This is a genomic window from Streptomyces sp. NPDC029041 (assembly GCF_040637515.1).
In the GTDB taxonomy this organism is placed as follows: domain Bacteria; phylum Actinomycetota; class Actinomycetes; order Streptomycetales; family Streptomycetaceae; genus Streptomyces.
In genome coordinates, this window is sequence record NZ_JBEZWO010000003.1 from 1 (window position 1) to 112,873 (window position 112,873).

Genomic DNA, 112,873 nt, shown 5'->3' on the forward strand with positions numbered 1-112,873 from the left:
TATCAACATATCTGGCGTTGACTTTTGGCACGCTGTTGAGTTCTCAAGGAACGGTCGCTTCCTTTGTACTCACCCTCTCGGGCTTTCCTCCGGGCGCTTCCCTTCGGTCTTGCGTTTCCGACTCTATCAGATCTTCTTTCGATCCGATTCCCTGTCGGCGGGATTTGCCGTTCAGCCTTGGGCTTTCGCTCGTCGGCCTTTCGACATTCACTACGTTAGCGGATTCCCCGTCCAACTCATAATCGAGTCTGTCGGCGCCGAATTCAGGCATGCGGGCACGCCGAATTCGCCCCTGCTGAGGGGAGTCGCTAGGTAGTTGGTTTGGCCGCTTCCGGCTGCTGGCGATCGCCATATCCGGTTCAACGGCTCGGGCTACATTACGCACCTAGGCAGGGCGCGTCAACTTCGGCGGCGCCTCGGGACATGGGCTCGATACGGGCTCACCGTCGGGTCGTTGGCGACCCAGTAGCGCCAGGGGTGCACGGCACCCTCGCCGCCGACGCCGGTCCGCGGTCCGCTGAGTACCTGGTCGGAAGGCACGGGTGTGCCGGTCAGCATGCGGAGCGGGGTCTCTTCGGAGGTGCACGCGTCCGTGCCGTCCAGGGAGCGGTCCACGTTCAGGGCGGTGGCCAGACGGGCCGGGCCTTTGGCCAGTTCCTTGTCGTGGCGGGCCGAGAGTCGACGGGTGCGGGCCAGTTCGGCGCCTTCGATGATCTCGCCGGCCCGGAGCAGGACCGCGCTCGACTTGCCCTCCGGGCCACAGACCAGGTTCATGCAGAACCACATGCCATAGGTGAAGTAGACGTAGACGTGTCCCGGCGGACCGAACATCACGCTGTTGCGGGCCGTGCGGCCGCGGTAGGCGTGGGAGCCCGGGTCGTTCTCACCGTCGTAGGCCTCGACCTCGGTGAGGCGGAGGGCGATCGGACCGTCCGGGGTGTTGCGTACCAGGATGCGGCCGAGGAGGTCGGGGGCGACATCGAGGACGGGCCGGTCGAAGAACTCCCTGGACAGGGGCGTACGGTCAGGGGTCGCGATCATGCCGTCCGAGGGTACTGGAGAAGAGCGGTGTGGCGGGGTGGCCGTCGGGCACCGGCCTTGCCAGGGTGGGGCATGGAACCGGCCACGGCCGGATCGCGTTTGTATGGATCAAGGATCCACCCGTTGTGGGCGAGAGGGAGAGACATGGCGTTCAAGAAGCTGCTCGCGAGCCTGGGGGCCGGCGGGGCTTCGGTCGAGACGGTGCTGCACGAGGTCAACGTCGTCCCGGGCGGTGTCGTCCAGGGTGAGGTGCGGATCCAGGGCGGGTCCGTCAACCAGCAGATCGAGGGGCTCTCGGTCGGTTTGCAGGCCAAGGTCGAGGTGGAGAGCGGCGACCAGGAGTACAAGCAGGACATCGAGTTCACGAAGTCGCGGCTGGGCGGGGCGTTCGAGCTGCAGGCGAACGCCGTGCACGCGGTGCAGTTCGGTCTCGAGATCCCGTGGGAGACGCCGATCACGATGATCGACGGTCAGGCGCTCCGTGGCATGAACATCGGGGTGTCGACCGAGCTGGAGATCGCGCGTGCGGTGGACTCCGGTGACCTGGACCCGGTCAACGTGCACCCGCTGCCGGCGCAGAAGGCGATCCTCGACGCGTTCATCCAGCTGGGCTTCCGGTTCAAGAACGCGGACATGGAGCGCGGTGTCATCCGGGGTACGCGGCAGAAGCTGCCGTTCTACCAGGAGATCGAGTTCTACCCGCCGCAGCAGTACCGCGGGCTGAACCAGGTAGAGCTGAGCTTCGTGGCCGACCAGAACGCCATGGACGTGGTGCTGGAGATGGACAAGAAGCCGGGGCTCTTCAGCGAGGGCAGCGACACCTTCCGGTCCTTCCAGGTGGGTCTCAACGACTACCAGGGGACGGACTGGGTGGCGTATCTCAACCAGTGGCTGTCCGAGGTCGGCAGCAAGCGCAACTGGTTCTAGGCTCGGGGGCGACTGCAGTAAACGATCAGGAGGTACCGAGGTGACCGAGCTCAAGCGGCGGCCGCTCCCCCACGACTTCCATCCGCCCGTCGCGTCGTTCACGGTGACGAGCGAGGACATCGAGGAAGGTGCGACGCTCAAGGACGCTCAGGTGCAGGCGGCCGGCAACACTTCGCCGCAGCTGCGGTGGGAGGGTTTCCCGCCCGAGACCAAGAGCTTCGCCGTGACCTGCTACGACCCCGATGCCCCGACCGGCAGCGGTTTCTGGCACTGGGTGCTGTTCGACATCCCGGCGTCGGTGACCGAGCTCCCGGTGGGCGCCGGCAGTGGCAAGTTCGAGGATCTGCCGGAGGGTGCGGTCCACGCGCGCAACGACTACGGCGACAAGGAGTTCGGTGGGGCCGCGCCGCCTCCGGGGGACGGTCCGCACCGCTATGTGTTCACGGTCTACGCCGTGGATGAGGAGAAGCTCGGTCCCGACGCGGACGCGTCGCCCGCCGTGGTCGGCTTCAACCTGCGGTTCCACACGATCGGGCGGGCCCAGTTGATCGGTGAGTACGAGGTGCCCGCCGAGGGCTGAGCGGAGCCGCCCGCGATCCCGGCGTTCATGGAACGTTTGCCCGCTCCTGGTCTTGGAATTGATCAGGAGCGGGCATTTTTGTTGCCGGGGGTCGCGGGGGTCACCCCTCGTGAGAGCAGCAGATATTGCGTTGTCCATCTCGGCGTGCCCGGCCAGAGTTGATCCCAGCCCGCCAGGGGGTGGGCCGGTGCACGGGAGGTGGGCTGGTATGCGGGACACGCTGGTACTGAACGCGAGCTTCGAGCCGCTGTCGACGGTGACGTTGAACCGAGCCGTCGTTCTGGTGCTTCAGGACAAGGCCGTCGTCGAGCAGGCCCACCCCGAACTGCGGATGCGGGGAGCCGCGGTCGACATACCGGCGCCCCGTGTGATCAGGCTCTGCCAGTACGTACGGGTGCCGTTCCGAAGACGGGCGCCGTGGTCGAGGCGGGGCGTGCTGGTCAGGGACCGGCACCGGTGCGCGTACTGCGGGAGGCGGGCGACGACCGTGGACCACGTGGTGCCGCGGTCGCAGGGCGGTCAGGACACCTGGCTGAACACGGTGGCCTCCTGCGCGGAGGACAATCACCGGAAGGCGAATCGGACGCCGGAGGAGGCCGGGATGCCGCTGCTGCGGCAGCCGTTCGAGCCGACGCCCGCCGATGCGATGCTGCTCGCGTTGGGCCGGGAGGATGCTGCGGCGCTGCCGGATTGGCTGGCGCTGGGCGCTGCGTGAGCAGTCGCCGCGGGGGCTTCGCCGTTCTTCGGGCTGACCGTTGAGTGTGGGTGTCCGCGCAGTTCCCCGCACCCTGAAGGGCGTGGCGGTTCACGCGCCCCTGAAACGCAGTTCCCCGCGCCCCTGAAAGGAGGGGGTCGCGGGGAACGTTGCGTGGTGGGTGCTGTCAGTCGATGTGCGGCTTTTCGCGGCGTTCCTGGGCGGGGACGCTCGCTCCGTTGCCGCCGTTGCCGCCGGAGCCGCCGCCGATGCCGCCGAAGTTGCCCATGGCGCCGGAGAGGCCCTTGAGGGCGTCGCCGATCTCGCTGGGGACGATCCAGAGCTTGTTGGCGTCGCCCTCGGCGATCTTGGGGAGCATCTGGAGGTACTGGTAGGACAGGAGCTTCTGGTCCGGGTCGCCGGCGTGGATGGCCTCGAAGACCGTGCGCACGGCCTGGGCCTCGCCCTCCGCGCGCAGGGCGGCGGCCTTGGCCTCACCCTCGGCGCGCAGGATCTGGGACTGCTTCTCACCTTCGGCGCGCAGGATCTCGGACTGGCGGACACCTTCGGCCTGGAGGATCGCGGCGCGCTTGTCGCGGTCGGCGCGCATCTGCTTCTCCATCGAGTCCTGGATGGAGGTGGGCGGTTCGATCGCCTTCAGCTCGACGCGGTTGACGCGGATGCCCCACTTGCCGGTGGCCTCGTCGAGGACGCCGCGCAGGGCGGCGTTGATCTCCTCGCGGGAGGTGAGGGTCCGCTCCAGGTCCATGCCGCCGATGATGTTGCGGAGCGTGGTGACGGTGAGCTGCTCGATCGCCTGGATGTAGCTGGCGACTTCGTAGGTGGCGGCCCGTGCGTCGGTGACCTGGTAGTAGATGACGGTGTCGATGTTCACGACCAGGTTGTCCTGGGTGATCACCGGCTGCGGCGGGAAGGGCACGACCTGTTCGCGCAGGTCGATGCGGTTGCGGATGGTGTCGATGAACGGGACGACGATGTTGAGGCCCGCGTTGAGTGTCCGCGTGTAGCGCCCGAAGCGCTCGACGATGGCCGCACTGGCCTGTGGGATGACTTGGATCGTCTTGATCAGGGCGATGAAGACCAACACCACCAGAATGATCAGGACGATGATGACCGGTTCCATCGTCGTTCCCCGTGTCCCTTCTCCGCTTCGGCGCCTTCGGCAGATCTTATGGTTGTCGAAGATCTTGCTGGTCGAGTCTGACAGACCGTCGCGTGGCTGGCGAGGAGTTCCGCTCCGGTTACGTCCTGCGAGGTCACATGACGATCGCGGTGGCTCCTTCGATGTCCACGACATCCACCTCCTGGCCTACTTCGTAAGCGTTGCCGGTGTCGAGAGCGCGGGCCGACCAGACCTCGCCGGCGAGTTTGATCCGGCCGCCGGAGCCGTCGACGCGTTCCAGGACGACGGCTTGTCTGCCCTTCAACGCGTCGACACCCGTGGCGAGTTGGGGTCGCTGGGCGCGGTGCCGGTTCGCGATGGGCCGTACGACGGCGATACCCGCGGTCGAGATGACGGCGAAGACCGCTACCTGGGCGACGGCTCCGCCGCCGAAGACGCCGGTGACCACCGCCGCGGCGATGGCGCCCACCGCCAGCATGCCCAGTTCCGGCATGGCGGTCACCACGAGCGCGATGCCGAGCGCTGCCGCGCCGATCAGCCACCACAGCCATGCGTCGATGTCCACATGGTCATGGTAGGTCCGCGGGCCCTGTCGACGACAGGGCGCCCGTGGTGTGAAATCCCGTTCTTACCCCGGGAATTGCGTCATGCGGGCCGGGTCAGGACAGCGGGAGGCCCTGGGCGGTCCAGCGGTCGCCCGACTGTTCGACCACGAGCGGGAGGCCGAAGCAGAGGGAGAGGTTGCGGGAGGTGAGCTCGAGCTCCAGCGGGCCGGCGGCGAGGACCTTGCCCTGGCGGATCATGAGGACGTGGGTGAAGCCCGGGGGGATCTCCTCGACGTGGTGGGTGACCATGAGCATCGAGGGGGCGATCGGGTCGAGGGCGAGGCGGCCGAGGCGGCGGACCAGGTCCTCGCGGCCGCCGAGGTCGAGGCCGGCGGCGGGCTCGTCGAGCAGGAGCAGCTCGGGGTCGGTCATCAGGGCACGGGCGATCAGGGTGCGCTTGCGCTCGCCCTCGGAGAGCGTGCCGAACCTGCGGTCCAGGTACTCGCTCATGCCGAGGCGGTCGAGGAAGGCACGGGCGCGCCGCTCGTCGATCTCCTCGTAGTCCTCGTGCCAGGTGGCGGTCATGCCGTATGCGGCGGTCAGGACCGTCTCCAGGACCGTCTGGCGCTTGGGGAGCTTCTCGGTCATGGCGATGCCGGCCATGCCGATGCGGGGGCGCAGCTCGAAGACGTCGGTGCCCGGCTTGCCGAGGGTCTCGCCGAGGATGGCGGTGGTGCCCGAGCTGGGGAAGAGGTAGGTGGAAGCGAGGTTGAGGAGGGTGGTCTTGCCGGCGCCGTTGGGGCCGAGGATGACCCAGCGCTCGCCCTCCTTGACCGACCAGGAGACCTGGTCCACCAGAGCCCGGCCCTCACGGACCACGGATACGTCCTGAAGCTCCAGAACATCGCTCATGAGCGCGTTGTCTCCCCTTGCAGTGTGGCCGGTCTCGGCTGTCGCGTAAGCCTGTGGCTCGGTCCGCCGCGCCGGTGGGCGCAGCCCTCCATGAAATCTACGCCACCGGCCGGCCGGGGCATTCCCTCGGTCCGGTCCTAGGAGGGTCCTAGGGTGGAGGCATGCTCTCGGAACCACGTGCTGGACGTCTCGCAGCTTGGGGAAATGCCCTTTTGGCCGGACTTGTCTCGCCGGACGACGCCGTACTGGCCATCGTCGGCGCGGACGCCGTGCACCGGGTGGAGGGACTGCCGGGTGAGCCGGGGCAGGTCGGGCTGACGCTCGCGCTCGGGCGGCTGCGGACGCTCGGGGTGGGCGGGCTGCGGGTGGCGTTGCCCGCGCCGGGGCATCCCCTGGGCCTGAGCGGGCCGCCGGAATTCAACGCGCGGGCGCTGGAGGCCGAGGAGGCGGTGGTCTGTCACGGGGCCGCCTACGGCCTGGTGCCGGACGTGTACGAGGCCGGTCCCGTGGGTGTGCGGGTCGAGGTGGTGTGGCATGTGCTGCCCGTACGGGAGGCGCCGCCCGCGGATGTGCCGTCGCTGAGCGAGGCGGAGCGGGAGCTGGCGGAGGCCCTGCGGGAGGCCACCGAGGTGTTGACCCGGCTGGATGTGGCCGGGTCGGGGCCGGTGGCCGAGGCGGCGATCGATGCGTACCGGGCGCGGGCCGAGCGGGGGCGGGAGGTGCTGGCGCCGGGGTATCCGCCGCGGGCGGTCCGGGTGCTGGAGCTGGCACAGCGGGTGGGGACGCTGATCGCCGTGGCGACGGAGAGCGGGCACGGGGGTGCGGTGAGTTCGTCCGAGATCTCCGCACGGCGGGAGGCGTTGCGGCCGGTGGAGCGGACCGCTCGGCGGGCTCAGGTCGCGGCGTACAACTCCGTTGTGGAGGAGCGGGAACGGGGGGTGCGGTGACCGGTTCCTCGTGTGGCGCTCGGCGTGGGTGCCGGGACGGAGGGTTTCGCAGTCCCGGTAGCGGGGTTTCCGGCGTCGGCGCTGTGGCCGGGCGAGTGCGCAGCCCGGCCTAGCGGGGTGCCGCTGGGCACGCCCGTTGCTGTGCCGAGCGGCCTCCCGGTGGGGGCCGGGAGGCCGCTTTCACCTCCGGCTCGGAGACGGAGGCGGGGTGTCAGTGGTTGACGGCGAGGTTGCCGAAGGCCGGGTTCAGGATGCCCACGACGTTCACGCTGTTGCCGGACACGTTGACCGGGACGTGCACCGGGGCCTGGACGACGTTGCCCGAGCCGACGCCCGGGGAGCCCACGGCCTGGCCGTCGGCGTGCGCGCTGGTGGCGGAGGCCATGCCCGCGCCGGCGGCCAGCAGGCCACCCGTCACCATCGTCACGGCCGCTGCCTTCTTCAGGTTCTTCACTTCTGAGCCCTCCTAGCGATTGCCGCGGCAGGCGCCGCAGCACGCACTGGAGAACGGCGGAGATCCATCGAGGTTGCGCCATCCGGGGGACGTTCCCACGACAGTATGAATCTCGGTCCGGAACGCAACCTTCCGTGTCGCTGAGGGGTGAGGGGTGAGGGGTGAGCGTGTCAGCCGGTCACTCCATGACGAACGGCCCACAGGGCGGCCTGTGTTCGGTCGGACAGGTCGAGTTTCATCAGGATGTTGGAGACGTGGGTCTTGACCGTCTTCTCGGAGAGGACCAGCGCGCGGGCGATCTCCCGGTTGGAGCGGCCGTCCGCTATGAGGCCGAGGACCTCGCGCTCCCGCTCGGTGAGCGAACCGGTTCTCGTGGTGCCCGCGTTGGTCTCCTCCTGCGCCAGCAGCGCACCGGCGACCTCCGGCTGGAGGAGGATGTGCCCGGCGTGGACCGAGCGGATGGCTCCGGCGAGGGCGTCGGGGTCGATGTCCTTGTACACGTAGCCGGCGGCGCCCGCGCGCAGGGCGGGGACCACCGTGCGCTGTTCGGTGAAGCTCGTGACGACCAGCACCCGTGCGGGGTTGTCCAGCTCGCGGAGTCTGCGCAGGGCGTCGACGCCGTCCATGCCCGGCATCTTGACGTCCATGAGGATGACGTCGGGCCGCAACTCCTCGGCGCGGTCGACTCCTTCGGCGCCGTCGGCGGCCTCGCCGACGACCTCGATGTCGTCCTGCACTTCGAGGAAGGTGCGCAGGCCCCGGCGGACGACCTGGTGGTCGTCGACGAGCAGCACCCTGATTGCGTCAGCCACCGGGGACCTCCATCTCGATCACGGTGCCCTTGCCGGGCGCCGATTCCACGGTCAGCGTGCCGCCGGCACCGCTCGCCCGGTCCCGCATCGAGACCAGGCCGAGGTGGCGTCCGGCGTGGCGGACCGCGCTCGGGTCGAAGCCGCTGCCGTCGTCCGTGATCCGCAGGACGGCTCCGCCGCCGCGGCGGTCCAGGGTCACGTCGACGTGGCCGGCGCCGGAGTGGCGCAGGGCGTTGTGCAGGGCTTCCTGGGCCACGCGCAGGAGGGCCTCCTCCTGGGAGGCGGGCAGGGCCTTCACTCCGTGGCCGGCGAAGGTGACGCGGGCGCTGTGGGCCCGGTCGAGGACCTGGATCTGGGTGCGGAGCGTCGCGACGAGGCCGTCCTCGTCGAGGGCTGCGGGGCGCAATTCGACGACCGCCGCGCGCAGTTCGTCGGCGGCCTCGGCGGCCAGGGCTGCCACCTGCTGGAGTTCGCCCTTGGCGCGGGAGGGGTCGCGGTCCACCAGGCGGGCCGCGGCCTGGGCGGTCAGGCGCAGGGAGAACAGCTTCTGGCTGACCGCGTCGTGCAGTTCGTGGGCGAGGCGGGAGCGCTCCTCGGCGATGGTGAGTTCGCGGCTGCGTTCGTAGAGGTGGGCGTTGGTGAGGGCGATCGCGGCGTGCTGGGCGAGGATGCCGAGCAGTTCCTCGTCGTCCGCCGTGAAGCCGCAGCCGCCTTCGGGCCGCTCGCAGTTCTTGTTGGCCAGGAACAGCGCTCCGATGACCTCGTCGCCGTCACGGATCGGCAGGCCCAGGAAGTCGACCAGGTCGGGGTGGGCCTTCGGCCAGCCCTCGAAGCGGGGGTCCTGGCGGACGTCCGCGAGGCGCTCGGACCTGGCCTCGTGCAGCATCGCGGCGAGGATGCCGTGCTGGCGCGGGAGGGGGCCGATGGCCTTCCACTGTTCCTCGCTGACGCCGTCCACCACGAACTGGGCGAAGCCGCCGTGGTCGTCCGGGACGCCCAGTGCGGCGTACTGGGCGTCGAGCAGCTCGCGGGCCGAGGCGACGATCGTCTTGAGGACGTCGCGCACCTCGAGGTGCCTGCTCATGGCCAGCAACGCGGAACTCACCGCGGCGAGGCCGGACCGGGGGCCGTGACTCATGACCTCACGGTACCGGCGGGCTGTGACAGCGCGGATCGGACCGGTGGCGGCCCGGCGCCCGGTCGGTGGGCCTAGGTCGCCGGGCCGAGAGGCAGGACGCCGCGGTGTAGGTCTCCGGGCGGCGGGCCGGGGTCGTAGGGCGAAGGGACCCGGTGGAGTGCGGCCCGCGTCCGAGGCGGCCCGGGCGGCCCCGTTCCTAAGTTGAGGGCACGCGATCACGACGAGGGAGCTGATCATGCCGGTTGCGATCATCACCGGGGCCTCGAAGGGCCTGGGCCGTGCCCTGGCCGAGGCTTTGGCCGGGCGGGGCTGGGACCTGGTGCTCGACGCCAGGGGCGCCGAGGCGCTGGCGGACTCCGCCGGAGCCGTCTCCGCGCACGGCACGCGGGTGACCGCCCTGCCCGGGGACGTGACGGACGCCGCTCATCGTGCGGAGCTGGTCGCGGCGGCCTGGCGGCTGGGCGGCGTCGATCTGCTGGTGCACAACGCGAGCGCACTGGGTGCCGAGCCGCTCGTCAGGCTGGAGGAGCTGCCCCTGGAGGGGCTGCGCCGGGCCCTGGAGGTGAACCTGGTCGCGGGGCTGGGCCTGGTTCAGGAGGCGCTGCCGCTGCTACGGGCCGCGCGGGCGGGCGCCGTCGTCGCGGTCAGCTCGGACGCGGCCGCCGAGGCGTACGAGACCTGGGGCGGTTACGGGGCGTCCAAGGCGGCCCTGGACCATCTGATGGCCGTGCTCGCCGTGGAGGAGCCGGAGCTGCGGGTCTGGGCGGTGGATCCCGGGGACATGGCCACCGACCTGTACGCGGCGGCCGTACCGGACGACCCTGAGCCGCGCCCGGAGCCGGCGGTTGTGGTGCCGGCGTTCCTGCGGCTGCTGCAGGAGCGTCCCGCGAGTGGGCGGTACGGGGCTCCGGCGCTGCTGGACGGAGCCCGATGACCCTGAGGGTGCGGGTGCCGGAGGAGCTGTCGGCGCGGGTGCCGGCCGAGCAGCGGGGCCCGGGACTGGAGCGGGACGCCGTACGGCTGCTGGTGTCGCGGGGTGAGGATGTGGCGCATCACACGTTCACGGAGCTGCCGCGGCTGCTGCGGGCCGGAGACCTGCTGGTGGTCAACACCTCGGCCACGCTGGCGGCGGCCGTGGACGGACGCACGGGGCACGCGCGCGTGGTGGTGCATTTCTCCACCCGCGGGGACGACGGCCGCTGGGCGGTGGAACTGCGGGAGCCCGACGGGCGGGGCACCACGCGCGCGCGGGCAGGCGGGCCCGCGGGGAGGGAGGTGTGCCTGCCGGGGGGCGTACGGCTGGTGCTGGAGGAGCCGCTGAGCGGGCGGAGCGAGCGGCTGTGGTGGGCGCGGGTGTCCGGGGCCGGGGTGCCGGGGTTGCTGCGGGAGCACGGGCGGCCCGTTCGCTACGCCTACACGCAGCGCGACCAGCCGCTGTCCGTCTACCAGACGGTGTTCGCGCTGCCGTCGGCGGACGGGACGGGCAGCGCGGAGATGCCGAGTGCGGCGCGGCCCTTCACGACGCGGATGGTCGCGGAGCTGGTGAGCCGGGGGGTGCAGTTCGCACCCCTCACCCTGCACACCGGGGTGGCCTCGGCGGAGGCGCACGAGCCGCCCTACCCGGAGCGGTTCGCGGTGCCCGAGGTGTCCGCGCGGCTGATCAACGCCGTGAGGGCCGGTGGGGGCCGGGTCGTGGCGGTGGGGACGACCGCGGTGCGGGCGGTGGAGTCGGCGGCGGGCACCGACGGGGTCGTACGCGCGCGTGCGGGGTGGACGGACCTCGTCGTCACGCCGGAGCGCGGGGTGCGGGTGGTGGACGGGCTGCTGACCGGGCTGCACGAGCCGGAGGCCTCGCATCTGCTGATGCTGGAGGCGGTCGCGGGGCGCCCGGCGATCGAGCGGGGGTACGAGGCCGCGCTGCAAGGGCGCTATCTGTGGCACGAGTTCGGGGACGTGCACCTCCTGCTGCCCTGAAAGGGCCTCACCCAGAGCATCGCTTGTGCAACGCGTCGTAAGTCTGATCTAGGGGCGGTGTGAGCCCTCGCATAGGACCCACGTCACGTACGAAAGTGCGTAGGAGACAAAGCCCCACCTTTTGAGCGGCACAGACCGTCCAGTCTGCCCCGATTTGCCCTCCCTGATCCACTATCTCCTTTCGTACGTCACACCTTTGCCACGCCATTTTGCGGCCGCTAAGAATTGCTGACGTCGCTCAGCGCCGTGGGTTCACCTCCGCGGCGTTCGTGTCGGAAACACACCGAGTCCAACGCCGGACGCCGAGCGACTCCCGCGCTATTCGAAGAGGTCCCACGCAGCATGCCCAAGAACATCTTCAGCCGTGTTCAGAGTCGTCGCCTGACCCGTCACCACAAGATCGCCATGGCCGGTGTCGCCACCCTCGGCGCCGCCGCCATCGGGTTCTCCGCGGTGCCGAGCGGTGCCTCGACCAAGACCACGACCGAGGCCGCTCAGCCGGCTGCGGTGGCGTACAGCACCCAGCAGATCAAGGACGTCAAGGCGAGCGTCACGGACCAGATGGCCGGCGCCACCCTGAAGGCCGAGCAGATCGCAGCGAAGAAGAAGGCCGACGCCGCGGCCGCCGCCAAGAAGAAGGCCGCCGCCGAGGCGGCGAAGAAGAAGGCCGAGGCCGAGCGCAAGGCCAAGGAGGCCGCGAGCCGCGCCGCCAAGCGCGCCGCAGCCAAGAAGGCCGCCGTCAAGACCTACCCGAACAACCTCGACGGCTGGATCCGCGAGTCGCTCGACGTCATGAAGAAGCACGGGATCCCGGGCTCCTACGACGGCATCAAGCGCAACATCATCCGGGAGTCCTCGGGTAACCCCAAGGCGATCAACAACTGGGACATCAACGCCATCAACGGCATCCCGTCGAAGGGCCTGCTGCAGGTCATCCCGCCGACCTTCAAGCACTGGCACGTCCCCGGCACCTCCTGGGACATCTACGACCCGGTAGCCAACATCACCGCCGCCTGCAACTACGCGGCCGACAAGTACGGCTCGATGGACAACGTCGACAGCGCGTACTGAGGCCGGCGCGGGACTCTGCTCGCTGTACGAACGCCGAAGGGCGGCACCCTCCTGACGGGGTGCCGCCCTTCGGGCGTCGTACGGCGGTGCCTACTTGCGCATGACCTCGGGCTCGTGGCGGCGCAGGAAGCGGGCCACGAAGAAGCCGCAGATCACGCCGAGGACGAGGAGAGCGCCCATGTCCATGGCCCAGGCCCCGACCGTGTGCTCCCACAGCGGGTCGTTGTCGCCGGCCGTCTCGGGCGGGCTGATCTTGTTGAAGTCCAGCGTGGCACCGGCGGCGGCGACCGCCCAGCGCGACGGCATCAGGAACGAGAACTGGTTGACGCCGATCGAGCCGTGCAGCGCGAACAGGCAGCCGGTGAAGACGACCTGGATGATGGCGAACATCACCAGCAGCGGCATGGTCTTCTCGGCGGTCTTCACCAGCGAGGAGATGATCAGGCCGAACATCATCGAGGTGAAGCCCAGCGCCATGATGGGGATGGAGAGCTCGACGAGGGTCGCGCTGCCGAGGACCAGGCCCTCTTCGGGGATCTCACGGCTGGAGAAGCCGATGACGCCGACCAGCAGGCCCTGGAGCACCGTGATCATGCCGAGCACGAACACCTTGGACATCAGGTACGCCGAGCGCGAGAGGCCGGTGGCGCGCTCCCGCTCGTAGATGACACGTTCCTTGATCAGCTCGCGGACGGAGTTCGCCGCGCCCGCGAAGCAGGCGCCGACCGCGAGGATCAGCAGGACCGTGGTGGCCGTGCCGTTCGGGATGATGCGGCCGGTCTCCGGGTTGGCCGGGTTGGGCAGCAGGCCCCTGTCGGCGTCGATGAGCAGGCTGACCGCGCCGAGCACCGCCGGCAGGATCACCATCAGGGCGAGGAAGCCCTTGTCGGAGGCGATGACCGAGACGTATCGCCGGACAAGCGTCACGAACTGGGACATCCAGCCCTGCGGCTTCGGTGGCTTCATCGCCTGCATCGGCGGAACCTGTACGGACTGCGGCGCGACGGCGTCGATGTCCGCGGCGTACATCTGGTAGTGCTGCGAGCCCTTCCAGCGGCCCGCCCAGTCGTAGTCGCGGTAGTTCTCGAAGGCGGAGAAGACGTCGGCCCAGGTGTCGTAGCCGAAGAAGTTCAGCGCTTCGTCGGGCGGGCCGAAGTAGGCGACCGAGCCGCCCGGCGCCATCACCAGCAGCTTGTCGCAGATCGCCAGCTCGGCCACGGAGTGGGTGACGACCAGCACCGTACGGCCGTCGTCGGCGAGGCCCCGCAGCAGCTGCATGACGTCGCGGTCCATGCCCGGGTCGAGGCCGGAGGTCGGCTCGTCCAGGAAGATCAGCGACGGCTTGGTGAGCAGCTCAAGGGCGACCGAGACGCGCTTGCGCTGACCGCCGGACAGGGACGTGACCTTCTTGTCCTTGTGGATGTCGAGCTTGAGCTCACGCAGCACCTCGTCGATGCGGGCCTCGCGCTCGGCGCCCGTGGTGTCCGCGGGGAAGCGCAGCTTGGCCGCGTACTTCAGGGCCTTCTTGACGGTCAGTTCCTTGTGCAGGATGTCGTCCTGCGGGACCAGACCGATGCGCTGGCGCAGCTCGGCGAACTGCTTGTAGAGGTTCCGGTTGTCGTACAGCACCTCGCCCTGGTTGGCGGGGCGGTAGCCGGTGAGCGCCTTGAGCAGGGTCGACTTGCCGGAGCCCGACGGGCCGATGACCGCGATCAGCGACTTCTCCGGGACGCCGAAGGAGACGTCCTTGAGGATCTGCTTGCCGCCGTCGACCGTGACCGTCAGGTGGCGGGCGGAGAAGGACACCTCACCGGTGTCGACGAACTCCTCGAGCCGGTCACCGACGATGCGGAACGTCGAGTGACCGACGCCGACGACATCGGCCGGGCCGAGCAGCTGCGAGCCGCCCTTCCCGATCGGCTGGCCGTTGACGTACGTGCCGTTGTGGGAGCCGAGGTCGCGGATCTCCATGCGCCCGTCGGGCGTCGCGTGGAACTCGGCGTGGTGCCGGGAGACCTGCAGGTCGGAGACGACCAGCTCGTTCTCCAGGGCACGGCCGATGCGCATCACACGGCCGAGGGAGAACTGGTGGAACGTGGTGGGGCTGCGGTCGCCGTGGACCGGCGGCGCCCCCGCGGCACCGCCGGAGCCCTGCTGCTGCGGGATGTGCGCGGCGGCCTGCTGCGGCTGCTGCCATCCGGCCTGGGGAGCCTGCTGCTGCGGCGGCTGCTGGGCCGGAGCCTGCTGGCCCCAGCCGGGGTTCGCGCCCTGCGCGGCGTACGGCTGCTGCTGGGGCTGGGCCTGCGGCGTGGCGACGGAGGCCGCGGCGCCGGACAGGTTCAGGCGCGGCCCGTCGGTCGCGTTGCCCAGGTTGACGGCCGAGCCGGCGCCGAGCTCCATCTGATGGATGCGCTGACCCTGCACGAATGTGCCGTTGGTGCTGCCGTGGTCCTCGATGACCCAACTGCGGCCGTTGAAGCTGACCGTGGCGTGACGCCAGGAGACCCTGGCGTCGTCGAAGACGACGTCTCCCTGCGGATCACGTCCGAGGGTGTATGCCCTGGACGGATCGAGCGTCCAGGTACGTCCGTTTGATTCCAGTACGAGTTCCGGCACTCCAGCCCCACTGAGTTGTCCCCCGAGTTACCCCCGACATGGGGAGTCTAGGGATGTCGAACATCGGGGGGAACTATTTCAGGAGCGGCCCCCTGACCGAAAGTCGGGCCTTGTGCAGACCGTGTTCGGGCGCATCGGCCGATTCCGTTGACGGGGTTGAAACCGGGCCGGAGAGTGGTATTTCGACGCGAGGGGGATATGCGTGGTGTTCCCCTCGCGCAGCGGATCGGGGGGTCTGCCATGAGTGCTGCCGCAGGGGCCGGGACGGCGAAGGGTCACGCGCGCGTGCCGTGGGGGGACGTGCTGATGTCCGCCGTCGCCGCGGTGAGCTGGGCGTTGATCGGGATGGCGGGGACGGCGGCGCTGGGGTTGCGGCTGCTTCAGGCGGACACGGCGGGATCGTTGGGGCCGATGACCGCGGCGGTGGTGGCCCTCGGGGCGGGTGGTTCGGTCACGCCGTCCGGTGAGGTGTCGGTGTTCGGCCTGTCGGGCGCGGAGGCGGACACGGCCATCGAGATCACGCCACTGGGGGTGAGCCTGGTCGGGGCGGTCGTGCTGTCGTGGTTCTTCCTGCGGTCCCTGCGGGGGGCGGGAGTTGTGATCGCACCGTCCGAACTGCTCGCGCGGGCGGGCTCGGTGGTGGTGCTGTTCGTGGCGATGCTGGGCGGGCTGGCGTGGGCGGGGCACGACGTCATCACCATCGACGGCGGGTCGCTGGGGCTGGACGACGTCACCGGCGGGAGCGGGAGCGTGGAGGTCCCGGGGCTCGGGGACATCGGGGGGCTGCTGCCGGACCGGCTCGGTGACCTGGTCGACGCGCGGGCCGCGGTCGGGTTCACGGTCGACACCGCCCCGACGCTGCTCGGCGGGTTCGGCTGGTCGGCCGGGATCCTCCTGATCGCGCTGCTGGCCTCGCGCCGTACGCCGCTGCCGCGGGGCTGGGAGGCCGTGCACCGGGCCGTGCGGCCGGCCGTGTCCGCGCTGGTGACCGTGCTGCTGGTGGCGGTGGCGGCGGGTTGCGCGGCGGCGGCCTGCGCGGCGGTCGGCGACGACCACCCCCGGCGCATCGCCGGTGCGGCGCTGCTCGGGGCGCCGAACGGGGTGTGGCTGGGTGTGCCGCTCGGCCTGTTGGTGCCGTGGGACGGTCGCGCGACGGGTGAACCGACCCGGTTCCTGCCCGACCCCCTGGACGAGGTGCTCGGCGCCGGGTCCGACCGGTCGGTGACGCTGAGCCGGCTGGCCGAGCTGGACGGGCGGGTGTGGCTGCTGGGGCTGGCGGCCGCGTCGGCGATGCTGCTGGCGGGTGTGCTGGCGGCGGTGCGGACCCCGGTCGGAGCGGCGGACGGTGCCCTTCGGTTCTCAGGGCGGTGTGCCCGGGGGCTGGGTGCCGCGACCGCGCTCGCCCTGCCGCTGCTGGTCTGGCTCACGGACGTCTCCGTCACCGCGTCCCTGTCCGTGCTCGGCTTCGACGCCTTCGGCGCGGGCATCGACCTGCACGGCCACCTCGGCACGGCCCTGCTGCTGGGCGGGGTGTGGGGCGTGGGGGCCGGGACGGCCGGGGCGTTGCTCGCGTGGGGGTGCGGGGCGGCGGGGCGCAGGGCCACGGCGTCGGCTCGGGGGGCCGGGGTGGCAGGGGCCGTCGAGACGGCGGGGTCGCCGGGCACGGAGCGGGCCGGGGAGGGCGGACCGGGGGCCGGGGCCGAGCGGGCCGGGCACGAAGCCCGGGCCGGGGAGAGCGGACACGGGACCTGGGCCGCACAGGTCGGGCGCGAGGGCGGGAAGGCGGGGGCCTGGGGCGTCTCCGGCGCGGCAGGCCAGGGCGGTGGGCCCGGTCCGGGGCGGCGGGGGGCCGGTGACACGATGCGGCCCGGATACGACGCCGGGACGGGACGGGCCGAGGAGCGAGGCGAGGGGGCGCCGCAGGGTGCCGGGGCCGGGCCGTACGCACCGGGTACGCCGTACCGGCCGCCCAACCCCGGCACCAATCCCTACCTCCGGGTTCCGGAGGAACTGCGCGAGCCGGAGGACGCACGGCCCCCCGGGGCGGAAGGGCCCTCCGGCACCGCGCCCGGGCCCGAGCAGGACGCGGGCCGGGACGACGAGCCGCCCGCCCCGGGCGACGTCTACAGCGCCCCGACCGTCGTACGGCCGGTCGGGCCGCCCCCGCGTGGCCCGCGGCAGGCGCCCGGGCCGCGGAACGGGAACGGGCCGCCCGCACGCCCGGACGACGGTCCGCCGCCTCCCCCGCCGCCACCGCCACCGCCCCGGAGACCGCGGGGCGGGAGGTGACCGGTGAAGGCGCCGGGCACCGTACCGGTACGCGGGATTCCGTTCATCCACCCGACATCCGCTGTTCGCTGTCCGCCAGACGGACCTCGGGGGCGGTGGGTGCCGCACGCCGGATACGGTGGAACCACCATGAGCGCTTCACAGACCTCGTCTTCCGACGTCCCCGCCGACGTCCCCACCCTCCTTGTGAAGATCTTCGGCAAGGACAGGCCGGGCATCACCGCCGGCCTCTTCGACACCCTCGCCGCCTACTCCGTCGACGTCGTCGACATCGAGCAGGTCGTCACCCGTGGCCGGATGGTGCTGTGCGCGCTCGTGACCGAGCCGCCCCCGGGCGTCGAGGGAGATCTGCGGGCGACCGTCCACAGCTGGGCCGAGTCGATGAAGATGCAGGCGGAGATCATCTCCGGCCTCGGCGACAACCGGCCGCGCGGCCTGGGCCGCTCCCTGGTCACCGTCCTCGGGCACCCGCTCACCGCCGAGGCGACGGCCGCGATCGCCGCGCGGATCACGAAGACCGGCGGCAACATCGACCGTATCTTCCGGCTCGCCAAATACCCGGTGACCGCCGTCGAGTTCGCCGTCTCCGGCGTGGAGACCGAGCCGCTGCGCACCGCCCTGGTGACCGATGCCGCCCGGCTCGGTATCGATGTGGCGGTCGTCGCCGCCGGGCTGTACCGGCGTGCGCAGCGCCTGGTCGTCATGGACGTCGACTCGACGCTCATCCAGGACGAGGTCATCGAGCTGTTCGCCGCGCACGCCGGCTGCGAGGACAAGGTCGCCGAGGTGACGGCGGCCGCGATGCGCGGGGAGCTGGACTTCGAGCAGTCCCTGCACGCGCGCGTGGCGCTGCTGGAGGGACTGGACGCCTCGGTCGTGGACAAGGTGCGCAGCGAGGTGCGGCTGACGCCGGGCGCGCGCACACTGATCCGTACGCTGAAGCGGCTCGGCTACCAAGTGGGCGTCGTGTCGGGCGGATTCACCCAGGTCACGGACGATCTGAAGGAGCGGCTCGGGCTGGACTTCGCCCACGCCAACACCTTGGAGATCGTCGACGGCAGGCTGACGGGCAAGGTCACCGGCGAGATCGTCGACCGCGCGGGCAAGGCCAGGCTGCTGCGCCGGTTCGCGGCCGAGGCGGGTGTGCCGCTGTCGCAGACGGTGGCGATCGGTGACGGGGCCAACGATCTGGACATGCTGAACGCGGCGGGGCTCGGTGTCGCCTTCAACGCCAAGCCGGTGGTGCGCGAGGCCGCGCACGCCGCGGTGAACTTCCCCTTCCTGGACACGGTCCTGTACCTGCTGGGCGTCACGCGTGAGGAGGTCGAGGCGGCGGACACCCTCGACATCGGCTGATCCGCCCTCACGACATCGCCCGCAACGCCCTTCGGCATCGCCTGAACCGTCTTCCCGGCATCGTCGATCCGACCAGGAGGGGCCCGGCGCCGCACCGGCGCCGGGCCCCTCTGTCACGTGGTCAGGCGGAGGTCGTCACTCGGCCGGTGCCCAGTAGTCCCGCAGCGTGGCCGCGCCCGGCTCGAGGCTCTTCCACGTGCCGCCGAACGACAGCACGGCGAAGGCGGCGGCCGGGAAGCCGCGCCGGGTCATGCGCTCCCTGGCGTCGTCCTCGCCCGAGCCCGCCAGGATGTCGGCGAGTCCCTGGATGCCCGGGTTGTGCCCGATCATGAGGACGTTCTGCGCGTCGTCGGGGGTCTCGTTGAGAAGCGCGATGAGCTCGCCCGGCGAGGCCTCGTAGATCCGCTCCTCGTAGACGGTTTTCGGCCGCTGCGGAAACTCCTGGACGGCGAGCTTCCATGTCTCCCGGGTCCGGACCGCGGTGGAGCACAGCGCCAGGTCGAAGGCGATACCGGTGTCGGTCAGCCTGCGCCCGGCCTCGGCCGCGTCCATGCGGCCCCGGTCGGCGAGGGGACGCTCGTGATCGGTGACCTGTGGCCAGTCGGCTTTCGCATGGCGGAAGAGGACAATCCTGCGGGATTCTGCGACGCTCATGAGATCCAGCTTCGCATGAAACACGCCACCTGGCGCAGGGAGTTGACCACCGGCTTCCGCCGTGATCAGCGGGCTGTCAGCTGCTGGATACGCTCGAAGAGGTGGCTGATCACCGGCTCACCGGCGGCCGCGTGCGCCTCGGACGGGTTCAGGATGAGGGTGAGCAGTGCGGTGAAGGCGAGCACGGGCAGGGCGAGAGCCCACCAGGGGAGCCGGCCGGCGGCACCGGCCCGGGTCGCCGGATGGGGCCGGGTGTGCGTAGGGGCCGACATGGTTGCCTCCGCTCCTCGAGTGGTCGGTGACCGTCTCGCGGTCACACACTCGAAGCTACGGAATCAGCGGCTGCCCACCCATCCGGTGATCCACCCACTTGACCCTGACCCTCACCCCCTAGGGGACAGGGGGGTTACCCCCACCACGGGCCGCGCGAGCGCCGGTCATGGCGAGGCGATGGTCGCGATGACGGCGATGACGATGAAGATCGCGAAGAAGGCGCCGAAGACGAGCAGCATCTTCTTCTGACCGTGCTGGGGATTCGGGTCGAGCACTGGCATGGGGAAAGTGTCCCACCCCCCGTGCCTGCCGGACGCCCCGGGGTGCCCTCTCCCCGGGGCGTGGCTCAGCGGGCCGCCTCGTCCTCCACCGTGCGGTCGCGGCCGGCCAGGAAACCGACGGCCATCTGCGGGATCATCAGGGCGCTCATCAGCGCGATGGGCAGGCCCCAGCCGCCGCTGTGCTGGTAGAGGACGCCCACCAGGAGCGGTCCCGGGATGGAGATCAGGTAGCCGGTGCTCTGCGCGAACGCCGACAGCCGGACCACGCCCGGGCCGGTCCTGGCCCGCATGCCGACCATGGTCAGGGCGAGCGGGAAGGCGCAGTTGGCGACGCCGAGCAGCAGGGCCCAGGCCCAGGCCCCGGCTGCGGGCGCGAGGTACAGCCCTGCATAGCCGGCGAGCCCGCACAGACCCAGCGCGATCACGATCGGGCCCTGGTGGGGCAGCCGGGTGGCCAGCCGGGGTATGACGAACGCGAGGGGCACGCCCATCACCATGGTGACCGCCAGCAGCAGCCCCGCGGTGCCGGCGGGCACACCGGCGTCCCGGAAGATCTGCGCCATCCAGCCCATGGTGATGTAGGCGGCGGTGGCCTGGAGCCCGAAGAAGACGGCCAGGGCCCAGGCGGTACGGCTCCGCGCCATGCGCAGCCGGGGCGCCTCCCCGTGGGCGTGCTCCGAGGCGGCCGGAGCCGGGCCCTGCGTCGGCGTCGCCGTCTCGGCGGCCTTCTCCTCCGCCCCGGGCGGTGTGACGCGGCTCCGGGCGAAGGGCAGCCATGGCAGGACGGCCGCGACGGCGAGCCCCGCCCACAGGGCCAGGCCGGTCTGCCAGCGGCCGCCGAGGGCGTCGGTCAGGGGCACCGTGACGGCGGCCGCGAGGGCCGTGCCGAGGGCGAGGGCCATCGAGTACAGGCCGGTCATGGAACCCACGCGGTCGGGGAAGTAACGCTTGACGATGACCGGCATCAGGACGTTGCTGACCGCGATGCCCATGAGGGCCAGGGCGCTCCCGGCCAGGAAGCCGGGCGTGCCCCCCGCGAACGGGCGTATGAGCAGGCCGGTGGCGATGGCCGCCATGCCGGCGCACACCACCGCACCGGGTCCGAAGCGGCGGGCGAGCCGCGGGGCCGTGACCCCGAAGACGGCGAAGCACAGCGGCGGCACCGAGGTGAGCAGCCCGGCCACGCTGCCGCTCATGCCGAGCCCGTCGCGGACTTCCTCCAGGAGGGCGCCGAGGCTGGTGATGGCGGGACGGAGGTTCAGCGCGGACAGCACGATGCCGAGGACGAGCAGTCGCATCGTCCACGCGCGCGGGGAGGCGCCACCCGGTGTCCCGGGCTCGTGCGCGGCGGGGCTGCGTACGGTCGGGGATGTCGTCGTCCGGGTTTCCTCACGATGCATGAGACCCATCATAGAATCATAGGATGATTGACTGTCCACTCCTCGGCTGCCCACGGGCGCCCCGGTCGTGCGAAGGTGTGCCATGCCCCTGAGCCATCCCCGTCGCTCGGCCCTGTCCGAGCAGGTCATCGCCGCGTTGCGGGCCCAGATCACCTCGGGCGAGTGGCCGGTCGGCTCGCGGATCCCGACCGAGCCGGAACTGGTCGAGCAGCTCGGTGTCGCCCGCAACACGGTCCGTGAGGCCGTACGCGCCCTGTCGCACAACGGTCTGCTGGACATCCGCCAGGGCTCCGGCACATACGTGGTGGCGACGAGCGAGCTGGCCGGCGTGATGCAGCGGCGGTTCGCCGAGGCCGACCCCCGGCACATCGCCGAGCTGCGCTCCACGCTGGAGTCGGCCGCCGCCCGGCTGGCCGCCGAGCGGCGCACGGAGAAGGACCTCAAGCAGCTGGACGCGCTGCTGCTGCGGCGCGAGGAGGCCTGGGAGTCGGGCGACAAGGAGGCGTTCGTGACCGCGGACGCGACGTTCCACCTGGCCGTGGTGTCCGCCTCCCACAACGACGTCATGACGGCCATGTACGCGGACCTGGGCGAGGTGCTGCGGGACTGGCTGCGCGGGGACGTCGGCGAGGAGCTGACGCCGGAGACCTACATGGAGCACGGGCGGCTGCTGGAGGCGATCCGCGCGGGCGAGGCGGACACGGCCGCCACGGAGGCCGCCCGCTACCCGTTCCTGTGCCGCCCGGGCAGGGTCAGCTCGTCCGCCGGTGACTGACCCACACGTCGCCGACCTCTTTCCAGCACCGTCCCGTCAGCCGCACGGTCTGCGCGGGACCTGCCTCGATCGGGGAGCTGTCGGTGTCGATGTCCCACCAGCGGGCGCACTCCACGTGCAGGCTCACACGGTCGGGCTCCGGGTAGGGGTTGTGGCAGTACGCGGTCACCGTGGAGCCGGTCACACGGATCCGGCACGCGGCGCCGAAGGGGTCCGCGGCCTCCCGCTCGCCGACGGGCACGCGCGCGTGGGGCACCGCCTCGTACGCCGGGACCAGCACGAGCGAGACGGCGAGGGACACTGAGGCCGTTCGGCGGGACAAGCGCACAAGGGGACCTCCTCGGCCGTGCTGGGGAGGGGCTCGCGTGGTGGACGCGTACTCAAGAGTGCCTGGTCGCGGGCCCCGTCCGCCCGGCCGGCTGAGCCGAACGAGTGACGCCCCGCTCCCCGCGCGCTGCGGGAGACGGGGCGTCGAGGACGTGCGGGAGATCAGGCTCCGATGGCGTGCAGACCGCCGTCCACGTGGACGATCTCGCCGGTGGTCTTCGGGAACCAGTCGCTCAGCAGGGCGACGACACCGCGGCCGGCCGGCTCGGGGTCCTTCAGGTCCCACTCCAGCGGGGAACGGGAGTCCCACACGGAGGCCAGTTCGCTGAAGCCCGGGATGGACTTGGCGGCCATGGAACCGAGCGGACCCGCCGAGACGAGGTTGCAGCGGATGTTCTGCTTGCCCAGGTCGCGGGCCATGTAGCGGCTGGTGGCCTCCAGGGCCGCCTTGGCCGGGCCCATCCAGTCGTACTGCGGCCAGGCGAACTGCGCGTCGAACGTCAGACCGACGACCGAGCCGCCGTTCTGCATCAGCGGCAGGCAGGCCATGGTCAGCGACTTCAGGGAGTACGCCGAGACGTGCATGGCCGTGGCGACCGACTCGAACGGCGTGTTGAGGAAGTTGCCGCCGAGGGCGTCCTGGGGGGCGAAGCCGATGGAGTGCACGACACCGTCGAGACCGCCGAGCTCCTCGCCGACGATGTCGGCCAGCCGCGCGAGGTGCTCGTCGTTGGTGACGTCGAGCTCGATGACCTTGGTGGGCTTCGGGAGCTTCTTGGCGATGCGCTCGGTCAGCGTGGGCCGGGGGAAGGCGGTGAGGATGACCTCGGCGCCCTGCTCCTGGGCCAGCTTCGCGGTGTGGAAGGCGATGGACGCCTCCGTCAGCACGCCGGTGATCAGGATGCGCTTGCCCTCGAGAATTCCGCTCATGGTGATCAGTGACCCATTCCCAGTCCGCCGTCTACGGGGATGACGGCTCCAGTGATGTACGAGGCGTCGTCGGAGGCGAGGAACCGCACCGTCGCGGCGACCTCCTCGGGCCGGGCGTACCGGCCGAGCGGGACCTGCTTCACGATGGTCTCGCGCTGCTCGTCGGTGAGCGCCTTGGTCATGTCCGTGTCGACGAAGCCGGGTGCGACGACGTTGAAGGTGAGGTTGCGCGAACCCAGCTCACGGGCGAGGGAGCGCGCGAAGCCGACCAGGGCGGCCTTGGAGGCGGCGTAGTTCGCCTGGCCGGGACCACCGTACAGACCCACGACCGACGAGATGAGGACGACGCGGCCCCTCTTGGCGCGCAGCATGCCGCGGTTGGCGCGCTTGACGACGCGGAAGGTGCCGGTGAGGTTGGTGTCGATGACCGAGGTGAAGTCCTCCTCGGACATGCGCATCAGGAGCTGGTCCTTGGTGATGCCGGCGTTGGCGACGAGCACCTCGACGGGGCCGTGCGCCTCCTCGATCTCCTTGTAGGCCTGCTCCACCTGCTCGGCGTCGGTGATGTCGCACTTGACGGCCAGGCAGCCCAGGTCCGTCAGGGCGGCCGGCGGCTCACCCGAGCGGTACGTGATGGCGACCTTGTCGCCGGCATCGGCGAAAGCGCGGGCGATGGCGAGGCCGATGCCCCGGTTGCCTCCGGTGACGAGAACCGAGCGGCTCAACGGATCACCCTTTCGATAGCGGTCTGAATACCCCGCCCGGGCGCCTGGACGACAGGCGGTGATGACAGGCGGCTTCCTCGAAAACCTATCGGTCCGGGCAGGCCCGCGGACAATCGGGCACCGACAGTGGCGTAGGGGACTACCTGTCGGGTCCCTACAGAAAGCCACGAAGCCGGCTCGGGAAAGTCGTGGCCCGCGCGAGGGATGGGCGACATGATCGGAGCAGTCACCACGCACGGCAACCACGGTCACCTCGACAGAAAGAGACGGCGGTGCCTCATACCATCGACGAGGCCTTCACGGCCCTCCCCCTACGCCCCCTCGCCGACGCGGCCCTCGCACGCGCGCGTGCGCTCGGCGCCGAGCACGCGGACTTCCGGTTCGAGCGGGTGCGGGGCGCCTCCTGGCGGTTCCGGGACGCCAAACCCGCCGGGTCGTCGGACACCACCGACCTCGGGTACGCGGTGCGGGTGGTGCACGGCGGTACGTGGGGCTTCGCGTCGGGCGTGGACCTCACCCTGGACGCCGCCGCCAGGGTCGCCGGGCAGGCCGTGGCCATGGCGAAGCTGTCCGCCCAGGTGATCAAGGCGGCGGGGTCGGACGAGCGCGTGGAGCTGGCCCCCGAGCCGGTGCACGCGGACCGGACGTGGATCTCGTCGTACGAGATCGACCCCTTCTCCGTGCCCGACGAGGAGAAGGCCGGCCTGATCGCGGAGTGGAGCGCGCGGCTGCTGGCGGCCGACGGAGTCGACCACGTGGACTCCTCGCTGCTGACGGTCCACGAGAACAAGTTCTACGCCGACACCGCCGGGACCGTGACCACGCAGCAGCGGGTGCGGCTGCACCCGGTGTTCAACGCGGTGTCGGTGGACGAGTCGAGCGGCGAGTTCGACTCCATGCGCACCCTCGCGCCGCCGGTGGGACGCGGCTGGGAGTACCTGACGGGCACCGGCTGGGACTGGGAGGACGAGCTGGAGCGGATCCCGGAGCTGCTCGCCGAGAAGATGCGCGCGCCGAGCGTGCGCCCGGGCCTGTACGACCTGGTCGTCGACCCGTCCAACCTGTGGCTGACCATCCACGAGTCCATCGGGCACGCCACCGAGCTGGACCGGGCGCTCGGCTACGAGGCCGCCTACGCCGGCACCTCCTTCGCCACGTTCGACCAGCTGGGCAGGCTGCGCTACGGCTCCGAGCTGATGAACGTCACCGGCGACCGCACCGCCGAGCACGGCCTGGCCACCATCGGGTACGACGACGAGGGCGTCGCCGGCCAGTCCTGGGACCTGGTCAAGGACGGCACACTCGTCGGCTACCAGCTGGACCGGCGGATCGCGAAGCTGACCGGCTTCGAACGGTCCAACGGCTGCGCCTACGCCGACTCCCCCGGGCACGTGCCGGTGCAGCGCATGGCCAACGTGTCACTGCGGCCGGACCCGGCGGGGATGTCGACCGAGGACCTGATCGGTGGCGTGGAGCGCGGCATCTACGTCGTCGGCGACCGGTCCTGGTCGATCGACATGCAGCGCTACAACTTCCAGTTCACCGGGCAGCGTTTCTACCGCATCGAGAACGGGCGGCTCGCCGGGCAGCTGCGCGATGTGGCCTACCAGGCGACGACCACCGACTTCTGGGGGTCGATGTCCGCGGTGGGCGGGCCGCAGACCTATGTGCTCGGCGGTGCCTTCAACTGCGGCAAGGCCCAGCCGGGCCAGGTCGCGGCCGTCTCGCACGGCTGCCCCTCGGCCCTCTTCAAGGGCGTCAACATTCTGAACACGACCCAGGAGGCCGGTCGATGAGCCCTCGCACCAGCAAGCCGCACGAAGTGGTCGAGCGGGCCCTCGAACTGTCCCGGGCGGACGGCTGTGTCGTCATCGCCGACGAGCAGTCCACCGCCAACCTGCGCTGGGCGGGCAACGCGCTGACCACGAACGGCGTCACGCGCGGGCGCACGCTCACCGTGGTCGCCACCGTCGACGGCAAGGAGGGCACCGCCTCCGGGGTCGTGTCACGCTCCGCCGTCACCCCGGACGAGCTGGAGCCCCTGGTGCGCGCCGCCGAGGCCGCCGCGCGCGGCGCCGGCCCCGCCGAGGACGCGCAGCCGCTGGTCGCGGGCGTGGCGCAGTCGCCGGAGTTCACGGAGGCGCCCGTCGAGACCTCCTCCGCCGTGTTCGCCGACTTCGCCCCCGCGCTCGGCGAGGCCTTCGCCCGCGCGCGGGCGGGCGGGCGGGAGCTCTACGGCTTCGCCAACCACGAGCTGGTGTCGTCGTACGTCGGCACGTCCACCGGGCTGCGGCTGCGGCACGACCAGCCGAACGGGACGCTGGAGCTGAACGCCAAGTCGCCGGACCGGACCCGGTCCGCGTGGGCCGGCCGCTCCACGCGGGACTTCAAGGACGTCGACCCGGCGGCCCTGGACGCGGAGCTGGCGGTGCGCCTGGGGTGGGCCGAGCGGCGCGTGGAGCTGCCCGCCGGGCGCTACGAGACGCTGCTGCCGCCGACGGCCGTGGCGGACCTGCTGATCTACCTGATGTGGTCGGCGTCGGGCCGGGACGCGGTCGAGGGCCGCACGGTCTTCTCCAAGCCGGGCGGGGGCACGCGGGTCGGCGAGAGGCTGACCGACCTGCCGCTGACCCTGCGCAGCGACCCGAACGAGCCGGGCCTGGAGTCGGCGCCCTTCGTGATCGCGCACTCCTCCGGGGGCGACCAGTCGGTGTTCGACAACGGGCTGCCGCTCGCGCCGACCGAGTGGATGCGCGAGGGCGTGCTGCGCCACCTGACGACCAGCCGGCACAGCGCGGGCCTGACCGGCCTGCCGGTGGCGCCGGGCATCGACAACATCGTCCTGGACGGCGGCGAGGACCGTTCCCTGGAGGAGATGGTCGCGAACACCGGGCGCGGGCTGCTGCTGACCTGCCTGTGGTACATCCGCGAGGTCGACCCGGCGACGCTGCTGCTGACGGGCCTGACCCGGGACGGCGTCTACCTCGTCGAGAACGGCGAGGTGACGGGCGAGGTGAACAATTTCCGGTTCAACGAGTCGCCGGTCGGGGTGCTGGGCCGGGCCACGGAGGCCGGGCGGACGGAGAAGACGCTGCCCCGGGAGTGGAGCGACTGGTTCACCAGGGCGGCGATGCCCGCGCTGCGCGTCCCCGATTTCAATATGAGCTCTGTCAGTCAGGGCGTATAACCTCGTAGGCGGCTGTCACCCGACTGCCCGAGGATCATCCGAGGAGATACGAGAACCGTGACGGACATCGTCGACGAGCTGAAGTGGCGCGGGCTGTTCGCCCTGTCCACCGACGAGGACGCTTTGCGCAAGGCGCTCGCGGACGGTCCCGTCACGTTCTATTGCGGCTTCGACCCCACGGCGCCGTCGCTGCACGTGGGGCACCTGGTGCAGGTGCTCACCGTGCGCCGGCTCCAGCAGGCCGGTCACCGGCCGCTGGCGCTGGTCGGCGGTGCCACGGGCCTGATCGGCGACCCGCGCCCGACCGCGGAGCGCACGCTGAACGACCCGGAGACGGTCACCGGCTGGGTCGCCAAGCTGCGCGCCCAGATCGAGCCGTTCCTGGACTTCGAGGGCGACAACGCGGCCGTCATGGTCAACAACCTCGACTGGACGGAGAACCTCTCCGCGATCGAGTTCCTCCGCGACATCGGCAAGCACTTCCGCGTCAACAAGATGCTGACGAAGGACTCCGTGGCCCGGCGCCTGGAGTCCTCCGAGGGCATCAGCTACACGGAGTTCAGCTACCAGCTCCTGCAGGGCATGGACTTCCTGCAGCTGTACCGGCGCTACGGCTGCACGCTCCAGCAGGGCGGCAGCGACCAGTGGGGCAACCTCACGGCGGGTCTGGACCTGATCCACCGCCTGGAGCCCGACGCCACCGCGCACGCGCTGGCCACGCCGCTGATGACCAAGGCGGACGGCACCAAGTTCGGCAAGACCGAGGGCGGCGCCGTCTGGCTCGACCCGGAGATGACGACGCCGTACGCGTTCTACCAGTTCTGGCTGAACGTGGACGACCGGGACATCTCCCGGTACATGCGCATCCTGTCCTTCCGCTCCCGCGAGGAGCTGGAGGAGCTGGAGCGACAGACCGAGGAGCGTCCGCAGGCCCGGGCCGCGCAGCGGGCGCTGGCGGAGGAGCTGACGACGCTGGTGCACGGCGCCGACCAGACGGCCGCCGTGATCGCCGCGTCCAAGGCCCTCTTCGGGCAGGGCGACCTGACGGAGCTCGACGCCCGGACGCTGGCCGCGGCCCTGTCGGAGGTGCCGCACATCCAGGTCGCCGAGCTCGGTCCGACCGTGGACCTGTTCGCCGAGGTCGGTCTGGTGGCGAGCAAATCCGCCGCGCGCCGCACGGTCAAGGAGGGCGGCGCCTACGTGAACAACGTCAAGGTCGCCGGTGAGGACGCCGTCCCCGCGAAGGAGGACCTGCTGCACGGCCGCTGGCTGGTGCTGCGCCGGGGCAAGAAGAATCTGGCCGCCGTCGAGGTCACGGGCGGCTGAGCATCCCGGCGAAGGGGGTGGTCTCCGGTACCGGAGGCCGCCCCCTTCGCCGTACCGGTCATGCCCTGCGTTGTTCTCCCCGGGCGGCGGTCCAGGCCCTGTCGCCCAGACCGACCAGGATGACCGCCATCACCAGCTGGAAGACGTGCCGCCACCAGTCGATCCCGGATGTGGCGTCGACACCGGCCGCCCGGGCGATGGCGTTGCCGGCGATGCCGCCGATGATGCCCAGGATGACGGTCAGCCACAGGGGGAGGTGTTGCTTGCCCGGGATGATCGCCTTCGCGAGCAGGCCGAGCACCAGCCCCACGATGATCGCCCACAACCAGCCCATCACTGCCTCCTCGCACGGCTCGACATGAGCACTACGGCCAGTGTCGGCCCAGGTGCCCTAGGCCGCATGCCGACGGGCGCAGTACGCAGGACGGCGCAGACGCCTCGTCCGGGCGGGGCGCAACCCGGTCTCGTGGCCCTGCCGGCCGCGGCGTAACGTAAGAGCTGTCCCGGCCTGGTTCCCCGGCCGGCCGGGGACGGCTACGGGGCGGGGAGAGTCCGATACGGGCGGATGGTGGAATGCGATGCGGAAGCAGCATGGCGGCGGCAACGTCCAGGTTTTCCGGATCACCGGCGCCCGGACGGGACTCCAGGAGGACGTACGCGGGCGGCAGCGCCGGTACGTGATCTCGATGACGGTCCGCACGATCTCCGTGATCCTCGCGGCCACCCTGTGGAACGTCGAACGGCACGTCGCCATCGTGGCGTTGGTGCTCGGGCTGGTGCTGCCGTACATCGCGGTGGTGATCGCCAACGCGGGGCGTGAGAATGCGCCGTCCCTGCCGTCGACGTTCGTGGTGACGCATGCGCGTCCGATGATCGGCCCGCCTGGTGCGGGTGGAGGGCCGGGGGAATCGGTTGCGGAAGACGCCGTGCCCGGGCCGGGGGCGGGTGCGCCGGGCGAATCGCACGAGCGGTAGGTACGACCCGGGGCGGTTCCGCGGGAGATCGCGGCGGAGCGGGAAGGGAAAGTCAGCTTCCCGCCAAGCTCAAGAAAAGCTCAGATCAATCATGTTGTTCCAGTGCCGGGGCCGGGGTTACCCGTGACATACTTCGTACGCGCTCCGCATCCCCCGTCGGAGCGACGGACCGACGCCGGGCAGCTCCCCCCGTGGCTGCTCGGCGTCGCCTTTTCTGTGTGCTGTGGTGAGACGAACCTGTGAGTGACGAGACGCCCATCTGTTCCGCGAAGGGCTGCCGTGCCGACGCCGTGTGGGTGCTGGCGTGGAACAACCCGAAGATCCACACGCCGGAGCGGCGCAAGACCTGGCTGGCCTGTGAGGAGCACCGCGAGCATCTGTCGCAGTTCCTCGGGGTGCGGGGGTTCTTGAAGGACGTGGTTCTCTTGAAGGACTGGGAAGAGAGCGACGACTGACGTCGCCCTGTCGTCCGCGGGCCGTCTTTGGCTCGTCGCGCAGTTCCCCGCGCCCCCTGGGGGCGATGTCCTAACCCCCGATCGCCGACATCGGGCGGTCCGGCTGTACGAAGCTCGGGTCGTCCAGACCCGCTCCCGCCTTCTTCCCCCACATCGCCAGGCGCCAGATCCGGGCGATCTCCTCGTCCGGGGCGCCGGAGCGCAGCGCGGCGCGCAGGTCCGTCTCCTCCCGGGCGAACAGGCAGGTGCGGACCTGTCCGTCGGCCGTGAGGCGGGTGCGGTCGCACGCCGAGCAGAAGGGGCGCGTGACAGAGGCGATGACGCCCACCACGTGCGGGCCGCCGTCCACCAGCCAGCGCTCGGCCGGAGCCGAGCCGCGCTTCTCCTCACCCTCGGCGGTCAGCTCGAAGCGGGTGCGCAGGGAGGCCAGGATGTCGCCGGCCGTGATCATGCCGTCGCGCTTCCAGCCGTGCTGGGCGTCGAGCGGCATCTGCTCGATGAAGCGCAGCTCGTAGTCGTGCTCCACGGCCCAGGCCAGCAGGTCGGGGGCCTCGTCGTCGTTGAGCCCCGGCATCAGGACCGAGTTGACCTTGACCGGGGTCAGGCCGGCGTCGCGGGCGGCGTACAGGCCCTCGATGACGTCCTTGTGGCGGTCGCGGCGGGTGAGGGTCTTGAAGACGTCCGGGCGGAGCGTGTCCAGGGAGACGTTGACCCGGTCCAGGCCCGCCTCCTTCAGGGCCGCCGCCGTGCGCTTGAGGCCGATGCCGTTGGTGGTCAACGACATCTGGGGGCGGGGGCCGAGCGCCGCGACGCGCTCCACGATGCCGACCAGGCCCGGTCGCAGCAGGGGCTCGCCGCCGGTGAAGCGGACCTCCTCGATCCCGAGGGACGTGACGGCGATGTCGATCAGGCGGACGATCTCGTCGTCCGTGAGCAGATCCGGCTTGGCCAGCCACTGCAGACCCTCCTCGGGCATGCAGTACGTACAGCGCAGATTGCACCGGTCGGTCAGCGAGACCCTCAGGTCGGTGGCCACCCGGCCGTAGGTGTCGATGAGCACGTGGGCCCCCTCCCTCGTCGCGGATCGTGCGTGCGGCACTTTTTCTCCGACACCGCGAGCCTACGTGACCGGACCGGCAACGCCACAGACCCGATCCCACGACGCGGAACGCGGCCGGGCCGCAGGGACCTGGAGGTTCCTACGACGCGGCCGCGCGGGAGGGGTCGTGCTCAGTGGGCTCCGGTGCCGGTCAGCGACCGGACCTCCAGCTCCGCGTACTTCTTGGCGTCGGGCTCCTCCTTGGACAGGACCGTGCCGAGCCAGCCCATGAGGAAGCCGAACGGGATGGAGATGATGCCCGGGTTCTTCAGCGGGAACCAGGCGAAGTCGACCTCGGGGAACATCGCCTTGGGGTCGCCGGAGACGACGGGTGAGAACAGCACCAGGCCGACGGCGACGATCAGGCCGCCGTAGATCGACCAGAGCGCGCCCTGGGTGGTGAAGCGCTTCCAGAACAGGCTGTAGAGGATCGTCGGCAGGTTGGCGGAGGCGGCGACCGCGAAGGCGAGGGCGACCAGGCCGGCCACGTTCAGGTCGCGGGCCAGGGCGCCCAGGCCGATGGAGACGACACCGATGAAGACGGTCGCCCAGCGGGCCGCGCGGACCTCCTCGGCGCCGGAGGCCTTCCCCTTGCGGATGACGTTGGCGTAGATGTCGTGCGCGAAGGAGGACGACGAGGCCAGGGTGAGGCCGGCGACGACGGCGAGGATCGTCGCGAAGGCCACCGCCGAGATGGTGGCGAGCAGGATCGCGCCCCACGTGGAGTCGACACCGCCCAGGTGCAGGGCGAGCAGGGGTGCCGCCGTGTTGCCGGACGGGTTGGAGGCGATGATCTCCTCCTGCGAGATGAGCGCGGCGGCGCCGAAGCCGAGCGCGATCGTCATCAGGTAGAAGCCGCCGATGATGCCGATCGCCCAGTTCACGGACTTCCGGGCGGCCTTGGCGTCGGGCACCGTGTAGAAGCGGATCAGGATGTGCGGCAGGCCGGCGGTGCCCAGCACCAGGGCGATGCCCAGGGAGATGAAGTCCAGCTTGGAGGTGCCGGTCGCGCCGTACTGCAGGCCGGGCTCCAGGAAGGCTGCGCCCTTGCCGCTGTTCTCGGCGGCGGTGCCGAGCAGGTCGGAGATGTTGAAGTCGAACTTCAGCAGCACCAGGAAGGTGATCAGGAGGGTGCCGCCGATGAGCAGCACGGCCTTGACCATCTGGACCCAGGTGGTGCCCTTCATGCCGCCGATGGAGACGTAGACGATCATCAGGATGCCGACGAGGGCGACGATGAGGATCTTGCCGGCGTCGGAGGTGATGCCGAGCAGCAGCGAGACGAGGACGCCCGCTCCGGCCATCTGCGCGAGCAGGTAGAAGATCGACACGACGATCGTGGAGGTGCCGGCCGCGGTGCGCACGGGGCGCTGGCGCATGCGGTACGCGAGGACGTCGCCCATGGTGTAGCGGCCGGAGTTCCGCAGTGGCTCGGCCACCAGGAGCAGGGCGACGAGCCAGGCGACCAGGAAACCGATGGAGTACAGGAAGCCGTCGTATCCGAAGATGGCGATCGCGCCCGCGATGCCGAGGAACGAGGCGGCGGACATGTAGTCGCCGGAGACGGCGAGGCCGTTCTGGAAGGCGCTGAACTGACGGCCGCCGGCGTAGAAGTCGGCGGCGTCCTTGGTCTGGCGGCCCGCCCAGATGGTGATGCCGAGGGTCGCGAGGACGAACAGCGCGAACAGGGTGATGATCAGCGGGCGGTGCTCGCTGGCCTCGTTCGCGGCGAGGAAGGTCTGCTGTACGGGGCTCATGCGCCGCTCTCCATCCGGGTCTTGATGGCCTCGGCCTTGGGGTCGAGCTTCGCGGCGGCGTGCCGCGAGTACCACCAGGCGATGAGGAACGTGGTGACGAACTGGGCGACGCCGAGGACGAAGGCGACGTTGATGTTGCCGAACAGCTTGGTGCCCATGAAGCCGCCCGCGTAGTTCGAGAGCAGGACGTACAGCAGGTACCAGGTGATGAAGCCGACGGTCAGCGGGAAGGCGAAGGAGCGGTAGGAGCGGCGCAGTTCACCGAACTCCGCACTCTCGTGCACCTCGGCGAACTCCTCGGGTGAGGGGAGCTTGTGTTGCTCTTTCGAGGGGGGCGGTGCGTCGGTGGCCACGAAAGTCTCCTCGCAAGGACGGCAGCGGTTGTGAACGTGGGCGGAGGCGCGTGTCCTCGCGCTCCTTGTTCAACGTCACGGCGGCGCGTGAGAACCGGTTCAAACACCCGGCGTTGTTTCCGAAGTCGTTTCGACAAAGCGTTGCTGGCCAGCGAGAGGCCGGGATAGCTTCACCCTGCACCACCACGTCATGTACCTGCCCGGGCACCATCTGTGCCCCGGGCCGGTTTCGTTTCCGGAGATGTGGAGACCCCATGTCGCACTTGCGTTCCAGACGCCGGCTCGCTCTCGCCGTGCCCGTCGTGCTGTCCCTGACGGCCTCGCTGGGCTTCCTGCCCGCCGCCGCGTCGGCTGCCCCGCAGGCGGAGTCGGCCGTCCGGACGGACGACGCGCCGAAGTTGGCGTACGTCGTCAACACCAAGACGGACCGCCACACGATCGCCTCGGTGAAGAAGGCGATCGGGAAGGCCGACGGCTCGGTCGTGGCCACGTACGCGCGCATAGGCGTGCTCGTCGTCCACTCCTCGAACCCCGACTTCGCGAAGACGATCCGCACGGTGCGCGGGGTCCAGTCCGCGGGCGCGACGCGGACCACGCCGCTGGCCCCCGCGGGGACGAAGGAGGAGGGCGCGGTCGAGTACCTGACGGCCGCCCAGGCGAAGCGCACCGAGGCCGCCTCGGCGACGACGCCCGACAGTGAGCCCCTCGAAGCGGACCAGTGGGATCTGCGCGCGATCGGCGCCGACAAGGCCGCGCGGATCAACCCGGGCAGCCGCAAGGTGACCGTCGCCGTGATCGACACGGGTGTGGACGACACCCACCCCGACATAGCCCCGAACTTCTCCGCCTCCCAGTCCGCCAACTGCGCGGGCGGCAAGCCCGACACCACTGAGGGCGCCTGGCGGCCGTACACCGCCGAGGACTACCACGGCACGCATGTCGCGGGTGAGATAGCCGCTGCCCGCAACGGCGTGGGCGTGGCGGGTGTCGCTCCCGGTGTGAAGGTGTCCAGCATCAACGTGACCGACCGGGCGAACGGCCTCTTCTACCCGGAGAGCGTCGTGTGCGCGTTCGTGTTCGCCGCCGACCATGGCGTGGAGATCACGAACAACAGCTACTACGTCGACCCGTGGCTGTACAACTGCATGGACGACCCGGACCAGCGGGCCATCGTCGACGCGGTCAACCGGGCGCAGCTGTACGCCCAGAAGAAGGGCACGCTGAACGTCGCCGCGGCGGGCAACTCCAACCACGACCTGGACTCGGACGCGATCGTCGACGACTCCAGCCCGGACGACTCCACCCCCGTCGAGCGCACCATCGACCCGCACGAGTGCTTCGACGTGCCGAACCAGCTGCCGGGTGTCGTCACGGTGAGCTCGACGGGCGTCGACAACGTCAAGTCGTACTTCTCGACGTACGGCAAGGGCGTCGTGGACGTCGCCGCGCCGGGTGGCGACCGCCGCTACCAGATCCCGGACACGCCGTCCAAGGACGGCCGCATCCTCTCCACCCTGCCGAACGGCGCGTGGGGCTTCCTGCAGGGCACCTCGATGGCCTCGCCGCACGCCTCGGGCGTCGCCGCGCTGCTGAAGTCCAAGCACCCCGGGGCGTCTCCGGCCCGGCTGCAGGCGCTGCTGAAGGCGCAGGCCGACGAGACCGCCTGCCCCGCCTCCTACGACCAGGACGGCGACGGCACACAGGACGCGGTCTGCAAGGGCGGCAAGCGTCTCAACGGCTTCTACGGCCACGGCATCGTCAACGCGCTGCGCGCGGTCAAGTGACCCGGCCCGCCACCGAGACCTCCGCACCATCAGCTCGTACCGTGAACGAACTGGAGACACCATGACTGCGCCGTACGCGCGCTACCGTCGCGCCGTCGCGATCCCGGCCGGGATGGCCATGGCCACGGCCCTCGCCTTCCTGCCGAACACCGCGGCCACGGCCGCGGAGGACGCCCCGGCCCCCACCGCGGCCGAGGCGACCCCGCTCAGCTACGTCGTCAACGTCAAGCCGGGGCACGGCACTTCCGCGCACGTGAAGAAGGCCGTCGCCAAGGCGGGCGGCACGATCGTGACGTCGTACGACCAGATCGGCGTGATCGTCGTCCACTCCTCGAACGCCGACTTCGCCAAGACGATCCGCACGGTGCGCGGTGTGCAGTCGGCGGGGGCCACCCGCACCGCGCCGCTGCCCTCGGCGTCGACGGGCGACCTGGGTGCGCCGAAGGTGCTGAGCGCGGCCGAGGTCGCCGCGGCCGATGCCCCGGCCGGACAGGACCCGCTGCAGCCCCAGCAGTGGGACCTGCCCGCCATCAAGGCGGACAAGGCACACGAAAAGACCCTGGGCAGCAAGAAGGTCACGGTCGCCGTGATCGACACCGGCGTGGACGACACCCACCCCGACATCGCGCCCAACTTCGACCGCGAGGCATCGGTCAACTGCGTGTCGGGCAAGCCGGACACGGCCGACGGGGCCTGGCGGCCGAGTGCAGAGGAGAGCCCGCACGGCACCCACGTCGCCGGTGAGATCGCCGCCGCCAAGAACGGCATCGGCATGACCGGTGTCGCGCCCGGGGTGAAGGTCTCCGGCATCAAGGTGTCCACCACAGCCGGCTTCTTCTACACGGAGGCCGTGGTGTGCGGCTTCGTGTGGGCGGCCGAGCACGGGGTCGACGTGACGAACAACAGCTATTACACGGACCCCTGGTACTTCAACTGCAAGAACGACCCGGACCAGAAGGCGCTCGTGGACGCCGTCACCCGGGCCTCGCGGTACGCGGAGAAGAAGGGCGCGGTCAACGTCGCCGCGGCCGGCAACGAGAACTACGACCTCGCCTCGGACGAGATCACCGACCCGTCGTCCCCGAACGACACCACGCCGGGCGACCGGGTCGTCGACCCCTCGAAGTGCCTCGACATCCCGACCCAGCTGCCGGGTGTCGTCACGGTCGCCTCGACGGGCGCGAAGGGCATCAAGTCGTCGTTCTCGAACTACGGTCTGGGCGTGGCGGACATAGCCGCCCCGGGCGGTGACTCGACCGCCTACCAGAAGCCGGAGGCGCCGGCCACGAGCGGCCTCATCCTGGGCACGCTGCCCGGCGGCAAGTGGGGCTACATGGCCGGTACGTCGATGGCGTCCCCGCACGTCGCGGGCGTCGCCGCCCTCATCAAGTCGACGCACCCGCACGCCTCTCCGGCCCTGGTGAAGGCCCTGCTGTACGCGGAGGCCGACGCCACGCCGTGCACGGACCCGTACGACATCAACGGCGACGGCAAGGTCGACGCGGTGTGCGAGGGCTCCAAGAACCGCAACGGTTTCTACGGCTGGGGCATCGCGGACGCGCTGGACGCGGTGACCAAGTAGAGCTCGTGTGAAGGAGATCAGGGCCGGACGGGACACCCGTCCGGCCCGCTTCGCGTCTGCGGCAGGATTCCTCGTCATGGACGTGTACGAGAATCCGGCGACCTGGACGGCCCGGCCCGTGCGGCCGCGGTGGCAGTTGGCCCTGCGGTTCGCCGGGAGTGTGGTGTGGTTCCCGGTGGTGTGTGTGATGTGGGCGGCGATGTTCGCCGTGATTCTCGTACTGAGCCTGTTCGCCGATGCCGTCACCCCCTTCAGCAATTCCTTCGAAGGCCGCTTCCTCAAGGTCACGGACCGGGCGCTCGGCACTGTGATGCGTCTGGCCTCCTGGTGCGTGTCCTGGCGGGAGCTGCGTCACGAGGGCGACGTCCCGTACTACAAGGCGCGCGTGGAGAAGGCGGTGGGCAAGTGGACCGCCCGGGCCTCCGCACCGGCCCGGCCGAAGAAGCCGAGGCCGCCCGTGGAGTGCGCGATACCGCTGCGGGACTACCGAGGAGTCGGCGGGTGGTACGTCGCCGAAGTCGCGCTCGCGCAGGGCTGGGAACCGAGGCCGACGGACGAGGACAAGGAGGTGCGGCTGTGGTGGTCGGCCGCATCCGGGGTCGGATGACTTTCCGCCGGCTTGCCCGGCCGTGTGAAGGTTGGTGAAGATCCTGGGGTGACCCAGACACAACCCCCGCCCGGGCCGGCCGATCGGCACGGGTCCGCGCGGCGCAGCGCAGCCGGTCGGGCCGTCGCCGCCTTGGTGCTGGTGGCATCGGCCGCGCTGATCCCCCTGCTCGGCCCGTCCGCCGCGCTGCACGGCACCGGGGAGGCCGAAGCGCCCGGCGCCGGCGGGATCGCCCTGCTGCGCACGGTGCTGTTCGCGGCGCTGTGCGTACCCGTCGGCGAACTGTTCGTGAACCGCCTGGCGCGGTCGCTGCCCGGCAGGGAGACCCCTCCCGCTCGTCTGCCCCGCAGTTGGTCCCGGCTCGCGGCCGGCGCCGGTTTCCTCGCCGCCCTCGGTCTCGCCGCGGTCGTGGCCACCGGCAACCGCGTACCGGGCCAGGGGGCGGACATCGACCTCGGGGGGCTCTACGCCTCCCGGGACGGCAGGCTCGCCCTGCTCGAGGTCAACGCGTTCCTGGTGGCGGGGCTGTGCGCCGCGTCGCGCCGGCCGGTCACGCAGGTCTGGCCACTGGCCGCCGTGGTCGTCGCCGAGGCGCTGCGCGCCCACCCCACGGCCGAGCACGCTCCGCTGACCGGGACCGGGCTGACGCTCGTTCATCTGACCTGCGCGGCACTGTGGGCGGGCGGCCTGCTGCACGCGCTGCGCGTCCTGCGGCTGTGGTCCGGCCGTCACGATCCGGCGGCGGGCGCGGCCCTGCTGGGCCTCTACGCGCGCGTGGCGTTCGTCCTGCTCGCCGCCGTCACGGCGACGGGCGTGTGGAGTTCCCTGCGCCGGATGCCGCCGGAGACGATCCTGGAGCAGCTGACCGGGACGGCGTACGGGCGCGCCCTGCTCGCCAAGGTGCTGCTCGTGGCGGTCGCCGCCGCCCTCGCGGTGGGGGCCCGGCGGCGGTTGCGCCGGGCTGCCGATCCGCTGACCGCGTGTGCTCCGGCCCGGGCGGAGGTCGTCGCCCTGGGCCTGGCGGTCGCGGTGTCCGGGGTCCTGACGGCGCTTCCGGTGCCCATCCGCTGGTGACGCCGGTGCGTCCGAGGCCTCGGGGAACATCGCCACAGCCGTCGGCGCCGAGCCGCTGACCCCGGTTGCCCCTCGGAGCCGACTTCTTCCTCGCCGGTGGCGCGGCCCTGCGCCGGCAGGTCTCAGACCGCGCGCATCTCGCCGTACGTGGCGGCCGGCGCCCTGCGCGCGTCGAGCGCCCCGAGCGTGCCGGCCGTCAGCAGGGTCTGCGCCGCGATGTACGTGAGCATGATCCAGAAGTCCGGCGCGGGCGGCTGCGGCCACTCGGCCACACCGGTGGCGATGAGCGTGTCGGACAGCAGGAACAGCGCCCCGCCGAGCCCTGCGAAGAGACCGAGCCGGAGGGCGGACCGGTAGGCCATGGCGGTGAGCAGGAGGCTGTAGCCGGCGACGGGCACGCGCAGGTCCGCGGGCAGGTCCCGCCACAGCAGTGCGACGGTCGTCACGAGGGCGGTGGCGTAGCCGAGGGCCAGGGCGCCCGCACGCGCGCGGGGGACCGTGTTCCGGCTGCCGTACGCCGAGAAGAGCACGAGGTAGCAGATGTGGCCCGCCGCGAAGGAGGCCATCCCCGCCAGGAAGGCCGGCTCGGCGTCCGACAGCAGCAGGACGTCCCCGCCCCAGCCGAACAGCAGGGCGGCCAGGAGCGGCCGGGGCGCCTTGCGCAGGGCCGCCCACAGGGCCAGGAGCGGCATCAGCAGGGGCTTGGCGACGGTGTGACCGGCGTCGGCACCGGTCGCGAGGCAGACGAGGTCGACGGCTGCGGCGAGGCCGAAGGCGGCCGCGAGGAGACGTGAGAGGTTCACGCCGGGGCGCTCTTCCCGGCCGGGGCGGTCCCGGCGTCGGCGGCCGGCACGGCCTGGGCGAGGGACCGGGTCCCGGGGGCCGGGGCGCTGTCGGAAGCCGGCCCGCTCCCGGGAGCCGACGTGTCCTCAGGCACTGCCGTGCCCCCAGTCACCGGCGTGGTCGCGTCGGCCGGGGCCGGTGCGGCAGTCGGGGTCGGAGCCGGTGCGGAAGCCGCAGGTCCCGGCCCCCAGCCCGGTCCGCGGAACACGCGTCCCGCGCGCTCACTCCAACTGCGGGCCGCCCGCAGGTCCCTGGCGATGGCCACGTACTCGTGCGTGGCCACCTTGAGCAGGTTGTACGTGGTGATGTTCTTGGTCAGTCCGTACCGGGGCCGCTCGGTCTCGGCGACGAACGACCCGAACAGCCGGTCCCAGACGATGAGGATGCCGCCGAAGTTGCGGTCCAGATAGCCGCCCTGGGAGGCGTGGTGGACGCGGTGGTGGGAGGGGGTGTTGAAGACGAACTCGAACCAGCGGGGCATCTTGTCGATGCGCTCGGTGTGGATCCAGAACTGGTAGACGAGGTTCGCCGAGGAGCAGAACGCGAGCGCGGCGGGGTGCACGCCGGCGGCGACGAGGGGGACGTAGAACGGCCACACGGTCAGGGACGTCCAGGGCTGGCGCAGCGCGGTGGTGAGGTTGAACTTCCGGCTGGAGTGGTGGACGACATGGCAGGCCCACAGGATGCGGATGACGTGGTGGCCGCGGTGGGACCAGTAGTAGAAGAAGTCCTGCCCCAGCAGCATCAGCGGGATGGTCCACCACAGCACCGGCACGCGCAGCGGCGTGAGTTCGTAGAGGGCCGTGTAGATCGCCAGAATCGGGATCTTCCATACGAAGTCGAAGGCGAGGCTGCCGAGCCCCATGCCCACGCTCGTCGCGGCGTCCTTCGCCTCGTAACCCTCCGCGTCCTCGTCGGGATGGAGGCGGTAACTCACCATCTCGACCACGGTGAGCAGCACAAAGGCGGGGACGGACCACAGCACGACATCGGGCAGGTTCGGCATGCAAGCACCGTAGGACCGGCGGCCCGCCCCGGCCAGACGTTGTTACCGACAAGTATTACCGACGGTACGCGCTTGCTTCTTGGCGATCTCCGCCAATCCGGCACGAGGCGGATTCAGACCTCGCGGGACGGGACGCCCGGCTGATCGACTGAGGACCGATCAGACGTACCCCTCTCGAACGGACAAGCCGGACAACCGGCCTGAGGGCGTGTCGGAAGAGCCCGGCCCGCTCACCTGGCGGACGGTGGTGTCAGTCGTGGCCCGTATCCTCAATGACCATGCTGGAAGACCTGACGACCGCAGTGTTCTCGGCCACGCCGTGGCCGGCCGCGTATCCCAAGGGGTACGCGGTCGTTGACGTGGAGACCACGGGCCTGGCCCGGGACGACCGCATCATCTCCGCGGCGGTCTACCGGCTGGACGAGCGCGGCGAGGTCGAGGACCACTGGTACACGACGGTCAATCCCGAGCGCGACCCGGGCCCGGTGTGGATCCACGGACTGACGAGCGAGGCACTCGAAGGGGCGCCCCTCTTCCCCGACATCGCCGAGGAGTTCACGGCCCGGCTCGCGGGGCGGGTGCTCGTCGCGCACAACGCCGTCTTCGACTGGCAGATGATCGCCCGGGAGTACGCGCGTGCCGAGCGCGAGGCCCCGGTCCGGCAGCGGCTGTGCACCATCGCGCTCTCCAAGGAGCTCGGGCTGCCGTTGCCCAACCACAAGCTGGAGTCCCTCGCGGCGCACTTCGGCGTCGTCCAGCAGCGGGCGCACCACGCCCTGGACGACGCGCGCGTGCTGGCGGAGGCGTTCCGGCCGAGCCTGCGGGCGGCGGCGGCGAACAACGTACGGCTGCCGCTGCACGAGTGCCGGCCGCTGACGGAGTGGACGGACCGTCCCGCCACGCCCCGCATCGGGCAGCAGGCGGGCCCCGGAGGCTACGGCGGCTACCGGCCGAGCAGTTGGCGCCCGTCCCGTAAGCGCCCCGCCTGCCCCTACCCCAACCCCGGGCGCTACGAGGCGGGCGGGCGGCTCAAGCAGGGCATGCGGGTCGCCTTCTCCGGCGACACCTCCACCGAGCGGGACCTGCTGGAGGACCGTGCGACCGAGGCCGGGCTGCATGTGGCCACGAGCCTGTCCCGCCTCACCAGCCTGCTCGTCACCAACGACCCGGACTCGGGCACCTCCAAGGTCGTCAAGGCCCGGCAGTTCGGCACGCCGGTCGTGGACGAGGCGGCCTTCGGGCAGCTGCTCGCGGACGTGGAGCCGGCGTCGGAAGGGTGAGCCGCACCAAAGGGGCGGGCCGCGCCGCCGGGGTGGCCCGCCTCACGAGGTGACCGTACGGACGGGTGATTGCCGGGCGACTCGCCCGGCACCCGCTCGCTCGCACGGGGACGACGGCTCACCCTGTGGCGCATGGCGACCTGTGAGGTATGTGGCAATCAGTACGGAATGACCTTCGAGGTGCACGCGCAGGGCGCGGTGCACGTCTTCGACTGCTTCTCCTGCGCGATCCACCGCATGGCCCCCATCTGCGAGCACTGCCGGGTGCAGATCATCGGCCAGGGTGTCGAGGTGGAGGGCCACTGGTACTGCGGCGCCCACTGCGCCCGCGCGGAGGGAAAGGCAGGAATTGTCGACAAGGTCTGAACCCCTCCCCGGCCGAATGCACCCCACGACCGAGTTGTACGGTCGTGGGGTGTACCGCTTCCTGATGTCCCGGCAGTGGGTGATCCTCTCGTTGATCGCCCTGCTCCTCATCCCCACGATGATCAGGCTGGGCATCTGGCAGATGCATCGCTACGAGGAGCGCACCGCCCGGAACCAGCTGGTCACCGACGCGCTGGCGGCCGATCCGGTGCCCGTGGAGAAGCTGACCGCGCCCGGGCACACCGTGACCAGCGCCGAGCGGTACCGCACGGTGAGGGCGAAGGGGCGTTTCGACACGGAGGACGAGGTCGTCGTCCGGCGCCGCACCAACTCCGACGACGAGGTCGGCTATCACGTCCTGACCCCGTTCGTCCTCGACGACGGCAAGGTGCTGCTGGTCAACCGGGGCTGGATCCCCTCCGACGGCCCGAGCCAGACGACGTTCCCCAAGATTCCGGCGCCGCCGAGCGGCGAGGTCACCGTCAAGGGGCGGCTGATGCCCGACGAGACGACCGCGTCTAGCGGCATCAAGAACCTCCAGGGCCTGCCGGACCGGCAGATCATGCTGATCAACAGCGAACAGCAGGCCCGGCGCCTGGACGCCCGGGTGCTGGGCGGCTACATCGCCCAGACCGCCCCCGAGCCCCAGGGCGACGTCCCCGAGCTGCTGGGCGACCCCGGCAAGGAGGACGCGGCGCTGAACTACGCGTACGCCGTCCAGTGGTGGCTCTTCTCGGCGGCCGTCCCGGTCGGCTGGGTGGTCCTGGCCCGCCGCGAAGCCCGGGAGCGGGCCCAGAAGGCAGCCGAGGAATCCGACACGCCGGAGACCGAGCCGGCGGCGGTCTAGTGCCGCGGCAGGCAACGTTCGCCCGGTGAGGAGCGGCGTCCGGTGCGTGCTCTCGGCGCGCCGGCCGGGAGCCCTCGTACTGGATGTACTTGGGCTTTCGGCCGGTGCGGCGAGAGTGCGTGCCGGGCGTCGCGACGGGGCGAACGTTGCCTGCCACGGCACTAGACGCGGGCTGCGTGGATCCGGTCGCCTCGGCCCCCGCCGCGCCCCGGTCGGCGACGGCGCGCCACTCCCCCGGCCGCCGCCCTGATTGCCGCGGCGACTTGCCGGGAACTCGCACTGGGTGCCCAGCATCGAGGACTACGCGCTCATCGGCGACGAACAGACCGCGGCCCTGGTCGGTACGGACGGATCCGTCGACTGGTTGTGCCTGCCCCGCTTCGACTCGGCCGCCTGCTTCGCGAGACTGCTCGGTGACGAGGACAACGGCTTCTGGCGCCTCGCCCCCGTGGGGGCGGACCGCTGCACCCGGCGCGCCTACCGCCGCGACACCCTCGTCCTCGACACCGAGTGGGAGACCGGGCAAGGGGCGGTCCGCGTCACCGATCTGATGCCCCAGCGCGACCGCGCCCCCGACCTGGTCCGCGTCGTCGAGGGCCTCGACGGCGAGGTGACGCTGCACAGCGTCCTCAAGCTGCGCTTCGACTACGGCTCGATCATCCCCTGGGTGCGCAAGGCCGACGGCCACCGCGTCGCCGTCGCCGGCCCGGACTCGGCCTGGCTGCGCAGCGAGCCGGAGGTGACCAGCTGGGGCGAGGACTTCGGCACGCACGCCGAGTTCACCGTCAAGAAGGGGGAAAAGGTCGCCTTCGTCCTGACCTGGCACCCCTCCCACGAACCGCGCCCGCCGCTCGTCGACCCCTACGACGCACTGCGTCACAGCGTGGAGGACTGGCGGTCCTGGGTGTCGCACTGCCGCTACGACGGCCCCCACCGGGACGCCGTCGTCCGCTCCCTGATCACCCTCAAGGCGCTCACCTACGCCCCCACGGGCGGCATCGTCGCCGCCCCCACCACCTCGCTGCCCGAAGAACCGGGCGGGGTGCGCAACTGGGACTACCGCTACTGCTGGCTGCGCGACTCCACCCTCACCCTGAACGCGCTGCTCGCCGCGGGCTACCAGGACGAGGCGGAGGCCTGGCGGAACTGGCTGCTGCGCGCGGTCGCGGGCGACCCGGCGGATCTGCAGATCATGTACGGCGTGGCGGGCGAGCGCCGGCTGCCCGAGTTCGAACTGCCGTGGCTGTCCGGCTTCGTCGATTCCGCCCCCGTACGCGTCGGCAACGACGCCGTGAACCAGCTCCAGCTGGACGTCTACGGCGAGGTCATGGACTCCCTGTCGCTCGCCCGCGAGTCGGGCCTGTCCCCGCAGCCGGACGTGTGGGCGCTGCAGACGGCCCTGATGGACTTCCTGCGCACCCACTGGCAGCAGCCGGACGAGGGACTGTGGGAGGTGCGCGGCGGCCGGCGGCAGTTCGTGCACTCGAAGGTGATGGTGTGGGTGGCCGCCGACCGTGCCGTACGCACCCTGGAGCTCCATCCGGAGCTGGACGGCGACCTCGACGGCTGGCGTGCGCTGCGCGACGAGGTGCACGAGGAGGTGTGCGAGAAGGGCTACGACGCGGAGCGCAACACCTTCACGCAGTCCTACGGATCCCGTGAACTGGACGCCGCTCTGCTGCTCATCCCGCGCGTCGGCTTCCTGCCGCCGGACGATCCGCGGGTGATCGGCACGATCGACGCGGTCCGCGAGGAGCTGGCCCACGGCGGTGTTTTCCTGCGCCGCTACAGCACGGACGACGGGCACGTCGACGGGCTGCCCGGCGGCGAGGGCGCCTTCCTGGTGTGCTCGTTCTGGCTCGCCGACGCCCTGTCCATGACGGGCCGCACCAAGGAGGCCCGGGAGCTGTTCGAGCGGCTGGCCGGGCTCGCCAACGACGTCGGGCTGCTGTCCGAGGAGTTCGACCCGGTGACCGGCCGGCACCTCGGCAACTTCCCGCAGGCGTTCAGTCACATCGGGCTGGTGAACACCGCCCTCGCCCTGTTCGGTGGGGACGGGGCAGGATAGGGACCATGGATCTTGGACTGAAGGACCGGGTGTACGTCGTCACCGGGGCCACCCGGGGCCTCGGCAACGCCACCGCGCGTGAGCTCGTCGCGGACGGGGCGAAGGTGGTCGTCTCTGGGCGTGACGAGAAGAGTGTCGCCGAAGCGGCGGCCGGGCTGGGACCGAACGCGGTCGGGGTGGCCGTCGACAACGCCGACCCGGAGGCGGCGGCCCGGCTGATCGGGGCCGCCCGGGAGCACTTCGGCCGTTTCAACGGTGTCCTCGTCAGCGTGGGCGGGCCGCCGGCCGGGTTCGTCGCGGACAACACGGACGAGCAGTGGCAGTCGGCGTTCGAGTCCGTGTTCCTCGGTGCGGTACGGCTGGCCCGCGCCGCGGCCGCCGAGATGGAGGCCGGGGGCGTCATCGGGTTCGTGCTGTCCGGGTCCGTGTACGAACCGATCCCGGGGCTGACCATCTCCAACGGGCTGCGGCCGGGGCTCGCGGGATTCGCCAAGTCGCTCTCCGCCGAACTGGGGCCTCGGGGCATCCGCGTGGTCGGTGTCCTGCCCGGGCGCATCGACACCGACCGGGTACGGCAGCTGGACGCGCTGTCGGCGGACCCCGAAGCGACCCGGGCCGCGTCGGAGTCGCGGATTCCGCTGCGCCGGTACGGGGCGCCCGAAGAGTTCGGGCGGGTGGCGGCGTTCCTGTTGTCGCCGGCCGCTTCCTACCTGACCGGTGTGATGGTGCCCGTCGACGGGGGAGCACGCCACGGGTTCTGACCCGGTGCCGGCCGCGGGGCTGGTCGCGCCCGCGCGGCGGAGCCGCACATCGATCAGCCCCGCGCCCCTCGGGGCGCATTCCCGGAGTGCGCCGTCAACTCACTCTCTCCGCACCGTGCTTGACGCCCCGTAGGCGTACCTCCGCCGGAAGTGACGGCAGACCCGCCGACGTCTTCGCGTGGGCCAAGGGGCCGGCCGTGAAGTCGGTCAGGGCCGTCCCCGGGTCCACGTGCGGCTCCAGCGCGAGACGTACGTGGGCCTCGGGGGTGCTGCGGCGGCCCCTCAGGCGGGCGTGAGCCGCGTCCACACCGTCGACGTGGGCCGCCTCCTGGGTGAGGACATTCTCCAGGGCCCTGCCCCGCAGCAGCGCGCCGTCGCCGTCACCGGTGTCGACGAGCACCTCGGCGAGGCGGCGCCGGCGCAGGGCCGCGACGAGCCACCACAGGGCGAGCAGCAGCACGACGGCGAGGGCGGCGATGACGACCGGCCACCACCAGCCCTCGTCACGCCAGCGGGTGCGCTCGGCGTTGCTCAGCAGCACGTCGTGCTTGCTGTCGTGGATCCACCACGAGGGCACGGGGGCGCCCAGGCCGACGGCCAGGACGGAGCCGCCCAGCACCAGCAGGACCAGGCCCACCAGGCCGAGGAACACACGGTTGACGATCCTGAGCACCTTCGCTCACCCCTTCCGGCCGGGCCGCCGGACGCGCACCGACAGCGCGGGCGGCCGGGACAGCCCCAATCCCCCGACCGCGTCGGCGAGCACGCCGTCCAGATCGGTTTTCACGTCGTCCACTTCCCGGAAGTGCGCCGTCGCGCGCACGTCGGCCCGCCGCCGGCGGACCCGTACCCGTGCCGACTGCACGCCGGCCACCTCCATGGCCCGGTCCCGCAGCGCGGTGGCGGCGGCGTCCCGGTGCAGTCCGGCACGGACCTCGGTGTGGGTGCGCCGCATCGGGAGGACGTCCCGCAGGCCGGGTGTGGCGGCCAGGATCAGCAGCCAGAGACCCAGGACGGCGGCGACCCCGGCGCCGACGAGCACCCATGTGTCGTCGAGGGGGCGTTCGGCGAGTTGCCGCGCCAGTTCGCGCCGCCAGTACATGCCGGGCCGGCCGGCGCGCACGGAGACGATGTCGTAGAGGAACAGTCCGGCCAGGCCCACGAGCAGCAGGGCGACGACGCTCGCGGGGACGCGGCGCGCCGACCAGAAGCGGCCCTCGCGGCCGCCGTCGGCCCCGGATCCGGGCGGTGGCTCGTGGGCGTCCGAGGCGTCGGACCGGCCGGGTCCGCCGCCGTTCTTCGTCTCCCGCGCATCCGTCTTCTGCTCGTCGAGGACGGGAAGACGCTGTGTGGTGCCCTCGGGCGGCTGTGCGCCGTGGGGTTCGCTCATCGCGTCCTCCCCTGTAGGCCGGGCCCGGCCAGGTGCAGCCGCTCCACTTGGACGACGACCTCCGGCACCTGCATGCCCACCAGGTCTCCCACCCGCTCGACCACGTGGCGGCGCACCGTGCGGCAGCGGGCGCCGATGTCGCTGGGGTAGTCGAGTTCGACGTGGACGCGGACGTGGGCGACGTCGTGGTGCACGACGACGGACGCGGAGGGCCGGCCGGCGCCGGGCGGCAGCGTGCCGACGGCTTCGCGGGCCGCCTGCGAGGCGATCTTCGCGACGACCCGGTCGGCGATCCGTGTTCCGCCGCGCTCGCCCGGCGGGACGACGCTCAGGGCTCTGTCGAGCTCACCGGCCCCCGTACTCACCGGCGTCACCGCCGCCGTTCACGGACACGGAAGAAGTCGCCGAAGTCCATGTCCCCGTCCAGGAACCGGCCGACGACGAAGCCGACGGCGCCCAGCGCCGCCACCAGCACGAAGGCACCGAACCCGCCGAAGTATCCGGCGAAGGCCAGCGCCATGCCGGCGATCATGCCGACCACGGCCATGCTCATGCGCTCCTCAGCTCCTCAGCCGCTGTGTTGTCCGATGGCCCGTGCCTCACTGGATCCGGCGCTCCGGTTCCTCTTCCTCCTCGTCCGGCAGCTTCACGTCGCTCACCGCGATGTTGACCTCGACGACCTCGAGCCCGGTCATCCGCTCGACGGCGGTGATGACGTTCTCCCGTACGCCCCGCGCCACGTCGGCGATCGACACGCCGTACTCCACGACGATCTCCAGGTCGAGGGCGGCCTGCACCTCACCGACCTCGGCCTTCACCCCGCGCGTCACCGACTTCGCGCCGCCGGGCACCCGGTCGCGCACGGCGCCGAAGGTCCGGGACAGACCACTGCCCATGGCGTGCACGCCGTCGACGTCACGTGCGGCGAGCCCGGCGATCTTCTCCACGACGCCGTCCGCGATGGTCGTCCGTCCGCGGGAGCCCGGGTCTCCTCCCCCGCGCTTCACCAGCGGGCTCCTGCGCGCAGCCGGCGTGTCGGACTCCCCGCCCCGGTTCTCGGTCATGTCAGTCATCGCCGTACGTCCCTTTCGGTCGTCGTCCTTGGACCACCGTAAGCACGGTTACGCGGGAGCGCGCCTCTGATGCGGCAGGCTGGGGTAATGACGGCCGACCGATGGACGCAGGCAGTGAGACATCAGCTGGGAATCGGCAGGCTTCTGCCGCTGGGTGACGCGCGGGACGGCGCGTGGATCGCGGAGCGGGCCGCGGAGGAGGTGCTGAGGCGTGCGGTGTGGGACGCGCCGGGTGTGCGCCTCGGCATGCTCCGGATCGCGGTCGCCGACACGGCGGACACGGCCGAGCCGGCCGTGCCGGCTCCGCCGAGTGCGCTGCCGCCCGGGCCGCTGCGGGTGACGGCGGAGTTCGCCGCGACGGCCTCGCAGCCCCTGCCGGCGACGGCGACCCTGCTGCGGGAGACGCTGGCGACCGCGGCGAGCGGGCGGCTCGGCCTGACGGTGGCGGAGGTGGACCTGCGGGTGACGGGGCTGCTGGACGAGGACGAGGAGGGGCCTGCGGAGCCCACCCAGGGCCTCCCCGAACTGCCGGTTGCCGCGCAGGTCAAGGGCTCCGACGAGGCCCGGGTGGCCGCCGCCGCGGTCGGCGTCCCCGGGGCCCTCCATCTGACGGGCACGCTGGGCCACCCCGTGCACATCGAGCTGCTGTTCCCCGAGGGTGCAGCACTGCCCCACCGCCATGTCCGGCTGGAGCTGGCGGTGGGCTCGGACCGGCGGGCCCGGGACGTGGCCCGCGAGGTCCGGACGGCGGTCAGGCGGACGCTGTCGGATCACCCGACGGTGGCGGTCGTGGTGAGCGCGATCGGCTGACCGCGCTTCCGGCTCCGCCGGAGATGCCGCACGGGCCCGAGTGCGGTCGGCTGCCGGCCCTTCCCGCCCCCGGCCCGCGGGGCGGGAGCCAGGGCGGTCGGCTGGCCGCGCGATCGGCTGAACGCGCCTCCGGCTCCGCCCGGCTGTGCGGGGCGGGCGGGAGGGTGGTCGGCTGACCGCGTTTTGGCTCCCATCCGGCCGCGCCGCGCCGACGCGAGCGCGCTCGGCTGACCGCGCTTCAGGCCCCGCCGTGGCGTCTCGCGGGCGCGAAGGCGGCGGCTCGGGTCGTGTCCGGCGGGCTCAGTCCTCGATGCCCGCGAGGTCCCGCAGCCTGCGGGCCTGGGACTGGCGCTCGGCCGCGCGCTGCTCCTCGTACGTGCGGTCCTGGGCGCCGCGCAGCAGGGCCTTGGTCTCGATGACGGCGTCGCGGGGCGCGGCCAGCACGGCCGAGACGAGGTCGCGGACCGTGTCGTCCAGCTGGCCGGCGGGCACGGCGAGGCTGGCGAGACCGCTGTTCACGGCCTCCTCGGCCGTGACGAAGCGCCCGGTCACGCAGATCTCCAGCGCGCGGGCGTATCCGACGAGCCCCACCAGCGGGTGCGTGCCCGTCAGGTCGGGCACGAGTCCGAGGCTGGTCTCGCGCATGGCGAACTGCACGTCGTCGGCGACGACGCGCAGGTCGCAGGCGAGGGCGAGCTGGAAGCCCGCCCCGATGGCATGCCCCTGGACAGCGGCGACGGAGACGATGTCGCTGCGCCGCCACCAGGTGAACGCCTCCTGGTATTCGGCGATGGTCGCGTCCAACTCGGCGTCGGCGCCGCGCGCGAGGTCGATGAACGACGGCTCGCCGTCGAAGCCCTCGGGCGTGAACGCCTGTCGGTCGAGCCCGGCCGAGAAGGACTTGCCCTCGGCCCGCAGCACCACGACGCGGACGGAGCCCGGCAGCCGGCGCCCGGCCTCGGTCAATGCCCGCCACAGAGCGGGGCTCTGCGCGTTGCGCTTGTCCGGGTTGGTCAGCGTCACCGTGGCGATCGCGTCGTCGACGGTGAGCCGTACGCCGTCCTTGTCGAGTACGGGAACGAGGTCCTTGTCGGGCGAAGCCATGGAACGCCTCCGATGTGTGCGGTCAGCTAAGTGACTGCACAGTAACCACCCGGCCGATCAGTCGACCGACCGGGTGGCCACCATCGAAGCCGAGGGGCCACCCGGGGTCAGGCCGTGGCCTTCTTGCCCCGGGTCGCCCCGCCACGCCCTCGCAGCGTGACGCCCGACTCACTGAGCATGCGGTGCACAAAGCCATACGAGCGGCCGGTCTCCTCGGCCAACGCCCGGATGCTCGCACCGGCGTCGTACTTCTTCTTCAGGTCTGCCGCGAGCTTGTCGCGCGCGGCGCCGGTCACCCGGCTGCCCTTCTTCAGAGTCTCGGCCACCCGTGCCTCCTCATGGGAAGTGCGCTCTGGTCTCCTCATGATCACCCCTCCGGGCCTTCCTGGCCACCCATTCGGCAAGGTCCGTGAGACAAGGTTGTGACGACAGGAGCACCTCCCCACATACGGAATGCGGAATTCCGAAGAGTGCCGTCCGTACGGCCGAACGGATGGTGGAGGAAAAGGCCAGGTCAGAAAGGCGGCGCGGCCGAGCCCGGAAGGATCGGGGGCTCGGCCGCGATATCGATGTAGGACACACCTCGGTACGAGGAGATCTCACACAGATGATGGATCACCGTTGGGCCGAATGATCCATACGCCGTTGATCACGCATTCGATCAAGCGCCGTCGCCGCTCAGGCCAGGGCGACGAGATCCGCGTAGTCGGCGCCCCACAGGTCCTCGACGCCGTCCGGCAGCAGGATGATCCGCTCCGGCTGGAGCGCCTCGACCGCGCCCTCGTCGTGCGTGACGAGGACGACCGCGCCCTTGTAGGTGCGCAGCGCGCCGAGGATCTCCTCGCGGCTGGCGGGGTCGAGGTTGTTGGTCGGCTCGTCGAGGAGCAGCACGTTGGCGGAGGACACCACGAGGGTGGCGAGGGCGAGGCGGGTCTTCTCGCCGCCGGAGAGCACCCCGGCCGGCTTGTCGACGTCGTCGCCGGAGAACAGGAACGAGCCGAGCGTCTTGCGGACCTCCACCAGGTCCAGGTCGGGGGCGGCCGAGCGCATGTTCTCCAACACCGTGCGCTCCGGGTCGAGGGTCTCGTGCTCCTGCGCGTAGTAGCCGAGCTTGAGGCCGTGGCCCTCGATGACCTTGCCGGTGTCGGGCTGCTCCGCGCCGCCGAGCAGGCGGAGCAGGGTCGTCTTGCCGGCGCCGTTGAGGCCCAGGATGACGACGCGCGAGCCCTTGTCGATGGCCAGATCGACGTCGGTGAAGATCTCCAGCGAGCCGTAGGACTTCGACAGCCCCTCGGCCATCAGCGGGGTCTTGCCGCACGGGGAGGGCTCGGGGAAGCGCAGTTTGGCGACCTTGTCGGACTTCCGCTCGGCCTCCAGGCCGGCCAGCAGTTTGTCCGCCCGGCGGGCCATGTTCTGCGCGGCGACGGTCTTGGTGGCCTTGGCCCGCATCTTGTCGGCCTGCGAGTGCAGCGCGGAGGCCTTCTTCTCGGCGTTCTGCCGCTCGCGCTTGCGGCGCTTCTCGTCGGCCTCGCGCTGCTGCTGGTAGAGCTTCCAGCCCATGTTGTAGATGTCGATCTGAGCGCGGTTGGCGTCCAGGTAGAACACCTTGTTGACCACCGTCTCGACGAGGTCGACGTCGTGGGAGATCACGATGAAGCCGCCGCGGTAGGTCTTCAGGTAGTCCCGCAGCCAGACGATCGAGTCGGCGTCGAGGTGGTTCGTGGGCTCGTCGAGCAGCAGGGTGTCCGCGTCGGAGAAGAGGATCCGGGCCAGCTCGATACGGCGGCGCTGACCGCCGGAGAGGGTGTGCAGCGGCTGGCCGAGGACCCGGTCGGGCAGGTTCAGCGCGGCGGCGATGGTGGCGGCCTCGGCCTCGGCGGCGTACCCGCCCTTGGTGAGGAACTCCGTCTCCTGACGCTCGTACTGCCTCAGCGCCTTCTCGCGGGTCGCGCCCTGGCCGTTGGCGATGCGCTGTTCGTTGTCGCGCATCTTGCGGATCAGCACGTCCAGGCCGCGCGCGGAGAGGATGCGGTCGCGGGCGAGGATGTCGAGGTCGCCGGTGCGGGGGTCCTGCGGGAGGTAGCCGACCTCACCGGAGCGGGTGATGGAACCGCCGGCGGGCATGCCCTCGCCCGCCAGGCACTTGGTGAGGGTGGTCTTCCCCGCGCCGTTGCGGCCGACCAGGCCGATGCGGTCGCCCTTAGCGATGCGGAACGAGGCGTTTTCGATGAGGACGCGGGCACCGGCGCGCAGCTCGATACCGGAGGCGGAGATCACGGACAGACTCCAGGGCGGATACGGGGGCGGGATGGACGAATCAGGGGGTGCCGCGCGTAGCGCGCCGTTGGAAGGGCGGTGGCGGGCGACGGGCGGGCGTTCCCGCCGTCTAATGCGCGAGGAGAATGGCCATGGGGGACAGTCTAACGGGGGCGTGCAACCACTTTTTCTGTGTGCGGGTGTTCGATCACCGGCGGCCGGGCGCGGGGCCGTTGCCGGGGACCGGTGGAACACTGAGGGCGACAGCCCCGCGAGTCCCGAGGAAGTGATCGCCATGGCAGGCACGTCCGGCGGGCGTCCGAGCGTCTACCCGACGCTGTTGTACACGGACGCGAAGGCGGCGATCCGGCAGCTCACGGAGGCCTTCGGCTTCACGGAGCTGTCGGTGTACGAGGGCGAGGACGGCTCGGTGCTGCACGCCGAGCTGGCGCAGGGCAACGGCGCGGTGATGGTCGGCAGCAGGGGCCGGGGCGGCCTGTTCGACACGGCGATGAAGAACGCGGGCACCACGGGGGTGTACGTGGTGGTGGACGACGTGGACGGGCACCACCGCCACGCCGTGGAGCACGGCGTGGAGGTGCTCATGCCCCCGACGGACCAGGACTACGGCTCGCGGGACTACATGGCCCGCGACCTCGAGGGCAATGTGTGGAGCTTCGGCACGTACGCGCCGGAGATCACGACGGGCTGACGTCCCCCGGATCCGGCTGCCCTAGCTGCCGCCGGTGTGCACCTGGAAGGCGGCCCTGCGGACCGCCTTGGCGAGGGCCGGGTCGGGGTGTGCGGCGGCGAGGGCGACCAGCACCTGCACGGTGCGCGGGTGTCCCACGGCGCGTACCTCGTCCAGGAGCCTCGGGACGGTCGGCTGCACCGCCGACTCCAGGTGGCGCACCAGCAGCGGCGCCTCACCGTGGTCGGCGACGGCGGCGGCGGTGTCCACCCACAGCCACGTGGCCTCCTCGCGGGTGAGGACCTCGTGGGCGTCCTCGGGGTCGGCGCCGTCGTGCTCGGCCAGCCACAGCAACGCGTACGGCCTCAGCGTGGGCTCGTCCAGCACGCCGCGGACGTCCGGCTCGGCGGGGGCGCCGACCACGCGCAGCGCCTCGAAGGCGAGGCCGCGCAGCAGGGCGTCCTCGCCGCGGGCGGCATCGAGGAGTTCGGTGACGGCGCTGCCGACCGGACGGGCGGCGAGCCAGGCGCGGTACTCGGCGCGGGCCGCGTTCGGGCGCAGCTGGGCGCAACCGCGGAGCATGTCCTCGGCGGCCTGCTCGATGTTCCCGGCGGGGCTCTGCGCGGCGACGCAGATCTGCTCCAGCTTGACCCAGACGGCCCAGCTGCCGAGCGGGGTGAGGGTGGCCTGGCCGTCGCCGTAGGTGAGGGCGCCGACGGAGGCGAGGGCGCGCAGGGCCCAGTCGAGCAGCGGGGCGAGCGGGGCGTCGGTGGGCTCCGGTTCGGCCGGCGGCTCGGGCCGGGGGCCGTAGGGGATCTCGCAGCGGGCGGTCCGCAGCTCGGTGACCCGCTGCTCCAGGAGATCGAGGAGCTGTTCCACGGGGACGGGCCCGGCGGACAGCTGGAGGAAGGAGAGCGCCTGCGGCATGGCCGAGACGACCTCGGCGACGGCGGCGGGCTCGTGCTCGGCCGGCTCCGGGTGGGCGAGCGACCAGGCGTCGAAGAGCGCGACCCAGCCGCGCAGCACGGCACTGTCGTCACGGTTCCAGGCGCGCAGCCGCCACCCGGGGCGGGCGCTGTCGCCGTGCACCTCGACGAGGCCGGCGAGGCGCGCGGTGTCCCAGTCGGCTCTGACCTGAGCCGGGCTCAGGCCCAGATCGCGGGCGGCCCGTTCGGCGGTCGCGTCGGAGAGGGTGGCTTTGCCGTCGTCGGTGGCGCTGTCCCGGCCGGGGCCGAGCGCGGCGTCCGCCCAGCGGGCGACGCGGGCCGCGCCGGCAAGGCCTGAGCGAGCCATTCTGGCCAGCTCCGCCGGTGCCGGGGTGCCCTCCGGGGGGCGCGGCGCGGGGCGGCGCGAGCGCCGCTGGTTCATCGCTGGAGGGGCGGCGGCCAGGGGTCGCGGGCGGACGAGTCGAAGCCTGGAGTCGCGCGGGATACGGGACGTCACGGGGGCAGTCTTCCGGTTGACGGTCCGAAAACCCAAACGGAATGTCACGGCGGGCGACGGGGATGGCCAACGCACCGGCTCCCGGGAGGTGCTGAGGGCCGGGAACCGGCCAGTGGTACGACGCTAAACGGAATCATGGCGACCGGTCCGCGGGGAGCGGGAGGAGAGCTGGTTGCGCCGGGGTGACGGGGGTCTGAACGGAGGGTGTGCGGGAGTCCGCCGGAGGAGGCGCGGCGGCGTGTGTCCCCCGAGGCGTCACACCAAGGGCGTCAGGAAGCGTCGCAGCGCCTCCTCGTAGCCGTCCGGGTCGGCGTTCCACATGGCGCCGTGCGGAGCGTCGGCGACGGTGCGCAGGGCGACCAGGTCGGGGCGGGCGGCGGCGAGCCGGCGCGACGGCTGCCAGGGGGCGACGGTGTCACCCGGCCCGTGGAGGACGAGCGCCGGGACGCGCAGCCCGTCGGCCGGGGCCGTGCCCGCGGCGCGGTCGCCGCCCAGCCCGGTGCGGCCCTGGGCGGCGCGGACCGCGAGGGGCAGCAGCGCGCCCGGGGTACGGCGGGCCGAGGCGAGGGCGCGCAGGGTGGTCTCCCAGTTGAGCACCGGGGAGTCCAGGACGAGCCCGCAGACGCGGTCGCGCAGCTCTGATTGCGCTGCGGCGTGCAGGGCCATGGTGGCGCCGGTGGACCAGCCGTGCAGGACGACCTGCCGGGCCCCGTGGCGCACGGCGTGGCGGATCGCCGCGTCGACGTCGCGCCACTCCGTCTCGCCGAGGTGGTTCAGGCCGTCGGGCGGGCGCGGCGCGCCCAGGTCGCCGCGGTAGGCGAGGGCGAGCACCGGGAAGTGGCTGCGCTGCAGGAATCCCATGACGTTCAGGGCCAGTTCCCGGGTGGTCCCCAGACCGTGCACGGCGATCACCCAGGTGGTCCGCTTGCCCGGCACGAACCACGCGGGCAGCGCGCCGAGATCGCCGGGGACGTCGACGTCGGCGTGTTCGAGTCCGAGGGCCGTGCCGGGGTTGCCGACGTACACGTTCGGCGTGAGCCACACCTTGTCCCCGGACCTCAGCGTGCCGTGCGTGACGCTCTCCAGGCGGCGCACGACGGTGTCGGCGGGGTGCTGGACGCCGGTCAGGACGGGGCCGACGACGGCGTGGGAGCCGTCGCCGGAGAGGCCGTAGCGGCCGGGGCGCAGGGCGGCGAGGTCCCGGGTGAGGCGGATCTGCCCGGCGGCGGTGCCGTGCACGGTGAGCCGGGGTTCGGTGGGCAGGGGCCTGCCGGGGGGCGCCTTGAGCGCGGCGTCGCTGGCAAGCCGGCCGGCGGCCACCGCGGCGGCACCGGCCCCGATCACGGCGGTGACGGCAGCGGCCGTCGCTTTGGCAGGGCGCACGGCTCCAGTGTCCCGGCGGACGGCGCGGGCGACCAGTGGGAGGGAGCCGGGGGTGAGCCCCGCGGCCGGGCGCCGGCGCGGGCCGGGCGTGGGGACGGCTCAGCCGCGCTGGCCGTAGCCGCGCAGGCGCTCCTCCACCTCCGTCAGCTGCTCCCGGGACAGCAGGCTCGGGGCCAGGCCGGGCACCGAGGAGGCGGTGAGCCACAGGCGGCACATCCACTCCAGCTGGGCGGTGCGGTCGTACGCCTGGGCGAGGGTGCTTCCGTGGGTGAGGGTGCCGTGGTTCTGCAGCAGGCACCCGGAGCGGCCGGCGAGGGCCCGGAGCATGTTCTCCGCCAACTCGTCGCTGCCGTACGGGGCGTACGGGGCGACCCGGACGGGGCCGCCGAGCGCGGCGGCCATGTAGTGGATCAGCGGGAGCTCGGTCACGAGCGTCGAGACGGCCGTCGCGTGCACGGCGTGGGTGTGGACGACGGCCAGCGCGTCGGTCGTGCGGTAGACGGCGAGGTGCATGGGCAGCTCGCTGGTCGGGACGAGGGTGCCGAGGACCTGCCGGCCGTCGAGGTCGACGCCGGTCACGTCGTCGGGCGTCAGCCGGTCGTAGGGGACGCCGGACGGCGTGACCAGGACGGTGTCCCCGACCCGCACCGAGACGTTGCCGGACGTGCCGACGACGAGTCCGTCGGAGACCGTCCGGAGGGCCGTGGTGACGAGGTCGTCCCAGGCGCGGGCCTCCTCGGGCCGCGCGGCCCCGCCACGCGACTCCCCCGGACCCGCCGCGCTTTCCTGCCCCCCTGGGCTCCCCTGCCCTCCTGGGCCCCTGTGCACCCCCGCCGCGCTCCCCAGCCCCTCTGTGCTCCCCAGCCCCTCTGCGCTCCCCCGCACCCCCGCGCTCCCCTGTGCGTCCGCCGTGCGCCGCTCGTCGCCTCGCTGCTCAGCCATGCCGCGATCCTGCCAGGCTGCGCTTTCCTGCGTCGCGGAAGCGGGGGACTTCGTACACAACGGCGGCGGCACCCCGGCGGGTGACCGGAGCCTGTTCGACGGGTCACTCGAAGGGGTGAAGTGGTTCACCCGCGGAGGCTGTGCCCCGGGGCCCCGGGAGGCCGCCCCGTGGCGGAATACCGACCCCCTGTTGCGGTCACCCCTGCGCCCCTCCCAGTTCATCTTCCGTTCACCCAGGTTCCCTACGTTCATCGAGCCAACAACCTCGAACGATTGCCTGGGTAAATGGAAAGCTTCTCGCTGATCCTCGCGATTGTGGTGGTCACCGCACTCGCGTTCGATTTCACGAACGGTTTCCACGACACCGCGAACGCGATGGCCACCACCATTTCCACGGGCGCCATGAAGCCCAAGGCTGCGGTGGCCATGTCCGCGGTCCTCAACCTGGTGGGCGCCTTCCTGTCCGTCGAAGTCGCCAACACGATCTCCAAAGGCCTCGTCGACGAGGCCGGCATCCGTCCCGAGGTCATCTTCGCCGCCCTGGTCGGCGCGATCCTCTGGAACCTGCTGACCTGGCTGGTCGGTCTGCCCTCCAGCTCCTCCCACGCCCTCATGGGCGGTCTGATCGGCGCCACGATCGCCTCGGCGGGCGTCGGCGCGGTGCACGGGGACGTGCTGGTCACCAAGGTGCTGATCCCTGCGATCGCCGCCCCGCTGGTCGCGGGCATCGCGGCGATGCTCGCCACGCGGCTGACCTACTCCCTCGGCAGCAAGGCCGAGGACAAGGCGTCCAAGAAGGGCTACCGGGCCGGCCAGATCGCCTCGGCGGGCCTGGTCTCCCTGGCGCACGGCACCAACGACGCGCAGAAGACCATGGGTGTCATCACCCTCGCCCTGGTCGCCGGCGGCACCGTGGCGCCCGACTCGGACCCGCCCATGTGGGTCATCCTCTCGGCGGGTCTCGCCATCGCGCTCGGCACCTACCTGGGTGGCTGGCGCATCATCCGCACCATGGGCAAGGGACTGACCGACCTCCAGCCGCAGCAGGGCTTCGCCGCCCAGACCTCCGCGGCCACGGTCATCCTTGCCTCCTCGCACCTCGGTTTCTCCCTCTCCACGACGCACTCCGTGTCCGGTTCGGTGATGGGTGCCGGGCTCGGCCGCAAGGGCGGCGTGGTCCGCTGGTCCACCGCGACGCGGATGTTCGTCGCCTGGGGTCTGACGCTGCCGGCGGCGGCCCTGGTGGGCGCTCTCGCCGAGTACGTCACCGGCTTCGGCAGCTGGGGCACCGCCGTGGTGGCCGTCTTCCTCGTCGCCTCCAGCGCGGCGATCTGGAAGCTCTCGCGGCGTGAGGTCGTCGACCACACCAACGTCAACGACACCGACGACACCGTGGAGGCGGAGCCGGCCGGTGTGGTGACCACGGCGATCGCCGCGGTGACACCGCCGCCGGTGGGTGGCACGGCCACGGCGTCGGAGGACCCGGTCCCCTCGTTCCCGTCGCAGGCCACCGCCGAGCGCACGCCGACCACGACCACCACGGTCTGACCCGCCACCGGTTACAAGGAAGAGTTACTGAGATGAAGATCGACTGGGCGGCCCTCGGCTCCGTCTTCGGCGTCAGCCTTGTGGTCACCGTGGCCCTCGTCGGCCTGTTCACCCTCGGCATCACCGGCCTGTCGCGCCGCGAGCGGGCGGTGGCGCAGGGCGGGTCCGCGAGCCTCGCCGTCACCGGCGCGTACGCGTGCTTCGCGGCGTGTGCGGCGGCCGTGGGGTACGGCATCTATCTGATCGTGGCCTGACGGCCCGACCGATCGCACGTCGTGTCCGCCGGGCGGCACGGGACTTCGGTCCCGTGCCGCCCGGTTGTCGTGTGGGGGCAGGGGCGGTGTGGGGTTCTCCACACTCTCCCCGCGCAGGTCAACGGCAAGTTGACGGCGGTTCGCGGCCGTGGTGGACTGCCGGGGCCAGTACGGCGGCAGGAGAGGAAGCCGGTGCGAGTCCGGCGCGGTCCCGCCACTGTCACCGGGGTAGCAATCCCCGGGAGCCAGGAACTCTCACCGCCGGTCTCGTCGAACCAGGGCGTGGACACCCTGAGTGAGGACACACATCGCCATGCGCGGCTGCCGATCGAGGTTCAACACCCCACCCCTGCCCGCCCCCCAGGCCGGCTGAGCCGATGGGTGCCGGTCGCGTCTTCGCGTACGGCGCCGCCGCCGGTCTGATCGGTGACCTGCTGCTCGGTGATCCTCGCCGAGGACATCCGGTCGCCGCGTTCGGACGGGGCGCGGGTGCCGTGGAACGGGTGCTGTGGCGGGACCACCGCGGGTGGGGCGCGCTGCACACCGCCGTGTGTGCCGGAGGGGCCGTCGCCCTCGGGTCCGTCGCCGCGCGTGCCGTGCGGACGTCCACCGTCGCCTCGGTCGCGCTGACCGGAGCCGCCACCTGGGCCGTCGTCGGGGGGACTTCACTCGCCAGGGAGGCGCGGACCATCGGGCGTGCCCTGGAGGCCGGGGACGTCGAGGCGGCCCGGGCGCGGCTGCCGCATCTGTGCGGGCGGGACCCGCAGGCCCTCGACGCCGACGGCATGGCACGGGCCGTGGTCGAGTCCGTCGCCGAGAACACCTCCGACGCGGTCGTGGGGGCGCTGGTGTGGGGGGCCGTCGGTGGAGTGCCGGGGCTGCTGGGCTTCCGGGCCGTCAACACCCTGGACGCCATGGTCGGGCACAAGTCGGCCCGTTACCGCCGCTACGGATGGGCCTCCGCACGGCTGGACGACCTCGCGGGGTGGCCGGGAGCGCGGCTGACCGCCGTGCTCGCCACCCTGGCCGGGCCGGACCCGCGGGAGGCCGTGCGGGCCTGGCGGACCGACGCGGCGAAGCATCCGAGTCCCAACGCCGGGCCCGTGGAGGCCTCGTTCGCGGGAGCGCTCGGGGTGCGGCTCGGCGGGACGCTCTCCTACGGCGGGCGGGTGGAGCACCGGCCCGTGCTGAACACGCAAGGGCGTGCCGTCGGCACGCACGACGTCGAACGGGCCGTGCGGCTGTCGCAGCGCGTCACCTGGCTCGCGCTCGGGGTGTGCGCGGGCGCGCGGCTGCTGGCGAGTGCGCGGCTGTTCAGGAACGCACGGTCATTCGGGAGTGCGCCGGCGCTCAAGGGCGCGCGGTCGCTGAAGAGGGGGACATGACATGAGCGGTGGGCTTCTCGTCGCCGGTACCACCTCCGACGCCGGCAAGAGCGTCGTGACCGCCGGGATCTGCCGGTGGCTGGTGCGCCAGGGCGTCAAGGTCGCGCCCTTCAAGGCGCAGAACATGTCCCTGAACTCCTTCGTGACCACGGAGGGCGCCGAGATCGGGCGGGCGCAGGCCATGCAGGCGCAGGCCTGCCGCGTCGAGCCGACCGCGTTGATGAATCCCGTGCTGCTCAAGCCCGGTGGTGAGCAGAGCAGCCAGGTCGTGCTGCTGGGCAAGCCGGTCGGGGAGATGAGTGCGCGGGGTTACCACGGCGGCCGGCAGCAGCGGCTGCTCGGGACGGTGCTGGACTGCCTGGAACAGTTGCGGGGCACGTATGACGCGGTGATCTGTGAGGGGGCGGGTTCCCCCGCCGAGATCAATCTGCGGCGGACGGACATCGTGAACATGGGGATCGCCCGTAACGCCGGGCTGCCCGTGCTCGTGGTCGGCGACATCGACCGGGGCGGGGTGTTCGCCTCGTTCTTCGGGACGGTGGCGCTGCTGTCCCCCGAGGACCAGGCCTGTGTCGCCGGGTTCCTCGTCAACAAGTTTCGCGGTGACGTCTCCCTGCTGGAGCCGGGCCTGGAGATGCTGCACGGGCTCACGGGGCGGAAGACGTACGGCGTCCTCCCCTTCCGGCACGGGCTGGGCATCGACGAGGAGGACGGCCTCAGGGTCTCCCTGCGGGGAGCGGTGCGGGAGTCCGTCGTCGCCCCGCCCGTCGGCGAGGACGTGCTGCGCGTCGCGGTCTGTGCCGTGCCGCTGATGTCCAACTTCACCGACGTGGACGCGCTGGCCGCCGAACCGGGCGTCGTGGTGCGGTTCGTGGACCGGCCGGAGGAACTGGCCGACGCCGACCTCGTCGTCGTGCCCGGTACCCGTGGCACGGTCCGCGCGCTGGACTGGCTGCGGGAGCGCGGGCTCGCCGACGCCCTCGTCCGCAGGGCCGCCGAACAGCGGCCCGTGCTCGGCGTCTGCGGCGGCTTCCAGATCCTCGGCGAGCACATCGAGGACGACGTGGAGAGCCGCAGGGGGCACGTCGACGGGCTCGGGATCCTGCCCGTGCGGGTGCGGTTCGCCCGCGAGAAGACCCTCACCAGACCGGCCGGCGAGGCCCTCGGGGAGCACGTCGAGGGCTACGAGATCCACCACGGGGTCGCCGATGTCACCGGCGGAGTCCCCTTCCTGGACGGCTGCCGGGTCGGCCAGATTTGGGGCACGCACTGGCACGGTTCGCTGGAGTCGGACGGCTTCCGGCGGGCCTTTCTGCGCGAGGTGGCGGCCGCCGCGGGCCGCCGTTTCGTGCCCGCGCCGGACACCTCGTTCGCCGCGCTGCGCGAGGAGCAGCTCGACCGGCTCGGCGACCTGATCGAACAGCACGCGGACACCGACGCGCTGTGGCGGCTCATCGAGTCCGGCGCGCCGCAAGGACTGCCCTTCATTCCACCGGGAGCACCCGCATGAGCACTGTGTTGTTGTTGTCGACCGCCGACACGGACCTGCTGGCGGCCCGGGCCGCCTCCGGAGCCGACTACCGGATCGGCAACCCCACCCGCGTGGACGTGCGGGAGGAGCTGCCCGCCCTGCTGGACGGGGCGTCCGTCGCCGTCGTCCGGCTGCTCGGCGGCAAGCGGGCCTGGGAGGACGGCCTCGCCGCGCTGAAGGCCTCCGGCGTCCCGACCGTGCTGCTGGGCGGTGAGGCCGTGCCGGACGCGGAGCTGATGGCCGAGTCGTCCGTCCCGGCCGGTGTCGTCGCCGAGGCGCTCAGGTACCTCGTGGAGGGCGGCCCGGACAACCTGACCGAACTCGCCCGCTTCCTCTCCGACACGGTGCTGCTGACGGGTGAGGGGTTCGACGAGCCGCGGAAGATGCCGGAGTACGGCGTCCATGGCGAGCGCGCCCGCGTGGAGGTCCGTCCGACCGTCGGCGTGCTCTTCTACCGGGCCCACGAACTGAGCGGCAACACCGCCTTCGTCGACACCCTGTGCGACGCCATCGAGGCGCGCGGCGCCAACGCGCTGCCCGTGTACTGCGGTTCGCTGCGCGGGGCGGACGAGGGGTTGTACGAGATCCTCGGGCAGGCCGACGCCCTGGTCGCCACCGTGCTCGCCGCCGGTGGCACCCACGCCTCGCAGGCCTCGGCTGGCGGTGACGAGGAGGCCTGGGACATCGGCGCCCTCGCCGAGCTGGACATCCCCGTGCTGCAGGGCCTGTGCCTGACCTCCTCGCGGCAGGCCTGGGCGGACTCGGACGCCGCCCTCTCCCCCATGGACGCCGCGATGCAGGTGGCGATCCCGGAGTTCGACGGGCGGCTGATCACCGTGCCGTTCTCCTTCAAGGAGCAGGGCCCGGACGACGTGCCGGTGTACGTCGCCGACCCGGACCGGGCCGCGCGCGTCGCCGGTATCGCCGTCCGGCACGCGCGGCTGAAGCATAAGGACAACGCCGAGAAGAAGCTCGCGCTGGTCTTCACCGCGTACCCGACCAAGCACTCGCGGGTCGGCAACGCGGTCGGCCTGGACACCCCGGCCTCGGCCGTGCGGGTGCTGGACGCGCTGCGGGACGCCGGGTACGTCGTCGAGGGTCATCCGGACGAGGGTGACGAGCTGATCCACCGGCTCATCAACGCCGGCGGGCACGACGTGGAGTGGCTGACGGAGGAGCAGCTGGCCGCCGCGCCCGCACGGGTGCCGCTGGCGGACTACCGGGCGTGGTTCGAGAAGCTCGACCCGGAGCTGAAGGACGCCATGACCGAGGCGTGGGGCGAGCCGCCGGGCAGCCTCTACGTCGACGGCGACGACATCGTGCTGGCGTCCCTGCAGTTCGGGAACGTCGTCGTGATGATCCAGCCGCCCCGCGGCTTCGGGGAGAACCCGATCGCGATCTACCACGACCCGGACATGCCGCCGTCCCACCACTACATGGCGGCCTACCGGTGGCTGGAGAACAGTTTCGGTGCCGACGCCATCGTCCACATGGGCAAGCACGGCACCATGGAGTGGCTGCCCGGCAAGGGGCTCGGGCTCAGCGGCGGCTGCGCCCCGGACGCGGTCCTCGGGGACCTGCCGCTGGTCTACCCGTTCATCGTGAACGACCCGGGCGAGGGCACCCAGGCCAAGCGGCGCGGGCACGCCACGGTCGTCGACCACCTCGTGCCGCCGATGGCCCGCGCCGACGCCTACGGCGACCTGGCCAAGCTGGAGCAGCTCCTCGACGAGTACGCGCTCGTCTCCGACCTGGACCCGGCGAAGGCGCCGACCGTGCGCGCCCAGATCTGGACGCTGGTCAAGGCCGCCGAACTCCACCACGACCTGCACGTCGACGAGCAGCCGGACGACGAGGAGTTCGACGAGTTCGTCATGCACATCGACGGCTATCTGTGCGAGATCAAGGACGTGCAGATCCGCGACGGCCTGCACATCCTGGGCGGCGGGCCGGTCGGCGAGCCGCGCGTCAACCTCGTGCTGGCCGTGTTGCGCGCCTCGCAGGTGTGGGGCGGGCAGGCCAACGCGCTGCCGGGGCTGAGGGCGTCGCTGGCTCAGCACTTCGGGCTGGTGGAGAAGGAGCTGCTGGCCGAGCCGGGCGCTCCGGTGAAGGTGCCCGTCGAGCTGACGGACCTGGTGGACGGGCCCTCGCGCAGCGCCGCCGACGCGATCGACCTGCTGGAGCAGCTGTGCCGGCGGATCGCGGAGGGCATGGAGGAGCGCGGCTGGGCGGTCGCCGAGAGCGCGCCTCTGGTCCGGGAGGTCCTCGGCACCGAACTGCCCGACGCGGTCGCCGTGCTGGAGTTCGCCTGCACCGAGGTCGTGCCCCGGCTGGAGAAGACCACCGACGAAATCGGGCACATCCTGCGGGCGCTGCGGGGCGGTTACGTCCCGGCCGGTCCCTCCGGGTCGCCGACCCGCGGACTCGTCAACGTCCTGCCTACGGGCCGCAACTTCTACTCCGTCGACCCCAAGGCCATTCCCTCCCGGCTGAGCTGGGAGGTCGGGCAGTCGCTCGCCGACTCGCTGGTGCAGCGGTATCTCCAGGACACCGGTGAGTACCCGACGTCCGTCGGCCTGACCGTGTGGGGCACCTCCGCGATGCGCACCCAGGGCGACGACATCGCCGAGATCCTGGCGCTGCTGGGCTGCCGGCCGGTGTGGGACGACGCCTCGCGGCGTGTGACCGGGTTCGAGGTGATCCCCCTCGCGGAACTCGCCCGGCCGCGCATCGACGTGACGGTCCGCATCTCGGGCTTCTTCCGGGACGCGTTCCCGCACGTCGTGGGCCTGATCGACGACGCCGTGCGCACGGTGGCCGAGCTGGACGAGCCGGCGGAGTCCAACTACGTCCGGGCCCACGCCGACCAGGACACCGCCGAGCACGGCGACCGCCGCCGGGCCACGGCCCGCATCTTCGGCTCCAAGCCGGGCGCGTACGGGGCGGGTCTGCTGCCGCTGATCGACGCCCGCAACTGGCGCTCCGACGCCGACCTCGCCGAGGTGTACGCGGTGTGGGGCGGCTACGCCTACGGCCGGGGCCTCGACGGGCGGGCCGCGCGCGGGGACATGGAGACGGCGTTCAAGCGGATCGCCGTCGCCGCGAAGAACGTCGACACCCGTGAGCACGACCTCGTCGACGCCGACGACTACTTCCAGTACCACGGCGGCATGGTCGCCATGGTCCGGCACCTGACGGGTGCCAGCCCCGAGGCGTACGTCGGCGACTCGGCCACCCCCGACCAGGTGAAGACCCGCACGCTCGGCGAGGAGACGCACCGTGTGTTCCGCGCCCGGGTGGTCAACCCGCGCTGGATGGCGGCCATGCGGCGGCACGGCTACAAGGGCGCCTTCGAGATGGCGGCGACCGTGGACTACCTGTTCGGGTACGACGCCACGGCCGGGGTCGTCGACGACTGGATGTACGAGAAGCTCAGCGCCGAGTACGTCTTCGACCCGGAGAACCGGGACTTCATGAAGAAGTCCAACCCCTGGGCGCTGCGCGGCATCACCGAACGGCTGCTGGAGGCCGCGGAGCGCGGCCTGTGGGCCGAGCCGGACGCGGAGACGCTGGAACGGCTGCGCGCCACCTACCTGGAACTCGAAGGCGACCTGGAGGGCGACGAGAAGTGACCACCCCCTTTCCGTTCACGGCCGTCGTCGGCCAGGACGACCTGCGGCTCGCGCTGCTGCTGAACGCCGTGTCCCCCGCCGTCGGCGGAGTGCTGGTGCGCGGCGAGAAGGGCACGGCCAAGTCGACGGCGGTGCGGGCGCTGTCGGCGCTGCTGCCGGAGGTTCCGGTCGTCCCCGGCTGCCGTTTCTCGTGCGACCCCGCCTCCCCGGACCCGGGGTGCCCGGACGGGCCCCACGAGGCCGGTGGCGGTGCCGAGCGGCCCGCGCGCATGGTCGAACTGCCCGTCGGCGCCTCCGAGGACCGGCTGGTGGGCGCGCTGGACATCGAGCGGGCGCTCTCCGAGGGCGTGAAGGCCTTCGAGCCGGGCCTGCTCGCGGACGCGCACCGCGGGATCCTCTACGTCGACGAGGTCAACCTCCTGCACGACCACCTGGTCGACCTGCTGCTGGACGCCGCCGCGATGGGCGCCTCGTACGTGGAACGGGAGGGCGTCTCCGTTCGGCACGCCGCCCGTTTCCTGCTGGTGGGAACGATGAACCCGGAGGAGGGCGAGCTGCGGCCGCAGCTGCTCGACCGGTTCGGGCTGACCGTCGAGGTCGCGGCCTCGCGGGAGCCGGACCAGCGGGTGGAGGTCGTCAAGCGGCGCCTGGCCTACGACGACGACCCGGCCGCCTTCGCCGCGCGCTGGGCCGAGGACGAGGCCGCCGTGCGGGAGCGGATCGTCGCCGCGCGGGAGCTGCTGCCGTCCGTGCGGCTGGGCGACGGGGCGCTGCGGCAGATCGCGGCGACCTGCGCGGCCTTCGAGGTGGACGGCATGCGCGCGGACATCGTGATGGCGCGGACGGCCACCGCGCTGGCGGCCTGGGCCGGGCGCACGGACGTGCTCGCGGAGGACGTCCGGCAGGCGGCGCTGCTGGCGCTGCCGCACCGGCGGCGGCGCAACCCCTTCGACGCGCCCGGGCTCGACGAGGACAAGCTCGACGAGACCCTGGAGGAGTTCGGCGGCTCGGACGACGACGACCCGGACCCGGACCCCGGTCCCGACGGGCCCGGCGGAGGCGGCGGACAGCCCGAACCCGACGACGCGCCTCAGGGCGACGGTGACACCGCGGCCCGGCCCGAGGCCGCTGAGGGCGGGCAGCCGCAGCCCTCGGGCGCCGGCGAGCAGTCGGCCGTACGGGCCTCGGAGCCGTTCCGCACCAAGGTGCTGAGCGTGCCCGGGATCGGTGAGGGGTCCGCCGGGCGGCGGTCCCGGGCGCGGACCGAGCACGGGCGGACGACCGGGGCCCGGCGGCCCCGGGGCGCGCTCACCAAGCTGCACCTGGCGGCGACCGTGCAGGCGGCGGCGCCGCACCAGCGGGCGCGCGGGCGGTCCGGGCCGGGCCTGGTGGTGCGCCGGGACGATCTGCGGCAGGCCACCCGCGAGGGGCGCGAGGGCAACCTCGTGCTGTTCGTCGTGGACGCCTCCGGGTCGATGGCGGCACGGCAGCGGATGAGCGCCGTCAAAGGCGCCGTGCTGTCGCTGCTGCTGGACGCCTACCAGCGGCGCGACAAGGTGGGCCTGGTGACCTTCCGCGGCACGGACGCGGACGTCGCGCTGCCGCCGACCTCGTCGGTGGACGCGGCGGCGGCCCGGCTGGAGACGCTGCCCACCGGCGGGCGGACGCCGCTCGCCGCGGGGCTGCTGCGCGCGCACGACGTGCTGCGCGTGGAGCGGCTGCGCGACCCCGCGCGGCGGCCGCTGGTCGTGGTGGTGACGGACGGGCGGGCCACCGGTGGCCCCGAGCCGGTCGCCCTCGCCGGGCGTGCGGCCCGGCTGTTCGCGGCCGACGGGGTCGCCTCCGTCGTCGTGGACTGCGAGTCGGGGCCGGTACGGCTCGGGCTCGCCGGGCAGCTCGCCGGTGAACTGGGCGGAACGGCCGTGACATTGGACGAGCTGCGCGCGGACAGCATCGCCGGGCTCGTGAAGGACGTGCAGAGGAGGGCCGCGTAATGCCGCAGGGACAGCCGAGTGTGGTGCCGGACGACGGGCTGACGACCCGGCAGCGCCGGAACCGGCCGCTGGTCGTCGTGCACACGGGCGTCGGCAAGGGCAAGTCCACCGCCGCCTTCGGGCTCGCGCTGCGGGCCTGGAACCAGGGGTGGCCGATCGGGGTGTTCCAGTTCGTCAAGTCGGCGAAGTGGAAGGTCGGCGAGGAGAACGCGCTGCGGGTGCTCGGCGCCTCCGGCGAGGGCGGGTCCGTCGACTGGCACAAGATGGGCGAGGGCTGGTCCTGGGTGCAGCGCGATGCCCAGATGGACAACGAGGAGAAGGCGCGGGAGGGCTGGGAGCAGGTCAAGCGGGACCTGGCGGCCGAGACGTACAAGCTGTACGTGCTCGACGAGTTCGCCTACCCGATGCACTGGGGCTGGGTGGACACGGACGAGGTGATCTCCGTGCTGCGCGAGCGGCCCGGGACGCAGCACGTCGTCATCACCGGGCGGAACGCGCCGGAGAAGCTGGTGGACTTCGCCGATCTCGTGACCGACATGTCCAAGGTCAAGCACCCCATGGACGCAGGCCAGAAGGGCCAGAGGGGCATCGAGTGGTGAGTGCTTCCGTCCCACGGCTGGTCGTCGCCGCGCCCTCCTCGGGCAGTGGCAAGACCACCGTCGCCACGGGGTTGATGGCCGCGTTCGCCGCGCGGGGGCTCACCGTGTCCCCGCACAAGGTCGGGCCGGACTACATCGACCCCGGGTACCACGCGCTCGCGACCGGGCGGGTGGGACGGAACCTCGACGCGTACCTGTGCGGGCCCGAGCTGGTCGGGCCGCTGTTCCTGCACGGGGCGCGAGGGTGTGACATCGCCGTCGTCGAGGGCGTGATGGGGCTGTACGACGGGGCCGGGGGCGAGGGGGAACTCGCCTCCACGGCTCATGTCGCGAAGCTGCTCGGGGCGCCGGTGGTGCTGGTCGTGGACGCGTCGTCGCAGTCCCGGTCGGTGGCGGCCCTGGTGCACGGTTTCGCCTCCTGGGATCCGGAGGTGCGGGTCGGGGGCGTGATCCTGAACAAGGTCGCCTCGGACCGGCACGAGGAGCTGCTGCGGGAGGCGTTGGAGCAGGCGGGGGTGCCGGTCCTCGGGGTGCTGCGGCGCGTTCCGCAGGTGGACACGCCGTCGCGGCATCTGGGGCTGGTGCCGGTCGCCGAGCGGCACGCCGCCGCGGTGAAGGCGGTTGCGGCGATGAGGGCGCAGGTCTCCGAGGGGTGTGATCTGGACGCGTTGGCGGGGCTGGCGCGGAGTGCGGGTGCGTTGCCGGGGGCGGCCTGGGATGCGGCCGAGGCCGTTTCCTCGCCCCCGCCGCCCCTACCCTTCCCGTCCTCCAGGGGCTCCGCCCCTTCGACCCCGCCGGAGGGCTCCGCCCCCCGGACCCCCGGTCGGCCTGAACGGCCTCGTCCTCAAACGCCGGACAGGCTGGTTGTCGCTGTTGCCGGCGGGAAGGCGTTCACCTTCTCCTACGCTGAAACCACCGAACTGCTCGCCGCCGCCGGGGCCGAGGTCGTCGTCTTCGATCCCTTGCGGGACGAGGAACTGCCCGAGGGGACCGCCGGGCTGGTGATCGGGGGCGGGTTCCCCGAGGTGTACGCCGCCGAGCTGTCCGCCAACGAACCCCTGCGCAAGGCCGTTGGGGAGCTGGCGGCGAGCGGCGCTCCCGTCGCCGCCGAGTGTGCCGGGCTGCTGTATCTGAGCCGGGAGCTGGACGGGCTGCCGATGTGCGGGGTGCTGGACGCCTCGGCACGGATGACCGAGCGGCTCACGCTGGGCTACCGGGACGCCGTGGCCGTGGGCGACAGTGTGCTCGCGGCGGCCGGGACGCGGATGCGGGGGCACGAGTTCCACCGGACCGTCGTGGAGCCCGGCTCGGGGGCGCAGCCCGCCTGGGGGGTCCGCACCCCCCGGCCGCGGGTCGAAGGTTTTGTACAGCGCGGTGTGCACGCGAGCTATCTGCACACGCACTGGGCGTCCGAGCCCGGTGTCGCCCGTCGGTTCGTGGAGAGGTGCCGGACGTCATGAGCAGCAGGCTGATCGGGGTCGGGGTCGGGCCCGGGGACCCGGAGCTGGTGACCGTCAAGGGCGTCAACGCCCTGCGGGAAGCCGAGGTCGTGGTGGTGCCCGTGATGGCCGCGCCCGACGGGAAGGACGGCGGGGAGCGCGGCCGGGCCGAGGCGACCGTGCTGCACTACGTGCCCGAGGAGAAGGTCGTCCGGGTCGTGTTCGCGCTGAACGAGCGCAGCGACCGGGCCCGGCGCGAGGCCGCCTGGGACGCGGCCGGCGAGCGGGTCGCCGACCTGCTGCGGCGGCACCCGTCGGTGGCCTTCGCGACCATCGGCGACCCCAACGTGTACTCGACGTTCACCTATCTCGCGCAGACCGTCGCCGAGCTCGTGCCGGGGACCGTCGTCGAGACGGTGCCCGGCATCACGGCCATGCAGGACCTCGCCGCCCGGTCGGGTGCCGTGCTGACCGAGGGGACCGAGCCGCTCACGCTCGTGCCCGTCACCGCCGGGTCGGCCGTGCTGAAGGACGCCCTGGCGGGGCCCGGGACCGTGGTCGCCTACAAGTTCGGGCGGCAGGCGCACGAGGTCGCCGAGGCGCTGCGGGAGACCGGGCGGCTCGGGGACGCCGTGTGGGGCTCGGCGCTCGGCCTGCCGGAGGAGTCCGTACGCCGGGCCGCCGAGCTCGACGAGGCACCCCTGCCCTATCTGTCGACGCTCATCGCACCCGCCCGGCGCGAGGGCGGGCGGGGCGGAAAGCTCTGACCCGCCCGTCCCCCGCCGCCCCTCCCCCGTTCCACCCCCTGTACGAGAGGACCCATCCCATGGCCGACGCCCCTGCCGGCAAAGTGACCTTCGTCGGTGCCGGCCCCGGCGCCGCCGACCTGCTGACGTTCCGCGCCGCACGCGCCATCGCCGAGGCCGACGTCGTGATCTGGGCGGCCAGCCTGGTCCAGGAGGAGGTCCTGGAGCACGCCCGTGAGGACGCGGAGATCCTCGACTCGGCGACCATGTCCCTGGAGGACGTCGTCGCCGTGTACGAGCGGGCCCGCGGCGAGGGGCTGAAGGTCGCCAGGATCCATTCCGGCGACCCGGCCCTGTGGGGCGGCACGCAGGAGCAGGTCGACCGGTGTGCAGAGATCGGCATCGCGACCGAGATCGTGCCCGGGGTGTCCTCCTTCTCGGCCGTCGCGGCCCTCGCGCAGCGCGAGCTGACCATCCCGGAGGTCGCGCAGTCGGTCGTGCTGACCCGGCTCGGCGGCGGCAAGACGCCCATGCCGCCCGGCGAGGAGGTCCGGGAGTTCGCCAAGCACGGCACCACCATGGCGGTGTTCCTCTCGGCCGCCCGCAGCGGGCAGCTGGTGCGGGAGCTGCTGGAGGGCGGCTACCCGACGACGACGCCGGTCGTGGTGGCCTACCAGGCGACCTGGCCGGAGGAGCTGGTCGTGAAGTGCACGATCGGCACGCTGGAGGAGACGGTCAAGGAGCACAAGCTCTGGAAGCACACCCTGTTCCTGGTCGGCCCGGCGCTGGACGCGCACGGCACGCGCTCGCACCTGTACCACCCGGGTCATTTCCACGGCTACCGCAAGGCCGACCCGGAGGCCCGGCGGGCGCTGCGCGAGCGGGGGGCGAGTACGTGATCACGGTGGTCGGCACGGGGACGGGGGCGGCGCCTTGCGACGACGTCCTCGCCGGTGCCGGGCTGGTGGTGGGCGGGCGGCGGCATCTCGACGCCGTACGGCTGCCGGAGACGGCGGAGCGGGTCGTGCTCGGGCCTCTCGCGCCGGCCCTGGACACCATCGGCGCATACGTCGCGAAGGACCGTCCCGTTGTGGTGCTGGCCTCGGGCGACCCCGGGTTCTTCGGGATCGTGCGGGTGCTGGCCGAGCGGTTCGGGCCGGAGCGGCTGGATGTGCGGCCCGGGGTGTCGTCCGTCGCGGCCGCGTTCGGGCGGATCGGGCTGCCGTGGGACGACGCCGTGGTGGTCAGCGCCCACGGGCGGGAGCTGCGGACGGCCGTCCACGTGTGCCGGGCGCAGGCGAAGACGGCCGTGCTGACCGGGCCGGGCGCGGGCCCGGCGGAGCTGGGTGCCGCGCTGCGGGACGCGGCGCGGGTGCTGGTCGTCGCGTCCGGGCTCGGCTCGGAGGCGGAGCGCGTGGAGCGGGTGACGCCCGCCGAGGCCGCCGCCCGGGACTGGGGTACGGCGGTGAACGTGGTGCTGTGCCTGGACGAGGCGCGGGCGCTCGGGCCCGTGCGGACGGTCGCGGGACCCGGTGAGCGGCCCGCCGGCTGGGCCCTGGAGGAGGCGGAGTTCGCCCACCGGGACTCGATGATCACCAAGTTCGAGGTGCGGGCGCTGGCCCTGGCCCGGCTGGGGCCGCGCCCGGGTGACCTGGTGTGGGACGTGGGCGCGGGCTCCGGGTCCGTGGCCGTGGAGTGCGCGCGGCTGGGTGCGGCCGTGACCGCCGTGGAGAAGACCGCGGACGGGGTGGAGCGGGTCCGCGCCAACGCCGCCGCGCACCGTGTGGACGTGCACGTGGTGCGCGGCGCGGCACCGGACGCGCTGACGGAACTCGCCGAGGAACCCGACGCCGTGTTCGTGGGGGGAGGCGGGCATGAACTGCCCGCGATCGTCGCCGCGTGCGCGCGGCGTGCCCGGCGCACGGTGGTCGTCGCGATGGCGGCGCTCGACCGGGTTCCGGCCGCGCGCGAGGCCCTGACCAGCGCCGGTCTCACCTGCGACGGCGTGCTGTTGCAGTCGTCGCGGCTCGCGCCGCTGCCCGGGGACGTGACCCGGCTCGCGGCGACCAACCCCGTTTTCCTGCTGTGGGGCGTCCGGCCTCCGGCAGCCGTCGAAGAAGGAGTCGCTCAGTGATCGGCCTCATTTCCGCCACGGCGGCGGGAGCTGCCGCGCGGGACCGGCTGGCCGCCGCGTGGCCGGACCGCACCCGGGTGTACGAGGGTCCCGTCGGGGACGCCGTACGGACCGCGTTCGCGCAGTGCGAGCAGCTCGTGTGCTTCCTGGCGACAGGGGCGGTGGTGCGGCTGGTGGCACCGCTGCTGTCCGGCAAGACCGAGGACCCGGGCGTGGTGTGCGTCGACGAGGGCGGGCGCTTCGCCGTGTCCCTGCTGGGCGGGCACGCGGGCGGCGCCAACGAACTGGCCCGCGAGGTGGGCGGGTTGCTGGGTGCGCAGCCGGTGGTGACGACGGCCACGGACGCGGTGGACCTGCCGGGCCTGGACACCCTCGGCCTGCCCGTGGAGGGCGACGTCGCCGGGGTGTCGCGGGCGCTGCTGGACGGCGAGGCGGTGGCACTGCGGGCCGAGGTGGCCTGGCCGCTGCCGCCGCTGCCGGTGACGGAGGAGGGGCCGTACTCGATCCGGCTCACCGACCGGCTCGTGGCGGCGGCCGAGCGCGAGGTCGTGCTGCGTCCGCCGACCCTGGTCGTCGGCGTCGGGGCGTCCAAGGGTGCCCCCACGGACGAGGTCCTCGGGCTGGTGGAGGGCGCCCTGCGGGAGGCCGGGCTGTCCGTGGCCTCCGTCGCGGAGCTGGCCACCGTCGACGCCAAGGCCGAGGAGGCCGGCATCGTCGAGGCCGCGCGGCGGCTCGGGGTGCCCCTGGTGACGTACTCCGCCGAGGAACTGGCCGGGGTGGACGTGCCCAACCCGTCCGACGCGCCGCTGGCCGCCGTCGGCACCCCGTCCGTGGCGGAGGCCGCCGCGCTCGTCGGCGGAGGTGAACTGCTCGTGCCCAAGCGGAAGTCCGACGCGAGCCCGGCCATGGCGACCTGTGCCGTCGTACGGCGGCCGGGGCGCGGGCGGCTCGCGGTGGTCGGGCTCGGGCCCGGCGCCCGGGACCTGCTGACGCCGCGTGCGCGGGCCGAACTGCGGCGGGCTTCCGTGCTCGTCGGACTCGACCAGTACGTCGACCAGATCCGCGATCTGCTGCGGCCCGGCACCCGGATCCTGGAGTCGGGACTCGGCGCCGAGGAGGAGCGGGCGCGCACGGCCGTCGCGGAGGCCCGCAAGGGCCAGGCCGTCGCGCTGATCGGCAGTGGGGACGCGGGCGTCTACGCCATGGCCTCCCCGGCGCTGGCCGAGGCCTCCGACGACATCGACGTGGTCGGTGTGCCCGGCGTGACGGCGGCGCTCGCGGCCGGTGCGATCCTGGGCGCCCCGCTGGGCCACGACCACGTGTCGATCAGCCTGTCCGACCTGCACACGCCGTGGGAGGTCATCGAGCGGCGGGTGCGGGCGGCGGCCGAGGCGGACATCGTGGTCACCTTCTACAACCCCCGTTCGCGGGGCCGCGACTGGCAGCTTCCCAAGGCACTGGGCATCCTCGCCGAGCACCGGACACCGCAGACGCCGGTGGGTGTCGTGCGCAACGCCTCGCGTCCGGACGAGTCGAGCCGGCTCACCACCCTGGGCTCCCTCGACCCGGCGACGGTCGACATGATGACGGTCGTGACCGTGGGCAACACGGCGACCCGGGACATCGCGGGGCGCATGGTGACGCCGCGCGGCTACCGCTGGCAGTCGGCGCAGGAGGGCTCCGAGTGAACCGTGTCGTCCATCCCATCGAGGTGGAGTCCTACCGGCGCATGCGCGCCCGGCTGGACACCTCGCACTTCCCGCCACTGACCCGGGCGGTCGTGGAGCGGGTCGTCCACTCCGCCGCCGACCTCGACTACGCCACCGATCTCGTCATGGACGAGGCCGACCTGGAGAAGGCGCACGCGGCCCTGCACGCCGGGGCGCCCGTGGTCGTGGACGTGGCGATGGTCGGCGCCGGCATCACCCGGCGCGAGACCGTCTGCCGCCTCGGGGACGCCGAGTCCGGGCCGGGGCTGACCCGTTCCGCGCACGCCATCCGGCTCGCCCACGAGCAGGTCGGCCCCGGTGCCCTCTGGGTGATCGGCAACGCGCCGACCGCGCTGGAGGAGCTGCTGAGGCTCGACGCCGACCCCGCGCTCGTCATCGGGCTGCCCGTCGGTTTCGTCGGCGCCGTCGAATCGAAGGCCGCGCTGCGCGAGAGCGGGCTGCCCGCCGTGAGCAACGTGTCCGAGAAGGGCGGGTCGGCGGTCGCCGCCGCCGCGCTCAACGCCCTGCTGTACCACCCCACTTCCGCCGAGGAGAAACTGTGACCACCCCGCCCGCCCTGCTCATCGCCGGCCACGGCACCCGGGACGACGCCGGAGCCGAGGCGTTCCGCGACTTCGTACGGCGGCTGGGAGCCCGGCACCCCGGACTGCCCGTCGCGGGCGGCTTCATCGAGCTGTCCCCGCCGCCGCTGGGCGAGGCCGTCACCGAGCTGGTGGAGCAGGGCGTGCGGCGCTTCGCCGCCGTCCCCCTGATGCTGGTGTCCGCCGGGCACGCCAAGGGCGACATCCCGGCGGCCCTGGCCCGCGAGAAGGAGCGGCACCCGGGCATCTCGTACACGTACGGGCGTCCGCTCGGCCCGCACCCGGCGCTGCTGAACGTCCTGGAGCGGCGGCTGGACGAGGCCCTGGGGTCGGCGGGCCGCACGCCGGGTGACCGTTCCGACGTGACGGTGCTGCTGGTGGGGCGCGGCTCCACGGATCCGGACGCCAACGCCGAGGTGCACAAGGCGGCCCGGCTGCTGTGGGAGGGGCGCGGCTACGCGGGCGTCGAGACGGCGTTCGTGTCGCTGGCGGCGCCTGACGTGCCGAGCGGGCTGGACCGCTGCGTGCGGCTGGGCGCGCGGCGGATCGTGGTCCTGCCCTACTTCCTGTTCACGGGCATCCTGCCGGACCGGGTGCGGCACCAGACGGAGGGCTGGGCTGCCGCGCACCCGGAGGTGGAGGTGCTGTCGGCCGACGTCATCGGGCCGGAGCCGGAGCTGCTGGACCTGGTGTGGGAGCGGTACGAGGAGGCCGTCAAGGGCGACCTGCGGATGAACTGCGACTCGTGCGTGTACCGCATCGCGCTGCCGGGCTTCGAGGACAAGGTGGGCATGCCGCAGCAGCCGCACTTCCACCCGGACGACGACGACCACCACCACGGTCACGGTCACGGGCACCATCACGGTGCTCACTCGCATGCGCACTGAGAGCGGGCACGATCTGCGTCACCACGGGGACGCGGAGGTCCGGGACGACGGCGGCTCGCTCGTCGACCTCGCCGTGAACGTCCGCGCGGACACGCCGCCCGTCTGGCTGCGTGAGCACATCGCCGCGTCCCTGGGCGGGCTCGCGGCCTACCCGGACGGGCGGGCCGCGCGGGCTGCGGTGGCCGCGCGGCACGGGCTGCCGGTGGAGCGGGTGCTGCTGACGGCGGGCGCGGCGGAGGCGTTCGTGCTGCTGGCGCGGGAGCTGAAGGTGCGGCGGCCGGTGGTCGTGCACCCGCAGTTCACGGAGCCGGAGGCGGCGCTGCGGGACGCCGGGCACACGGTCGGCCGGGTGCTGCTGCGTGAGGAGGACGGATTCCGGCTGGACCCGGCGGCCGTCCGCGAGGACGCGGACCTGGTGGTGATCGGCAACCCGACGAACCCGACGTCGGTGCTGCACCCGGCGGACACGATCGCCTCACTCGCCCGGCCCGGGCGGGTGCTGGTGGTGGACGAGGCGTTCATGGACGCGGTGCCGGGCGAGAGCGAGGCCCTGGCCGGCCGCGTCGACGTGCCCGGCCTCGTGGTGCTGCGCAGCCTGACCAAGACGTGGGGGCTGGCCGGGCTGCGGATCGGGTACGTGCTGGCGGCGCCGGAGATCGTCGAGGACCTCCAGCGGGCCCAGCCCCTGTGGCCGGTGTCGACCCCGGCGCTGGCCGCGGCCGAGGCGTGCGTGGGGCCCCGGGCGGTGGCGGAGGCGGCCCACGCGGCGCACCGCATTGCCGCGGACCGCGCCCATCTGCTGACCGGCCTCGCCCGTTTCGCCCCGGCCGGGCTGCGGGTCGCCGGGCCCGCCGAGGGCCCCTTCGTCCTGATCCGCCTGCCCCGGGCGTCCACCGTCCGCCGACGCCTGCGCGACCTCGGCTGGGCGGTGCGCCGTGGTGACACGTTCCCCGGCCTGGACGAGGAGTGGCTGCGACTGGCGGTACGGGACCGCAGGACGACCGACGGGTTCCTGGAGGCACTGGGGCGGGCGCTGGAGGGCTGAGGGCCGGGTTCGAACGGGCGCCGGGCAGGGCCCTGGCGCCCCGCCGGGACGTCCGCGGACCCGAACCGCTGAGCCGGGGTTCCGCGGGCTCGGCGCACCTGGACCCCGAGCCCCGGAGAGAATCGCCGCACCACGCACGCGACGTCAGCGATCCGACGCCGCTTCACTCCTACGTGAAGAGACCGCGGATCCATTCGATTCCCACGGCACAGGCGTTCCCCGCCGTCACCCCGGGGGCCGACGCCGTGACCGCCGTCCGGGCACGGCCCTACCCGACCACGCGCCCGTTCAGCACCACGCGGCGCGGTGACGTCAGCACCCGTACGTCGGCCCGCGGGTCCTCGTCGTAGACGACGAGGTCGGCCGGGGCGCCCTCGTCCAGGCCGGGGCGGCCGAGCCAGGTGCGGGCGGTCCAGGTGCCCGCGGCGAGGGCCTCGACGGGCGGGATCCCCGCGGTGACGAGTTCGCCCACCTCGGCCGCGGCCAGACCGTGGGCGAGGCCGCCGCCGGCGTCGGTGCCGACGAAGACCTGGATCCCGGCGTCGTAGGCGTTGCGCACGGTGTCGTAGCGGTTCTCGTGGAGCCGGCGCATATGGGCCGACCAGCGGGGGAACCTGCTCTCACCGCCGTCGGCGAGCTGCGGGAAGGTGGCGATGTTGACCAGGGTCGGGACGATGGCGACGCCGCGCTGCGCGAACAGCGGGATGAGGTCCTCGGTCAGGCCCGTCGCGTGTTCGATGCAGTCGATGCCCGCCTCGACGAGGTCCTGGAGGGAGTCCTCCGCGAAGCAGTGGGCGGTCACGCGCGCGCCCAGGCGGTGGGCCTCCGCGATGGCCGCCTCGACGGCCCCGCGGGGCCAGCAGGCCGAGAGGTCGCCGAGGTCGCGGTCGATCCAGTCGCCGACCAGCTTGACCCAGCCGTCGCCGCGGCGGGCCTCCCGGGCGACGTAGGCGACGAGGTCCTCCGGCTCGATCTCCCAGGCGTAGTTGCGGATGTACCGGCGGGTGCGGGCGATGTGCCGCCCGGCTCGGATGATCTTCGGCAGGTCCTCGCGGTCGTCGATCCAGCGGGTGTCGGAGGGCGAGCCGGCGTCGCGGATGAGGAGGGTGCCCGCGTCCCGGTCGGTCAGGGCCTGCTTCTCGGCGACGTCCTCGGGGACCGGCCCGTGCCGGTCGAGTCCGACGTGGCAGTGCGCGTCGACGAGGCCGGGCAGGGCCCAGCCGACGACCGTGCGGATGTCGCGGGCCCCGGCGGGACGGTCGTAGGAGACGCGGCCGCCGACCACCCACAGCTCGTCCCGGACGTCCTCAGGCCCGACGAGCACCCGCCCCTTCACGTGCAGCACCACCTGATCGCTCATGTACCGCACCTTAATCAGCCGGTCGCGGCACATCGACGGGGGCCGGTGTGCACGGCACTCGCCGCGCGGCGGGCCGAGGGGGGCCGGTTACCCTCGATGCGGCCGAACCTGCTGTGAGTGAAGAGAGCATTGCCGTGACGCATCCGTTTCTGGACCTGGCCCCGCTCGGCGCGGACCGCTTCGCCGCGATCGAGGACCGTGTGGCGGGGCTGCTGAGCACCGGGCAGGACGTCGTGATCATGCAGGGTGAGGCGCTGCTGCCGCTGGAGGGCGCGATCCGTGCCACGGCCGGTCCGGGCACGACGGCGCTGAACGTCATCACGGGACCGTACGGCCAGACCTTCGGCGACTGGCTGCGGGACTGCGGGGCCACGGTGATCGACCTGGCGGTGCCCTTCCACACGGCCGTCACGGCCGAGCAGATCCGGCAGGCCCTCGCCGAGCACCCGGAGATCGACTTCGTGTCCCTGGTGCACGCGGAGGCGGCGACGGGCAACACCAACCCGGTCGCGGAGATCGGCGAGGTCGTACGGGCGCACGGGGCGCTGTTCTACCTGGACGCCGTGGCGTCGATCGGGGCCGAGCCGGTGCTGCCGGACGCGTGGGGCGTGGACCTGTGCGTGATCGGGGCGCAGAAGGCGATGGGCGGTCCGGCGGGTGTCTCGGCGGTGTCGGTGAGCGAGCGGGCCTGGGCTCGGATGGCCGCCAACCCGAGGGCGCCGCGCCGGTCGTACCTGTCGCTGCTCGACTGGAAGGAGCGGTGGATCGACGGCGGCCGCAAGGCGCTGCTGCACGCGCCGGCGCAGCTGGAGATGCTGGCGCTGGAGGCCTGTGTGGAGCGGATCGAGGCGGCCGGTCTCGACGCGGTGATGGCCCGGCACGCCTCCGCCGCGGCGGCCACCCGGGCCGGGGCGGTCGCGCTCGGTGGCGGTCTGGAGCCGTACGTGTACGAGGCGCGGGACGCGGCGCCCGTCGCCACGACGCTGCGGGCGCCGTCCCAGGTGGTGGCGTCGGAGCTGGTAGTGCGGGCGCTGGAGGCGGATCCGGCGGTGCCGCTGGCCGCCGGCGGGGGCGCCCTGGCCAAGGAGATGATCCGGGTCAACCACTACGGCGGGGACGCGACGCCGGGGGCGGTGCGGGCGAGTCTGGCGGCCCTGGGCGCCGCGCTGTCCGAGCAGGGGCTGCCGGTGGATGTGCAGGGCGCGCTGCGCGCCGCCGAGGAGGCGTGGCGGTAGCCGTCGGCGGGGACGCACCCGGGGCACCGTTGTCGGTGCCCCGTGCCATGCTCCCCGTATGACCGCCAACACACCGTCCGGCACTCCCGTCCTCCCCGACGGCCGCCCCGTCCCCCGCCTCACGGGGGATGAGCGGGCCATGCTCGAGAGCTGGCTGGACTTCCACCGGGCCACGCTGGAGCTGAAGTGCGCGGGGCTGGACGACACGCAGGTGCGCGTCGCCGCGGCCGAGCCGTCGTCGCTGACCCTGCTCGGGCTGGTGCAGCACCTCGCCGAGGTCGAGCGGAACTGGTTCCAGCGGGTGGCGTGCGGACTCGACGTGCCGCCGGTGTACGAGGACGCGACCGGCTACGCGCTGGATCCGGCGCGCGGGACGGACGAGGCGCTCGGGATCTGGCGGCGGGAGATCGCGCGGGGGCGGCAGCTGTGCGCCGGGCTGCCGCTGGACCACGTCGGTCGGGTGGCCGAGGGGCCGGTGCCCGGGATGGAGGTCAGCCTGCGCTGGGTGCTCCTCCACATGCTCGAGGAGTACGCACGGCACAACGGTCACGCCGATCTCCTGCGGGAACGCATCGACGGAGTGACCGGGGCCTGAATTGCACGTGCATTCCGCGAGACCCCATATGTAAGCTGGCACACAATTAAGAATTCCCTCAAGAAAAGCTTCCCGTATTCTTCTGCCCGCTTTTCCTGGTCCTAAACGCGCAGATTTTGAGGACACTCGGAGGGGAAATTCTGGCAGATCTCGTACGGGTTACACGGCTGTGACGCGTTACACACTGTGACCGCTTTGCCCGGTATTACCCGGACAATACTGGGCATATCATCCCCACAAAGCGCGATCCCTCGCGCTCGCGTGATAACACAGACGAGGTCCATATGTAACCCCGATCGGCGATGCAATTTTGAATTTCGCTGGGTAAGTTCAATTTGCATGACCGCCGTACAAGCAGATCCGCAAATCGACCGCCCCACCGTGGCCGACGGAGCCGCACTCTGGCGGATGGCGAAGGACTCGAAGGTTCTCGACCTGAACTCGTCCTACAGCTATCTGCTGTGGTGCCGGGACTTCGCCGCCACCTCGGCCGTCGCCCGTGACGAGCAGGGCGAGCCGATGGGTTTCATCACCGGGTACGTGCGGCCGGACAGCCCGCGCACCCTGCTGGTCTGGCAGGTGGCGGTGGACGAGGCCCACCGCGGGCGCGGACTGGCAGCCGCGCTGCTCGACGGCCTGGTCGCGCGGACCGTGGCCGACCTCGGGGTGACGACGGTGGAAACCACCATCACCCCGGGCAACACCGCCTCGGAGCGCCTGTTCACGTCGTTCGCCGAGCGTCACGGCGCGCGGCTGGAGCGCGAGGTGCTGTTCGACACGGCCGTGTTCCCCGACGGGCCGCACGACCCCGAGGTCCTGTACCGCATCGGCCCGCTGCCCCACTGAGACTTCCCTCCCCACCCCACTCCCGTCCCACAGACTTTCCCCACGCACCGAGGAGCGATTAGCCGTGACCATCACCCAGCCCGACCTGAGCGTCTTCGAGACCGTCGAGTCCGAGGTGCGCAGCTACTGCCGCGGCTGGCCCACCGTCTTCGACCGTGCGGTGGGCAGCCGCATGTACGACGAGGACGGCCATGAGTACCTCGACTTCTTCGCCGGAGCCGGGTCACTGAACTACGGGCACAACAACCCGGTCCTCAAACGCGCGCTGATCGACTACCTGGAGCGGGACGGCGTCACGCACGGGCTCGACATGTCGACCACGGCCAAGCGCACGTTCCTGGAGGCCTTCCAGAACCTGCTGCTGCGCCCGCGCGACCTGCCGTACAAGGTCATGTTCCCCGGCCCGACCGGCACCAACGCCGTGGAGTCCGCGCTGAAGCTGGCGCGGAAGGTGAAGGGCCGGGAGGCGATCGTGTCGTTCACCAACGCCTTCCACGGCATGTCGCTGGGCTCGCTGGCCGTGACCGGCAACGCCTTCAAGCGGGCCGGCGCAGGCATCCCGCTGGTGCACGGCACGCCCATGCCGTTCGACAACTACTTCGACGGCACGGTCGAGGACTTCCTGTGGTTCGAGCGGCTGCTGGAGGACCAGGGGTCCGGCCTGAACAAGCCGGCCGCCGTGATCGTGGAGACCGTGCAGGGCGAGGGCGGCATCAACGTGGCTCGGCCCGAGTGGCTGCGGGCTCTGTCCGAGCTGTGCGAGCGGCAGGACATGCTGCTGATCGTCGACGACATCCAGATGGGCTGCGGTCGTACCGGCGCGTTCTTCTCCTTCGAGGAGGCGGGCATCACGCCGGACATCGTCACCGTCTCCAAGTCGATCAGCGGTTACGGCCTGCCCATGTCGCTGTGCCTGTTCAAGCCCGAGCTCGACATCTGGGAGCCCGGCGAGCACAACGGCACCTTCCGCGGCAACAACCCCGCGTTCGTCACGGCCACCGCGGCCCTGGAGACCTACTGGGCCGACGGCTCCGCGATGGAGAAGCAGACCCGCAAGCGCGGCGAGCAGGTCGAGCAGGCGATGATCTCCATCACCGAGGAGAACCTGGCCGACGTGAAGGAGTACCGGGGCCGCGGCCTGGTGTGGGGCCTGGAGTTCCACGACAAGGCCCGCGCCGGCAAGGTCGCCAAGCGCGCCTTCGAACTCGGACTGCTCATCGAGACGTCCGGCCCGGAGAGCGAGGTCGTGAAGCTGCTCCCGGCGCTCACCATCACGCCCGAGGAGCTGGACGAGGGCCTGAGCACGCTGGCCCGCGCCGTCCGCGAGACCGCCTGACACCGAACCGAGCACCACTCACCTAGGAGGCATCGCAGCACCGTGATTGTCCGTTCGTTCAAGGAGATCGAAGGTACCGACCGGCACGTGAAGGCGGCGTCCGGTACGTGGGAGAGCAAACGCATCGTCCTCGCCAAGGAGAAGGTCGGCTTCTCCCTGCACGAGACGATCCTGTACGCGGGTACGGAGACGTCGATGTGGTACGCGAACCACATCGAGGCCGTGGTCTGCGTGGAGGGCGAGGCCGAGCTGACCGACCACGAGAGCGGGCTGACGCACACGATCACGCCCGGCACGATGTACCTCCTGGACGGGCACGAGAGGCACACGCTGCGGGTCAAGCAGGACTTCCGCTGCCTCTGCGTGTTCAACCCGCCCGTGACCGGACGGGAGGACCACGACGAGAACGGCGTCTACCCGCTGCTCACCGAGGAGGTGTGACGTTTCCATGACCGCCACCACCGACACCACCACCACCGGTGTCCCGGACCTCTATCCCAGCCGCGGTGCCGCCGAGGCGCTGACTCCGCGTCAGGACCCGGTCGTCTGGGGCGCACCCGACGCCCCGGGCCCGATCGTCCCGGCCGACCTGCTGTCCTTCGAGCGCGACGGCTTCCTGGCCATCGACGAGCTCATCAGCGATGACGAGGTCGCCGTCTACCGGAACGAACTGAACCGGCTGGTGAACGACCCGGACATGCGTGCCGACGAGCGGTCGATCGTCGAGCCGAAGTCCAAGGAGATCCGCACGGTCTTCGAGGTGCACAAGATCAGCGAGGTGTTCGCCCGGCTGGTCCGCGACGAGCGGGTCGTCGGACGGGCGCGGCAGATCCTCGGCTCCGACGTGTACGTCCACCAGTCGCGGATCAACGTCAAGCCGGGGTTCGGCGCCAGTGGCTTCTACTGGCACTCGGACTTCGAGACGTGGCACGCCGAGGACGGTCTGCCGCGGATGCGCACGGTGTCGGTCTCGATCGCGCTGACCGAGAACTACGACACCAACGGCGGACTCATGATCATGCCGGGGTCGCACAAGACGTTCCTCGGGTGTGCGGGTGAGACGCCGAAGGACAACTACAAGAAGTCGCTGCAGATGCAGGACGCGGGCACGCCGTCGGACGAGGCGCTGACGCAGATGGCCGCGCAGCACGGCATCAAGCTGTTCACCGGCAAGGCCGGTTCGGCGACCTGGTTCGACTGCAACGCCATGCACGGCTCGGGCGACAACATCACGCCGTTCCCGCGCAGCAACGTGTTCATCGTGTTCAACAGCGTGGAGAACACGGCGGTGGAACCGTTCGCGGCCCCGGTCCGGCGACCGGAGTTCATCGGGGCGCGGGACTTCACGCCGGTGCCGTGAACCGCCCTCCCCCGGCCGGGGGTCCGGGGGTTGCCCCCGGAAGAACACAGCATCGGGGCGCGGGACTTCACGCCGGTGCCGTGACCGCCGTCGGCGGTGAGACGAAGGTGTGACAGAGCTGCCGGGTGGGGCCTCCTCGTGTGGGACGGGAGGCCCCGCCCGGTTCTGTCATGCCGCGAGCGCCTTCAGGAGCCGGTCCACGTCCGCGGGCGTGTTGTAGAGGTGGAACGCGGCCCGCAGGTTCCCCGACCGGTCGGACACCTCGATGCCCCGGCGGCTCAGTTCGCCCTGCCGGTGGCCGAGCCCCGGCACCGACACGATCGCCGAGCCGGGCGAGGCGATCGCCTCGTGGCCCAGCTCCGCGAGCCCCGCACGGAAGCGGTCCGCGAGGCCGACGTCGTGGGCGTGCACCGCGTCGACGCCGATCTCCTCCAGCATTTCCAGGGAGGCGCGCAGTCCCGCGTAGGTGGACAGGGCGGGGCTGACGTCGAACCGCCGTGCGGAGCGGGCGAGCTCCTCGACGGGGCCGTAGCAGCTGTCCCAGGGGCGTTCCCCGGCGACCCAGCCGGCGAGCAGCGGTGTGAGCCCGCCGAAGTCCCGCGGGGCGACGAAGAACGCGGCTCCGTGCGGGCCCATGAGCCACTTGAATCCGACGGCGGCGACGTAGTCGTCGGCGTCGGCCTCCAGCGGCAGCCAGCCGGCCGACTGGGAGGCGTCGACGTAGGTCCGGGCGCCGTGCGCCCGGGCCGCTTCGCGCACCGCGGGAAGGTCGGCGAGACGGCCGTCGGCGGACTGGGCGGCGCTGACCGCGACGAGCGCGGTGCCGGGACGGACGGACTCGGCGAGCCTCTCCAGGGGCACGGCACGCACCTTGAGGTCGCCGCGCACGTGGAACGGGTTCACCAGGGAGGAGAAGTCGGCCTCCGCCGTGAGGACCTCGGCACCGGCGGGCAGCGAGGCGGCGATCAGGCCGCCGTACTCGGCGACCGAGGCACCGGTCGCGACCCGCTCGGCCGGAACCCCGGCCAGCCGGGCGAAGCACGCACGGGCCACCTCCACGTCCTCGTACAGGGGCCCCAGGGGCACGCCCTCGGCACGCATCCGCACCGCCTGCTGCACGGCGCTCACGGTACGGGCGGGCAGGAGCCCGTTGCTCGCGGTGTTGAGGTAGGTGTGCTTCGGGGTGAACTCGGCACGGACGAGGTTCTCGAAGGTCTCCATGGAACCACTCTGCGTCCCCCGGATCTCCCCGTCCATTGCCGATTTCTGCGTGATGTCGCCAAGGAGCGCTTATGGATGTGCTCCGAGCTGGGCGTTTCAGTGCTGGGGCACGGCGCAGCCGTCCGGGCCGCAGGCGTCCGCGTCCTCGCCGCCGTCGACGATCGTCAGGGGAGCGTGCTCGCCGTACGCCTGGGTCAGGGCCCGGGTGAAGACCTCGGCGGGCTGGGCGCCGGAGACGCCGTACTTCCGGTCGAGGACGAAGAACGGCACGCCGTTCGCCCCGAGCTGCGCGGCCTCGCGCTCGTCGGCGCGGACCTGGTCGGCGTACGCGTCCGGGTCGGCGAGCACCGCGCGTACGGTCTGCGCGTCCAGGCCGGCGGCCCCGGCGAGCTCCACGAGCCGCTCGTCGTCGTTGAAGACGGAGCGCTCCTCGGCGAAGTTGGCCCGGTAGAGCAGGTCGAGCAGGTGCTCCTGGCGGCCCTGCTCCTTGGCGAGGTGCAGCAGGCGGTGCATGTCGAAGGTGCTGCCGTGGTCGCGGCCGCGGGTGCGGTAGTCGAGGCCTTCGGCTGCGGCCTGGGCCCCGAGGTTGTCCTCGCCGGCCTCGGCCTGCGCGGCGCTCATCCCGTACTTCTTGGTGAGCATCGTGATCACGGGCTGGATGTCGTCCTTGGCGCGGCCCGGGTCCAGCTCGAAGGAGCGGTGCACCACCTCGACGTCGTCGCGGTGCGGGAAGTCCCGCAGCGCCTTGTCGAAGCGGGCCTTGCCCACGTAGCACCAGGGGCAGGCGATGTCGCTCCAGATCTCGACGCGCATGTCTCGGCTCTCTCCAGGTCGTACGGTACGGAGACTCCCTCCGCCGGATGGATGAACGTTCAAGCAGTGGCGTTCATTCCCCGGAGAGGACGAACCGCATCCGCAGATGGTGATCCCCCGGCCCGGCCGGCTCCGGGGTCCATCCCTGCCGCCGGTAGAACCCCTGCGCCCGCGCGTTGCCGACGTGCACGTCGAGCACGGCCGTACGCCGGCCGTCGGCCTGCCACTCCTGCACGCACGCCGCGTGCAGCGCGCTGCCGACTCCCAGGCGCCAGTGCCCGGGGTCGACATGGAACTGGAAGAGCTTCACCGTCTCCGCCGGGGCGCCCTCGGGGGTGCGGAAGGAGGCCAGGCCGATGAGGCGGCCCGCCTCCGCCACGCACAGCACCCGCCCGTCCGGCCGGGTGAGGGCACCGCGCCAGGCCTCGGTCCAGTCGGTGCCGTCCTGCGGCACCCCGCCGGGGTAGTACGTCGCCCGGGCCCGCGCGTGCAGCGCGACGACGTCCGCCAGTTCGGCGGGCAGGACGGTACGGATCACACGGCCTGGGGTCACTCGGTCCCTGATCATGGAAAGGACGACGTGCCCGTGGCGGGGGCGGTTCCCGGCACGAGCTCAGCTGCCGTCCCGCAGGTCATCGGGCCAGGACGGCCTGAACTCGATGTGGTCGTACGTCACCACGCAGCCCTCCCCCATCGGGGACTGGGCCATGAAACCGACCAGGGCCGCGTCCGTCTCCTTCTCGTCGCCGAGGGTGAACAACCGGATGAAGGTCCAGCGTTCACCGTCGCGCGAGGCGTGGAAGGCGAACGCGCGGCCGGTGCGGCTCACCCGGAGCCAGACGGAACTGCCGTCCACGGTGAAGGAGTTGGCGTCGTCGGAGTGGCCCCGGGTGACCACCGTGCAGACGGTGGGGACGTCCGGGGAGTACTCCAGGCAGAGCTTGGCCCAGGCCCGCTCCCCCACGTGGACGTAGAGCACCCCGGCGTCGAAGGCCGCGCCGAACCCGACGGTGACCTTGGCGATCAGCTGGAAGTCGCCCTCCGGCGCCCCGAGCAGCCGGGGCGCGTCGGAAGCGGGGTCCAGCGCCTCACCGGTGGGCGGCACGAACCGGTCCTGCCGCGCCCCGGCCCACCCGGTGAGCACGCCGTCCTCATGGGACCAGTGGCCATCGGGCCCGTACGTACGCAGGCCGAAGGGGAGTTCGGGAAGTTGGAGATCCATTCAGCCCACTCTTCCAGCTCCGTCCTCAAGGGGCGCGGGGAACTGCGCGATCAACCACAACGGACCGCAAGCCGACAGTCACCGCACCCCTATGGCGATCAGCGCTCCAAACGCCCGTTGAACCGCCGCGGCAGCCCCAGCGGGTTCTCGTCCCGCAGCTCCGCCGGCAGCAGCGCCTCGGGGGCGTTCTGATAGGCGACCGGCCGCATCCACCGCTCGATCGCCGTCCCGCCCACCGACGTGGACGTCGACGTCGTCGCCGGGTACGGCCCACCGTGATGCTGCGCAGGCGCGACGGCGACCCCCGTCGGCCAGCCGTTCACCAGCACGCGCCCGGCCAGCGGCGTCAGCTCCGCGAGGATCTCCGCGCCGCGGCCCTGGCCCGCCGCCTCCTCCTCGGACAGCTGCACCGTCGCCGTGAGGTTGCCGGGCAGCCGCGACAGCACCGCCTTCACCTCGGTGTCGTCCTCGTAGCGGGCCACCACGGTGACCGGCCCGAAGCACTCCTCCAGGAGCAGGTCGTGCTCGCCCTCGGCGGCCAGCCTGCTCGCCGGCACCGTGAGGAAGCCCGCGCTGACGGTGTGCTCGCCGCCCGCGCCCGGGGTGACCGGGGAGTCGACGTCGGGCAGCCCGGCCCGCTCGGCGACGCCGGCGACGAAGTTGTCGCGCATGCGGTGGTCGAGCAGGACCCCGGCGTCGGTGTCGCTGACGGCGTCCGTCAGGGACTTCAGCAGCGCGTCGCCCGCGGCACCGGCCGGTGCGAGGACGAGGCCCGGCTTCACACAGAACTGGCCGACGCCCAGCGTCATGGAACCGGCGAGACCGGCGCCGATCGCCTCGGCCCGCTCGGCGGCGGCGGCCTCGGTGACCACGACCGGGTTCAGGGAGCCCAGCTCACCGTGGAAGGGGATCGGGACCGGGCGGGCCGCCGCCGCGTCGAAGAGCGCCCGGCCACCGCGCACGGAGCCGGTGAAGCCGGCCGCCGCGACCAGCGGGTGCTTGATCAGCTCGACGCCCGCCTCGAAGCCGTGGACCAGGCCCACGACGCCCTCGGGGATGTCGTGCCGGGCGGCGGCGCGGCGCAGCACCTTGGCGACGTACTCGGACAGGGCCGGGTGGTCGGGGTGCGACTTGACGACGACCGGGCAGCCGGCCGCGAGGGCGCTCGCGGTGTCGCCGCCCGCGACCGAGAAGGCGAAGGGGAAGTTGGAAGCCGAGTAGACGGCGACGACGCCCAGCGCCACCTTGTAGCGGCGCAGGTCCGGGATCGGCGGGGTCGCGGTGTCGTCGGGGTGGTTGATGACGACGTCGAGGAAAGCGCCCTCGTCGACGATGTCGGCGAAGGCGCGCAGCTGGTAGCAGGTACGGGCGAGTTCGCCGGTCAGCCGGACCGGGCCGAGCGCGGTCTCGGCGTCGGCGGTCTCGACGAGAGACTCCTCGGCCGCCTTGAGCTCGTCGGCGGCGGTGCGCAGGAAGGCCGCGCGGACCGTGCGGTCGGCCAGGGCGCCGCGGGCCTCGTGTGCGGCCCGGACGGCGGCGTCCACCTCCTGGGCTGTGGCCTCCACCGCAACCTGTTCACGCTGCTTCCCGGTTCGGGGGTCGACACTCCAGACTGGTGCTGCTGCCACCGCGGGTCCCTCCACACATGTAATGCCGCAGTACTGGGTCATCCACCAGGGGCGTTCGATATACTGAACGCTGTCTCCGGTGATGAATATGCTGTGGAGACTATTTCCCGTCCAACGAAGGGGTCAAGGGCGATGTCGGCTGGCGAGTCGGGCGGCGGGGCGCAGGTCAAGTCCGCGGTGCGAACGGTTGAACTGCTCGAATACTTCGCCGGACGCCCCGGCATGCACTCCCTCGCGGCGGTCCAGGAGGCCGTCGGATACCCCAAGTCCAGCCTCTACATGCTGCTGCGCACCCTGGTCGAGCTAGGCTGGGTGGAGACCGACGCGACGGGCACGCGGTACGGCATCGGGGTGCGGGCCCTGCTGGTGGGCACGTCGTACATCGACGGTGACGAGGTCGTCGCCGCGGCCCGCCCGACACTGGACCGGCTCTCGGACGACACGACCGAGACGATCCACCTCGCCCGCCTCGACGGCACGAACGTCGTGTACCTGGCCACCCGCCAGTCGCAGCACTACCTGCGCCCCTTCACCCGGGTCGGCCGCCGGCTGCCCGCGCACTCCACGTCCCTCGGCAAGGCGCTGCTGAGCACGTACTCCGACGAGCAGGTCCGCAAGATGCTCCCGGAGACGCTGCCCGCGCTGACCGAGCACACCATCACCGACCGGGAGAAGCTCATCGGGGAGCTGCGCCAGGTGCGGGAGCAGGGCTTCGCCGTGGACCGCGAGGAGAACACGCTGGGGCTGCGCTGCTTCGGCGTGGCGATCCCGTACCGCACCCCGGCGCGGGACGCGATCAGCTGCTCGGTGCCGGTGGCCCGGCTGACCCCCGCGCACGAGCAGTTGGTGAAGGACGCCCTCTTCGACGCGAGGGACCGGCTGACACTGGCCACCCGTAGGCTCTGAGACATGAACGTCGAGCTGCGCGCGGTCCACGACAGCGATCTGCCGGTCTTCTTCCGGCAGATGAACGACCCCGAGTCCCTGACCATGGCGGCCTTCACCCCGGAGGATCCGACCGACCGGGCCGCCTTCGACACCCGATGGTCCCGGATGCGCTCCTCTCCCGATGTCGTCGTCCGCACGGTCCTGGCCGACGGTGACGTGGTCGGCAGCGCGGGGGTGTACGGGGTGCCGGGTGAGCGCGAGGTGACGTACTGGGTCGACCGCGCCTACTGGGGCAAGGGCATCGCCACCCAGGCGCTGCGGGCGCTGCTCGCCGAGGTGACCGAGCGTCCGCTGTACGCGCGGGCGGCGGCGGACAACACGGGATCGCTGCGCGTGCTGGAGAAGTGCGGGTTCCGGGTGGTGGCGGCGGCCCGGGGGTACGCCCCGGCCCGCGGCGCCGAGATCGACGAGACGGTGCTCATCCTGGAGGGCTGATCGCCTCACGGCCCCTCCCCCGCCCGGCGGAGGCGGATCGTCGCCGGGCAGGAGGTGCCCGCGGCCTCCCCCGCGGGAGCCTGCTCGCATGACGCACTCGCCCGCTCCCCCCGCCCCTCACCCCGTCGGCGGTCCCGGCCGCACCCGGCGGATCCTCCGTACCGTCGCCGTCGTCTCCTGTGTGCCGTACCTCGCTCTCAAGGCCGCCTGGATCGCCGGGAGTCATCTCGGGATTCCCGAAGGGAGCCCGCTGCTCGACGACCGTCTCGCCCTGGCCGTGGTCAACGGCCTGTCGATGCTGCTGGACAGCGCGGTGATCGTGCTGGCGCTGCTGCTGACCCGGCCGTGGGGGCTGCGGGTGCCCGCGTGGCTGCTCGCGTTCCCCGTGTGGGTCGCGACCGGGCTGCTCGCGCCGATCATGACCGGGTTCCCGGCGCAGCTGGTGGTGAAGGCGTTCGGCGCGGGCGGCGCCTCGTCCGCGGGGCGGGAGGCCTTCCTGGACGAGTGGGTGTTCACCGTCGTGTACACGGGGTTCATCGCGCAAGGGCTCGCTCTGGGCGGCCTGTTCGTGCTCTACGCGCAGGGCCGCTGGGGGCACCTGTGGCGCGGGCGGGTGGGAGACCTGCCCGTCGGTGGCGTCGGTCCGGCCCACCGGGCCCTCGCCGTGGCCGCGGCCGTGCTCGCGCTGCCGCCGCTCACGCTGCACGCCCTCTGGGCCGCCGGTGTCTCCGCGGGACTGGGCGAGGGCCACGCGGACCGGGGCGGTGAGTTCCGTGTCCTGGAGGCCCTGTTCGTCCTGTTCCTGCTCGCGGCGGTCAGCGGTTCGGCGCTGCCGGCCTTCCGCCGGGGCCGGGCCCTGCCCGTGTCGGTGCCGCTCGGTCTCGCCTGGGTCGGCTCCGGTGCCGTGGTGTGCTGGGGCGGGTGGCTGTCGCTGGCCTCCGTCGCCGGCACGGCGGACCTCGCCGACCGCCCCACACCGCTGATGCACCTCGCCTACGCTGGCCAGATGCTCGTCGGTCTGCTCGTCGCCGCCATCGGCGTGTACCACTTCGCGGAGCGCTCGGCCGGGGCCGCCCGGCGGACGGCGTGAGCGACGTCGCCCGGCTGCTGTTCGGCCGGCGGGCGCGGCTGCGCTGGATCCATCTGATCCTCGGCGGTGCGCTGGCCATGCCCTACGTCCTGGTCGGCTCGGTGGTTCTCGGCCCGGCCATCGGAGCCGACGACGTCTTCGGCTCCTTACCCCTCCAACTCGGCTCGTTCGGCCTGGGTCTGCCGCTCGCGGCCGTCACCTCGCTGTTCCCGCTGACCCGGCCCCTGGAGTCGGCCGCCGTGCGCTGGCTGTGCGGTGTGGACGCGGACCGGCTCGCCCCCGGGCCCGCGCGCACGCGGGGCGAGAAGGGCCGTACGGCTGCGTGGTTCACCCTGCATCTCGGGTTCGGCGGGATCATCGCGGGGATGTCGCTGGCGCTGCCGCCGTTCGCCGTCACGCTGATCCTGCTGCCGGTCCTCGCGGCGGTGCGCGGCGACCTGCTCGGACTGCCCGGCGTCCTCGACCAGGCCTGGGCCTTGGCGCTGGCTCCCGTCGCGGGCGCGGTGTCGCTCGTCGCCCTCGCCGGCTGCGCGGCCGGCTGCGGAGCGCTGCTGGCCCGCTGGGCGCCCCTGCTGCTCGGCCCCACGCCCCGGGAGCGGCTCGCCGCCGCCGAGGCACGGGCGGCCGACCTCGCCGTGCGCAACCGGCTGGCGCGGGAGCTGCACGACTCCGTCGGCCACGCCCTGAGCGCGGTCACCCTGCAGGCGAGCGCCGCCCGCCGGGTCCTGGACTCCGACCCCGGGTTCGTCCGGGAGGCTCTCGCCGCGATCGAGGACACGACCCGGCGCACGGTGGGTGAACTCGACGCCGTGCTGGGCGTGCTGCGCGAGGGCGACGCCCCCGGCACGGCCGCCGCGCCGACCCTCGCCGCCGACCTCGACGGACTGCTGCGGCGCACCCGGGCGGGCGGACAGCGGGTGAGCGCCGCCCTGGACGCCGACCCGGAGGCGCTGCCCCCGCTGCTGTCCCGTGAGGCCTACCGCATCGTGCAGGAGGGGCTGAGCAACGCCCTCAAGCACGCCGGTGAGCGGGCCGCCGTGGAGGTGCGGATCACGGTGACGGACGGGGACCTGGAGATCACCGTGGAGAATCCGGTGACCGGCCCCGCCCCCTCCCGCACCGGCGGTGGCCACGGGCTGCGGGGCATCGCCGACCGGGCCAGGCTGCTGGGCGGGACCGCGACGGCGGGACCGACCCCGGCACGGACCTGGCGGCTGTACGCACGACTGCCGATGACACGACCGCCGATGAGAGGACCCGCGTGACCCGCCCGGACCCGATCCGTGTCGTCCTCGCCGACGACGAGCGCATGGTGCGCACCGCGCTGCGCGCCATCCTCTCCGCCGAGCCGGACCTGGCGGTGGTGGGCGAGGCCGCCACCGGCGCGGAGGCGGTGTCGGCGGTACGGGAGCTGCGTCCGGACGTCGTCCTCATGGACGTCCGGATGCCGCAGACCGACGGGATCCGCGCCACCGAGCAGATCCTCGCCACCCTGGACGAGCCGCCCCGGATCATCGTGGTGACGACCTTCGAGAACGACTCCTACGTGTACGACGCGCTGCGCGCCGGAGCCGCCGGGTTCCTGCTGAAACGGGCCGACGCCGACGCCCTGGTGCAGGCGGTCCGGCTGCTGGCCCGCAGCGACACCCTGCTGTTCCCCGCGGCCGTGCGCACCCTTGCCACCGAGCACGCCCGCGCACACCCGGCGCCGCCCGCCTGGGTGGCGAAGCTCACGGGACGCGAGGGGGAGGTGCTGCGGCACATGGCGCGGGGCCTGACCAACGCGGAGATCGCCCGCCGGATGGAGGTCGGCCCGGCCACCGTGAAGTCCCACGTAGCGGCGGTCCTGGCCAAGACCGGCAGCCGCGACCGCACGCAGGCGGTGATCGCCGCGTACGAGGCCGGCATTCTGAACGGCGGATGAGAAAACCGGCCCGCCGGATGAGAAAGCAGGACGGACGGGAACGATCCGCCCGGCGTGGCTCGTCCTCCTGTCCGCGATGAACAAGACGATCAGGCGCGCCTCGGTCTTCTCGCTGCTCCTGGTGTTGGCTCTGCTGGTCAGGGCGACCTGGGTGCAGTTCTACGAGGGCCAGGCGCTGGCAGACGACAAGGACAACCGGCGGAACGCGATCGAGACGTACTCGGCGCCGCTCGGGAACATCATCGTGGGCGGCCGGTCGGTCACCGGATCGACGCCGACGAAGACGGGCGACCTGAAGTACAAGCGGACGTACACGGACGGCCCGCTGTACGCGGCGGTGACGGGTTACGCGTCGCAGGCGTACGCCCCGACCCAGCTGGAGGGCATCTACACCGATCTGCTGAACGGCACGGACAGCCGGCTCAAGTCCGTGATGGACACGCTGACCAACCAGCGGGCCGAACCGGGCAACGTGGTCACGACCATCGACCCCGACGTGCAGAAGGCCGCCTACGACGCGCTCGGCGACAAGAAGGGCGGTGCCGTCGCCATCGACCCGAAGACCGGGAAGATCCTCGCGGTCGTGTCGACGCCGTCGTACGACCCCTCCTCGCTGACCGACGCCAACACCGCGGGCGCGGCCTGGGAAAAACTCACCAAGGACCCGGAGAAGCCGCTGGTGAACCGTGCGCTGCGGCAGCCGCTGCCGCCCGGTTCGACGTTCAAGCTGGTGGTGGCGGCGGCCGCGCTGGAGGACGGGCTCTACACATCGGTGGACGAGCGGACGGACAGCCCGGACCCGTACACGCCGCCGGGCACCAACCGGGAGCTGACGAACGAGAACCCGAACGCGCCCTGTACGAACGCGACCATCCGTACGGCGCTGGAGTACTCGTGCAACAACGTCTTCGGCAGGATGGCCGTGAAGCTCGGCCAGGACAAGGTGAAGGCGATGGCCGACAAGTTCGGCTTCGACGACGACAAGCTGGACGTGCCGGTCCGGGCCTACACGAGCGTGTACCCGTCGGACATGTACCCGTCGCAGACGGCCCTGTCGGGCATCGGCCAGTTCGACGTCACGGCCACCCCCCTGCAGATGGCCATGGTGTCGGCGGCGATCGCCAACGGCGGCAAGCTGGTGTCGCCGCACATGGTCTCGCAGATCACCGACAGCGGTGGCGATGTGCTGCAGGACTACGACGACGACGCCGGCACGAAGGAGATCGTCAGCTCCTCGACCGCCCGGCAACTGCAGTCGGCGATGGAGACGGTCGTGAACAAGGGCACGGGCACGAACGCCCGGATCCCGGGCGCGACCGTCGGCGGCAAGACGGGCACGGCCCAGCACGGCGAGAACAACAGCCAGGTGCCGTACGCCTGGTTCACCTCGTACGGCAAGTCCGACTCGTCGGGCAAGGAGGTCGCCGTGGCGGTCGTCGTGGAGCAGTCGGACGCGGCCCGCTCGGAGGTCAGCGGCAACGGCCTGGCGGCGCCCGTCGCCAAGGCGATGATGCAAGCGGCGCTCGAGGACTGAACCCCGGCCGCCGATACGCCGTCTGTACGGATGAGACGGGCCGCCCCCTTCCCCCCGGGGGCGGCCCGTCCTCATGTCAGCGCGGGCCCGGTGTCACTTCGCTCCCAGGAGCTGCTCGATCGGGTCGATGGCGAAGTACACGAGGAACAGCGCCGAGGTCCCCCACAGCAGCCAGTGCACCTCCCTGGCCTTGCCGAGCACGGTCTTGATGACGACGTAGGCGAGGAAACCGGCGCCGATGCCGTTGGTGATGGAGTAGGTGAACGGCATCACCGCGATGGTGAGGAACGCCGGGATGGCGATGTCGTAGCGGTCCCAGTCGATGTGCTTGACCTGGGTCATCATCAGGAAGCCGACGGCGACCAGGGCCGGGGCGGCCGCCTGGAGCGGGACGATGGTGAGCAGCGGGGTCAGGAACAGCGCGAGGCCGAACAGGCCGCCGGTGACGAGGTTGGAGAAGCCGGTGCGCGAGCCCTCGCCGACTCCGGCGGCGGACTCGATGTAGGAGGTCGCCGAGGAGGCGGAGGCAGCGCCGCCCGCGACCGCGGCGGCACCGTCGATGAGCAGCACCCGGCCGAGGTTCGGGACCTTGCCCTCCTCGTCGAGCAGGCCGGCCTCGGCGCTGATGCCGACGACCGTGCCCATGGTGTCGAAGAAGTCGGACAGGATCAGCGTGAAGATCAGCAGGACGACCGTGATGACGCCGACGCCGGGGGCGCTGAAGGCACCGAGCAGGTCGAAGTGGCCGATGAGCCCGAAGTCGGGGGCGTCGACGAGCTTGTCGGGCCAGGCGGGGGTGGTCAGGCCCCAGGACTTGATGCCGGCGAGGGAGTTGATCACCACCGCCAGCGCGGTCATGGTGACGATGCTGATCAGGATGGCGCCCTTGACCTTCCGGGCGAGCAGTCCGATCGTCAGCAGCACCCCGAGGCAGAAGACCAGCATCGGCCAGCCGGCGAGGGTGCCGGTGCCGCCCAGCTGAACGGGCACGGTGGTGTTCGCGGCGTCCGGGATGCGGCTGACGAACCCGGCGTCGACGAAGCCGATGAAGGCGATGAACAGGCCGATGCCGACGCTGATCGCCTGCTTCAGCGGCTGGGGTATCGCGTGCATGACGGCCTCGCGCAGTCCGGTCACCACCAGCACGCAGATCAGCAGGCCTTCGAGGACGATCAGTCCCATCGCGTCGTCCCAGCTCATCAGCGGGGCGATCTGGAAGGCGACCACGGCGTTCAGACCGAGTCCGGCGGCGAGTGCGAGGGGCAGGTTGCCGCCCACGCCCATGACGATCGTCATGACCGCGGCCACCAGGGCTGTGGCGGTGGTGAGTTGGACGGTGTCCAGCTGGTGCCCGAACTTGTCCTTCGCGCTGCCCAGGATGATGGGATTCAGGACGAGGATGTAGGCCATCGTGAAGAAGGTGGCGAAGCCGCCGCGGACCTCCCGGCCGAAGGTGGAGCCTCGCTCGGAGATCCGGAAGAACCGGTCGACGCCGTTCGACGGCGGTGCCGCGACGGGTGGCCGCTCGGTGACCTGCTGGGGTTCGGACATGGCGCGTGCTCCTCGGTGCCTGGGTGATCGGTGTGCGGATGCTGGCCGGATTGTGCCCGGGTCGAACCCCGTTCAGGTTTTCGCCGTGTTACGGAATCAGAGTCCGGCCCGCCATACGCCGTTCGAAGCCCCGTACGAACTGTTCGACGATCGCTGCTACGCTTCCCGGTCTCGTCCGGGGCCTTCCCCGGATGATCACATGTCATCTACATGGGACCCACAGGGCGCCCCGTCCGGGAGCGCCCGTAGCCGCTGGGAGGAGAGGTCGCCCGTGGGCACGGTCGTCGACGACGCCGCCTCCGTGGAGTTCCACGCCTTCTTCGAGCGTCACTACGCCGAACTGTCCCGCCTCGCCCACCTGCTGACCGGCGAGTCGGACACCGCGGACGACCTGGCGGCGGACGCGTTGCTGGCGATGTGGCACCGCTGGGACCGGGTGCGCGCGGCCGACCATCCGGTGGCGTACGCGCGCGGTGTGGTCGCCAACCTGGCCCGTACCCGCATCCGCAGCGCGGTGCGCGAGCGGCGGCGCATCGCCCTGTTCTGGTCGCAGCGCGAGGAGAACACCGAGAACCCGGACGTCGCGGGCGTGGTCGATGTGCAGGAGGCGTTGCGCAGGCTGCCGTTCCGCAAGCGGGCCTGCGTGGTGCTGCGACACGCGTTCGACCTGTCGGAGAAGGACACCGCGCAGGCGCTCGGTGTCTCGGTGGGTACGGTGAAGAGCCAGACCTCGAAGGGCATGGCCGAACTCCAGCGGCTGCTGGGGGCACAGGGCGTACCGCAGCGGATGCACGCGACGCTGGGCGCCCCCCGCTGCTCGCCGGCCGTGGAGGGCGTGCGCACCGGCGAGAGCGGAGGGAGGGACCGATGAGCATGCGGCGGGACGTGCACGAGGAGGTGCGCGCCCGGTTGCACGAGGCGGCCGGGGCGCACGAGCCCGACCGGGAGCGCATGCTGGCCCGGATCGAGCGCGGTATGGCCGGTCCGGCCGGTTCGGGCCATCGGGCGACGCGTCCGCCGGTCGTCGGCTGGATGCGGGTGGCGGGGGCGACCGCCGCGGTCGCCGGTGTCCTGGCGGTGGGCGGTTATGCGGTGGCGTCCGCGGTGCAGGAGGAGACCGCCCCGCGCCAGCGAGACGTGGCGACGTCCGCGACCCCGGAGCACACGCCGTCCCCGGAGGCGACGAGCCGGGCCCCCGAACCCCCGGCGCCGGTGAAACCGGCACCGAGCCGGCCGTCCGAGCGCCGTGAGTCCGGGCCCCCGCCGTCGGGAACACCGAGCGCTCCGGCCGGCGAGCGGCCGCGCACCGCAGCCGAGGACGGCCCGTTGTGGTCGGACGGCTCGGTCGACCCGCACAGCAACGACTTCTGGGCGCAGAGCGACATCACGCTCAGGACCCGCGAGCAACTGACCGCGCTGACCGTGCGGTTGGAGGTCGCCCAGACCGGCGGGGTCTCCGATGCGGGTGCCTGGCGCTCCCTGCCCGAGGGCGACTTCACCCTCGCGGTCGCCGAGCGGGACGGCTTCCTCGTCTACACCTGGACCCTCAAGGAGGGCCGCACGGTCCCGGTGGGCGAGTGGGTGTTCGCCGGTCAGTTCGGCCACGCCCGCGGCGGCCGCGACGCGGGCGCGGACCGCTACGCGGTGACGGCCACGGCCGGTTCGCGGCAGCTGTCGGTGGGCGGTGGTTTCACCGCCGAGGACGGGCGGTGACGGCGCCTGGTGAAAATTTCACCGAAGAGGCGGCAACCCTTTCCTCACCGGTGGCGACCACCAGGCGCAAGGCCACCCCCCACCTGAGGAATCGGTACATGAGTGCACCAGGAGAACAGCGCGTCCGCCACCGCCGCCGCGTCACCCAGCGGCGGACGGTGATCGCCGCGGTGTCGGCCTTCGGCATCACGGGCGCGGCGATCATCACCACGTCGATGCTGTCGACGGCGGGCGCGGCGTCCTCCTGGCCCTCGGACAAGGGAAAGACCCCCGTGCCCGAGACCATCCCGGTCTCCGGCGTGCGCGACGGCGGGATGAAGATGTTCTACGGCACCGGCGCACTCGGCCGGGACGACCAGGACGAGGACCAGGACCCGCTCTTCGAGCTGGCCGACGGGGCCGTCCTCAAGAACGTCGTCATCGGCACCCCGGCGGCGGACGGTGTGCACTGCAAGGGCAGTTGCACCCTGCAGAACGTGTGGTGGACGGACGTCGGCGAGGACGCGGCCAGCTTCAAGGGCAAGTCCTCCTCCGCGGTGTACAGGGTGATCGGCGGCGGCGCGAAGAACGCAGACGACAAGGTGCTGCAGTTCAACGGCGCCGGCACGCTGAACGTGTCGGGCTTCCAGGTGCGACACGCCGGCAAGCTGGTCCGCTCCTGCGGCAACTGCAAGACGCAGTACAAGCGCACGATCGTGCTCAGTGACATCGACGTGACCGCGCCGATGAACTCCATCGCCGGGGTGAACGCCAACTACGGCGACACGGCGACGCTGTCGAAGGCCGCATCCACGGTGACGGCAAGAAGAAGATCAAGACGTGTGTGCGCTTCGAGGGCAACAACACCGGCAAGGAGCCCAAGGAGCTGACACCGCCCGGCCCGGACGGCAGGAGCTGCACGTTCAAGGCCTCCGACATCAGCTACCGGTAGCCCCTCCGCCCCAGTGACTCCGGTCGGCCCTCGTCCCCCCTTGGGCCGGCCGGGACGCCGGGTGTCCGGCCCCCCAGCCGGACGTCCCGGCACCTCGGCCCTCCGGAGCCCCCCTCCGGACGGCCGTACGGTACCGGCCGAGCCCCCCTCGGCCGGTCGGCAGGACGCCCCCGTCGCTTCGCACCGACGGGGGCGTCACTGTACCGGCGACGACGCGAGGGCGCCCGGCCCGTCGTCGAGCCGATGCCGGGGGAGCCGGTCGTCAGGAACGCCGTAGCGGGCAGGGAGCCGTCCGCCCGCCGGGGCTCCGGCATGGCGAAAGTTTCGGAAACGCCTGCCTCACGCACACCCGTTGACGCCCTGCGTCCCTCCGGTGAAACTCCGAGGGCTGTTATCCAACAGAACCCCCCACACTCCGACAGGAAGTGTCATGCGCCCCCGCATCGCCCGCACGCTCCTGCTCCCCGTCCTGGCCCTGACCGGTCTTCTCCTGCCCCTCCTCGCGGCGCCGCCCAGCACCGCAGACCCCGGAGCCCCGCCTGTGAAGCACAGCCCGTACGCCGGCTACCTCTTCGCCTACTTCACCGGTGAGGGCACCGCCGACGGCGAACAGATCCGCTACGCCCTCAGCCGCGGCAACGACCCGCTGCACTGGCGTGAGCTGAACGCCGGGAAGCCCGTGCTGACGTCCACGACCGGCGAGAAGGGCCTGCGCGACCCGTTCGTCATCCGCTCCCCCGAGGGCGACAGGTTCTATCTGATCGCCACCGACCTGCGGATGTACCAGAACTCCAGCGGCAGCTGGGACGACGTCCAGCGGCACGGCAGCAAGTCGATCATGGTCTGGGAGTCCACGGACCTCGTCCACTGGACCGACCAGCGCCTGGTGAAGGTCTCCCCGGACAGCGCGGGCAACACCTGGGCCCCGGAGGCCTACTGGGACGACGAGCTCGGTGCGTACGTCGTCTTCTGGGCGTCGAAGCTGTACGCCGACGACGACCCCGGCCACCAGGGCGACACGTACAACAAGATGCTGTACGCGACGACGAAGGACTTCCGCACCTTCAGCGAGCCGAAGGTCTGGAACGACCCGGGCTACTCGGTGATCGACTCCACCGTCGTGAAGTACGGGGACGAGTACTACCGCTACACCAAGGACGAGCGGGACCCCGGCTCCTCCAGCCCCTGCTCGAAGTTCATCACCGGTGAGAAGTCGGCCTCCCTGACCTCGACGACGTACGACTTCGTGGCCGACTGCATCGGCAAGGGCGCGATGGACCGCGGTGAGGGTCCGACGGTGTTCAAGTCGAATACCGAGAAGAAGTGGTACCTGTTCATCGACGAGTACGGCGGCCGCGGTTACGTGCCCTTCGAGACCACCGACCTCGCCTCGGGCAAGTGGACCCCCTCGACGGACTACCAGCTCCCGGCGAGCCCCCGGCACGGCACGGTGCTCCCGGTGACCCAGCAGGAGTACGACCGTCTGCTGGCCGCCTACCCGTCCACCCCCACCTCGGTCGTGGACGCGACGGCCAAGCACCAGAAGGGCTACGCGATCGTCACGGACAGCGCCTCGAAGGTCGTCCTGCCCATGCGGCCGGACGCCGATCTGCGGGGCCTCGCCCCGAAGCTGTGGGTCGGTGAGGGCGCGAGGCTCAGCCCGAGGTCCGGCACCCGGCGCGACTTCCGCACGCCGCAGACGTACACGGTGACGGCCGCCGACGGCACCAGGCGCACCTGGACGGTCGAGGCGGTGCCCACCCGCAGCCCCCTGCTGCCCGGCCTGAACGCCGACCCCGACGTCCACCACCTGAACGGCCGGTACTGGATCTACCCGACGACGGACGGCTTCCCGGGCTGGAGCGGCACCAAGTTCAAGGCGTACTCGTCGAAGGACCTGGTGAACTGGAAGGACCACGGCGTCATCCTCGACCTCGGTCCCGACGTGAGGTGGGCCGACAAGAACGCCTGGGCGCCCGCGATCGCCGAGCGCGACGGCAAGTACTACTTCTACTTCTGCGCCGAGCAGCAGATCGGCGTCGCGGTGGCGGACTCCCCCGCGGGCCCCTTCAAGGACGCGCTCGGCAAGCCCCTGGTCCCCAAGGGCGGTTCGCTCAAGGGCCAGATGATCGACCCGGCGGTCTTCACGGACGACGACGGCCAGGCCTACCTGTACTGGGGCAACGGCCATGGGTACGTCGTGCCGCTGAACGACGACATGGTCTCCTTCGACGCTTCGAAGGTGAAGGACATCACCCCGGACGACTTCCGCGAGGGCTCCTTCGTGATCAAGCGCAAGGGCACGTACTACTTCATGTGGTCGGAGGACGACACCCGCAGCGAGAACTACCACGTGGCGTACGCGACGGGACCGTCCCCGCTCGGCCCGTGGACCAAGCGCGGGACGATCCTTCAGAAGCGGCCCGAGTACGGCATCCTCGGCACCGGTCACCACTCGGTGGTGAACACCCCCGGCACCGACGACTGGTACATGGTCTACCACCGCTTCGCCCTCAACGGCCCCGGCCTGCCCGGCGGCGACGGCATGCACCGCGAGACGACCGTCGACCGCATGGAGTTCGCGGCCGACGGCGGCATCAAGCCCGTGGTACCGACCCTGGAGGGGGTCGAGCCGGTACGGCGGTGAGTCCCACGGGACGTCGTCGAGCGGACTGACGACCTCGTCCTGCACAGCGCCGGTGAAGACGTGGCCGAGCTCCGGTCACGTCTTCATCCGTATCCGCCCCCGGAGTGGCGAGCCCGGCGTGTGGGATTCGGACCGAGCCGAGGTCCCCTTTCCGACGTCTTGTGCCAGATATGTAGCGGAGCCGCGGGCCGGAGCTGTCACGATCACCCGCCGAATGGCGCGGAATCACTCACCGGCTCCTCTTGCAGGCGTCTCTGTTGCGCCCCTGGGCAGGTCGAGGGCGGGGCGGGTCAGCAGAGGCGGCCGGCGCCCGCCCGGGCATCGACGAGGCCCGGGACGGCCTTCGCCGGGTCGACGTGCGCGCGCAGCGACGGCGTCCAGCCGGCGCCCGACTGGAGCGTCTCCCCCGGGATCTCCGCGTTGTGCACGGCGATCAGATCGGTCGCCTTGCCGTTGACGATGTTGGAACCCGCGGTGACCGGCGCCTCGTTCCACTTCTTGAGGATCTTCGCCGGGCTGATGCCCTGCGCCAGCGTGAACGCGTTGTGCTCGGCGACGAGCCGGGACTCCTTGCCGATGCCGTAGACGTAGCCCCACTTCTGGCCCTTGGTGACGACGAAGTGGTTGTTGTACGAGTCGACCTGCCCGAACCGCACCCGGGGCGCCCGCTCGACGATGCCCTCGAAACGGTTGTGGTGCAGCGTGACCTTGAGCTTGCCCGTGTCGTCGGCGGTGGCGCTGTCGCTGTTGCCGATCAGCATGGTCTTGTCGTGGTCCTTGAAGGAATTCCAGGACACCGTCACGTGGTTGGAGCCGCGCACGACGTCGAGCAGCCCGTCGTGCTGCTGGTAGGTCTTGCCGAAGTAGGACGGCAGTGAGCTGTCGGGGTAGCGGCCGTCGGTGAGGGTGTTGTGGTCGACCCACACGTGGGTGGAGCCGTGGACCACGATCCCGTCGTACTCGCTGTTCCAGGCGCCGGTCTTGTTGTCGTCGGCCGGGTCCCACTGCGGGAAGCAGTCGATCGGGGCCTCGAAGGCGAGGTTGCGGACGATGACGTTGTCGACGCCCTTGATCTGCAGGCTGCCGCCGCGGATCCCGGAGCCCTTGCCCACGCCGATGATGGTGGTGTCGGCGGGCACGTTCGCCTTGATGGTCCTGTCCTGCGCGGCGGCGGACGCGGCCCGCAGGTCCTCCTGCTCCCCGCTGACCGGCTTGTCGTGGCCCCAGACGGCGGGGTCGTAGGCGGCGAGGTACTTCCGGAAGTCGTACCCCTCGGCCGCGAACGCGTCGCAGCCCTGGGAGACGGCGTCGATGACGCCCTTCACCTTGATGATCCTGGGCGCGGTCCCGCCGTCCTTCAGGGCGGCCCGGAACTGCTCCCAGGTGGTGACCGTGTAGACGTGCCGCGCGTCGGCCTTCGATCCGCCGGTGGTGCCGGTGCCGTGGGAGCCCCATCCGTCGCCGGCCCCGAGGGCCTGACGAGCCAGGTCCCGGGGCTGGGCCTGCGCGCCGGGACCGCTCAGGGACAGCACGAGCGCGGTGCAGCCGATGAGCAGGACCGCTCTCTCCAAGGCATGGCCATGACACTTACGAACGTTCATGTGCGGCTCTCTTCCTTCCTCGTCGGGGGGTTACGCGGCGGACTCGGGCCAGGTGATCCAGGACTCCGGGATCCGCTCGTCCAGCCGCCGCACCTCACGCGGCCCGAGCACCCGGGTGCGGAGCAGCTCCCGCGCCACGAGCCGGGCCACCTCGATGGCTCCGGGCGGGTTGAAGTGCGTGTTGTCCTGCTCGGTCGCCGTCCAGTTGAAGTACTTCTTGGTCTCCTCGGCCCCGAGCCGCTGCCACAGGGCGAGCGACAGCGCCTGGACGTCGAGCAGCGGGACCCGCTCCCCGGCGGCGAGCGCCCGCATGGCCGCCGGGTACTCCCCGTGCGTCGGCGAAGCCTTTCCGGCGGCGTCGAACCGCCGCCGCTCCACGGAGGTCGCCAGCACCGGCCGCGCCCCACGGGCCCTGGCTCCGTCGAGGTACATCCGCAGGTACTCCTGATACGTCGTCCAGGGCTCGGTGTACCGGGTGGGGTCCTCCCGCTTCGCGTCGTTGTGACCGAACTGCACGAGCAGCAGGTCCCCCGGCCGGATCACGGAGAGAATCCCCTTCAGCCGCCCTTCATCGACGAAGCTCCTGGAACTCCGCCCGTTCACGGCGTGATGGGACACGGCGAGCCGGGAGCTCTGCAGAAAGAACGGAATCGCCATGCCCCACCCGGTCTCGGGCGCGGCGTCCTTGTACTTCTGGGCGGCGGTGGAGTCACCGGCGATGAAAAGAGTGGGCGTACGCCGCGAACCGGCACGAGCGGTACCCGCCATGGAGAACACCAACGGCACAGTGGCCGCGGCAACGGCAACCTGTCTACGACTGAGAGACACGCGGAGTCCCTTTCAAAGAGGGGTGTGCAAGTCACCTGGGGGCGCGGGGAACTGCGCGAACAACCACGGGACGGCCTGCACCCTGCACACCACAGACCGCCCCACGGCGACATCCAGGACTACCCGTTCTGCTGGTTCCACTCCTCCTGAGCCGCATTCAGCTGATCGGCCATCGTGTCCAGGAATTCCTTCGCACTCATCTTCCCGAGCAGCACCTTCTGGAAGTTCGGCTCGTTGTCCGCCTTGGAAATCGTGTTCCAGTCCGGCAGGTAGTACGGCAGCTGCACAATCGTCGTCGACCCGTCCGACAACGCGTCAGCAGCCAGTTTCGTCGGCTCTGCCTTCGAGACCCACGCATCCTTCGCCGCGTCCGTGTTCGACGGCACCTGCCCCGCCGCCTCGTTGAACTTCGAGTTCTCCGCCTTGGACATGGCGAACTCGATGAACTTCCAGGCCGCGTCCTTGTTCTTGCCGCTCTTGAACAGCCCCAGCCCGTCCACCGGGTTGGACACCTGCACCCGCTTGCCGCCGGCACCGATCGGCTGCGGAATGCCCCGGAACTTGTCGGCCCCGAGCGCCTTCACATGGTCCTGGTACGACCCGAGGTTGTGGTTCAGCATCCCGATCGTGCCGGAGTCCCACTGCGCGACCATCTTCGTGAAGTCGTTGTTGAGGTCGGCGGCCGGGGTGACCTTCTTGTACAGCGCCGCGTACTTCTCCAGCGCCGCCACGTTCTCGGGGTCGTTGACCGTGGTCTTCTCGCCACTGGAGTCCCAGAACGACGTGATGCCGGACTGCCCGTACATGGCGTCCAGCGCCTGGGCGATGGAACCCGCGCCGCCGCGAATGGTGTAGCCGAACTCGTTCTTGCCGGCGTTCGTCAGCTTCTTCGCGGCCTCGTAGAAGCGGTCCCACGTCGTCGGCTCCTGGAGCCCCGCCTTCTTGAACAGGTCGGTGCGGTAGTACAGCACACCGTTGTTCGCGGAGGTGGGGATCGAGTACAGCTTGTCGTCCCCGCCGCCGGCGGCCTTCAGCGACTCGACCATGTCCTTGTTGAGCTTGCCGTTCAGCGACGACTTGCCGAGCCGCTCGTCGAGCGGCTCCAGCGCGCCCTGCGCGGCGAACCCCGCCAGCATCGCCGCGCCCACACCGCCGACGTCCGGCAGACCGCCGCCCTGGAGGGCGGTGTCGACCTTGGACTGGTACTCCGTCGCGGCGATCCCGACGTACTCGACCTCGATATCCGGGTGGGCCTTCTCGAAGTCGGCGATGACCTCCTTCCAGATCTCGGTGCGGACACCGCCGTTGTTGTCCCAGAAGACGATCTTGCCCTTGCCGCTCCCGTCGGCGCCCTTGTCACCGCCCGCCCCGCTGCCGTCGTCGCCGCAGGCGGTCGCGGTCAGCGCGAGTACGGCCCCCAGGGCGACGGCGGCCGTGGTCCGGCGCCCGCCTCTGCTGCTGGTGCGATTGCTGATCTTCATTGGTCGGCTCTCTTCTTCCGGATCCAGCGGAACTCGAGGGTGTGGGGAGTCAATGACGGACGTGCGGCGCCCAGCCGTCGGTGCCCGCCAGGTAGGCGGTGACGGTGTGGGAACGCGCGTCCCGGTCGCTCATCTGCGGACGGTCCGGGGTGACGGACGCACCCGGGCCGTGGGTGCGGTACTCGGTGAACCGCGCGTCCTTCCACGAGAACCCGCTCATGTCGGTCCACGGCGCGGACTTGACCGCGGCGGGCAGCCAGGTGTCCCGGATCAGGACCTGGGCGACCGCGTCCGGCTCACCGCCGGGGTGCCAGGGCCGTCCCAGGTGGTAGGTCCCGGCGGGGGCGTCGCTGACGATCCTCGATTTGGTGATCAGGAACCCGTACGGGTTCCCCTTCCATGTCGAGGCCGCCGTGATGTAGCCGTTGTTGGAGTCCGAGCCGCGGCTCAGGGCCCGGATCACGGACCGCTCGATCACGGTCGTGGCCCGTCCGTAGACGAAGTCGACGTCGCCCTCGATGTAGGAGTCGCGCACGTAGACCCGGCTGACGGTGGTCAGCTTGGGGCTGTCGGTCATCAGGGTGTCCTGGTTGCCGAGGAACGCGGTGTCCTCGAAGACGATCCGGTCACCGGTCGTCTTCATCGCCAGGGCCTGCTCGCCCTTCAGCTCGTGCGCGGCCTCGTCGAAGTCGTTGCTGAAGGTGAGGTTGCGTGCGGTGACGTCGTTCGCGGCGATGCGGACGGTGGCGCTGCCGGTCGACCCGCCGTACTCGGCGGGTGTGTCGAAGACGATGACCGTGTCGGAGCGGTCCCGCCCGGTGCCGCGCAGCTCGATGTGCGGTTTGCTGGCGGGGATGAACACCTTCTCGCGGTAGGTGCCCGGTGCTACGGCGATGGTCACCGGGAGGTCGTTGCCGTCGGGGACGGCGTCCACGGCGGCCTGCACGGTCGGGTGGTCGCCCGGGACGTGCAGGGTGACCGGCCCGCCGATCCGCTTCTGCGGCCCGGAGAACCGCTTCACCAGCGCGGGGACGGCGGCGGCCGGGTCGAGCCGGTAGGAGTAGAAGTCCCGCGGGTCGAACGCCGTGCCCCAGGTGTCGTGCCGGCCCGTCGTGTTGCGCAGGACCGACCCGCGCTGGACCAGCTCGGCCGTCGCGTCGGCCTGGTAGGGGTGCTGGACGCCGTCGTAGAAGCTGTTCTCGATGACCATCCTCGTCCGGCCGCGCGACCAGTTGCCGTACGTCCAGACCGGGTCGCCGTCGGACAGCTGCGCGGACAGGTAGTTGTTGTAGAGGTGCGCGTAGGCGCAGTTGTCGGCCGAGGGGTTGCGCTGCTTGGTGCCGCGGAACCAGTTGTGGTCGACGGTGATCTGCGTCCTGACGTTCGGGGTCCAGCCGATGCCGAAGGTCTTGTTGTTGTCCGTGAACCGGTTGTGGGAGACGGTGACGTACTCGCTGTCCTTGCGGATGTCGAGCTGCCCGTCGCAGATCCGCGAGAACCGTATGTGGTCGATCCACACGTGGTGGGCGGAGTCCAGGCGGATCCCGTCGTAGTCGGTGTCCTTGCAGTCCCAGTCGCCCTCGACGGCGGTGTCGCGGATGGTGAGATTGCGGAGGACGACGTTGTGCGTGCCGGGGTCGAGGGTGAAGCCGCCGTGCACGATCTCGGCGGTGTCGCTCACGCCGATGATGGTCTTGTCCGAGGCGACGGGTATCTCCGTGCCGAAGGGCTCCATCTCCAGGGTGCCCTTGACGCGGATGACGTACGGCTCCTCGGCCGCCGCGTACTTCGCCAGCGCGGCCTGGTCGGTGACGGTGACGACCTTGCCGCCCGCCCCGCCGGTGGTGCCTCCGGCGAGGGAGGCGAAGCCGTGCGGCCGGTCGGTCCAGCGGTCCGCGGCGGGACCGGGCCGCGCCTGCGGTGCCGCCTGAGCCCGGGCGTCCCCGATCGACCCGAGGCCCAGCGCGGCCAAGAGGCCGAGCACGGCCGTCACGACCGTGCCGGGCCGCCCCGGTCTCGACAAGCGCTTGCTACGGAGGTGCGTCATTGCGGCTCCCAACAGGCTGACGGCTTCAGGTGCGTTACGGGGTACTGATCCGGAACCGGGTGAAGGCCGCCGCACCGGCGTGCCCCTGACCGGCGGGTGCGAGGGCGAACAGGCCGAGCAGGGCGCCGACCCAGCGCCAGGGGGTGGCGGCGAAGACCGGCCCCGATGGCCGGAAGCCGTCGCCGGCGTCGGCGGAGAAACGGCAGCGTGCCCCCGCGTCGATCTCGATCCGCAGCCGGGCCCGGCCCTCGGGGGCGAGCCGGGCGTGGGCGGCGTCGCGTTCGGCGTCCGCGACGGCCTCGGCGAACCGGTGCACGAGGTGAACGGTGCCGTCCGTGCCGCGCTGGAGTCCGATCCACCCGAACGCGTCCCCGAGGACGGCGAGTCCGGCCCGGGCCCCGGGCTCGTCGCTGTCGAGGCGCAGTTCCACCTCGACGGTGCAGGGGGTGCCGGGCAGCCGCTGGGTCAGCACATGGGGCAGCTTCCGCAGGTCGTGGGCGTTCGCCGAGCGGACGCAGGTCAGCCGCAGCCCGTCCCCGGAGTGCTGGGTGGCCCAGCCGTCAGCGGGGTTGGCCGTCCACTGCCACTGGCGGCCGTACCGCCCGCCGGGGAAGTCGTCGTCGGTGGCGGGCGCGGCGGGCGGCTGGGGCGGCAGGGCGGGGCGGCGGTGTCCGGCGACGGGCGCGCCTTCCTCTCCGAGCACCGGCCAGCCGTCCGGACTCCAGCGCATCGGCTGGAGGTGCACGACCCTGCCGTGGGCGCCGCGCTGCTGGAAGTGCAAAAACCAGTCCTCGCCGGACGGAGTGCGCACCCAGCCGCCCTGGTGGGGGCCGTTGACGTCGGTGTCCTTCTGCTCCAGGACGATGCGCTCCTCGTACGGCCCGAAGAAGCCGCGGGAGCGGAAGGCGCCCTGCCAGCCGGTCTCGACGCCGCCGGCGGGGGCGAGGATCCAGAACCAGCCGTCGTGGCGGTACAGCTTGGGTCCTTCGAGGGTGAACCAGCCGGGTATGCGGTCGCCGTCGACGATCACCTTGCCCTCGTCGAGGAGGCCGGTGCCGTCGGGGCGCATGCGGTGGCCGGTGAGGCGGTTCTTGACGCCCGAGCGGGACTTGGCCCAGGCGTGGGCCAGATAGGCCTCGCCGGTCTCGTCGTCCCACAGGGGACAGGGGTCGATGAGGCCCTTGCCCGCCTTCAGCAGGTGCGGCCGGGTCCAGGGGCCCCTGATCTGCGGGGCGTTGGTCTGGAAGACGCCCTGGTCGGGGTCGCCCCAGAAGATCCAGAAGCGTTCGTCGTGATACCGCAGGGACGGGGCCCACACGCCGCAGTCGTGCCGGGGCACGGCGAACTCCCCGGCCGGTTCCAGGCGGTCGAGCGCGTGACCGACCAGGGTCCAGTTGACGAGGTCCCGGGAGTGCAGCAGCGGCAGGCCGGGGGCGCGGCCGAAGCTGGAGGCGGTCAGGTAGAAGTCGTCGCCGACCCTGACGACGTCCGGGTCGGACCAGTCGGCGTTCAGGATCGGATTGCGGTAGGTCGCGGAGGTCACGGGCTCACCGCCTTGCGGACCAGCAAAGCCGCTGCGTCCCGGTCGAGGCGGCCGTCGGCGACGACGGTGACCACCCTCCGCACCACGGTCTCGCCCGCCGGGACCGGTACCCGCTCGTCGTGGGCCAGGGAGGACCCGACGCCCGGGTACTCCTCGGTGCGCACGAACCACGGGTCGCGCCGGGTCTGTTCGGTGGCGCCGGCGAAGACCAGCGTCCAGGTGCCGCCGCGCAGGGCGAGCCAGTCGGCGGGCCGGCCGTGGGCCTTCTCCTCCCCGTCGGCTCCGGCCGTGAAGACCTCCGGCGCGGAGGACTCCTTGCGGGCCCGCCAGAAGAAGCCGCCGTAGGCCGCGCCCGGGCGTCCGTTGGTCGCGGGGCTGCCGATCGACAGCGGGCCGCCGGTGACGTTGGTGAGCGAGAACGTGAGGTCCAGTGCCCAGGCCCGGTCGGTGAGTTCGGTGGCCGCGACGGTACGGCGTTCGCGCAGCAGTTCGCCGCCCGCGGCCACCCAGCGCAGCTCCTCGACGAAGCCGTCCGGGTCGCGCAGCTGGAAGGCTACGTGCCGCTGCGCGCCGTGGTTGTCGAGCTCGGTCGGGCCCTGGTCGCGGACGTAGGTGCGTCCGCCCCAGAAGTTGAACCCCTCGACGTCGGGAACGGCGACACCGACGCCGAGGTGGTGTGCGTGGTCGGCCGGGGCCAGTTCGGTCACGGCCGTGCCGGACAGGGTGGTGACGGGGTGCAGGTAGGGGCGCGGGGAGAGCCGGGCCGGCAGTTCGGGCCGGGTGACGTACCGGCCCACCGGCCGGCCCACCACCCGCAGGACCGCCGTGCCGTCGCCGGTCATCGGTTGCTCACCTCGTTCGGCAGGGGCGTCCAGGGGGCGCCGAGCTCGGAGTAGAGGGAGAGGGTGTCGGCGGCGGCCGCGACGAGTCCGTCGATGCCGGGCACCACCCGGCGGTTCTCCCCGGGGATGCGGTGCCAGGCGGTGGCGGGCAGGGGCGCCGGGTCGGGCGCGGTGCGGATGGCCTCGACGACCTTCATGAAGGCGCCGGTCTCGTCCGGCGGGACGAGCAGTCCGGCGCCCGTGGTGAGGTGGTCGACGAGGTTCTCCAGCAGGTCGGTGCGGCCGTGCTCGGACTCCTGCGGGCCGTGTCCCGCGCGCTGGAGCAGCACGCGGTCCTGCTTGTACCAGAAGGTGATCCGGCCGCTGCTGCCGTGCACGAGCACGTACGGCTCGTCCGCCTCCTCGGCGCACAGGGTCGCGGCGACGGTGACCGGGTGGCCCTGCGCGGTGGTGATCCGGACGCAGGAGGTGTCGTCGGACTCGATGGCGTTGGCGCGCAGCAGTTCGGTCTCGATGCCGGTGACGTCCTCGGCGCGGGTGCTGCCGCCCAGGGCGAGGGCGGTGGCGACGGCATGGGCGAGGGGGTTGGTCAGGGCCCCGTCGATCACGTCGACGCCGTGCAGCCGCCGCTTGCCCGCCCAGGGCGCCCGGCGGAAGTAGTCCTCGTCGCGTACCCATGAACCGGCCCCGCCGAGGCCGACCAGCTCTCCGACCGCGCCCTCGGCCAGCAGCTCGCGGATGGCGGGCAGGGCGTGCGAGCCCAGGGACTGGAAGCCGATCTGGCAGACGACCCCGGCCGCGGCGACCCCGTCGGCCATCCGGCGGAACTCGGCGTAGGAGGGGGCGGGCGGCTTCTCCAGGAGCAGGTGCACGCCGCGTTCGGCCGCCGCGAGGGCGAGGTCGGTGTGGGTCGGGATCGGGGTGCAGATCACGGCGATCCGCGCGCCGGTGGAGTCGAGCAGGGAGCCGAGGTCGGCGGACTGCTCGGGCGTACCGAGGTCGCCGAGCTCCTCCTCGGTGAGCGGCGTCAGCTCGCAGACGCCGACGAGCCGCACGAGGCCCTGCTTCTGGAGCCGGCGGATGTTCTCGACGTGCCAGCGGCCGTGGCCCCTGGCACCGGCGAGGACGACGGGCAGTGGTGTGTTCATGGCGTCGATCATGCGTCCGGTCACCGGATCCTCCCCGCACCCGCGCCGCGGGCCACCGCCCGGTCGGCTGCGGCGGCGCTGTCGCCGTCGTTCGCCGGGAGGGTGTCGCGGCCGATGTCCCGGGTCTCGGCGTGCGCGGGCACGCAGAGGACCCCGAGCAGCCCGGCCGCGGCGGCCGGCTGTCTGCCCCTCATCCCTTCACCGCCCCCGCGCTGAACCCGGTGATCAGCCACTTCTGGATGAAGGCGAACACGATCACCACCGGCACGGCGGCGATGATGCCGCCCGCGGCGAGCGCGCCCAGGTCGACGCTGTCGGCGCTCATCAGGGAGTTGAGGCCGACGGGGATCGTCTGCTTGTCCTGGTTGTTCAGGAACATCAGGGCGAACAGGAAGTGGTTCCAGGAGTGGACGAAGGCGAAGGAGCCGACGGCGATCAGACCGGGCCGCAGCAACGGCAGCACCACGATACGAAAGGCCGTCATACGGTTGCAGCCGTCGACCCAGGCCGCCTCCTCCAGGGAGTACGGCACGTTCTTGATGAAGTTGCTGATCAGGATCATCGACAGCGGCAGCTGGAAGACCGTCTCGGCGAGGATGACGCTGCCCAGCGAGTTGATCATCTGCAGTTCGGCGAAGATCTCGAACAGCGGCACCAGCAGCAGCGCGCCCGGCACGAACTGGGAGCACAGCAGGGCCAGCATGAACGCCCGCTTGACCTTGAAGTCGAACCGGGCGAGGGCGTAGCCGCCGGCCAGCGCGACGAGCGTCGTCATGAGCAGGGTCGCGACGCCGACGAGCACGCTGTTGGTGAAGTAGGTGCCGAAGCTGCGGTCCGTCCAGACCTTCTCGAAGTGGTCGAAGGTGACCGGCCAGGGCACGAGCGAGGTCGAGCCGGCCGGGCGCAGTGAGAAGAGCAGGATCCAGTAGAAGGGGATGAGGGTGAAGATCAGGTAGATGCCCAGGGGCAGGTAGATCTGCCAGCGGGGTGCCTCGTCCCAGGCGCGTCTGCCCGTGGCGGGGCGCGGGGGTTCGGGGGTGGCGGGCGCGGCGGCGGGCACCGTCTTGGTGGCTTCCTTCACGCTCATTTGCTCTCGCCTCCGAACTTGCTCAGGCGCAGGTAGACCATCGAGCAGAAGAGCAGGATCACGAACGCCACCGTGGTCAGGGCCGACGCGTAGCCGAAGTTGTGGGCGTCGACGGATGTGTTGGCGATGTACAGCGGCAGCGTGGTCGTCTCGCCCGCGGGGCCGCCGCCGGTCAGGGTGTACAGCAGGTCGACGTTGTTGAACTCCCAGACCGCGCGCAGCAGCGTGGACAGGATGATGGCGTCCTTCAGGTGCGGCAGCGTGATGTGCCAGAACTGCTTGATGCGGCTCGCGCCGTCGACCTCGGCGGCCTCGTACAGGTCCTTGGAGACGGACTGGAGGTCGGCGAGGATGAGGATCGCGAAGAACGGCACGCCGCGCCACAGGTCGGCCACGACCGCCGCCGGGAACACCGTCGAGGTGTCGGACAGCCAGCTCGTGCCGTAGGAGCCGATGCCCATGTCGGCGAGGTAACGGGTGATGCCCGTCTGGGAGTTGTAGAGCAGCACCCAGATCGCGGAGGTCAGCACGCCGGAGACGGCCCATGGGGAGAAGACCAGGGCACGTCCCAGGCCCCGGCCCACGAAGGTCTGGTTGACGATCAGGGCCAGTGCGAGACCGAACAGCAGCTGGAGGCCGACCTCGACGACGACCCACTTGGCGCTGAAGACCAGGGTGTCCCAGAACACCGGGTCCTTGGTGAAGGCGTGGACGAAGTTGTCGAAGCCCGCGTAGCCGTTCCGCCACGGCTTGGTGGGGTTGTAGTTCTGCAGGCTGTAGTAGAAGACGCTGATGACCGGGTAGGCGATGAACCCCAGCATGAGCAGGGCGGCCGGCGCGATCAGCAGGTACGGGAGCCTGCGCGGCGTGGCGGAGGCCCGGCGCCGCCGGGGTGGCGCGGGCGGTTTCGCCACGGCTGCGGCTTGGGCCATGACAGGGTCTCCGATCTCGGTACGGCTTGCTTTCGTAGTGCGGAAAGCGCTTTCTCGCTGTGCGCGGGTGCCAGTGGAGGTGGCGTGGCGGGTGCGGTCCGCTGCGGCCGGGCGCGGAGTTCCCCGCGCCCCTCGGGTGGGTGCAGTCAGCCTGCGTAGGGATCCGGGGCCTTGCCCGGGCGTGCCAGGAACTCGAAGTCGCAGCCTGTGTCTGCCTGAGTGATCTGGTCGTTGTAGAGGGCGCCGTAGCCTCGCTCGTATCGAGTGGGCGGGGGTGCCCATTCCTTACGACGAGCCTCCAACTCCTCTTCCTGCACGTTGAGGTGGAGGGTCCTGGCCTCGACGTCCAGGGTGATCGGGTCGCCGGTGCGGACCAGGGCCAGCGGCCCGCCGACGTACGACTCGGGCGCGATGTGCAGGGCGCACGCGCCGTAGCTCGTGCCGCTCATCCGGGCGTCGGAGATCCGGACCATGTCCCGTACGCCCTGCTTCAGCAGGCGGTCGGGGATCGGCAGCATGCCGTACTCGGGCATGCCCGGGCCGCCCTTGGGCCCCGAATTGCGCAGGACCAGCACGCTGTCGGCGGTGATGTCCAGCCCGGGGTCGTTGATCGTGCGCTGCATGGTCCTGTAGTCGTCGAAGACGACCGCGGGACCCGTGTGCTGGAGCAGGTGCGGCTCGGCGGCGATGTGCTTGATGACCGCGCCGTCCGGGCAGAGGTTGCCGCGCAGCACGGCCACTCCGCCCTCGGCGGCCACCGGGTTCTCGCGGGTGCGGATGACGTCGTCGTCGTGGACGACGGCGCCCTCGATCTGTTCGCCCAGCGTTCCGTTGACGGTGGGCCGGTCCAGGTGCAGCAGGTCGGTGATCCGGGAGAGGAAGGCGGGCAGACCGCCGGCGAAGTGGAAGTCCTCCATGAGGTACGTCCGTCCGCCGGGCCGGACGTTGGCGAGCACCGGCACGGTGCGGGCGATGCGGTCGAAGTCGTCGAGGGTGAGTTCGACCCCGCAGCGCCCCGCCATCGCGATCAGGTGGATGACGGCGTTGGTGGAGCCGCCGAGCCCGAGCACCGTGGTGACGGCGTCCTCGAAGGCCTCGCGGGTGAGGATCCGGGACGGCTTGAGCGCGGTCCAGGCGAGCTCCA

Annotated in this window: 106 protein-coding genes, 1 pseudogene and 1 riboswitch (1 of these 108 cut by a window edge); of the genes and pseudogenes, 57 read left to right on the forward strand and 50 right to left on the reverse strand. The window is 71.8% G+C overall.

Annotated elements, in window-relative coordinates:
* Positions 1-399: 399 nt before the first annotated feature.
* Positions 400-1,041 carry a DNA-3-methyladenine glycosylase gene (locus AB0F04_RS07230; protein WP_362038723.1) on the reverse strand — a complete coding sequence of 214 codons (642 nt, stop codon included), beginning with the start codon at positions 1,039-1,041 and terminating at the stop codon, positions 400-402.
* Between the two features lie 144 nt (positions 1,042-1,185).
* Here AB0F04_RS07230 and AB0F04_RS07235 point away from each other — a divergent pair, with 144 nt between their 5' ends.
* From AB0F04_RS07235 to AB0F04_RS07245, 3 genes are all read left to right on the forward strand, one after another.
* Positions 1,186-1,968 carry a sporulation protein gene (locus AB0F04_RS07235; protein WP_362038724.1) on the forward strand — a complete coding sequence of 261 codons (783 nt, stop codon included), beginning with the start codon at positions 1,186-1,188 and terminating at the stop codon, positions 1,966-1,968.
* 40 nt (positions 1,969-2,008) lie between these two features.
* On the forward strand, positions 2,009-2,548 hold the full coding sequence (locus AB0F04_RS07240) for a YbhB/YbcL family Raf kinase inhibitor-like protein (RefSeq protein ID WP_362038726.1): 540 nt from the start codon (positions 2,009-2,011) through the stop codon (positions 2,546-2,548).
* A 208-nt stretch (positions 2,549-2,756) separates the two neighbouring features.
* Positions 2,757-3,263 carry an HNH endonuclease gene (locus AB0F04_RS07245; RefSeq protein ID WP_362038728.1) on the forward strand — a complete coding sequence of 169 codons (507 nt, stop codon included), beginning with the start codon at positions 2,757-2,759 and terminating at the stop codon, positions 3,261-3,263.
* 166 nt (positions 3,264-3,429) lie between these two features.
* On the opposite strand, the gene AB0F04_RS07250 is transcribed toward AB0F04_RS07245, so the two are convergent.
* The 3 genes from AB0F04_RS07250 to AB0F04_RS07260 form a co-directional block, all read right to left on the reverse strand.
* Complete coding sequence (locus tag AB0F04_RS07250) at positions 3,430-4,386, reverse strand: SPFH domain-containing protein (protein ID WP_362038730.1); 957 nt, start codon at positions 4,384-4,386, stop codon at positions 3,430-3,432.
* 133 nt (positions 4,387-4,519) lie between these two features.
* Positions 4,520-4,951 carry an NfeD family protein gene (locus AB0F04_RS07255; RefSeq protein ID WP_053674412.1) on the reverse strand — a complete coding sequence of 144 codons (432 nt, stop codon included), beginning with the start codon at positions 4,949-4,951 and terminating at the stop codon, positions 4,520-4,522.
* A 94-nt stretch (positions 4,952-5,045) separates the two neighbouring features.
* Complete coding sequence (locus AB0F04_RS07260; protein WP_362038733.1) at positions 5,046-5,843, reverse strand: ABC transporter ATP-binding protein; 798 nt, start codon at positions 5,841-5,843, stop codon at positions 5,046-5,048.
* A gap of 161 nt (positions 5,844-6,004) precedes the next feature.
* On the opposite strand from AB0F04_RS07260, the gene AB0F04_RS07265 reads away from it, so the two are divergent.
* Complete coding sequence (locus tag AB0F04_RS07265) at positions 6,005-6,790, forward strand: hypothetical protein (RefSeq protein WP_362038735.1); 786 nt, start codon at positions 6,005-6,007, stop codon at positions 6,788-6,790.
* A gap of 211 nt (positions 6,791-7,001) precedes the next feature.
* Here AB0F04_RS07265 and AB0F04_RS07270 read toward each other — a convergent pair whose 3' ends face one another.
* The 3 genes from AB0F04_RS07270 to AB0F04_RS07280 all read right to left on the reverse strand — a co-directional run bounded on the left by AB0F04_RS07270 (position 7,002) and on the right by AB0F04_RS07280 (position 9,194).
* Positions 7,002-7,244, reverse strand: a complete 243-nt coding sequence (locus tag AB0F04_RS07270) for a chaplin (protein WP_030852293.1) — start codon at positions 7,242-7,244, stop codon at positions 7,002-7,004.
* A gap of 170 nt (positions 7,245-7,414) precedes the next feature.
* Positions 7,415-8,056 (reverse strand): response regulator transcription factor, encoded by a 642-nt coding sequence (locus AB0F04_RS07275; RefSeq protein WP_362038737.1) that lies wholly within the window; start codon positions 8,054-8,056, stop codon positions 7,415-7,417.
* Positions 8,049-9,194, reverse strand: a complete 1,146-nt coding sequence (locus tag AB0F04_RS07280) for a GAF domain-containing sensor histidine kinase (protein WP_362038739.1) — start codon at positions 9,192-9,194, stop codon at positions 8,049-8,051. The genes AB0F04_RS07275 and AB0F04_RS07280 overlap by 8 nt, the downstream gene beginning before the upstream one ends.
* A 235-nt stretch (positions 9,195-9,429) precedes the next feature.
* Here AB0F04_RS07280 and AB0F04_RS07285 point away from each other — a divergent pair, with 235 nt between their 5' ends.
* The 3 genes from AB0F04_RS07285 (at position 9,430) to AB0F04_RS07295 (ending at position 12,239) form a co-directional block, all read left to right on the forward strand.
* Entirely contained in the window at positions 9,430-10,128 is a 699-nt protein-coding gene (locus tag AB0F04_RS07285; RefSeq protein WP_362038741.1) for an SDR family oxidoreductase, read from the forward strand.
* On the forward strand, positions 10,125-11,168 hold the full coding sequence (locus AB0F04_RS07290; protein WP_362038743.1) for an S-adenosylmethionine:tRNA ribosyltransferase-isomerase: 1,044 nt from the start codon (positions 10,125-10,127) through the stop codon (positions 11,166-11,168). The genes AB0F04_RS07285 and AB0F04_RS07290 overlap by 4 nt, the downstream gene beginning before the upstream one ends.
* Positions 11,169-11,510: 342 nt before the next feature.
* Positions 11,511-12,239 (forward strand): transglycosylase SLT domain-containing protein, encoded by a 729-nt coding sequence (locus AB0F04_RS07295; protein ID WP_362038745.1) that lies wholly within the window; start codon positions 11,511-11,513, stop codon positions 12,237-12,239.
* Positions 12,240-12,329: 90 nt separating this feature from the next.
* Here AB0F04_RS07295 and AB0F04_RS07300 read toward each other — a convergent pair whose 3' ends face one another.
* Entirely contained in the window at positions 12,330-14,855 is a 2,526-nt protein-coding gene (locus AB0F04_RS07300; RefSeq protein ID WP_362038747.1) for an FHA domain-containing protein, read from the reverse strand.
* Positions 14,856-15,095: 240 nt separating this feature from the next.
* Between AB0F04_RS07300 and AB0F04_RS07305 the strand changes: the two genes are divergently transcribed.
* Together AB0F04_RS07305 and serB are read left to right on the forward strand one after the other, a co-directional pair.
* Positions 15,096-17,144, forward strand: coding sequence for a streptophobe family protein (locus AB0F04_RS07305; RefSeq protein ID WP_362038750.1), 2,049 nt, complete (start codon positions 15,096-15,098; stop codon positions 17,142-17,144).
* A gap of 129 nt (positions 17,145-17,273) precedes the next feature.
* Positions 17,274-18,500 carry a phosphoserine phosphatase SerB gene (gene serB / locus AB0F04_RS07310; RefSeq protein ID WP_361940961.1) on the forward strand — a complete coding sequence of 409 codons (1,227 nt, stop codon included), beginning with the start codon at positions 17,274-17,276 and terminating at the stop codon, positions 18,498-18,500.
* A gap of 135 nt (positions 18,501-18,635) precedes the next feature.
* Here the strand turns inward: serB and AB0F04_RS07315 are convergent, their stop codons facing one another.
* From AB0F04_RS07315 to AB0F04_RS07330, 4 genes are all read right to left on the reverse strand, one after another.
* Positions 18,636-19,154 carry a histidine phosphatase family protein gene (locus AB0F04_RS07315; RefSeq protein ID WP_362038753.1) on the reverse strand — a complete coding sequence of 173 codons (519 nt, stop codon included), beginning with the start codon at positions 19,152-19,154 and terminating at the stop codon, positions 18,636-18,638.
* Positions 19,155-19,219: 65 nt separating this feature from the next.
* Positions 19,220-19,426 carry a hypothetical protein gene (locus AB0F04_RS07320; protein ID WP_362038754.1) on the reverse strand — a complete coding sequence of 69 codons (207 nt, stop codon included), beginning with the start codon at positions 19,424-19,426 and terminating at the stop codon, positions 19,220-19,222.
* Between the two features lie 165 nt (positions 19,427-19,591).
* Complete coding sequence (locus AB0F04_RS07325; RefSeq protein ID WP_097215821.1) at positions 19,592-19,708, reverse strand: SGM_5486 family transporter-associated protein; 117 nt, start codon at positions 19,706-19,708, stop codon at positions 19,592-19,594.
* Positions 19,709-19,773: 65 nt separating this feature from the next.
* Entirely contained in the window at positions 19,774-21,120 is a 1,347-nt protein-coding gene (locus AB0F04_RS07330) for a CynX/NimT family MFS transporter (protein WP_362038756.1), read from the reverse strand.
* A gap of 70 nt (positions 21,121-21,190) precedes the next feature.
* On the opposite strand from AB0F04_RS07330, the gene AB0F04_RS07335 reads away from it, so the two are divergent.
* A complete protein-coding gene (locus tag AB0F04_RS07335; RefSeq protein ID WP_362038758.1) occupies positions 21,191-21,883 on the forward strand; it encodes an FCD domain-containing protein in 693 nt (230 codons plus the stop codon).
* On the opposite strand, the gene AB0F04_RS07340 is transcribed toward AB0F04_RS07335, so the two are convergent.
* The 3 genes from AB0F04_RS07340 to fabG form a co-directional block, all read right to left on the reverse strand.
* Entirely contained in the window at positions 21,861-22,211 is a 351-nt protein-coding gene (locus AB0F04_RS07340; protein ID WP_362038760.1) for a hypothetical protein, read from the reverse strand. The genes AB0F04_RS07335 and AB0F04_RS07340 overlap by 23 nt on opposite strands.
* Before the next feature lie 161 nt (positions 22,212-22,372).
* The gene (gene fabI / locus AB0F04_RS07345; RefSeq protein WP_362038762.1) at positions 22,373-23,140 is read right to left on the reverse strand and encodes an enoyl-ACP reductase FabI; all 768 of its coding nucleotides are present in this window, start codon (positions 23,138-23,140) and stop codon (positions 22,373-22,375) included.
* 5 nt (positions 23,141-23,145) lie between these two features.
* On the reverse strand, positions 23,146-23,865 hold the full coding sequence (gene fabG / locus AB0F04_RS07350; RefSeq protein WP_362038765.1) for a 3-oxoacyl-[acyl-carrier-protein] reductase: 720 nt from the start codon (positions 23,863-23,865) through the stop codon (positions 23,146-23,148).
* Between the two features lie 272 nt (positions 23,866-24,137).
* Here fabG and AB0F04_RS07355 point away from each other — a divergent pair, with 272 nt between their 5' ends.
* Genes AB0F04_RS07355 through tyrS form a run of 3 tightly spaced genes read left to right on the forward strand, consistent with a single transcriptional unit; the run spans position 24,138 to position 28,378 of the window.
* Positions 24,138-25,661, forward strand: coding sequence for a TldD/PmbA family protein (locus AB0F04_RS07355; protein WP_362038767.1), 1,524 nt, complete (start codon positions 24,138-24,140; stop codon positions 25,659-25,661).
* Positions 25,658-27,052 carry a metallopeptidase TldD-related protein gene (locus AB0F04_RS07360; protein ID WP_362038769.1) on the forward strand — a complete coding sequence of 465 codons (1,395 nt, stop codon included), beginning with the start codon at positions 25,658-25,660 and terminating at the stop codon, positions 27,050-27,052. Before AB0F04_RS07355 ends, AB0F04_RS07360 begins: the two co-directional genes overlap by 4 nt.
* 57 nt (positions 27,053-27,109) lie before the next feature.
* Positions 27,110-28,378, forward strand: coding sequence for a tyrosine--tRNA ligase (gene tyrS, locus AB0F04_RS07365; RefSeq protein ID WP_362038771.1), 1,269 nt, complete (start codon positions 27,110-27,112; stop codon positions 28,376-28,378).
* Between the two features lie 58 nt (positions 28,379-28,436).
* On the opposite strand, the gene AB0F04_RS07370 is transcribed toward tyrS, so the two are convergent.
* Positions 28,437-28,712, reverse strand: a complete 276-nt coding sequence (locus AB0F04_RS07370) for a GlsB/YeaQ/YmgE family stress response membrane protein (protein WP_362038773.1) — start codon at positions 28,710-28,712, stop codon at positions 28,437-28,439.
* Between the two features lie 244 nt (positions 28,713-28,956).
* Here AB0F04_RS07370 and AB0F04_RS07375 point away from each other — a divergent pair, with 244 nt between their 5' ends.
* Together AB0F04_RS07375 and AB0F04_RS07380 are read left to right on the forward strand one after the other, a co-directional pair.
* The gene (locus AB0F04_RS07375; protein WP_362038775.1) at positions 28,957-29,352 is read left to right on the forward strand and encodes a DUF3099 domain-containing protein; all 396 of its coding nucleotides are present in this window, start codon (positions 28,957-28,959) and stop codon (positions 29,350-29,352) included.
* Between the two features lie 239 nt (positions 29,353-29,591).
* A complete protein-coding gene (locus AB0F04_RS07380; RefSeq protein ID WP_362038778.1) occupies positions 29,592-29,807 on the forward strand; it encodes a hypothetical protein in 216 nt (71 codons plus the stop codon).
* Positions 29,808-29,877: 70 nt separating this feature from the next.
* Here the strand turns inward: AB0F04_RS07380 and moaA are convergent, their stop codons facing one another.
* The 3 genes from moaA to AB0F04_RS07395 all read right to left on the reverse strand — a co-directional run bounded on the left by moaA (position 29,878) and on the right by AB0F04_RS07395 (position 33,016).
* The gene (gene moaA, locus AB0F04_RS07385) at positions 29,878-30,867 is read right to left on the reverse strand and encodes a GTP 3',8-cyclase MoaA (RefSeq protein ID WP_362038780.1); all 990 of its coding nucleotides are present in this window, start codon (positions 30,865-30,867) and stop codon (positions 29,878-29,880) included.
* A 170-nt stretch (positions 30,868-31,037) separates the two neighbouring features.
* Positions 31,038-32,663 carry a cation acetate symporter gene (locus tag AB0F04_RS07390; RefSeq protein ID WP_362038781.1) on the reverse strand — a complete coding sequence of 542 codons (1,626 nt, stop codon included), beginning with the start codon at positions 32,661-32,663 and terminating at the stop codon, positions 31,038-31,040.
* Complete coding sequence (locus tag AB0F04_RS07395; RefSeq protein WP_362038783.1) at positions 32,660-33,016, reverse strand: DUF485 domain-containing protein; 357 nt, start codon at positions 33,014-33,016, stop codon at positions 32,660-32,662. Before AB0F04_RS07395 ends, AB0F04_RS07390 begins: the two co-directional genes overlap by 4 nt.
* A gap of 254 nt (positions 33,017-33,270) precedes the next feature.
* Here AB0F04_RS07395 and AB0F04_RS07400 point away from each other — a divergent pair, with 254 nt between their 5' ends.
* The 4 genes from AB0F04_RS07400 to AB0F04_RS07415 all read left to right on the forward strand — a co-directional run bounded on the left by AB0F04_RS07400 (position 33,271) and on the right by AB0F04_RS07415 (position 38,063).
* A complete protein-coding gene (locus AB0F04_RS07400; protein ID WP_362038785.1) occupies positions 33,271-34,800 on the forward strand; it encodes a S8 family serine peptidase in 1,530 nt (509 codons plus the stop codon).
* Positions 34,801-34,861: 61 nt separating this feature from the next.
* The gene (locus AB0F04_RS07405; protein ID WP_362038787.1) at positions 34,862-36,382 is read left to right on the forward strand and encodes a S8 family serine peptidase; all 1,521 of its coding nucleotides are present in this window, start codon (positions 34,862-34,864) and stop codon (positions 36,380-36,382) included.
* Positions 36,383-36,389: 7 nt separating this feature from the next.
* Positions 36,390-36,989, forward strand: coding sequence for a hypothetical protein (locus AB0F04_RS07410; RefSeq protein WP_362038789.1), 600 nt, complete (start codon positions 36,390-36,392; stop codon positions 36,987-36,989).
* 48 nt (positions 36,990-37,037) lie between these two features.
* The gene (locus AB0F04_RS07415) at positions 37,038-38,063 is read left to right on the forward strand and encodes a CopD family protein (RefSeq protein ID WP_362038791.1); all 1,026 of its coding nucleotides are present in this window, start codon (positions 37,038-37,040) and stop codon (positions 38,061-38,063) included.
* A gap of 122 nt (positions 38,064-38,185) precedes the next feature.
* On the opposite strand, the gene AB0F04_RS07420 is transcribed toward AB0F04_RS07415, so the two are convergent.
* Entirely contained in the window at positions 38,186-38,866 is a 681-nt protein-coding gene (locus AB0F04_RS07420) for a lysoplasmalogenase (protein ID WP_362038793.1), read from the reverse strand.
* Complete coding sequence (locus tag AB0F04_RS07425) at positions 38,863-39,912, reverse strand: sterol desaturase family protein (protein ID WP_362038795.1); 1,050 nt, start codon at positions 39,910-39,912, stop codon at positions 38,863-38,865. Before AB0F04_RS07425 ends, AB0F04_RS07420 begins: the two co-directional genes overlap by 4 nt.
* A 278-nt stretch (positions 39,913-40,190) precedes the next feature.
* Here AB0F04_RS07425 and AB0F04_RS07430 point away from each other — a divergent pair, with 278 nt between their 5' ends.
* From AB0F04_RS07430 to AB0F04_RS07450, 5 genes are all read left to right on the forward strand, one after another.
* Positions 40,191-41,192, forward strand: a complete 1,002-nt coding sequence (locus AB0F04_RS07430) for a DEDDh family exonuclease (protein ID WP_362038796.1) — start codon at positions 40,191-40,193, stop codon at positions 41,190-41,192.
* 132 nt (positions 41,193-41,324) lie between these two features.
* A complete protein-coding gene (locus tag AB0F04_RS07435) occupies positions 41,325-41,558 on the forward strand; it encodes a hypothetical protein (RefSeq protein WP_078615365.1) in 234 nt (77 codons plus the stop codon).
* Positions 41,559-41,607: 49 nt separating this feature from the next.
* On the forward strand, positions 41,608-42,405 hold the full coding sequence (locus AB0F04_RS07440) for an SURF1 family protein (protein WP_362038798.1): 798 nt from the start codon (positions 41,608-41,610) through the stop codon (positions 42,403-42,405).
* Positions 42,406-42,688: 283 nt separating this feature from the next.
* On the forward strand, positions 42,689-44,473 hold the full coding sequence (locus tag AB0F04_RS07445; RefSeq protein ID WP_362038800.1) for a glycoside hydrolase family 15 protein: 1,785 nt from the start codon (positions 42,689-42,691) through the stop codon (positions 44,471-44,473).
* A gap of 5 nt (positions 44,474-44,478) precedes the next feature.
* Entirely contained in the window at positions 44,479-45,234 is a 756-nt protein-coding gene (locus AB0F04_RS07450) for an SDR family oxidoreductase (protein WP_362038803.1), read from the forward strand.
* Positions 45,235-45,328: 94 nt separating this feature from the next.
* On the opposite strand, the gene amaP is transcribed toward AB0F04_RS07450, so the two are convergent.
* From amaP to AB0F04_RS07475, 5 genes are read right to left on the reverse strand one after another with little or no spacing between them, the layout of a single operon-like run.
* Positions 45,329-45,907, reverse strand: coding sequence for an alkaline shock response membrane anchor protein AmaP (gene amaP, locus AB0F04_RS07455; RefSeq protein ID WP_362038805.1), 579 nt, complete (start codon positions 45,905-45,907; stop codon positions 45,329-45,331).
* A 6-nt stretch (positions 45,908-45,913) separates the two neighbouring features.
* The gene (locus AB0F04_RS07460; protein WP_362038807.1) at positions 45,914-46,624 is read right to left on the reverse strand and encodes a DUF6286 domain-containing protein; all 711 of its coding nucleotides are present in this window, start codon (positions 46,622-46,624) and stop codon (positions 45,914-45,916) included.
* Positions 46,621-46,998 carry a hypothetical protein gene (locus AB0F04_RS07465; protein ID WP_362038808.1) on the reverse strand — a complete coding sequence of 126 codons (378 nt, stop codon included), beginning with the start codon at positions 46,996-46,998 and terminating at the stop codon, positions 46,621-46,623. The genes AB0F04_RS07460 and AB0F04_RS07465 overlap by 4 nt, the downstream gene beginning before the upstream one ends.
* Positions 46,995-47,177 (reverse strand): hypothetical protein, encoded by a 183-nt coding sequence (locus AB0F04_RS07470; RefSeq protein WP_033310926.1) that lies wholly within the window; start codon positions 47,175-47,177, stop codon positions 46,995-46,997. Before AB0F04_RS07470 ends, AB0F04_RS07465 begins: the two co-directional genes overlap by 4 nt.
* A gap of 46 nt (positions 47,178-47,223) precedes the next feature.
* Positions 47,224-47,697, reverse strand: coding sequence for an Asp23/Gls24 family envelope stress response protein (locus AB0F04_RS07475; protein ID WP_351626157.1), 474 nt, complete (start codon positions 47,695-47,697; stop codon positions 47,224-47,226).
* 87 nt (positions 47,698-47,784) lie between these two features.
* Here AB0F04_RS07475 and AB0F04_RS07480 point away from each other — a divergent pair, with 87 nt between their 5' ends.
* Complete coding sequence (locus AB0F04_RS07480) at positions 47,785-48,507, forward strand: nucleopolyhedrovirus P10 family protein (RefSeq protein ID WP_362038811.1); 723 nt, start codon at positions 47,785-47,787, stop codon at positions 48,505-48,507.
* 300 nt (positions 48,508-48,807) lie between these two features.
* Here AB0F04_RS07480 and AB0F04_RS07485 read toward each other — a convergent pair whose 3' ends face one another.
* The 3 genes from AB0F04_RS07485 to AB0F04_RS07495 all read right to left on the reverse strand — a co-directional run bounded on the left by AB0F04_RS07485 (position 48,808) and on the right by AB0F04_RS07495 (position 51,888).
* The gene (locus AB0F04_RS07485; RefSeq protein WP_362038813.1) at positions 48,808-49,611 is read right to left on the reverse strand and encodes an enoyl-CoA hydratase/isomerase family protein; all 804 of its coding nucleotides are present in this window, start codon (positions 49,609-49,611) and stop codon (positions 48,808-48,810) included.
* A gap of 107 nt (positions 49,612-49,718) precedes the next feature.
* On the reverse strand, positions 49,719-49,937 hold the full coding sequence (locus AB0F04_RS07490; RefSeq protein ID WP_010037790.1) for a helix-turn-helix domain-containing protein: 219 nt from the start codon (positions 49,935-49,937) through the stop codon (positions 49,719-49,721).
* Between the two features lie 352 nt (positions 49,938-50,289).
* Positions 50,290-51,888 carry an ABC-F family ATP-binding cassette domain-containing protein gene (locus AB0F04_RS07495; RefSeq protein WP_362038814.1) on the reverse strand — a complete coding sequence of 533 codons (1,599 nt, stop codon included), beginning with the start codon at positions 51,886-51,888 and terminating at the stop codon, positions 50,290-50,292.
* 274 nt (positions 51,889-52,162) lie between these two features.
* Between AB0F04_RS07495 and AB0F04_RS07500 the strand changes: the two genes are divergently transcribed.
* The gene (locus AB0F04_RS07500) at positions 52,163-52,579 is read left to right on the forward strand and encodes a VOC family protein (RefSeq protein WP_362038816.1); all 417 of its coding nucleotides are present in this window, start codon (positions 52,163-52,165) and stop codon (positions 52,577-52,579) included.
* A gap of 21 nt (positions 52,580-52,600) precedes the next feature.
* Here AB0F04_RS07500 and AB0F04_RS07505 read toward each other — a convergent pair whose 3' ends face one another.
* The 3 genes from AB0F04_RS07505 to AB0F04_RS07515 all read right to left on the reverse strand — a co-directional run bounded on the left by AB0F04_RS07505 (position 52,601) and on the right by AB0F04_RS07515 (position 56,212).
* Positions 52,601-54,001, reverse strand: a complete 1,401-nt coding sequence (locus AB0F04_RS07505; protein WP_362038818.1) for a hypothetical protein — start codon at positions 53,999-54,001, stop codon at positions 52,601-52,603.
* A 255-nt stretch (positions 54,002-54,256) separates the two neighbouring features.
* Positions 54,257-55,384 (reverse strand): alpha/beta fold hydrolase, encoded by a 1,128-nt coding sequence (locus AB0F04_RS07510; protein WP_362038819.1) that lies wholly within the window; start codon positions 55,382-55,384, stop codon positions 54,257-54,259.
* A 99-nt stretch (positions 55,385-55,483) separates the two neighbouring features.
* The gene (locus AB0F04_RS07515) at positions 55,484-56,212 is read right to left on the reverse strand and encodes a class II aldolase/adducin family protein (RefSeq protein WP_362039778.1); all 729 of its coding nucleotides are present in this window, start codon (positions 56,210-56,212) and stop codon (positions 55,484-55,486) included.
* Between the two features lie 399 nt (positions 56,213-56,611).
* Between AB0F04_RS07515 and AB0F04_RS07520 the strand changes: the two genes are divergently transcribed.
* The 15 genes from AB0F04_RS07520 (at position 56,612) to cobC (ending at position 75,831) form a co-directional block, all read left to right on the forward strand.
* Positions 56,612-57,874 (forward strand): inorganic phosphate transporter, encoded by a 1,263-nt coding sequence (locus tag AB0F04_RS07520; protein WP_362038821.1) that lies wholly within the window; start codon positions 56,612-56,614, stop codon positions 57,872-57,874.
* A gap of 32 nt (positions 57,875-57,906) precedes the next feature.
* Entirely contained in the window at positions 57,907-58,128 is a 222-nt protein-coding gene (locus AB0F04_RS07525) for a hypothetical protein (RefSeq protein ID WP_053670757.1), read from the forward strand.
* A 181-nt stretch (positions 58,129-58,309) separates the two neighbouring features.
* Positions 58,310-58,383, forward strand: a riboswitch (cobalamin riboswitch).
* A gap of 122 nt (positions 58,384-58,505) precedes the next feature.
* Positions 58,506-59,513 carry a cobalamin biosynthesis protein gene (locus AB0F04_RS07530; protein ID WP_362038823.1) on the forward strand — a complete coding sequence of 336 codons (1,008 nt, stop codon included), beginning with the start codon at positions 58,506-58,508 and terminating at the stop codon, positions 59,511-59,513.
* Between the two features lies 1 nt (position 59,514).
* On the forward strand, positions 59,515-61,023 hold the full coding sequence (locus AB0F04_RS07535; RefSeq protein ID WP_362038825.1) for a cobyric acid synthase: 1,509 nt from the start codon (positions 59,515-59,517) through the stop codon (positions 61,021-61,023).
* Positions 61,020-64,676: a cobaltochelatase subunit CobN gene (cobN, locus tag AB0F04_RS07540; RefSeq protein ID WP_362038826.1), complete on the forward strand. Its 3,657-nt coding sequence runs from the start codon at positions 61,020-61,022 to the stop codon at positions 64,674-64,676. Before AB0F04_RS07535 ends, cobN begins: the two co-directional genes overlap by 4 nt.
* Positions 64,673-66,670, forward strand: coding sequence for a putative cobaltochelatase (locus AB0F04_RS07545; RefSeq protein WP_362038828.1), 1,998 nt, complete (start codon positions 64,673-64,675; stop codon positions 66,668-66,670). The genes cobN and AB0F04_RS07545 overlap by 4 nt, the downstream gene beginning before the upstream one ends.
* Positions 66,670-67,269 carry a cob(I)yrinic acid a,c-diamide adenosyltransferase gene (gene cobO / locus AB0F04_RS07550; RefSeq protein WP_361935643.1) on the forward strand — a complete coding sequence of 200 codons (600 nt, stop codon included), beginning with the start codon at positions 66,670-66,672 and terminating at the stop codon, positions 67,267-67,269. Before AB0F04_RS07545 ends, cobO begins: the two co-directional genes overlap by 1 nt.
* Positions 67,266-68,729 (forward strand): cobyrinate a,c-diamide synthase, encoded by a 1,464-nt coding sequence (locus tag AB0F04_RS07555; protein ID WP_362038830.1) that lies wholly within the window; start codon positions 67,266-67,268, stop codon positions 68,727-68,729. Before cobO ends, AB0F04_RS07555 begins: the two co-directional genes overlap by 4 nt.
* A complete protein-coding gene (cobI, locus tag AB0F04_RS07560) occupies positions 68,726-69,475 on the forward strand; it encodes a precorrin-2 C(20)-methyltransferase (protein ID WP_362038832.1) in 750 nt (249 codons plus the stop codon). Before AB0F04_RS07555 ends, cobI begins: the two co-directional genes overlap by 4 nt.
* 59 nt (positions 69,476-69,534) lie before the next feature.
* Positions 69,535-70,353 carry a precorrin-4 C(11)-methyltransferase gene (cobM, locus tag AB0F04_RS07565; protein WP_355832165.1) on the forward strand — a complete coding sequence of 273 codons (819 nt, stop codon included), beginning with the start codon at positions 69,535-69,537 and terminating at the stop codon, positions 70,351-70,353.
* Positions 70,350-71,588: a precorrin-6y C5,15-methyltransferase (decarboxylating) subunit CbiE gene (gene cbiE, locus AB0F04_RS07570; RefSeq protein ID WP_362038835.1), complete on the forward strand. Its 1,239-nt coding sequence runs from the start codon at positions 70,350-70,352 to the stop codon at positions 71,586-71,588. Before cobM ends, cbiE begins: the two co-directional genes overlap by 4 nt.
* The gene (gene cobJ, locus AB0F04_RS07575; RefSeq protein ID WP_362038838.1) at positions 71,585-73,276 is read left to right on the forward strand and encodes a precorrin-3B C(17)-methyltransferase; all 1,692 of its coding nucleotides are present in this window, start codon (positions 71,585-71,587) and stop codon (positions 73,274-73,276) included. Before cbiE ends, cobJ begins: the two co-directional genes overlap by 4 nt.
* Positions 73,273-73,860, forward strand: coding sequence for a precorrin-8X methylmutase (locus AB0F04_RS07580; protein ID WP_362038840.1), 588 nt, complete (start codon positions 73,273-73,275; stop codon positions 73,858-73,860). The genes cobJ and AB0F04_RS07580 overlap by 4 nt, the downstream gene beginning before the upstream one ends.
* A complete protein-coding gene (locus AB0F04_RS07585; protein ID WP_362038842.1) occupies positions 73,857-74,786 on the forward strand; it encodes a sirohydrochlorin chelatase in 930 nt (309 codons plus the stop codon). Before AB0F04_RS07580 ends, AB0F04_RS07585 begins: the two co-directional genes overlap by 4 nt.
* Positions 74,776-75,831 carry an Rv2231c family pyridoxal phosphate-dependent protein CobC gene (gene cobC / locus AB0F04_RS07590; protein ID WP_362038845.1) on the forward strand — a complete coding sequence of 352 codons (1,056 nt, stop codon included), beginning with the start codon at positions 74,776-74,778 and terminating at the stop codon, positions 75,829-75,831. The genes AB0F04_RS07585 and cobC overlap by 11 nt, the downstream gene beginning before the upstream one ends.
* A gap of 268 nt (positions 75,832-76,099) precedes the next feature.
* Here the strand turns inward: cobC and AB0F04_RS07595 are convergent, their stop codons facing one another.
* A complete protein-coding gene (locus tag AB0F04_RS07595; RefSeq protein ID WP_362038848.1) occupies positions 76,100-77,191 on the reverse strand; it encodes an amidohydrolase family protein in 1,092 nt (363 codons plus the stop codon).
* 134 nt (positions 77,192-77,325) lie between these two features.
* On the opposite strand from AB0F04_RS07595, the gene AB0F04_RS07600 reads away from it, so the two are divergent.
* The 6 genes from AB0F04_RS07600 (at position 77,326) to thpD (ending at position 82,563) form a co-directional block, all read left to right on the forward strand.
* Positions 77,326-78,426, forward strand: coding sequence for an aminotransferase class V-fold PLP-dependent enzyme (locus AB0F04_RS07600; RefSeq protein ID WP_362038850.1), 1,101 nt, complete (start codon positions 77,326-77,328; stop codon positions 78,424-78,426).
* 58 nt (positions 78,427-78,484) lie between these two features.
* Positions 78,485-79,021, forward strand: a complete 537-nt coding sequence (locus AB0F04_RS07605) for a DinB family protein (RefSeq protein ID WP_362038851.1) — start codon at positions 78,485-78,487, stop codon at positions 79,019-79,021.
* Between the two features lie 339 nt (positions 79,022-79,360).
* Entirely contained in the window at positions 79,361-79,867 is a 507-nt protein-coding gene (gene ectA / locus AB0F04_RS07610; protein ID WP_104779592.1) for a diaminobutyrate acetyltransferase, read from the forward strand.
* Between the two features lie 64 nt (positions 79,868-79,931).
* Positions 79,932-81,203: a diaminobutyrate--2-oxoglutarate transaminase gene (ectB, locus tag AB0F04_RS07615; protein ID WP_053670740.1), complete on the forward strand. Its 1,272-nt coding sequence runs from the start codon at positions 79,932-79,934 to the stop codon at positions 81,201-81,203.
* 42 nt (positions 81,204-81,245) lie between these two features.
* A complete protein-coding gene (locus AB0F04_RS07620) occupies positions 81,246-81,644 on the forward strand; it encodes an ectoine synthase (protein ID WP_362038853.1) in 399 nt (132 codons plus the stop codon).
* Positions 81,645-81,651: 7 nt separating this feature from the next.
* Positions 81,652-82,563 carry an ectoine hydroxylase gene (thpD, locus tag AB0F04_RS07625; protein WP_362038855.1) on the forward strand — a complete coding sequence of 304 codons (912 nt, stop codon included), beginning with the start codon at positions 81,652-81,654 and terminating at the stop codon, positions 82,561-82,563.
* A 168-nt stretch (positions 82,564-82,731) separates the two neighbouring features.
* On the opposite strand, the gene AB0F04_RS07630 is transcribed toward thpD, so the two are convergent.
* The 5 genes from AB0F04_RS07630 to AB0F04_RS07650 form a co-directional block, all read right to left on the reverse strand.
* Positions 82,732-83,784: an aminotransferase class V-fold PLP-dependent enzyme gene (locus AB0F04_RS07630; protein ID WP_362038857.1), complete on the reverse strand. Its 1,053-nt coding sequence runs from the start codon at positions 83,782-83,784 to the stop codon at positions 82,732-82,734.
* A 96-nt stretch (positions 83,785-83,880) separates the two neighbouring features.
* Positions 83,881-84,597, reverse strand: a complete 717-nt coding sequence (locus AB0F04_RS07635) for a DsbA family oxidoreductase (RefSeq protein WP_362038859.1) — start codon at positions 84,595-84,597, stop codon at positions 83,881-83,883.
* Positions 84,598-84,670: 73 nt separating this feature from the next.
* A complete protein-coding gene (locus AB0F04_RS07640; RefSeq protein ID WP_362038860.1) occupies positions 84,671-85,165 on the reverse strand; it encodes a GNAT family N-acetyltransferase in 495 nt (164 codons plus the stop codon).
* Positions 85,166-85,210: 45 nt separating this feature from the next.
* A complete protein-coding gene (locus tag AB0F04_RS07645; protein WP_362038862.1) occupies positions 85,211-85,819 on the reverse strand; it encodes a DUF1349 domain-containing protein in 609 nt (202 codons plus the stop codon).
* A 98-nt stretch (positions 85,820-85,917) separates the two neighbouring features.
* Positions 85,918-87,447 carry an aldehyde dehydrogenase (NADP(+)) gene (locus AB0F04_RS07650; RefSeq protein WP_362038864.1) on the reverse strand — a complete coding sequence of 510 codons (1,530 nt, stop codon included), beginning with the start codon at positions 87,445-87,447 and terminating at the stop codon, positions 85,918-85,920.
* Positions 87,448-87,579: 132 nt separating this feature from the next.
* Here AB0F04_RS07650 and AB0F04_RS07655 point away from each other — a divergent pair, with 132 nt between their 5' ends.
* From AB0F04_RS07655 to AB0F04_RS07680, 6 genes are all read left to right on the forward strand, one after another.
* On the forward strand, positions 87,580-88,353 hold the full coding sequence (locus AB0F04_RS07655; RefSeq protein WP_362038867.1) for an IclR family transcriptional regulator: 774 nt from the start codon (positions 87,580-87,582) through the stop codon (positions 88,351-88,353).
* 3 nt (positions 88,354-88,356) lie between these two features.
* Complete coding sequence (locus AB0F04_RS07660) at positions 88,357-88,830, forward strand: GNAT family N-acetyltransferase (protein ID WP_362038869.1); 474 nt, start codon at positions 88,357-88,359, stop codon at positions 88,828-88,830.
* 88 nt (positions 88,831-88,918) lie between these two features.
* Entirely contained in the window at positions 88,919-89,920 is a 1,002-nt protein-coding gene (locus AB0F04_RS07665; RefSeq protein WP_362038871.1) for a hypothetical protein, read from the forward strand.
* Complete coding sequence (locus AB0F04_RS07670; protein ID WP_362038873.1) at positions 89,917-91,185, forward strand: histidine kinase; 1,269 nt, start codon at positions 89,917-89,919, stop codon at positions 91,183-91,185. Before AB0F04_RS07665 ends, AB0F04_RS07670 begins: the two co-directional genes overlap by 4 nt.
* A complete protein-coding gene (locus AB0F04_RS07675) occupies positions 91,182-91,844 on the forward strand; it encodes a response regulator transcription factor (protein ID WP_362038874.1) in 663 nt (220 codons plus the stop codon). The genes AB0F04_RS07670 and AB0F04_RS07675 overlap by 4 nt, the downstream gene beginning before the upstream one ends.
* A gap of 76 nt (positions 91,845-91,920) precedes the next feature.
* The gene (locus AB0F04_RS07680) at positions 91,921-93,378 is read left to right on the forward strand and encodes a penicillin-binding transpeptidase domain-containing protein (protein WP_362038876.1); all 1,458 of its coding nucleotides are present in this window, start codon (positions 91,921-91,923) and stop codon (positions 93,376-93,378) included.
* Positions 93,379-93,471: 93 nt separating this feature from the next.
* Here the strand turns inward: AB0F04_RS07680 and AB0F04_RS07685 are convergent, their stop codons facing one another.
* Positions 93,472-94,929, reverse strand: a complete 1,458-nt coding sequence (locus tag AB0F04_RS07685) for an NCS2 family permease (RefSeq protein WP_362038878.1) — start codon at positions 94,927-94,929, stop codon at positions 93,472-93,474.
* Between the two features lie 271 nt (positions 94,930-95,200).
* Between AB0F04_RS07685 and AB0F04_RS07690 the strand changes: the two genes are divergently transcribed.
* The 4 genes and pseudogenes from AB0F04_RS07690 to AB0F04_RS07705 all read left to right on the forward strand — a co-directional run bounded on the left by AB0F04_RS07690 (position 95,201) and on the right by AB0F04_RS07705 (position 100,220).
* Complete coding sequence (locus tag AB0F04_RS07690) at positions 95,201-95,800, forward strand: SigE family RNA polymerase sigma factor (RefSeq protein WP_362038880.1); 600 nt, start codon at positions 95,201-95,203, stop codon at positions 95,798-95,800.
* Complete coding sequence (locus AB0F04_RS07695; RefSeq protein WP_362038882.1) at positions 95,797-96,642, forward strand: hypothetical protein; 846 nt, start codon at positions 95,797-95,799, stop codon at positions 96,640-96,642. The genes AB0F04_RS07690 and AB0F04_RS07695 overlap by 4 nt, the downstream gene beginning before the upstream one ends.
* A gap of 98 nt (positions 96,643-96,740) precedes the next feature.
* A pseudogene (locus AB0F04_RS07700) lies at positions 96,741-97,573 on the forward strand (pectate lyase).
* Positions 97,574-98,003: 430 nt separating this feature from the next.
* Entirely contained in the window at positions 98,004-100,220 is a 2,217-nt protein-coding gene (locus AB0F04_RS07705) for a family 43 glycosylhydrolase (protein WP_362038884.1), read from the forward strand.
* A 290-nt stretch (positions 100,221-100,510) separates the two neighbouring features.
* Here the strand turns inward: AB0F04_RS07705 and AB0F04_RS07710 are convergent, their stop codons facing one another.
* From AB0F04_RS07710 to araD, 11 genes are all read right to left on the reverse strand, one after another.
* Positions 100,511-101,821, reverse strand: a complete 1,311-nt coding sequence (locus tag AB0F04_RS07710; protein WP_362038886.1) for a pectate lyase — start codon at positions 101,819-101,821, stop codon at positions 100,511-100,513.
* Positions 101,822-101,851: 30 nt separating this feature from the next.
* Positions 101,852-102,649: a rhamnogalacturonan acetylesterase gene (locus AB0F04_RS07715; protein ID WP_362038888.1), complete on the reverse strand. Its 798-nt coding sequence runs from the start codon at positions 102,647-102,649 to the stop codon at positions 101,852-101,854.
* 119 nt (positions 102,650-102,768) lie between these two features.
* On the reverse strand, positions 102,769-104,130 hold the full coding sequence (locus AB0F04_RS07720; RefSeq protein WP_362038890.1) for a sugar ABC transporter substrate-binding protein: 1,362 nt from the start codon (positions 104,128-104,130) through the stop codon (positions 102,769-102,771).
* Between the two features lie 49 nt (positions 104,131-104,179).
* Positions 104,180-106,177: a pectinesterase family protein gene (locus tag AB0F04_RS07725; protein WP_362038892.1), complete on the reverse strand. Its 1,998-nt coding sequence runs from the start codon at positions 106,175-106,177 to the stop codon at positions 104,180-104,182.
* Positions 106,178-106,211: 34 nt separating this feature from the next.
* Complete coding sequence (locus tag AB0F04_RS07730; RefSeq protein ID WP_362038894.1) at positions 106,212-107,720, reverse strand: family 43 glycosylhydrolase; 1,509 nt, start codon at positions 107,718-107,720, stop codon at positions 106,212-106,214.
* A complete protein-coding gene (locus AB0F04_RS07735) occupies positions 107,717-108,562 on the reverse strand; it encodes a PmoA family protein (protein WP_362038896.1) in 846 nt (281 codons plus the stop codon). Before AB0F04_RS07735 ends, AB0F04_RS07730 begins: the two co-directional genes overlap by 4 nt.
* Positions 108,559-109,722, reverse strand: a complete 1,164-nt coding sequence (locus AB0F04_RS07740; protein WP_362039780.1) for a Gfo/Idh/MocA family oxidoreductase — start codon at positions 109,720-109,722, stop codon at positions 108,559-108,561. Before AB0F04_RS07740 ends, AB0F04_RS07735 begins: the two co-directional genes overlap by 4 nt.
* An 8-nt stretch (positions 109,723-109,730) precedes the next feature.
* On the reverse strand, positions 109,731-109,904 hold the full coding sequence (locus tag AB0F04_RS07745; protein ID WP_362038898.1) for a hypothetical protein: 174 nt from the start codon (positions 109,902-109,904) through the stop codon (positions 109,731-109,733).
* Complete coding sequence (locus tag AB0F04_RS07750) at positions 109,901-110,797, reverse strand: carbohydrate ABC transporter permease (protein ID WP_362038900.1); 897 nt, start codon at positions 110,795-110,797, stop codon at positions 109,901-109,903. The genes AB0F04_RS07745 and AB0F04_RS07750 overlap by 4 nt, the downstream gene beginning before the upstream one ends.
* Positions 110,794-111,729 carry a sugar ABC transporter permease gene (locus AB0F04_RS07755; protein WP_033310841.1) on the reverse strand — a complete coding sequence of 312 codons (936 nt, stop codon included), beginning with the start codon at positions 111,727-111,729 and terminating at the stop codon, positions 110,794-110,796. Before AB0F04_RS07755 ends, AB0F04_RS07750 begins: the two co-directional genes overlap by 4 nt.
* A 146-nt stretch (positions 111,730-111,875) precedes the next feature.
* Positions 111,876-112,873: the 3' portion of an L-arabinonate dehydratase gene (araD, locus tag AB0F04_RS07760; RefSeq protein ID WP_362038903.1), read on the reverse strand. The gene runs 733 nt beyond the window's last position; only the last 998 of its 1,731 coding nucleotides appear in the window; its start codon lies beyond the right edge, outside the window; its stop codon occupies positions 111,876-111,878.

Excerpts from the sequence above, each read along its gene's own strand:
- AB0F04_RS07425 (WP_362038795.1), bottom strand. The coding sequence starts at position 39,912 with ATGCCGAACCTGCCCGATGTCGTGCTGTGGTCCGTCCCCGCCTTTGTG.
- cobM (WP_355832165.1), top strand. The coding sequence starts at position 69,535 with ATGGCCGACGCCCCTGCCGGCAAAGTGACCTTCGTCGGTGCCGGCCCC.
- AB0F04_RS07435 (WP_078615365.1), top strand. The coding sequence starts at position 41,325 with ATGGCGACCTGTGAGGTATGTGGCAATCAGTACGGAATGACCTTCGAG.
- AB0F04_RS07480 (WP_362038811.1), top strand. The coding sequence starts at position 47,785 with ATGACGGCCGACCGATGGACGCAGGCAGTGAGACATCAGCTGGGAATC.
- cobO (WP_361935643.1), top strand. The coding sequence starts at position 66,670 with ATGCCGCAGGGACAGCCGAGTGTGGTGCCGGACGACGGGCTGACGACC.
- AB0F04_RS07280 (WP_362038739.1), bottom strand. The coding sequence starts at position 9,194 with ATGAGTCACGGCCCCCGGTCCGGCCTCGCCGCGGTGAGTTCCGCGTTG.
- serB (WP_361940961.1), top strand. The coding sequence starts at position 17,274 with ATGAGCGCTTCACAGACCTCGTCTTCCGACGTCCCCGCCGACGTCCCC.
- AB0F04_RS07500 (WP_362038816.1), top strand. The coding sequence starts at position 52,163 with ATGGCAGGCACGTCCGGCGGGCGTCCGAGCGTCTACCCGACGCTGTTG.
- AB0F04_RS07325 (WP_097215821.1), bottom strand. The coding sequence starts at position 19,708 with ATGCCAGTGCTCGACCCGAATCCCCAGCACGGTCAGAAGAAGATGCTG.
- AB0F04_RS07230 (WP_362038723.1), bottom strand. The coding sequence starts at position 1,041 with ATGATCGCGACCCCTGACCGTACGCCCCTGTCCAGGGAGTTCTTCGAC.
- AB0F04_RS07460 (WP_362038807.1), bottom strand. The coding sequence starts at position 46,624 with ATGAGCGAACCCCACGGCGCACAGCCGCCCGAGGGCACCACACAGCGT.
- cobN (WP_362038826.1), top strand. The coding sequence starts at position 61,020 with ATGAGCACTGTGTTGTTGTTGTCGACCGCCGACACGGACCTGCTGGCG.
- AB0F04_RS07405 (WP_362038787.1), top strand. The coding sequence starts at position 34,862 with ATGACTGCGCCGTACGCGCGCTACCGTCGCGCCGTCGCGATCCCGGCC.
- AB0F04_RS07605 (WP_362038851.1), top strand. The coding sequence starts at position 78,485 with ATGACCGCCAACACACCGTCCGGCACTCCCGTCCTCCCCGACGGCCGC.
- AB0F04_RS07335 (WP_362038758.1), top strand. The coding sequence starts at position 21,191 with ATGCCCCTGAGCCATCCCCGTCGCTCGGCCCTGTCCGAGCAGGTCATC.
- AB0F04_RS07740 (WP_362039780.1), bottom strand. The coding sequence starts at position 109,722 with ATGATCGACGCCATGAACACACCACTGCCCGTCGTCCTCGCCGGTGCC.
- thpD (WP_362038855.1), top strand. The coding sequence starts at position 81,652 with ATGACCGCCACCACCGACACCACCACCACCGGTGTCCCGGACCTCTAT.
- AB0F04_RS07295 (WP_362038745.1), top strand. The coding sequence starts at position 11,511 with ATGCCCAAGAACATCTTCAGCCGTGTTCAGAGTCGTCGCCTGACCCGT.
- AB0F04_RS07330 (WP_362038756.1), bottom strand. The coding sequence starts at position 21,120 with ATGATGGGTCTCATGCATCGTGAGGAAACCCGGACGACGACATCCCCG.
- AB0F04_RS07530 (WP_362038823.1), top strand. The coding sequence starts at position 58,506 with ATGGGTGCCGGTCGCGTCTTCGCGTACGGCGCCGCCGCCGGTCTGATC.
- AB0F04_RS07520 (WP_362038821.1), top strand. The coding sequence starts at position 56,612 with ATGGAAAGCTTCTCGCTGATCCTCGCGATTGTGGTGGTCACCGCACTC.
- AB0F04_RS07290 (WP_362038743.1), top strand. The coding sequence starts at position 10,125 with ATGACCCTGAGGGTGCGGGTGCCGGAGGAGCTGTCGGCGCGGGTGCCG.
- AB0F04_RS07680 (WP_362038876.1), top strand. The coding sequence starts at position 91,921 with ATGAACAAGACGATCAGGCGCGCCTCGGTCTTCTCGCTGCTCCTGGTG.
- AB0F04_RS07250 (WP_362038730.1), bottom strand. The coding sequence starts at position 4,386 with ATGGAACCGGTCATCATCGTCCTGATCATTCTGGTGGTGTTGGTCTTC.
- AB0F04_RS07660 (WP_362038869.1), top strand. The coding sequence starts at position 88,357 with ATGAACGTCGAGCTGCGCGCGGTCCACGACAGCGATCTGCCGGTCTTC.
- AB0F04_RS07245 (WP_362038728.1), top strand. The coding sequence starts at position 2,757 with ATGCGGGACACGCTGGTACTGAACGCGAGCTTCGAGCCGCTGTCGACG.
- AB0F04_RS07720 (WP_362038890.1), bottom strand. The coding sequence starts at position 104,130 with ATGAAGATCAGCAATCGCACCAGCAGCAGAGGCGGGCGCCGGACCACG.
- AB0F04_RS07320 (WP_362038754.1), bottom strand. The coding sequence starts at position 19,426 with ATGTCGGCCCCTACGCACACCCGGCCCCATCCGGCGACCCGGGCCGGT.
- AB0F04_RS07260 (WP_362038733.1), bottom strand. The coding sequence starts at position 5,843 with ATGAGCGATGTTCTGGAGCTTCAGGACGTATCCGTGGTCCGTGAGGGC.
- AB0F04_RS07525 (WP_053670757.1), top strand. The coding sequence starts at position 57,907 with ATGAAGATCGACTGGGCGGCCCTCGGCTCCGTCTTCGGCGTCAGCCTT.
- ectA (WP_104779592.1), top strand. The coding sequence starts at position 79,361 with ATGACCGCCGTACAAGCAGATCCGCAAATCGACCGCCCCACCGTGGCC.
- fabI (WP_362038762.1), bottom strand. The coding sequence starts at position 23,140 with ATGAGCGGAATTCTCGAGGGCAAGCGCATCCTGATCACCGGCGTGCTG.
- AB0F04_RS07400 (WP_362038785.1), top strand. The coding sequence starts at position 33,271 with ATGTCGCACTTGCGTTCCAGACGCCGGCTCGCTCTCGCCGTGCCCGTC.
- AB0F04_RS07305 (WP_362038750.1), top strand. The coding sequence starts at position 15,096 with ATGAGTGCTGCCGCAGGGGCCGGGACGGCGAAGGGTCACGCGCGCGTG.
- AB0F04_RS07235 (WP_362038724.1), top strand. The coding sequence starts at position 1,186 with ATGGCGTTCAAGAAGCTGCTCGCGAGCCTGGGGGCCGGCGGGGCTTCG.
- AB0F04_RS07285 (WP_362038741.1), top strand. The coding sequence starts at position 9,430 with ATGCCGGTTGCGATCATCACCGGGGCCTCGAAGGGCCTGGGCCGTGCC.
- AB0F04_RS07745 (WP_362038898.1), bottom strand. The coding sequence starts at position 109,904 with ATGAGGGGCAGACAGCCGGCCGCCGCGGCCGGGCTGCTCGGGGTCCTC.
- AB0F04_RS07750 (WP_362038900.1), bottom strand. The coding sequence starts at position 110,797 with ATGAGCGTGAAGGAAGCCACCAAGACGGTGCCCGCCGCCGCGCCCGCC.
- AB0F04_RS07635 (WP_362038859.1), bottom strand. The coding sequence starts at position 84,597 with ATGCGCGTCGAGATCTGGAGCGACATCGCCTGCCCCTGGTGCTACGTG.
- AB0F04_RS07470 (WP_033310926.1), bottom strand. The coding sequence starts at position 47,177 with ATGAGCATGGCCGTGGTCGGCATGATCGCCGGCATGGCGCTGGCCTTC.
- AB0F04_RS07315 (WP_362038753.1), bottom strand. The coding sequence starts at position 19,154 with ATGAGCGTCGCAGAATCCCGCAGGATTGTCCTCTTCCGCCATGCGAAA.
- AB0F04_RS07685 (WP_362038878.1), bottom strand. The coding sequence starts at position 94,929 with ATGTCCGAACCCCAGCAGGTCACCGAGCGGCCACCCGTCGCGGCACCG.
- AB0F04_RS07695 (WP_362038882.1), top strand. The coding sequence starts at position 95,797 with ATGAGCATGCGGCGGGACGTGCACGAGGAGGTGCGCGCCCGGTTGCAC.
- AB0F04_RS07265 (WP_362038735.1), top strand. The coding sequence starts at position 6,005 with ATGCTCTCGGAACCACGTGCTGGACGTCTCGCAGCTTGGGGAAATGCC.
- AB0F04_RS07710 (WP_362038886.1), bottom strand. The coding sequence starts at position 101,821 with ATGAACGTTCGTAAGTGTCATGGCCATGCCTTGGAGAGAGCGGTCCTG.
- AB0F04_RS07630 (WP_362038857.1), bottom strand. The coding sequence starts at position 83,784 with ATGGAGACCTTCGAGAACCTCGTCCGTGCCGAGTTCACCCCGAAGCAC.
- AB0F04_RS07725 (WP_362038892.1), bottom strand. The coding sequence starts at position 106,177 with ATGACGCACCTCCGTAGCAAGCGCTTGTCGAGACCGGGGCGGCCCGGC.
- AB0F04_RS07485 (WP_362038813.1), bottom strand. The coding sequence starts at position 49,611 with ATGGCTTCGCCCGACAAGGACCTCGTTCCCGTACTCGACAAGGACGGC.
- AB0F04_RS07370 (WP_362038773.1), bottom strand. The coding sequence starts at position 28,712 with ATGGGCTGGTTGTGGGCGATCATCGTGGGGCTGGTGCTCGGCCTGCTC.
- AB0F04_RS07655 (WP_362038867.1), top strand. The coding sequence starts at position 87,580 with ATGTCGGCTGGCGAGTCGGGCGGCGGGGCGCAGGTCAAGTCCGCGGTG.
- cobI (WP_362038832.1), top strand. The coding sequence starts at position 68,726 with ATGAGCAGCAGGCTGATCGGGGTCGGGGTCGGGCCCGGGGACCCGGAG.
- AB0F04_RS07430 (WP_362038796.1), top strand. The coding sequence starts at position 40,191 with ATGCTGGAAGACCTGACGACCGCAGTGTTCTCGGCCACGCCGTGGCCG.
- AB0F04_RS07390 (WP_362038781.1), bottom strand. The coding sequence starts at position 32,663 with ATGAGCCCCGTACAGCAGACCTTCCTCGCCGCGAACGAGGCCAGCGAG.
- AB0F04_RS07475 (WP_351626157.1), bottom strand. The coding sequence starts at position 47,697 with ATGACTGACATGACCGAGAACCGGGGCGGGGAGTCCGACACGCCGGCT.
- AB0F04_RS07665 (WP_362038871.1), top strand. The coding sequence starts at position 88,919 with ATGACGCACTCGCCCGCTCCCCCCGCCCCTCACCCCGTCGGCGGTCCC.
- AB0F04_RS07375 (WP_362038775.1), top strand. The coding sequence starts at position 28,957 with ATGCGGAAGCAGCATGGCGGCGGCAACGTCCAGGTTTTCCGGATCACC.
- AB0F04_RS07755 (WP_033310841.1), bottom strand. The coding sequence starts at position 111,729 with ATGGCCCAAGCCGCAGCCGTGGCGAAACCGCCCGCGCCACCCCGGCGG.
- AB0F04_RS07450 (WP_362038803.1), top strand. The coding sequence starts at position 44,479 with ATGGATCTTGGACTGAAGGACCGGGTGTACGTCGTCACCGGGGCCACC.
- AB0F04_RS07705 (WP_362038884.1), top strand. The coding sequence starts at position 98,004 with ATGCGCCCCCGCATCGCCCGCACGCTCCTGCTCCCCGTCCTGGCCCTG.
- AB0F04_RS07640 (WP_362038860.1), bottom strand. The coding sequence starts at position 85,165 with ATGATCAGGGACCGAGTGACCCCAGGCCGTGTGATCCGTACCGTCCTG.
- AB0F04_RS07595 (WP_362038848.1), bottom strand. The coding sequence starts at position 77,191 with ATGAGCGATCAGGTGGTGCTGCACGTGAAGGGGCGGGTGCTCGTCGGG.
- cobC (WP_362038845.1), top strand. The coding sequence starts at position 74,776 with ATGCGCACTGAGAGCGGGCACGATCTGCGTCACCACGGGGACGCGGAG.
- AB0F04_RS07360 (WP_362038769.1), top strand. The coding sequence starts at position 25,658 with ATGAGCCCTCGCACCAGCAAGCCGCACGAAGTGGTCGAGCGGGCCCTC.
- AB0F04_RS07535 (WP_362038825.1), top strand. The coding sequence starts at position 59,515 with ATGAGCGGTGGGCTTCTCGTCGCCGGTACCACCTCCGACGCCGGCAAG.
- AB0F04_RS07645 (WP_362038862.1), bottom strand. The coding sequence starts at position 85,819 with ATGGATCTCCAACTTCCCGAACTCCCCTTCGGCCTGCGTACGTACGGG.
- AB0F04_RS07735 (WP_362038896.1), bottom strand. The coding sequence starts at position 108,562 with ATGACCGGCGACGGCACGGCGGTCCTGCGGGTGGTGGGCCGGCCGGTG.